General features: G+C 63.2%; 102 protein-coding genes, 11 pseudogenes and 2 riboswitches (2 of these 115 only partly in view). Of the genes and pseudogenes, 70 read left to right on the top strand and 43 right to left on the bottom strand.

Annotation, left to right across the window (positions count from 1 at the left end; translation table 11 throughout):
• The 3 genes in view from X742_RS151740 to X742_RS151750 are tightly spaced (at most 29 nt apart) and all read left to right on the top strand, a layout consistent with a single transcriptional unit that may run on beyond the window.
• On the top strand, window positions 1-841 hold the 3' portion of the coding sequence (locus X742_RS151740; RefSeq protein ID WP_023773021.1) for a CpaF family protein. 665 nt of this gene lie to the left of the window's left edge; only the last 841 of its 1,506 coding nucleotides appear in the window; the start codon falls outside the window, past its left edge; the stop codon is at window positions 839-841.
• A 29-nt stretch (window positions 842-870) separates the two neighbouring features.
• Window positions 871-1,884 carry a type II secretion system F family protein gene (locus tag X742_RS151745; RefSeq protein ID WP_023773020.1) on the top strand — a complete coding sequence of 338 codons (1,014 nt, stop codon included), beginning with the start codon at window positions 871-873 and terminating at the stop codon, window positions 1,882-1,884.
• A 9-nt stretch (window positions 1,885-1,893) separates the two neighbouring features.
• Entirely contained in the window at window positions 1,894-2,910 is a 1,017-nt protein-coding gene (locus tag X742_RS151750; RefSeq protein ID WP_023773019.1) for a type II secretion system F family protein, read from the top strand.
• Window positions 2,911-2,998: 88 nt separating this feature from the next.
• On the opposite strand, the gene X742_RS151755 is transcribed toward X742_RS151750, so the two are convergent.
• Window positions 2,999-3,829 carry a tetratricopeptide repeat protein gene (locus X742_RS151755; protein ID WP_023773018.1) on the bottom strand — a complete coding sequence of 277 codons (831 nt, stop codon included), beginning with the start codon at window positions 3,827-3,829 and terminating at the stop codon, window positions 2,999-3,001.
• Window positions 3,830-3,955: 126 nt separating this feature from the next.
• Here X742_RS151755 and X742_RS151760 point away from each other — a divergent pair, with 126 nt between their 5' ends.
• From X742_RS151760 to pdeM, 5 genes and pseudogenes are all read left to right on the top strand, one after another.
• Entirely contained in the window at window positions 3,956-5,320 is a 1,365-nt protein-coding gene (locus X742_RS151760) for a leucyl aminopeptidase family protein (protein ID WP_023773017.1), read from the top strand.
• Window positions 5,321-5,392: 72 nt separating this feature from the next.
• Window positions 5,393-5,743 (top strand): MarR family winged helix-turn-helix transcriptional regulator, encoded by a 351-nt coding sequence (locus tag X742_RS151765; RefSeq protein WP_023773016.1) that lies wholly within the window; start codon window positions 5,393-5,395, stop codon window positions 5,741-5,743.
• 29 nt (window positions 5,744-5,772) lie between these two features.
• Window positions 5,773-6,633 carry an NlpC/P60 family protein gene (locus X742_RS151770; protein ID WP_023773015.1) on the top strand — a complete coding sequence of 287 codons (861 nt, stop codon included), beginning with the start codon at window positions 5,773-5,775 and terminating at the stop codon, window positions 6,631-6,633.
• Window positions 6,634-6,700: 67 nt separating this feature from the next.
• Window positions 6,701-9,311: pseudogene (locus X742_RS11955) on the top strand (ligase-associated DNA damage response DEXH box helicase).
• Window positions 9,308-10,024, top strand: coding sequence for a ligase-associated DNA damage response endonuclease PdeM (gene pdeM / locus X742_RS151775; RefSeq protein ID WP_023773012.1), 717 nt, complete (start codon window positions 9,308-9,310; stop codon window positions 10,022-10,024). Before X742_RS11955 ends, pdeM begins: the two are co-directional and overlap by 4 nt.
• A gap of 3 nt (window positions 10,025-10,027) precedes the next feature.
• On the opposite strand, the gene X742_RS151780 is transcribed toward pdeM, so the two are convergent.
• Genes X742_RS151780 through X742_RS151790 form a run of 3 tightly spaced genes read right to left on the bottom strand, consistent with a single transcriptional unit; the run spans window position 10,028 to window position 14,628 of the window.
• A complete protein-coding gene (locus X742_RS151780; protein ID WP_023773011.1) occupies window positions 10,028-10,963 on the bottom strand; it encodes a DmsC/YnfH family molybdoenzyme membrane anchor subunit in 936 nt (311 codons plus the stop codon).
• Window positions 10,964-10,966: 3 nt separating this feature from the next.
• The gene (locus X742_RS151785; protein WP_023773010.1) at window positions 10,967-11,701 is read right to left on the bottom strand and encodes a 4Fe-4S dicluster domain-containing protein; all 735 of its coding nucleotides are present in this window, start codon (window positions 11,699-11,701) and stop codon (window positions 10,967-10,969) included.
• The gene (locus X742_RS151790) at window positions 11,698-14,628 is read right to left on the bottom strand and encodes a molybdopterin oxidoreductase family protein (RefSeq protein WP_031248072.1); all 2,931 of its coding nucleotides are present in this window, start codon (window positions 14,626-14,628) and stop codon (window positions 11,698-11,700) included. The genes X742_RS151785 and X742_RS151790 overlap by 4 nt, the downstream gene beginning before the upstream one ends.
• Before the next feature lie 278 nt (window positions 14,629-14,906).
• Between X742_RS151790 and X742_RS151795 the strand changes: the two genes are divergently transcribed.
• Complete coding sequence (locus X742_RS151795; RefSeq protein ID WP_023773008.1) at window positions 14,907-15,809, top strand: LysR family transcriptional regulator; 903 nt, start codon at window positions 14,907-14,909, stop codon at window positions 15,807-15,809.
• A gap of 2 nt (window positions 15,810-15,811) precedes the next feature.
• On the opposite strand, the gene X742_RS151800 is transcribed toward X742_RS151795, so the two are convergent.
• The 4 genes from X742_RS151800 to X742_RS151815 all read right to left on the bottom strand — a co-directional run bounded on the left by X742_RS151800 (window position 15,812) and on the right by X742_RS151815 (window position 23,204).
• Window positions 15,812-17,068, bottom strand: coding sequence for an Hsp70 family protein (locus X742_RS151800; protein ID WP_023773007.1), 1,257 nt, complete (start codon window positions 17,066-17,068; stop codon window positions 15,812-15,814).
• A gap of 170 nt (window positions 17,069-17,238) precedes the next feature.
• Window positions 17,239-18,027 (bottom strand): TIGR02186 family protein, encoded by a 789-nt coding sequence (locus X742_RS151805; RefSeq protein WP_023773006.1) that lies wholly within the window; start codon window positions 18,025-18,027, stop codon window positions 17,239-17,241.
• A complete protein-coding gene (locus X742_RS151810; protein ID WP_023773005.1) occupies window positions 18,027-18,950 on the bottom strand; it encodes a sulfite exporter TauE/SafE family protein in 924 nt (307 codons plus the stop codon). The genes X742_RS151805 and X742_RS151810 overlap by 1 nt, the downstream gene beginning before the upstream one ends.
• A 192-nt stretch (window positions 18,951-19,142) precedes the next feature.
• Complete coding sequence (locus tag X742_RS151815) at window positions 19,143-23,204, bottom strand: peptidoglycan-binding protein (protein ID WP_023773004.1); 4,062 nt, start codon at window positions 23,202-23,204, stop codon at window positions 19,143-19,145.
• 451 nt (window positions 23,205-23,655) lie between these two features.
• Here X742_RS151815 and X742_RS151820 point away from each other — a divergent pair, with 451 nt between their 5' ends.
• From X742_RS151820 to X742_RS151860, 9 genes are all read left to right on the top strand, one after another.
• Complete coding sequence (locus tag X742_RS151820) at window positions 23,656-24,117, top strand: MerR family DNA-binding transcriptional regulator (protein WP_015319311.1); 462 nt, start codon at window positions 23,656-23,658, stop codon at window positions 24,115-24,117.
• Between the two features lie 264 nt (window positions 24,118-24,381).
• A complete protein-coding gene (locus X742_RS151825; RefSeq protein WP_023773003.1) occupies window positions 24,382-26,172 on the top strand; it encodes an acyl-CoA dehydrogenase in 1,791 nt (596 codons plus the stop codon).
• A 46-nt stretch (window positions 26,173-26,218) separates the two neighbouring features.
• Window positions 26,219-27,391, top strand: coding sequence for an acyl-CoA dehydrogenase family protein (locus tag X742_RS151830; RefSeq protein WP_031248071.1), 1,173 nt, complete (start codon window positions 26,219-26,221; stop codon window positions 27,389-27,391).
• Window positions 27,392-27,423: 32 nt separating this feature from the next.
• Window positions 27,424-28,632 (top strand): acetyl-CoA C-acetyltransferase, encoded by a 1,209-nt coding sequence (locus X742_RS151835; protein ID WP_023773001.1) that lies wholly within the window; start codon window positions 27,424-27,426, stop codon window positions 28,630-28,632.
• A 13-nt stretch (window positions 28,633-28,645) separates the two neighbouring features.
• A complete protein-coding gene (locus X742_RS151840; protein ID WP_023773000.1) occupies window positions 28,646-30,865 on the top strand; it encodes a 3-hydroxyacyl-CoA dehydrogenase NAD-binding domain-containing protein in 2,220 nt (739 codons plus the stop codon).
• 9 nt (window positions 30,866-30,874) lie between these two features.
• The gene (locus X742_RS151845) at window positions 30,875-31,420 is read left to right on the top strand and encodes a thioesterase family protein (RefSeq protein WP_023772999.1); all 546 of its coding nucleotides are present in this window, start codon (window positions 30,875-30,877) and stop codon (window positions 31,418-31,420) included.
• 83 nt (window positions 31,421-31,503) lie between these two features.
• On the top strand, window positions 31,504-31,809 hold the full coding sequence (locus X742_RS151850) for a hypothetical protein (RefSeq protein WP_023772998.1): 306 nt from the start codon (window positions 31,504-31,506) through the stop codon (window positions 31,807-31,809).
• A gap of 138 nt (window positions 31,810-31,947) precedes the next feature.
• Entirely contained in the window at window positions 31,948-32,583 is a 636-nt protein-coding gene (locus tag X742_RS151855) for a helix-turn-helix transcriptional regulator (RefSeq protein WP_023772997.1), read from the top strand.
• Window positions 32,584-32,592: 9 nt separating this feature from the next.
• Window positions 32,593-33,447: a thermonuclease family protein gene (locus X742_RS151860; RefSeq protein ID WP_348524176.1), complete on the top strand. Its 855-nt coding sequence runs from the start codon at window positions 32,593-32,595 to the stop codon at window positions 33,445-33,447.
• On the opposite strand, the gene X742_RS151865 is transcribed toward X742_RS151860, so the two are convergent.
• Window positions 33,413-35,059, bottom strand: a complete 1,647-nt coding sequence (locus X742_RS151865) for a lysine--tRNA ligase (protein WP_023772995.1) — start codon at window positions 35,057-35,059, stop codon at window positions 33,413-33,415. The genes X742_RS151860 and X742_RS151865 overlap by 35 nt on opposite strands.
• A gap of 159 nt (window positions 35,060-35,218) precedes the next feature.
• Between X742_RS151865 and X742_RS151870 the strand changes: the two genes are divergently transcribed.
• Window positions 35,219-35,632 carry a tellurite resistance TerB family protein gene (locus tag X742_RS151870; RefSeq protein WP_023772994.1) on the top strand — a complete coding sequence of 138 codons (414 nt, stop codon included), beginning with the start codon at window positions 35,219-35,221 and terminating at the stop codon, window positions 35,630-35,632.
• An 88-nt stretch (window positions 35,633-35,720) separates the two neighbouring features.
• Here the strand turns inward: X742_RS151870 and X742_RS151875 are convergent, their stop codons facing one another.
• Window positions 35,721-36,572 (bottom strand): transporter substrate-binding domain-containing protein, encoded by an 852-nt coding sequence (locus X742_RS151875; protein WP_023772993.1) that lies wholly within the window; start codon window positions 36,570-36,572, stop codon window positions 35,721-35,723.
• A 259-nt stretch (window positions 36,573-36,831) separates the two neighbouring features.
• On the opposite strand from X742_RS151875, the gene X742_RS151880 reads away from it, so the two are divergent.
• From X742_RS151880 to X742_RS151890, 3 genes are all read left to right on the top strand, one after another.
• Entirely contained in the window at window positions 36,832-37,563 is a 732-nt protein-coding gene (locus tag X742_RS151880; RefSeq protein WP_023772992.1) for a LuxR family transcriptional regulator, read from the top strand.
• 98 nt (window positions 37,564-37,661) lie between these two features.
• Window positions 37,662-38,300 carry an acyl-homoserine-lactone synthase gene (locus tag X742_RS151885; protein WP_023772991.1) on the top strand — a complete coding sequence of 213 codons (639 nt, stop codon included), beginning with the start codon at window positions 37,662-37,664 and terminating at the stop codon, window positions 38,298-38,300.
• A complete protein-coding gene (locus tag X742_RS151890; RefSeq protein ID WP_023772990.1) occupies window positions 38,297-39,046 on the top strand; it encodes an enoyl-CoA hydratase-related protein in 750 nt (249 codons plus the stop codon). Before X742_RS151885 ends, X742_RS151890 begins: the two co-directional genes overlap by 4 nt.
• Window positions 39,047-39,098: 52 nt before the next feature.
• Here the strand turns inward: X742_RS151890 and ppk2 are convergent, their stop codons facing one another.
• Window positions 39,099-40,007 carry a polyphosphate kinase 2 gene (ppk2, locus tag X742_RS151895; protein WP_023772989.1) on the bottom strand — a complete coding sequence of 303 codons (909 nt, stop codon included), beginning with the start codon at window positions 40,005-40,007 and terminating at the stop codon, window positions 39,099-39,101.
• A 155-nt stretch (window positions 40,008-40,162) separates the two neighbouring features.
• On the opposite strand from ppk2, the gene X742_RS151900 reads away from it, so the two are divergent.
• The 3 genes from X742_RS151900 to X742_RS151910 all read left to right on the top strand — a co-directional run bounded on the left by X742_RS151900 (window position 40,163) and on the right by X742_RS151910 (window position 43,373).
• Complete coding sequence (locus tag X742_RS151900; protein ID WP_023772988.1) at window positions 40,163-41,428, top strand: ATP-binding protein; 1,266 nt, start codon at window positions 40,163-40,165, stop codon at window positions 41,426-41,428.
• Window positions 41,429-41,542: 114 nt separating this feature from the next.
• Window positions 41,543-42,268 carry a phosphate signaling complex protein PhoU gene (phoU, locus tag X742_RS151905; RefSeq protein WP_015319295.1) on the top strand — a complete coding sequence of 242 codons (726 nt, stop codon included), beginning with the start codon at window positions 41,543-41,545 and terminating at the stop codon, window positions 42,266-42,268.
• Window positions 42,269-42,365: 97 nt separating this feature from the next.
• A complete protein-coding gene (locus tag X742_RS151910) occupies window positions 42,366-43,373 on the top strand; it encodes a magnesium and cobalt transport protein CorA (protein ID WP_023772987.1) in 1,008 nt (335 codons plus the stop codon).
• Window positions 43,374-43,439: 66 nt separating this feature from the next.
• Here X742_RS151910 and X742_RS151915 read toward each other — a convergent pair whose 3' ends face one another.
• Entirely contained in the window at window positions 43,440-43,958 is a 519-nt protein-coding gene (locus tag X742_RS151915) for a GcrA family cell cycle regulator (protein ID WP_023772986.1), read from the bottom strand.
• A 356-nt stretch (window positions 43,959-44,314) separates the two neighbouring features.
• Here X742_RS151915 and X742_RS151920 point away from each other — a divergent pair, with 356 nt between their 5' ends.
• The 3 genes from X742_RS151920 to X742_RS151930 all read left to right on the top strand — a co-directional run bounded on the left by X742_RS151920 (window position 44,315) and on the right by X742_RS151930 (window position 47,621).
• Entirely contained in the window at window positions 44,315-45,514 is a 1,200-nt protein-coding gene (locus X742_RS151920) for an aspartate aminotransferase family protein (RefSeq protein WP_023772985.1), read from the top strand.
• 16 nt (window positions 45,515-45,530) lie between these two features.
• The gene (gene argF / locus X742_RS151925; RefSeq protein WP_023772984.1) at window positions 45,531-46,442 is read left to right on the top strand and encodes an ornithine carbamoyltransferase; all 912 of its coding nucleotides are present in this window, start codon (window positions 45,531-45,533) and stop codon (window positions 46,440-46,442) included.
• Window positions 46,443-46,589: 147 nt separating this feature from the next.
• Complete coding sequence (locus X742_RS151930; protein WP_031248070.1) at window positions 46,590-47,621, top strand: Hsp33 family molecular chaperone; 1,032 nt, start codon at window positions 46,590-46,592, stop codon at window positions 47,619-47,621.
• A gap of 73 nt (window positions 47,622-47,694) precedes the next feature.
• On the opposite strand, the gene apaG is transcribed toward X742_RS151930, so the two are convergent.
• The gene (apaG, locus tag X742_RS151935; protein ID WP_023772981.1) at window positions 47,695-48,087 is read right to left on the bottom strand and encodes a Co2+/Mg2+ efflux protein ApaG; all 393 of its coding nucleotides are present in this window, start codon (window positions 48,085-48,087) and stop codon (window positions 47,695-47,697) included.
• A 219-nt stretch (window positions 48,088-48,306) separates the two neighbouring features.
• Here apaG and X742_RS151940 point away from each other — a divergent pair, with 219 nt between their 5' ends.
• Complete coding sequence (locus X742_RS151940; protein WP_023772980.1) at window positions 48,307-49,458, top strand: ceramide glucosyltransferase; 1,152 nt, start codon at window positions 48,307-48,309, stop codon at window positions 49,456-49,458.
• A 30-nt stretch (window positions 49,459-49,488) separates the two neighbouring features.
• Here X742_RS151940 and X742_RS151945 read toward each other — a convergent pair whose 3' ends face one another.
• On the bottom strand, window positions 49,489-50,679 hold the full coding sequence (locus tag X742_RS151945; protein WP_023772979.1) for an O-succinylhomoserine sulfhydrylase: 1,191 nt from the start codon (window positions 50,677-50,679) through the stop codon (window positions 49,489-49,491).
• 56 nt (window positions 50,680-50,735) lie between these two features.
• Window positions 50,736-50,813, bottom strand: a riboswitch (SAM riboswitch).
• Window positions 50,814-50,971: 158 nt separating this feature from the next.
• Between X742_RS151945 and X742_RS151950 the strand changes: the two genes are divergently transcribed.
• Window positions 50,972-52,066, top strand: coding sequence for a 2'-deoxycytidine 5'-triphosphate deaminase (locus X742_RS151950; RefSeq protein WP_023772978.1), 1,095 nt, complete (start codon window positions 50,972-50,974; stop codon window positions 52,064-52,066).
• Window positions 52,067-52,244: 178 nt separating this feature from the next.
• Here the strand turns inward: X742_RS151950 and araD1 are convergent, their stop codons facing one another.
• The 4 genes from araD1 to chvE all read right to left on the bottom strand — a co-directional run bounded on the left by araD1 (window position 52,245) and on the right by chvE (window position 57,493).
• Complete coding sequence (gene araD1, locus X742_RS151955; RefSeq protein WP_023772976.1) at window positions 52,245-53,237, bottom strand: AraD1 family protein; 993 nt, start codon at window positions 53,235-53,237, stop codon at window positions 52,245-52,247.
• 200 nt (window positions 53,238-53,437) lie between these two features.
• On the bottom strand, window positions 53,438-54,730 hold the full coding sequence (mmsB, locus tag X742_RS151960; protein ID WP_023772975.1) for a multiple monosaccharide ABC transporter permease: 1,293 nt from the start codon (window positions 54,728-54,730) through the stop codon (window positions 53,438-53,440).
• The gene (gene mmsA / locus X742_RS151965; protein WP_023772974.1) at window positions 54,727-56,259 is read right to left on the bottom strand and encodes a multiple monosaccharide ABC transporter ATP-binding protein; all 1,533 of its coding nucleotides are present in this window, start codon (window positions 56,257-56,259) and stop codon (window positions 54,727-54,729) included. Before mmsA ends, mmsB begins: the two co-directional genes overlap by 4 nt.
• A 163-nt stretch (window positions 56,260-56,422) precedes the next feature.
• A complete protein-coding gene (gene chvE / locus X742_RS151970; RefSeq protein WP_015319282.1) occupies window positions 56,423-57,493 on the bottom strand; it encodes a multiple monosaccharide ABC transporter substrate-binding protein in 1,071 nt (356 codons plus the stop codon).
• Window positions 57,494-57,784: 291 nt separating this feature from the next.
• Here chvE and X742_RS151975 point away from each other — a divergent pair, with 291 nt between their 5' ends.
• Window positions 57,785-58,774: a LysR family transcriptional regulator gene (locus X742_RS151975; RefSeq protein WP_023772973.1), complete on the top strand. Its 990-nt coding sequence runs from the start codon at window positions 57,785-57,787 to the stop codon at window positions 58,772-58,774.
• 85 nt (window positions 58,775-58,859) lie between these two features.
• On the opposite strand, the gene X742_RS1000000174030 is transcribed toward X742_RS151975, so the two are convergent.
• Window positions 58,860-59,126, bottom strand: a complete 267-nt coding sequence (locus X742_RS1000000174030; protein WP_023795379.1) for a hypothetical protein — start codon at window positions 59,124-59,126, stop codon at window positions 58,860-58,862.
• A 336-nt stretch (window positions 59,127-59,462) separates the two neighbouring features.
• Between X742_RS1000000174030 and X742_RS151985 the strand changes: the two genes are divergently transcribed.
• Window positions 59,463-60,224 (top strand): Stf0 family sulfotransferase, encoded by a 762-nt coding sequence (locus X742_RS151985; RefSeq protein ID WP_023772971.1) that lies wholly within the window; start codon window positions 59,463-59,465, stop codon window positions 60,222-60,224.
• 97 nt (window positions 60,225-60,321) lie between these two features.
• Here X742_RS151985 and X742_RS01000000170240 read toward each other — a convergent pair.
• Window positions 60,322-60,542, bottom strand: a pseudogene (locus tag X742_RS01000000170240) (hypothetical protein).
• Between the two features lie 712 nt (window positions 60,543-61,254).
• On the opposite strand from X742_RS01000000170240, the gene X742_RS151995 reads away from it, so the two are divergent.
• Window positions 61,255-61,461 carry a hypothetical protein gene (locus X742_RS151995; RefSeq protein ID WP_032924360.1) on the top strand — a complete coding sequence of 69 codons (207 nt, stop codon included), beginning with the start codon at window positions 61,255-61,257 and terminating at the stop codon, window positions 61,459-61,461.
• A gap of 556 nt (window positions 61,462-62,017) precedes the next feature.
• On the opposite strand, the gene moaB is transcribed toward X742_RS151995, so the two are convergent.
• From moaB to X742_RS152025, 6 genes are all read right to left on the bottom strand, one after another.
• Complete coding sequence (gene moaB / locus X742_RS152000; protein WP_023772967.1) at window positions 62,018-62,572, bottom strand: molybdenum cofactor biosynthesis protein B; 555 nt, start codon at window positions 62,570-62,572, stop codon at window positions 62,018-62,020.
• Window positions 62,559-63,482: a 4-(cytidine 5'-diphospho)-2-C-methyl-D-erythritol kinase gene (locus X742_RS152005; RefSeq protein ID WP_198019216.1), complete on the bottom strand. Its 924-nt coding sequence runs from the start codon at window positions 63,480-63,482 to the stop codon at window positions 62,559-62,561. The genes moaB and X742_RS152005 overlap by 14 nt, the downstream gene beginning before the upstream one ends.
• A gap of 5 nt (window positions 63,483-63,487) precedes the next feature.
• Window positions 63,488-63,673: a membrane protein gene (locus tag X742_RS152010; RefSeq protein ID WP_023772965.1), complete on the bottom strand. Its 186-nt coding sequence runs from the start codon at window positions 63,671-63,673 to the stop codon at window positions 63,488-63,490.
• Window positions 63,674-63,755: 82 nt separating this feature from the next.
• On the bottom strand, window positions 63,756-64,619 hold the full coding sequence (locus X742_RS152015) for a S49 family peptidase (RefSeq protein WP_023772964.1): 864 nt from the start codon (window positions 64,617-64,619) through the stop codon (window positions 63,756-63,758).
• Window positions 64,620-64,697: 78 nt separating this feature from the next.
• Complete coding sequence (locus X742_RS152020) at window positions 64,698-65,498, bottom strand: tRNA1(Val) (adenine(37)-N6)-methyltransferase (RefSeq protein WP_023772963.1); 801 nt, start codon at window positions 65,496-65,498, stop codon at window positions 64,698-64,700.
• The gene (locus X742_RS152025; RefSeq protein ID WP_015318845.1) at window positions 65,498-65,722 is read right to left on the bottom strand and encodes a DUF2007 domain-containing protein; all 225 of its coding nucleotides are present in this window, start codon (window positions 65,720-65,722) and stop codon (window positions 65,498-65,500) included. Before X742_RS152025 ends, X742_RS152020 begins: the two co-directional genes overlap by 1 nt.
• Window positions 65,723-65,907: 185 nt before the next feature.
• Between X742_RS152025 and X742_RS152030 the strand changes: the two genes are divergently transcribed.
• The 5 genes and pseudogenes from X742_RS152030 to X742_RS152045 all read left to right on the top strand — a co-directional run bounded on the left by X742_RS152030 (window position 65,908) and on the right by X742_RS152045 (window position 70,561).
• Window positions 65,908-66,924, top strand: coding sequence for a polyprenyl synthetase family protein (locus X742_RS152030; RefSeq protein WP_023772962.1), 1,017 nt, complete (start codon window positions 65,908-65,910; stop codon window positions 66,922-66,924).
• Window positions 66,925-67,021: 97 nt separating this feature from the next.
• Window positions 67,022-67,690, top strand: coding sequence for a GntR family transcriptional regulator (locus X742_RS152035; protein WP_023772961.1), 669 nt, complete (start codon window positions 67,022-67,024; stop codon window positions 67,688-67,690).
• 106 nt (window positions 67,691-67,796) lie between these two features.
• Window positions 67,797-68,174, top strand: a pseudogene (locus X742_RS0137250) (biotin transporter BioY); the annotation flags it as partial.
• A gap of 19 nt (window positions 68,175-68,193) precedes the next feature.
• Window positions 68,194-68,643, top strand: coding sequence for a DUF1284 domain-containing protein (locus X742_RS152040; protein ID WP_023773053.1), 450 nt, complete (start codon window positions 68,194-68,196; stop codon window positions 68,641-68,643).
• A 142-nt stretch (window positions 68,644-68,785) separates the two neighbouring features.
• Window positions 68,786-70,561 carry a tetratricopeptide repeat protein gene (locus X742_RS152045; protein ID WP_023772960.1) on the top strand — a complete coding sequence of 592 codons (1,776 nt, stop codon included), beginning with the start codon at window positions 68,786-68,788 and terminating at the stop codon, window positions 70,559-70,561.
• Between the two features lie 84 nt (window positions 70,562-70,645).
• Here X742_RS152045 and X742_RS152050 read toward each other — a convergent pair whose 3' ends face one another.
• Window positions 70,646-71,107, bottom strand: a complete 462-nt coding sequence (locus X742_RS152050) for a GNAT family N-acetyltransferase (RefSeq protein ID WP_023772959.1) — start codon at window positions 71,105-71,107, stop codon at window positions 70,646-70,648.
• A 202-nt stretch (window positions 71,108-71,309) separates the two neighbouring features.
• Between X742_RS152050 and X742_RS152055 the strand changes: the two genes are divergently transcribed.
• Window positions 71,310-72,254, top strand: a complete 945-nt coding sequence (locus tag X742_RS152055; protein ID WP_023772958.1) for a glycine--tRNA ligase subunit alpha — start codon at window positions 71,310-71,312, stop codon at window positions 72,252-72,254.
• Window positions 72,255-72,257: 3 nt separating this feature from the next.
• Here the strand turns inward: X742_RS152055 and X742_RS1000000174820 are convergent, their stop codons facing one another.
• Complete coding sequence (locus X742_RS1000000174820; RefSeq protein WP_023772957.1) at window positions 72,258-72,434, bottom strand: hypothetical protein; 177 nt, start codon at window positions 72,432-72,434, stop codon at window positions 72,258-72,260.
• 195 nt (window positions 72,435-72,629) lie between these two features.
• On the opposite strand from X742_RS1000000174820, the gene glyS reads away from it, so the two are divergent.
• Both glyS and X742_RS152065 read left to right on the top strand, forming a co-directional pair.
• Window positions 72,630-74,861: a glycine--tRNA ligase subunit beta gene (gene glyS / locus X742_RS152060; RefSeq protein WP_023772956.1), complete on the top strand. Its 2,232-nt coding sequence runs from the start codon at window positions 72,630-72,632 to the stop codon at window positions 74,859-74,861.
• Between the two features lie 175 nt (window positions 74,862-75,036).
• Window positions 75,037-75,333 carry a hypothetical protein gene (locus tag X742_RS152065; protein WP_023772955.1) on the top strand — a complete coding sequence of 99 codons (297 nt, stop codon included), beginning with the start codon at window positions 75,037-75,039 and terminating at the stop codon, window positions 75,331-75,333.
• Window positions 75,334-75,406: 73 nt separating this feature from the next.
• Here the strand turns inward: X742_RS152065 and X742_RS152070 are convergent, their stop codons facing one another.
• Both X742_RS152070 and X742_RS152075 read right to left on the bottom strand, forming a co-directional pair.
• A complete protein-coding gene (locus X742_RS152070) occupies window positions 75,407-75,793 on the bottom strand; it encodes a hypothetical protein (protein ID WP_023772954.1) in 387 nt (128 codons plus the stop codon).
• 175 nt (window positions 75,794-75,968) lie between these two features.
• Entirely contained in the window at window positions 75,969-76,445 is a 477-nt protein-coding gene (locus X742_RS152075) for a hypothetical protein (RefSeq protein ID WP_245273834.1), read from the bottom strand.
• Between the two features lie 154 nt (window positions 76,446-76,599).
• On the opposite strand from X742_RS152075, the gene X742_RS152080 reads away from it, so the two are divergent.
• From X742_RS152080 to X742_RS152090, 3 genes are all read left to right on the top strand, one after another.
• Entirely contained in the window at window positions 76,600-77,574 is a 975-nt protein-coding gene (locus tag X742_RS152080) for an L-threonylcarbamoyladenylate synthase (protein ID WP_023772952.1), read from the top strand.
• Between the two features lie 9 nt (window positions 77,575-77,583).
• Window positions 77,584-79,014, top strand: coding sequence for an FAD-binding oxidoreductase (locus X742_RS152085; protein ID WP_023772951.1), 1,431 nt, complete (start codon window positions 77,584-77,586; stop codon window positions 79,012-79,014).
• Between the two features lie 190 nt (window positions 79,015-79,204).
• Entirely contained in the window at window positions 79,205-79,771 is a 567-nt protein-coding gene (locus tag X742_RS152090; RefSeq protein WP_023772950.1) for a DUF6101 family protein, read from the top strand.
• Between the two features lie 37 nt (window positions 79,772-79,808).
• Here X742_RS152090 and ubiA read toward each other — a convergent pair whose 3' ends face one another.
• Together ubiA and X742_RS152100 are read right to left on the bottom strand one after the other, a co-directional pair.
• Window positions 79,809-80,792 (bottom strand): 4-hydroxybenzoate octaprenyltransferase, encoded by a 984-nt coding sequence (ubiA, locus tag X742_RS152095; RefSeq protein ID WP_023772949.1) that lies wholly within the window; start codon window positions 80,790-80,792, stop codon window positions 79,809-79,811.
• An 82-nt stretch (window positions 80,793-80,874) separates the two neighbouring features.
• Window positions 80,875-81,786: a LysR family transcriptional regulator gene (locus X742_RS152100; RefSeq protein ID WP_023772948.1), complete on the bottom strand. Its 912-nt coding sequence runs from the start codon at window positions 81,784-81,786 to the stop codon at window positions 80,875-80,877.
• A gap of 90 nt (window positions 81,787-81,876) precedes the next feature.
• Between X742_RS152100 and X742_RS152105 the strand changes: the two genes are divergently transcribed.
• Both X742_RS152105 and purD read left to right on the top strand, forming a co-directional pair.
• Complete coding sequence (locus X742_RS152105; RefSeq protein ID WP_023772947.1) at window positions 81,877-82,698, top strand: phytanoyl-CoA dioxygenase family protein; 822 nt, start codon at window positions 81,877-81,879, stop codon at window positions 82,696-82,698.
• A 153-nt stretch (window positions 82,699-82,851) separates the two neighbouring features.
• Window positions 82,852-84,129: a phosphoribosylamine--glycine ligase gene (purD, locus tag X742_RS152110; RefSeq protein ID WP_023772946.1), complete on the top strand. Its 1,278-nt coding sequence runs from the start codon at window positions 82,852-82,854 to the stop codon at window positions 84,127-84,129.
• Between the two features lie 19 nt (window positions 84,130-84,148).
• Here the strand turns inward: purD and X742_RS152115 are convergent, their stop codons facing one another.
• Together X742_RS152115 and X742_RS1000000175795 are read right to left on the bottom strand one after the other, a co-directional pair.
• Window positions 84,149-85,261 (bottom strand): glycoside hydrolase family 25 protein, encoded by a 1,113-nt coding sequence (locus X742_RS152115; RefSeq protein ID WP_031248062.1) that lies wholly within the window; start codon window positions 85,259-85,261, stop codon window positions 84,149-84,151.
• A gap of 133 nt (window positions 85,262-85,394) precedes the next feature.
• A complete protein-coding gene (locus tag X742_RS1000000175795) occupies window positions 85,395-85,631 on the bottom strand; it encodes a hypothetical protein (RefSeq protein WP_023772944.1) in 237 nt (78 codons plus the stop codon).
• Between the two features lie 209 nt (window positions 85,632-85,840).
• Between X742_RS1000000175795 and X742_RS1000000176735 the strand changes: the two are divergent.
• The 3 genes and pseudogenes from X742_RS1000000176735 to X742_RS152125 all read left to right on the top strand — a co-directional run.
• Window positions 85,841-86,789: pseudogene (locus X742_RS1000000176735) on the top strand (acyl-CoA dehydrogenase family protein); the annotation flags it as partial.
• Between the two features lies 1 nt (window position 86,790).
• A pseudogene (locus X742_RS1000000176730) lies at window positions 86,791-87,781 on the top strand (acyl-CoA dehydrogenase); the annotation flags it as partial.
• A 19-nt stretch (window positions 87,782-87,800) separates the two neighbouring features.
• A complete protein-coding gene (locus tag X742_RS152125) occupies window positions 87,801-88,553 on the top strand; it encodes a crotonase/enoyl-CoA hydratase family protein (RefSeq protein ID WP_023772943.1) in 753 nt (250 codons plus the stop codon).
• A 9-nt stretch (window positions 88,554-88,562) separates the two neighbouring features.
• Here X742_RS152125 and pdxH read toward each other — a convergent pair whose 3' ends face one another.
• Window positions 88,563-89,180: a pyridoxamine 5'-phosphate oxidase gene (pdxH, locus tag X742_RS152130; RefSeq protein ID WP_023772942.1), complete on the bottom strand. Its 618-nt coding sequence runs from the start codon at window positions 89,178-89,180 to the stop codon at window positions 88,563-88,565.
• Window positions 89,181-89,220: 40 nt separating this feature from the next.
• Here pdxH and X742_RS152135 point away from each other — a divergent pair, with 40 nt between their 5' ends.
• The 4 genes from X742_RS152135 to X742_RS152150 all read left to right on the top strand — a co-directional run bounded on the left by X742_RS152135 (window position 89,221) and on the right by X742_RS152150 (window position 92,279).
• Window positions 89,221-89,682: an RT0821/Lpp0805 family surface protein gene (locus X742_RS152135; RefSeq protein WP_023772941.1), complete on the top strand. Its 462-nt coding sequence runs from the start codon at window positions 89,221-89,223 to the stop codon at window positions 89,680-89,682.
• 100 nt (window positions 89,683-89,782) lie between these two features.
• On the top strand, window positions 89,783-90,715 hold the full coding sequence (locus tag X742_RS152140) for a J domain-containing protein (protein WP_023772940.1): 933 nt from the start codon (window positions 89,783-89,785) through the stop codon (window positions 90,713-90,715).
• Between the two features lie 105 nt (window positions 90,716-90,820).
• Complete coding sequence (gene fabI / locus X742_RS152145; protein WP_023772939.1) at window positions 90,821-91,639, top strand: enoyl-ACP reductase FabI; 819 nt, start codon at window positions 90,821-90,823, stop codon at window positions 91,637-91,639.
• A gap of 52 nt (window positions 91,640-91,691) precedes the next feature.
• Window positions 91,692-92,279 (top strand): histidine phosphatase family protein, encoded by a 588-nt coding sequence (locus tag X742_RS152150; RefSeq protein WP_023772938.1) that lies wholly within the window; start codon window positions 91,692-91,694, stop codon window positions 92,277-92,279.
• 123 nt (window positions 92,280-92,402) lie between these two features.
• Here X742_RS152150 and X742_RS152155 read toward each other — a convergent pair.
• A pseudogene (locus X742_RS152155) lies at window positions 92,403-92,639 on the bottom strand (DUF1344 domain-containing protein); the annotation flags it as partial.
• A gap of 183 nt (window positions 92,640-92,822) precedes the next feature.
• Between X742_RS152155 and aroC the strand changes: the two are divergent.
• Entirely contained in the window at window positions 92,823-93,920 is a 1,098-nt protein-coding gene (aroC, locus tag X742_RS152160; RefSeq protein WP_023772936.1) for a chorismate synthase, read from the top strand.
• Window positions 93,921-94,029: 109 nt separating this feature from the next.
• Window positions 94,030-95,131, top strand: a pseudogene (ribB, locus tag X742_RS01000000170225) (3,4-dihydroxy-2-butanone-4-phosphate synthase).
• A gap of 20 nt (window positions 95,132-95,151) precedes the next feature.
• Here ribB and X742_RS01000000170220 read toward each other — a convergent pair.
• A pseudogene (locus X742_RS01000000170220) lies at window positions 95,152-96,443 on the bottom strand (MFS transporter).
• A gap of 120 nt (window positions 96,444-96,563) precedes the next feature.
• On the opposite strand from X742_RS01000000170220, the gene X742_RS152165 reads away from it, so the two are divergent.
• Both X742_RS152165 and X742_RS152170 read left to right on the top strand, forming a co-directional pair.
• Complete coding sequence (locus X742_RS152165) at window positions 96,564-97,172, top strand: TetR/AcrR family transcriptional regulator (protein ID WP_023772935.1); 609 nt, start codon at window positions 96,564-96,566, stop codon at window positions 97,170-97,172.
• Window positions 97,173-97,261: 89 nt separating this feature from the next.
• Window positions 97,262-98,245: a hypothetical protein gene (locus X742_RS152170; RefSeq protein ID WP_023772934.1), complete on the top strand. Its 984-nt coding sequence runs from the start codon at window positions 97,262-97,264 to the stop codon at window positions 98,243-98,245.
• 116 nt (window positions 98,246-98,361) lie between these two features.
• On the opposite strand, the pseudogene bluB reads toward X742_RS152170, so the two are convergent.
• Window positions 98,362-98,967 (bottom strand): annotated as a pseudogene (bluB, locus tag X742_RS1000000175785) (5,6-dimethylbenzimidazole synthase); the annotation flags it as partial.
• A 71-nt stretch (window positions 98,968-99,038) separates the two neighbouring features.
• A riboswitch (cobalamin riboswitch) is annotated at window positions 99,039-99,221 on the bottom strand.
• Window positions 99,222-99,398: 177 nt separating this feature from the next.
• On the opposite strand from bluB, the gene X742_RS152180 reads away from it, so the two are divergent.
• The 6 genes from X742_RS152180 (at window position 99,399) to X742_RS152205 (ending at window position 104,338) form a co-directional block, all read left to right on the top strand.
• A complete protein-coding gene (locus X742_RS152180; protein ID WP_023772932.1) occupies window positions 99,399-100,325 on the top strand; it encodes a histone deacetylase family protein in 927 nt (308 codons plus the stop codon).
• 3 nt (window positions 100,326-100,328) lie between these two features.
• Window positions 100,329-100,580 carry an exodeoxyribonuclease VII small subunit gene (locus X742_RS152185; protein ID WP_015318808.1) on the top strand — a complete coding sequence of 84 codons (252 nt, stop codon included), beginning with the start codon at window positions 100,329-100,331 and terminating at the stop codon, window positions 100,578-100,580.
• Window positions 100,581-100,671: 91 nt separating this feature from the next.
• Entirely contained in the window at window positions 100,672-100,938 is a 267-nt protein-coding gene (locus X742_RS152190) for a DUF2277 domain-containing protein (RefSeq protein WP_023772931.1), read from the top strand.
• Window positions 100,939-100,977: 39 nt separating this feature from the next.
• Window positions 100,978-101,898 (top strand): pirin family protein, encoded by a 921-nt coding sequence (locus X742_RS152195; protein ID WP_023772930.1) that lies wholly within the window; start codon window positions 100,978-100,980, stop codon window positions 101,896-101,898.
• 72 nt (window positions 101,899-101,970) lie between these two features.
• Window positions 101,971-103,908, top strand: a complete 1,938-nt coding sequence (dxs, locus tag X742_RS152200) for a 1-deoxy-D-xylulose-5-phosphate synthase (RefSeq protein ID WP_198019215.1) — start codon at window positions 101,971-101,973, stop codon at window positions 103,906-103,908.
• A 148-nt stretch (window positions 103,909-104,056) separates the two neighbouring features.
• Window positions 104,057-104,338 carry a hypothetical protein gene (locus X742_RS152205; RefSeq protein ID WP_023772928.1) on the top strand — a complete coding sequence of 94 codons (282 nt, stop codon included), beginning with the start codon at window positions 104,057-104,059 and terminating at the stop codon, window positions 104,336-104,338.
• On the opposite strand, the gene X742_RS152210 is transcribed toward X742_RS152205, so the two are convergent.
• Window positions 104,335-104,736, bottom strand: a complete 402-nt coding sequence (locus tag X742_RS152210) for a GFA family protein (RefSeq protein ID WP_023772927.1) — start codon at window positions 104,734-104,736, stop codon at window positions 104,335-104,337. The genes X742_RS152205 and X742_RS152210 overlap by 4 nt on opposite strands.
• Before the next feature lie 174 nt (window positions 104,737-104,910).
• On the opposite strand from X742_RS152210, the gene X742_RS152215 reads away from it, so the two are divergent.
• Both X742_RS152215 and X742_RS152220 read left to right on the top strand, forming a co-directional pair.
• On the top strand, window positions 104,911-105,675 hold the full coding sequence (locus X742_RS152215; RefSeq protein WP_023772926.1) for a TlyA family RNA methyltransferase: 765 nt from the start codon (window positions 104,911-104,913) through the stop codon (window positions 105,673-105,675).
• Window positions 105,672-106,913, top strand: a complete 1,242-nt coding sequence (locus tag X742_RS152220; RefSeq protein WP_023772925.1) for a class I SAM-dependent RNA methyltransferase — start codon at window positions 105,672-105,674, stop codon at window positions 106,911-106,913. The genes X742_RS152215 and X742_RS152220 overlap by 4 nt, the downstream gene beginning before the upstream one ends.
• A gap of 93 nt (window positions 106,914-107,006) precedes the next feature.
• Here X742_RS152220 and X742_RS152225 read toward each other — a convergent pair whose 3' ends face one another.
• Window positions 107,007-107,396: a type II toxin-antitoxin system VapC family toxin gene (locus X742_RS152225; protein WP_023772924.1), complete on the bottom strand. Its 390-nt coding sequence runs from the start codon at window positions 107,394-107,396 to the stop codon at window positions 107,007-107,009.
• Entirely contained in the window at window positions 107,383-107,658 is a 276-nt protein-coding gene (locus tag X742_RS152230) for an AbrB/MazE/SpoVT family DNA-binding domain-containing protein (protein WP_023772923.1), read from the bottom strand. The genes X742_RS152225 and X742_RS152230 overlap by 14 nt, the downstream gene beginning before the upstream one ends.
• 181 nt (window positions 107,659-107,839) lie before the next feature.
• Here X742_RS152230 and X742_RS152235 point away from each other — a divergent pair, with 181 nt between their 5' ends.
• Window positions 107,840-108,124 carry a hypothetical protein gene (locus X742_RS152235; protein ID WP_031248058.1) on the top strand — a complete coding sequence of 95 codons (285 nt, stop codon included), beginning with the start codon at window positions 107,840-107,842 and terminating at the stop codon, window positions 108,122-108,124.
• Between the two features lie 25 nt (window positions 108,125-108,149).
• Here the strand turns inward: X742_RS152235 and tldD are convergent, their stop codons facing one another.
• On the bottom strand, window positions 108,150-109,562 hold the full coding sequence (tldD, locus tag X742_RS152240; RefSeq protein ID WP_023772921.1) for a metalloprotease TldD: 1,413 nt from the start codon (window positions 109,560-109,562) through the stop codon (window positions 108,150-108,152).
• Window positions 109,563-109,730: 168 nt separating this feature from the next.
• Window positions 109,731-110,291, bottom strand: coding sequence for an invasion associated locus B family protein (locus X742_RS152245; RefSeq protein ID WP_023772920.1), 561 nt, complete (start codon window positions 110,289-110,291; stop codon window positions 109,731-109,733).
• Window positions 110,292-110,669: 378 nt separating this feature from the next.
• Between X742_RS152245 and coxB the strand changes: the two genes are divergently transcribed.
• The 4 genes and pseudogenes from coxB to X742_RS152255 all read left to right on the top strand — a co-directional run.
• Window positions 110,670-111,536, top strand: a complete 867-nt coding sequence (coxB, locus tag X742_RS152250; RefSeq protein ID WP_023772919.1) for a cytochrome c oxidase subunit II — start codon at window positions 110,670-110,672, stop codon at window positions 111,534-111,536.
• 38 nt (window positions 111,537-111,574) lie between these two features.
• Window positions 111,575-112,555, top strand: a pseudogene (locus X742_RS0137225) (cbb3-type cytochrome c oxidase subunit I); the annotation flags it as partial.
• 2 nt (window positions 112,556-112,557) lie between these two features.
• Window positions 112,558-113,376, top strand: a pseudogene (locus X742_RS0137220) (cbb3-type cytochrome c oxidase subunit I); the annotation flags it as partial.
• A 77-nt stretch (window positions 113,377-113,453) separates the two neighbouring features.
• Window positions 113,454-113,551: the start of a heme o synthase gene (locus tag X742_RS152255; RefSeq protein ID WP_023772918.1), read on the top strand. The gene runs 847 nt beyond the window's last position; the window shows 98 of its 945 coding nt (coding positions 1-98); it begins with the start codon at window positions 113,454-113,456; its stop codon lies off the right edge, out of view.

Genomic DNA, 113,551 nt, shown 5'->3' with positions numbered 1-113,551 from the left:
CATCGCGCCGCCGCTGGCCATCGATGGCACCGCGCTCACCATCCGCAAATTCAAGAAGGACAAGCTAACGCTCGATCAGCTGGTCAAGTTCGGCGCCATCTCTCCGCAAGGGGCAGAAGTTCTCAAGATCATCGGCCGTGTCCGCTGCAACATCGTCATCTCGGGCGGCACCGGCTCCGGCAAGACGACATTGCTCAACTGCCTGACCAACTACATCGACCGCGACGAGCGCGTCATCACCTGTGAGGACTCGGCCGAACTACAGCTGCAGCAGCCGCATGTCGTGCGCCTGGAAACGCGTCCGCCCAATCTCGAGGGCGAGGGCGAGGTGACGATGCGCGACCTGGTCAAGAATTGCCTGCGCATGCGGCCTGAACGCATCATCGTCGGCGAAGTGCGCGGACCCGAGGTCTTCGACCTGCTTCAGGCGATGAACACGGGCCATGACGGCTCGATGGGCACGATCCACTCCAACAGCCCGCGCGAATGCCTGAACCGTATCGAATCCATGATCGCCATGGGCGGCTATTCGCTGCCGCAGAAAACCGTGCGTGAAATCGTCGTCGGCTCCATCGACGTGATCATCCAGGCGGCACGCCTGCGCGACGGGTCGCGCCGCATTACCCATATTACCGAAGTGATCGGAATGGAAGGCGACGTGGTCATCACCCAGGATATCGTCCTCTACAACATCAAGGGCGAGGACGCCAACGGCAGACTGCTGGGAGAACACGTGTCGACCGGCATCGGCCGCCCGCATTTCTGGGAACGCGCGCGCTACTACGGCGAAGAGCAGCGCCTCGCAATAGCGCTCGAGGCCATGGAGAAACGTGCTGACTGACGCACTCACAGGCGTGAAGGTTCTGGTCGATGTTTGGAATTGACGGCACCGTACTGGCGTTTGTCGTACTCGCCGGCTTCAGCGCCGGCGCGGTCGCCTATGTATTTCTGTTCAACCAGATCAGCAATGAGAAACAGGCCGGCAGGCGGCTGGAAACGATCAAGGCCGCCGAGACGGACCGTTCCGTCGTCAAGGCCACCCGCGACCGGGCGGCCGACGCTGCCAAGCGCCGCAAATCGGTGCAGGATTCACTGAAGGATCTCGACGAAAAGCAGAAATCCAAGGACATCGCCGTCAAGAAGCCGCCGCTGAAAGCGCAGCTTCGCCAGGCTGGGATGAAGGTGTCGATCGAACGTTTCTATATCTATTCGGCCATCTGCGGCCTCGCGCTGACGGTGGTCGCGTTCGTGGCCGGTGCGCCGATGATTGTCTTGCCAGGTGTGCTGCTCGCCGGAGCGCTTGGCCTGCCGCGTTGGTTCGTTTCTTTTCGTCGTAGCCGGCGCGTCAAGTCATTCCTCAACGAATTTCCAAACGCGCTCGACGTCATCGTGCGGGCGGTCAAGTCCGGCCTGCCGCTGAACGATGCCATCCGCCTGATCGCCAACGAATCCCCTGAACCGGTCAAGACCGAGTTTCGCCGCATCGTCGATTCGCAGCAGATGGGCCTGTCGATCCCCGACGCCACCTTGCGCATGCCCGAAACCATGCCATGCACCGAGGCGAGCTTCTTCGGCATCGTCATCCAGATCCAGTCGCAAGCCGGTGGCAATCTCTCCGAAGCGTTAGGCAATCTTTCGCGCGTTTTGCGCGACCGCAAGAAGATGAAGGCCAAGGTCGCGGCCCTGTCGATGGAGGCGAAAGCGTCCGCCGCCATCATCGGCGCCTTGCCTTTCATCGTTGCCTTTCTCGTCTATCTCTCCAGTCCCAACTACCTGATGCCGCTGTTCACGACCAGCGTCGGCCATCTGATCCTCGGTGTTTCCGCCGTCTGGATGTCGATCGGCATCTTCGTGATGCGCAAGATGATGAATTTTGAAGTCTAGGGCCGTCCCATGACAGAACAAGTCATCAAATCACTGACGGATCCCAGCCTCCTGATTGCAATGCTGGTCGCTGTCGCCGTGTTCGCAACCGTTTTTACGCTGCTGCCGGCGCTTGGCGGAAACCAGCTGAAGGCCCGCATGAAGTCGGTCGCGCTGGAGCGTGACGAGCTTCGCGCCAAGCAGCGCGCGCGGCTTGCGAACGAGGCCGATCGCCGCCGCAAGGGCCTGCGCGAGCAGCAGTCGGTCGGTATGCGCAACATTGTCGACCGGCTCGATCTGCGCCGTGCATTGGCCGACGAGTCCACTTTGCAAAAGCTCAAGGTCGCCGGCTTTCGCGGGCAAAATCCGCTAACGCGATTTTTGTTCTTCCGTCTGGTGCTTCCTTTTGTCGGTTTCGCGCTGGGTCTGTTATATATTTTCGTGCTCGGAGGGTTGCCCGACAAGCCATTGGTGATCCGGCTTTTCGTCTGCATTCTCGTCGCCTATGGCGGCTTCTATGCGCCGGTCCTCTACGTCAACAACCGCGCGACCAAGCGCAAGCAGTCGATCCAGCTGGCGTGGCCGGATGCGCTCGACCTGATGCTGATCTGCGTGGAATCCGGCATGTCGGTGGAAGCCGCGCTGCGCAAGGTTGCCGACGAGATCGGCGCGCAATCGGTGGCCCTGGCGGAAGAATTTATCCTGACCAACGCCGAACTCTCCTATCTGCAGGAGCGCAAGCAGGCTTACGAGAACCTGGCAAGTCGCACGGGGCTGGAATCGGTCAGGTCCGTGTCGCAGGCGCTCGTCCAGGCCGAGCGCTACGGCACACCGGTGGCGCACGCGCTGCGCGTGCTTGCCGCGGAAAGCCGAGACATGCGCATGAACGCGGCCGAGAAGAAGGCCGCCGCGCTGCCGCCCAAGCTCACCGTGCCGATGATCCTGTTCTTCCTGCCGGTGCTGTTCGCCATCATCCTGGGCCCTGCCGGCATCCAGGTCAGCCAGCGCGGCATCTTCGGCCAGTCGCAAAGCAACGGCACCCAATAGGCGAATCCGCACAATCCAAGCGAAAGAGCCGCGCGGAAAGTGCCGCGCGGCTCTTTCGTTTGGCGCGATCGGGCGCCGCGCGCGGCGATCAGTTGGTGGCGGCTTTCGCCGGTTTCGCCTTGTCCTGATCCTTAAGCTGGCTCCAGGCGTTCTGCTGAGCCAGCATCTGCCTGAGATAGGCGACGTTGGCCTGTGCCTGTTCGGGGGAAAGTTCTTGCGAGGCGATCTTCTCGGCTTCGTCGAAGCGACCCTGCAGCCCGACAACGAGCGCCAGGTTCTGACGCACCCGGCTGTCGGCATTCGGCTGCTGGGCGGCAGAGCGCATATAGGTCTCGGCCGTGCGCAGATCCCCTTCCAGCACATAGGACATGCCGAGATTGGAAAGGATCGATGGCTCCTTCGGCTTGAGTTCGAGGGCCTTGCGGTAGAGTTGGCGCGCTTCGTCCTTCTGGCCGACCTGATCGAGGATGGCCGCCTCCGCCGACACCAGCCTCCAGTCGGGGTATTCCGGCGTTTGTGCGCGGCGCACGGCGTCGAGCGCTGCCTCGAACTGGCCATTGGCCGCCAATGCCTTGCCATAGGCTGCGAGAACTTCGCGGTCCTTGGGGTAGGCGATCGCCAGCTTGCGCATCACGGCGAGCGACTGGTCGGCATCGCCGTCCATCTGCAGCGCCGCCGCGAAGTTGGTCGCTATCCGCTTGTCGTTGGGGTTCCTCGCGTAAGATTGGCCAAGTGCGGCCGTGGCATTGTGCAATTCTCCCGCCGACATCGTTTCCAGCGGCTTGCCGCTGGTGCGTCCGATCGAGCCTGTGGTCAGTTTGTCGGTCGCGCAACCGGCAACGCCCGCCGCGAGCGCCAGCATGAATGCCGTGGTAATGAGCCGTTTTCCCCGGAGGTCTATCGTGCGGTTGGTCGGCATCGGCACCTGGGCCTCCATTCATGCGTGGCCATTGCGTGGCCATCTTCCCTCCAGCAGAAATATTCTGTTAACCCTAACGGAGGGTTAAGACGCGCCGACTCGCAAACTCGGCAGGAGAAACATCTGATGTCCGTTGAACTGGTCGAGAGCAAGCTGAAGAACCCGCTGCCGATCCATCTGATCGCCAGGGACGGGCTGGAGACGGCCGGTCTGTCGCCGTCTATTGTCGCTTGGGCCAAGGCAAACGGCTTTTCCGGCGAGGCCGGCAGGACGCTGATCCTGCCGGGCGAGAACGGAGCGCTCGGCGGCGCCATGTTCGGTCTCGGTGACGGCGACGGCGCGCTTGCCGTCGGTGCGCTGGCGAAAACCTTGCCGGAGGGCGATTGGCATTTTGCCTCCAAGCCTGCGGAGCCGGAATTGGCGGCTCTTGCAATCGTGCTCGGCGGTTATGTCTTTGCCCGCTACGGCAAGAAACCGGGCAAGGCGCTGCGCTTCGAATTGCCCGCCGGCGTCGATGCGCGGCGCGTTCGCCGTATCGCCGACGGTGTTTTCCTGACGCGCGACCTGGTCAACACACCGACCAACGACATGGGGCCGGACGATCTGGAGAAGGCGGTGCGGACCGTGGCTGGGGTTCACAAGGCCGAAGTCTCCGTCATCAAGGGCGATGATCTGCTCGCACAGAACTTCCCGATGATCCATGCCGTCGGCCGCGCTTCGTCCGATGCGCCGCGTCTGATCGACATGACGTGGGGGCAGCAGGGTGCGCCGAAGGTGACGCTGGTCGGCAAGGGCGTCTGCTTCGACACGGGCGGCCTCGACATCAAGCCATCGTCAGGCATGCTGTTGATGAAGAAGGACATGGGTGGCGCCGCCAACGTGCTGGGCCTGGCCTCGATGATCATGGCCGCCGGGCTCAACGTGCGGCTGCGCGTGCTGATCCCCGCGGTCGAGAATTCGATCGCCGGCAACGCTTTCCGCCCGGGCGACGTGCTGGCGAGCCGCAAGGGCATCACTGTCGAGATCGGCAACACGGACGCCGAGGGTAGGCTGGTGCTGGGAGACGCACTGGCGCTGGCCGATGACGAGGAGCCGCAACTTCTCATCGACGTGGCGACGCTGACCGGCGCCGCCCGCGTCGCGCTTGGCCCCGACCTGGCGCCCTTCTACACCGATGACGAGGCGCTTGCCTCCGAGCTGGCGGCGGCGTCGCTGGCGGTCGAGGACCCGCTGTGGCGCATGCCGTTATGGCGGCCTTACGACTCGAAACTGTCGTCGAAGATAGCCGATATCAACAATGTCACATCAGATGGTTTCGCCGGCTCGATCACCGCGGCGCTGTTCCTAAAGCGCTTCGTCGAGAAGACGGCAAGCTGGGCGCATTTCGACATCTTCGCCTGGAACCCCGCCGATCGCCCGCATGGCCCGGCCGGTGGCGAGGCGCAGGGGATCCGGACGCTGGAGCGGATCATCTCGACGCGCTATGGCTGATTGCCGCAAGCAGAAGTCGGCAATTTCGAGGACTGAAACGGAACCGAAACAATTTGCCGTCATGCTGGCGCGATGTCGATTGCGATGCGCCCGAGCCAGGCCCTGCGACTGTGGCAGCAAGTGATGCTGTCGCAGGTGCGCGAGGACGCGCCTGATCTCACCATGCGTCAGACGGCGATCCTGTTCACCATCTACCTCGATCCGCCGCCGCACACCGTGCGCGGGCTTGCCGCCCGCCTCAATGTCACCAAGCCGGTGATCACCCGCGCGCTCGACACGATGGGCGCGCTGAAGCTGGTGTCGCGCCATCGCGACGAACTCGACAAGCGCAACGTCCTGATCAAGCGCACCGTCGAAGGCGCGCTCTTTGTCGAGCGCTTCGGAGATGGTATCATCGCCAAGGCCCACGAACTGCCGATGTAACCGATTTCCATTTGACCGGATTTGACGATTTGACTGCCAGGGACGCCCGCCTCCACGCCTTCCGCTCCGACCTTGCCGATGCGCGGCTGAAAGGCGAGGTGACAGCCGACCGTTTCGTCGCCGGCCGACCGGCGCGCATTGCCGCCTCGGTGGCCGATCTGCGCAAGGGGCCGCGGCCCGACGCTGGCATCAACACGCAGTTCCTTTTCGGCGACGATGTTCTCGTTTTCGAGCAAACCGAAGGCTGGGCTTGGGTCCAGGGCGAACGCGATGGCTATGTCGGCTATGTCGCCGATGCCATGCTGGGCAGGCGTGACCATGCGTCTACTCATATCGTTTCGGTGCCACGCACGTTCCTCTATCCCGGTCCGGACCTGCGCTTTCCGATTGCCGGACAATTGTCCATGGGATCGACCGTAACCGTGACGGGTGCCGCTGAAACACGGGGCACGCATTATGCACTGCTGCCCTCCGGTGATGCCGTGATCGCTGGCCATCTGCAGCCGATCGGCGAAGGGGCCGGCGACTATGTGTCCGTGGCCGAGATGTTTCTGGGCACGCCCTATCTATGGGGCGGTGTTTCCGGCTTCGGCATCGATTGCTCAGGCCTGGTGCAACTGGCCATGCGCATGGCGGGCAGGGATGTGCTGCGCGATTCCGACATGCAGGCGGTAAGCATCGGCGAGCCGCTCGAACCGGGCCCTGATTTTTCGGGGCTGCGACGTGGTGACCTGGTGTTCTGGAAAGGGCATGTCGCCATCATGACCGACGCCGAAACCATGATCCACGCCAATGGCCACACCATGCTTGTGTCGCGTGAAGGACTGAAGGAAGCAATCGCCCGCATCGGTTATCTCTATGGTGGGCCGACAGGGTTCCGGCGCCCGTAAGGGTTTTCGATCCCCTTTTGTTCCGATTCTGCTTGGCGATTGCCTGTCGCCGCGCTACCTCTGGCACGTGACAGTTGAGCCGCGCCTCGCCGACCAGAATGCCGCAGTCGTCCTGCCCGAGCCATTTCTAAAATGGTTCGGCGAGAAAGGCTGGTCGCCGCGCGCCCATCAGATCGAACTCCTGGCGAAGGCCCAAGCGGGGCAATCGGTACTGCTTATCGCGCCGACCGGCGCCGGCAAGACGCTGGCCGGCTTTCTGCCGTCGCTGACCGAACTGGCCGTCAGGCCAAGGCGAAAACCAGGCCAGGCGCGGCGCGGCATCCACACGCTGTACATCTCGCCGTTGAAGGCACTGGCCGTCGACATCGAGCGCAATCTCGGCAAGCCGGTCGAGGAGATCGGCCTGCCAGTCACCATCGAAACGCGCACCGGCGACACCCCCGCCCACAAGCGCCAGCGCCAGAAGCTTGCGCCGCCCGACATTCTGCTCACCACGCCGGAGCAACTGGCGCTGCTGATCGCGGCAGGCGACGCGAGACGCTTCTTCGAGGATCTGCGCTATGTCGTGCTCGACGAGTTGCATTCGCTGGTGACGTCGAAACGCGGCCATCTTTTGGCGCTCGGCCTGGCGCGGTTGCGCAGCTTCGTCCCAAGCCTGCAGACGATCGGCCTGTCGGCGACGGTGGCCGAGCCGGACGAATTGCGGCGCTGGCTGGTCAGCCAGAACCCACCGGGTGAGATGGCGGAATTGATCACTGTGACCGGTGGTGCCAAGCCCGAAATCTCGATCCTCGATTCCGAGGAACGCGTGCCCTGGGCGGGGCACTCGGCTCGCTACGCCACGCCGGAAATCTACCGCGAGATCAAGCGCCACAAGACGACCTTGCTGTTCGTCAACACACGCAGCCAGGCGGAGCTGCTGTTCCAGGAGTTGTGGCGCGTCAACGAGGACACATTGCCGATCGCCCTGCATCATGGCTCGCTCGACGTCGCCCAGCGCCGGCGCGTCGAGAAGGCAATGGGCGAGAACGCTCTGCGCGCCATCGTCGCCACATCGACGCTCGATCTCGGCATCGACTGGGGCGATGTCGACCTGGTCGTGCATGTCGGTGCTCCGAAGGGCGCCAGCCGGTTGGCACAGCGCATCGGTCGTGCCAACCACCGCATGGATGAGCCGTCCAAGGCGATCCTGATCCCCGCAAATCGTTTCGAGGTTCTGGAGTGCCGGGCCGCACTCGACGCCAATTATCTCGGCGCGCAGGATACGCCGCCACTGGTCAATGGCGGGCTCGACGTGCTGGCCCAGCATGTGCTCGGCTGCGCCTGCGGCGCACCGTTCCGCGCCGGTGACCTGTACGAGGAGGTACGGACGGCGGCACCCTATGCCGGCCTCGATCGGCCGACCTTCGACCGTGTCATCGATTTCGTCGCCACCGGTGGCTACGCACTGAAGAACTATGAGCGCTATGCCCGCATCCGCCTCAACAAGGACGGGCTGTGGCGGGTCTCCAATCCGCGCGTCGCCCAGCAATACAGGCTCAATGTCGGCACCATCATCGAGGTGCCCGCGCTCAACGTTCGTTACGTCAAGGCCGGCAGCAAAGGCGCGGCGTCGCACGGCGGCCGCGTGCTCGGCAAGATCGAGGAGGCGTTTCTCGAGACCTTGACGCATGGCGATACTTTCATGTTCGCCGGCAAGGTGCTGCGTTTCGAGGGCATCCGCGAGAATGAGTGCTTCGTGTCGAACGCGCCCGGCAGCGACGCCAAGGTACCCTATTATGGCGGCGGCAAATTCCCGCTCTCGACCTACCTCGCAGAGCAGGTCCGCATCATGCTGGACGATCCGCGGCGCTGGACGAAGCTGCCGGAGCAGGTGGCCGACTGGCTGCGGTTCCAGTCGGACAAGTCCATGCTGCCCAAGCGCGACGATTTGCTGATCGAGACCTTTCCGCGCGGCAACCGCCATTACCTGGTCGCCTATCCCTTTGAGGGCAGGCTGGCGCACCAGACGCTTGGCATGCTGCTCACCCGGCGCCTCGACAGGGCGGGCGTCAGGCCGCTCGGCTTTGTCGCCACTGATTATGCCTTGGCCATATGGTCGCTGGGCGACATGGGCGCGATGTTCAAAGCCAGGAAACCTTCACTGGGCGCGCTGTTCGACCAGGACATGCTGGGCGACGATCTCGAAGCCTGGCTGGCCGATAGCTGGCTTCTCAAGCGCACTTTCCGCAACTGCGCGCTGATCTCGGGGCTGATCGAAAAACGCCACCCCGGCCAGGAGAAGAGCGGTCGCCAGGTCACCGTGTCGACCGACCTGATCTACGATGTGCTGCGCAGCCATGAGCCGGACCACATCCTGCTTCAGGCGACGCGTGCCGACGCGGCGACCGGCCTGCTCGATGTCAGCAGACTTGCGGACATGCTCTCGCGCATCCAGGGTCGAATCATGCATAAGGCGCTCGAGCAGATATCGCCGCTTGCCGTGCCGATCATGCTCGAAATCGGCANTCCAGGGTCGAATCATGCATAAGGCGCTCGAGCAGATATCGCCGCTTGCCGTGCCGATCATGCTCGAAATCGGCAAGATGCCGGTGAACGGCGAGGCCGATGAAACGCTGCTGATGGACGCGGCGACACTGGTTGAAGAGGCCATGGGGCCTGGGATGGTTGATGAATGAATTTCTCGCTGGCGCGCACATCGCTGATCGCCGAGGCCGATCTCGTCGGCATCGCGGGCGAGCGCGCGGTCTGCGATCCGCGCGGCGTGCTGTATTTCCCCGAGCTCAAGCTGCTGACAGTATCGGACCTGCATCTGGAGAAGGGGTCGTCCCTGGCAAGGCGCGGCGCGCTCATCCCGCCCTACGACACTGGCGCGACCCTGCTCAGGCTGCAGGCGGTCACATCAGACTACCAGCCGTCGATCGTCATCAGCCTGGGTGACTCCTTCCATGACGGCGGCGGCGCCGCACGCATGCATTCGAGCTTCCGCGAACGGCTGGAAGCGCTGATGGCGGGCCGCGACTGGTTCTGGGTCACCGGCAATCACGACCCCGAAGCGCCGGCGGATCTGCCTGGCGAGACCGTGCGGGAACTAGCCATAGGCTCGCTGCTGTTCCGGCATGAGCCATCGAAGGTGAGGATCGAGGGCGAAATATCGGGTCATCTGCACCCCTGCGCCCGCATCGTGCAACAAGGCCGTTCGGTGCGCAGGCGCTGCTTTGCCGGTGATGGCGGCCGCATGATCATGCCGGCCTTCGGCGCCTATACCGGTTCGCTCAACGTGCTCGACCGCGCCTATGCCGGGCTGTTCCGGCTGGAGTCGCTGATGGCTTATATGCTCGGCACCGAGCGCATCTTCGCCATCTCGCACTCGATGCTGCGGCCAGGCTGAGATCTATCGCCCGTAGTAGAGCATGACCGTGTGCTTCGCTTCGGCGAAGAACAGCCAGCGTTCGACCAGCATGCCGGCGAACTGGGCGATCGTGGCCAGCGCCGAGAGCGCCGCCGCGATCGGCCACGGCAAGGCGAAGGCGGCAAGCAGCAACAGGATGGGCAAACCGAAGGCCAGCGCCTGCGTGATCCGGCGCAGCTTTGCGCTGTGCTTGCGCGCGATGCGAAAACCCATTTCCTTGAGCAGGTAGTTCTCCTCGGTATGCGGCCATTCCAGGGATTGCACCATGCCGCCGGAGAGCCCGGTCGCCGTGTTGGCGGTCGTCGGGATTTCCAGCCGGTCATTGTAGCGCCACGTCGCCAGCTTCCAGCCCCAGCCGAGCAAAATGAGCAGCGCGGAAGCCGCCAGAAGCATTTTCGAGCCGAGAGCAAATCCTTGCATCACAACGTTCAGAAGCACGCTGCCGCTCATCGCCGAGAAGATGAGATAGCCGGGCAAGGTGTAGGGGCTGTGCCACTGGGCGATGGGTTTCAGCGAGGCATAGATCATGCCGGTCATGCAGACCGTGGCTATGGCGCCGAAGGCGGCCAGGACCCCCGCGACCGCCACCCAGCCGTCGAGGCGGCCAAGGAAGATCCAGCCCACGCCGAAAAGGCCTGCGGGAATGAAGGTGGCGACCGAGGCGACGCCTTCGCGTGACAGCCATGAGCTGCGCCACTGCGAGAACGCCCGCCAGGCACGTTCGGGCCTGCCGAGATGACCGGTCGATGACAACAGGCCGGCGGCGATCAGGCCAAGCGCCAAGCCGAGGCCAATGAGCCCCAGCCAGAAATCGGCCGGGATCACACCAGATGGGGCAAGCACGCCGAGCAATGCCAGCAGGCCGTAGCCGGCACCGGTGGCGGCGGTGAAGAAGACGACGGAGAAGGCGGGATGCATGGGCTAGTTCGAAAGCATGCGGTCGACCCAGCCAAGGAAACCGCCCTCGGCCCGCAGCGGCTCCAGCGCGGGAGCGGGCACCGATGCGGCACGCTGCGTGTGAGCGCGCGGCGGCAGGTATTTGTTGGTCGGGTGATAGCCGAGTTCCGGCATCAGGTCGACACCGCCGCGCTCCGCCACCAGTTGCGAAACGGGGGATTGGGGATCGCCGAGGTCGCCGAAATGCCGGGCGCTGGTCGGGCAGGCGGCGACGCAGGCCGGTACGCGATCCCCCTCGGCCAGATTGTCGTTATAGATGCGGTCGACGCAGAGCGTGCATTTCTTCATCACGCCGACATCGCCATCGAATTCGCGCGCGCCGTAAGGGCAGGCCCAGCTGCACAATTTGCAGCCGATGCACTTGTCCTCGTCGATCAGCACGATGCCGTCGGAGGCGCGCTTGTAGGACGCGCCGGTCGGGCAGACGGTGACGCAGGCCGGCGTCTCGCAATGCAGGCAGGAGCGCGGGAAGTTGACCGTGCGCCCACCCATCTCGGTGATGTGCTCGTAACTGTGCACGCGGTTGAACCAGACCCCATCGACATGGCCCCCATAGGGATCGATGTCGGTCAGCGGCGCCATGTGGCCGCCTGTGTTCCACTCCTTGCAGGCGGTGACGCAGGCCTGGCAGCCGACACAGGTGTCGAGGTCGATGACGAGGCCAAGCTTCTTGCCGCCCGGACTTGGAAGACAGGTCATTCGGCCGCCTCTCTTGCCTGCCGAAACTCGGCGCCGAAAGTGAGCTTGTCTGGCGAGGGTTCGAAATGCGGCGGCTGTTGAAAACGCTCGAATTGCGGTTCGGTGAAGCCGGCCTCCTCCGCCGCGCATTTGACGATGCGCACGCGCAGATCGAACCACGCCGCCTGTCCCGTGACCGGATCGGAATTCGAATAACGCTTGCCCTGCGCGTCGGCCAAGGTCTGGTCTCCGATGATGTGATTGAGCAGGAAGCCGCGATTGCTTTCGGCGGCATCGTCTTTCAGCCCCCAGCTGCCGCGTCGCTTGCCGATCGCGTTCCAGGTCCACACTGTGCTTTCGTTCACGCCGTCGACCAGCTTGATCTGCCCTTTCACTTTGCCGTTGATGCTTTCGATCCAGACCCAGTCGTCGTCGGCAAGGGCAAGGCCAGCCGCGGTCCGGTGATGCACGAACAGCCGGTTCTGGCTGGTGATCTGCCGCAACCACGCGTTTTGCGAACCCCAGGAATGGTACATGTGCATGGGCCGCTGCGTCAGCGCGTGCAGCGGGTATTTTTCCTGGTCGACGGACGCTTCCTCGAACGGCATGTACCAGAACGGCAGCGGGTCCATGTAGGTCTCGACGCGCTTGCGTTCGCTTGCGGGCGGCACCACCCGGCCATGACCACGCGCGGCCAGCCGAAAACGCTGCATCGGTTCGGAATAGAGCTGGAAGACGATCGGCTCGGCGTTGGGGATGAAGCCCAGTTGCACCGCGAAGTCGAGATAGGAGCGGTTGGCCATCTTGTAGTAGCGCTGGTCCTCAGTGAAATCGTGGTGCCAGAACCCGCCATTGTCGATGTAGCGTTGCAACTGGTTGGGGTTGACGTCGCCCTTGCCGATCGAGCTTTCGTCCTTGCCGCGCCAACCTGCGAGCGGGCCGATGCCGGGCGTGCGTTCATGATTGACGATGTAGTCGGCATAGTCGCGGTACTTCGGCGAGCCGTCGTCATCGACGAAGCCGGGCAGGCCAAGCCGCGCGCCGAGTTCGATCAGCACCGACTGGAAGGGCCTGACGTCGCGGTCGGGCTCGACGACCGGATGGCGAATGGCGTCGCCCGGCCCGTCGGCATGGCTGATCGGCCGGTCAAGCAGGCTGATGCAGTCATGACGCTCGAGATAGGTGGTGTCGGGCAGGACCAGGTCCGCGAACGGCACGGTCTCGGAGTAGTAGGCATCGGAATAGATGATGAAGGGGATCTTGTAGTTGCCCGCTTCATCATGGTCGGTGAGCATGGCCATGCTCTCGACGGTGTTCATCGAGGAATTCCAGGCCATGTTCGACATGTACATCATCAGCGTGTCGATCGGGTAGGGATCACCGGCCCAGGCGTTACGGATGACTGTGTGCATCAGCCCATGCGCCGCAAGCGGCGAATCCCACGAATAGGCCTTGTCGATGCGCAGCGGCGTACCCGCTTCGTCGACCAGCAGATCGTCGGGTCCACAGACGAAACCGAGCGGCATGCCGTCGAGCGGCGTCATCGGCCTGACATCCTTGCCGCAGGGCTTTGGGCCGGGCGGCGCCGACCTGGGGTAGGGCGGCTTGAAGCGGAAGCCGCCCGGCACGTCTACCGTGCCCAGCAGAACCTGCAGCAGGTGGATGGCGCGACAGGTGTGAAAGCCATTGGAATGGGCCGAGATGCCGCGCATGGCATGCATCGAAACGGGCCGTCCCTTGATCGTATCATGCCGGCGCCCGGCCCAGTCGGTCCATGCCACCGGCAGTTCGATCGCCTGCTCGAAGGCGACGTGGGCCAGTTCGGCGGCGATCCGGCGGATCGTTCCGGCGGCGATGCCGCAACGCTCCGCGACCGCATCGGGCGAATAGCTGACGTCCATGTAGCGGTCTGCGATCAGCTGGAACACGGGACGGCACCTGCGCCCGTCGACCGTGAAGCTGCCGGTCAGTGCCGGCTTTGCATTTGAATCGGCTGCGTTGACGGAGGTCTTCGCCACTCTGTCCCATGCCAGCGGATTGCCGTCGCTGTCGCGCATGAACAGCCCGTCATCGGCCGCGCCCGGCTCCTGGACAACCAGGACATGCGCGTTGGTGTAGCGGAGCAGATAATCGAGATCGACGCGGCCGGCTTTCAAGAGTTCGTGGATCAGCGCGAACACGAACAGGCCGTCGGTGCCGGGCCGGATGCCGATCCAGTCGTCGGCGATCGCATTGTAGCCGGTCCGGCATGGATTGATCGACACCACCTTGGCGCCGCGCGCCTTGAGCTTGCCCAGTCCGATCTTGATCGGATTGGAATCATGGTCCTCGGCAACGCCGAACAGCATGAAGTATTTCGTGCTGTCCCAATCGGGCTCGCCGAACTCCCAGAACGAGCCGCCGATCGTGTAAAGGCCTCCCGCCGCCATGTTCACCGAACAGAAGCCGCCATGGGCGGCGAAGTTCGCCGTGCCGAACTGGCTCGCCCACCAGCCTGTAAGAGATTGTGATTGGTCACGGCCTGTGAAGAAAGCGAGTTCTTTAGGATCGGTCCGGCGGATGTTCGACAGCCGCTCGGTGGCGATCGAGAAGGCCTCCTCCCACTCGATCTCGCGGAACTCACCCGAGCCGCGCGGCCCGGTGCGCAGCAATGGCTTCTTCAGCCTGGCCGGGCTGTAGTGCTGCATGATGCCGGAACTGCCCTTGCCGCAGATTACGCCGCGATTGACCGGATGGTCCTTGTTGCCGTTGATGTAACGGACCGTGCCGTCCTTGATGTGCACATCGATGCCGCAGCGGCAGGCGCACATGTAGCAGGTCGTCTTGGCGATCCTGTCGGAAACATCAGGCGAGGTGTCGACACCGTCGCCTTCATCAGGCGCCCGCGTGTCGGCAAGCGGGCGTTGCGAGGGGGCTGAATTGGCGCCGCGCGGCGGTCCGTGCATCATAATCCCGTGGTGCTCGCGCGGCCAGCGGATTTGGCTCGCGTCTTCGGCCCGGGGCCGCGCATATAATGTTCTTCGGGATGGTAGCGGTCGCCGGCCAGCCGTCGCCTTATATTGCGGCTCCAATGCGCAAGCAGGGATCTGAACCGCCCGATCATGTTGCTCTTTGCGACCTGCAGGCTAATTTTTTCTAACTTCCACCGGAAAAGTAGAATAAAGCTATCGATCCGTCTAATCAGTTGTTCTTGTAAATTCGATCGATATTGGTTCTTAATGCAGGCATGACCCTGGAGCAGTTGCGCATTTTCGTCGCCGTCGCGGAGCGCGGCCATATGACCAAGGCGGCGGAGCTCCTGGGCATTTCCCAGTCGGCCGCGTCGGCGGCCATTCGCGCTTTGGAAGAGCAGCATGGCGTCCATTTGTTTAACCGCGTCGGCCGCAACATCGAGCTGGCTCAGACCGGTCATCGGTTCCTGCCGGAGGCCAAGGCCGTGCTGGAGCGGGCCGCCGCCGCGCGCGATGTCCTGGAACATGTTTCGCAAACGGTCGCCGGCAGCCTCTCCATCGCCGCCAGCCTGACCATCGCCAGCTACTGGCTGCCGCGCCGGCTGGCCTCTTTCCACGAGGCCTATCCGGCTGTCAGGCTTAGCGTCACCATCGGCAACACAAGGCAGGTCGAGGCCAGCGTGCTGGATGGAACCGCCGATCTCGGCCTGGTCGAAGGGCGCACCGAGTCCGACTTATTGCGCCGCGTCAAGGTCGATACCGACCGGCTGATGCTGGTCGTTGCCAGCTCCCATCCAGAGATCGCCGAAATGGCGCCGGGCCGCCCCGACATCACCGGCCTCCGCTGGATCATCCGTGAGGGCGGCTCCGGCACGCGTGAGGTGCTGGAGGATCTGGCGCGCCGCGAGGGGATTTCGCTTGCCGACCTCCGGATATTCCTGGTGCTGCCCAGCAACGAGGCGGTCCGCCAGGCTGTCGAGGCGGGTGCCGGCGCGACCATCATTTCGGAGCTGGTCGTCGGGCGCGCGGTCGCCGAGGGGAGCCTGAGAGCCGTGCCGATCGAATTGCCGAAGCGCGACTTCGCCATGATCACCCATCGCGACCGTCAGGCAAGCCTGGCCCAGATGGCGCTGAAGGCGCATCTGGCCGCGGAGGCGAACGGGTCCACGTTGGGCTAGGTTCAGCCGAACTTCCGCTGCGCATCGAGCGCCAGGCCGAGCCCGACCGATCCGAACATATCGCCTTCTATGACGGAAGCCCGCGGCACCAGCGACAGGATTTCCCGCCTTGCCAGCGGGATCGCCGTCGATCCGCCGGTCAGGAACACCGCGGTGATGTCGGAGGGCTTGACCCCGGCGTCGCGGATGGTCCGCGCCACCGTTTCGGTAACCCGCTCGATGTCCCGAGCGATCGTGGCCTCCAGTCCGTCGCGCGTGATCCCGGCGGCGAACGCCGCGCCCGGCAGCTTCACCGCCACTTCCGCCGATGACATGTCGGTCAGCTCTATCTTGGCTTTCTCGACCAGCGCCGCCAGCGCGTGCCCGTAGCGGTGCTCGACGATATGGATGAAGCGGTCGACCAGGTCGGCGCGCACGGCCTCGTAGCGGATCTGGCGCAGATGCGTCATCGCCTTGGCGGTATAGACCAAATTGATGCGCTGCCATGTGGCGAGATCGATGAAGTAGCTGGCCGGCAGATTGCGCTTGCCGTCCTTGGTCGGCGACAGGTACCCGAGCTGTGGCATGACATGGGCGATGCTCAGCAGCCGGTCGAAATCGGTGCCGCCGATATGGATGCCGCGGCTGGCCAGGATGTCGTCCTTGCGATCGGTCGATCGCGCGCGCCCCGGCGAGACCCGCACGATCGAGAAGTCGGACGTGCCGCCGCCCATGTCGATGATCAGCGCCAGTTCCTCGCGTGTCACTTTCTGCTCGTAATCGAGCGCCGCCGCGATCGGCTCGAACTGGAAAGCGATATGCTTGAAGCCTTGGGCACGGGCAGCCTTCTCGAGTTCGCCTTGCGCCTCAGCGTCGGCTTGCGCGTCGTCATCGACGAACTGCACCGGGCGGCCGAGCACCACGCTCTCCACGACGCCGTGGGCGTCCTCTTCCAGCCGCGTTCTCAGATGACCGATGAACAGGCCGATGATGTCGATGAAGCCGATCTGGCGTGCCTTGATCCGCGTCTTCTCGTGGGCGAGCGAACTGCCGAGCACGCTCTTCAATGAGCGCATCAGGCGGCCTTCGATGCTGTCGGTATAGTCGCCGATCGCGCGGCGGCCGAAATAAGTATGGCCGTCCTCGAAATTGAAGAACACGGCACTTGGCAAAGTGGGCTGCTCGCCCTCCAGCAGGACCAGCCGCGCCTTGCCGTTCCGGATGACGCCCACCGTGGAATTGGACGTGCCGAAGTCAATGCCGCCGAATGCCTGATGCATCGCAGCCTCCTGTCATTGTTTCGCGGCGGCAAATCAGCGGCGACGCGTCGCGCTGTCATCCGGATGGCCGGACCGCTCCTGGCGAATGGTATGTGCGTGTTTGCCCTTGGCTGGGAGGCGGCGGTTTATCGCATGGCGTTGAAAAGGGGAACCCCTCTTTTCCCGCGGCATCAATCCTTGCGGAACACCAGCCGGCCGAGCCAGCCCGTCACCATGGCCAGCGATACGGCGAACACGCCGTAGAGGAACGAGTAGTCGTGGGCGACGCGGAAGATCGATTGTTCGAAGCCCGATTTGCGGATTTCGACCTGTGCCGAACTCTCCTTGACGAACAGGCCGCTCTTGAACAGGAATGCGCGCGCTTTGTGCGTGCCGACCGAGACATCAGGCGCCAGCCTGACGGTAGCGCGAAACAGGTTCTGCGATAGGAATTGCACGCCGCCGACATTCTCGCTGTAGAGGCCGGCGGCGGCCTTGCGCTCGCGCAACGCGGCCGTGAATTCCTCGATCGTCGCCGGGCTGTCACCGGCTTCGGCGGGCTGCATATAGAGGTTGGAGGCGCCGAGCGACAGCTGCTTGTAGCTGTTGGGTTCGGTGATGTCCTGCAGCGGCCGCGTCGTCGCGACCGAATAGGACACCGGCACGTTCTCGAAGGTCTCGGAATCCAAATTGACCCAAACCCCCAGCACCCGGTCCTTGCGGCGTACGACCACCGGTCTTGGTGGCCCTTCGAGCACGACGATAACATCGTAACGGCCCTGGCGTGCGACCAGCGGGTCGGGATTTTCCAGCGAACCGAAGATGGTCAGGTCGGCGCCGGAAAAACCGGCGGTGATCGACACCGCGTCGGTGGAAAGGCCGATCTGGATGCCTTCGGTCGGCGGCGTCTGCGCCTTCGCCGGCGCGGCGGCGGTCAGGGACAGGAGAGCGACGGCTACGAGCGCCTTCAGGCCATTCATCAGTTGAGGCCCACGCCGGACAGCGAATAAAGGTTGGGCGGCGTGGCGAACAGATCGGTGGCAAGCCGGATCGCCACCGCCAGCACCAGCAGCGCCAGGAGCGCTCTCAATTGCTCGCCGCGCAGCCGCTGGCCGGCCTTGGCGCCATATTGCGCCCCGGCCACGCCGCCGGCCATCAACAGGAAGGCCAGCATCACATCGACGGTCTGGTTTGTGGTGGCGTGAACCAGCGTCGTATAGGCGGAGGTGAAAATGATCTGGAACAGCGAGGTGCCGATGACGACATTGGTCGGCACTTTCAAGAGATAGATCAGCGCCGGCACCATGATGAAGCCGCCGCCGACACCCATGATCGACGACAGGAAGCCGATGCCCGCGCCAAGCCCGAGCACCGGGATGACGCTGACGAACAGTTTCGACGCGCGGAAGCGCATCTTCAGCGGCAAGCGATGGATCCAGTTGTGCTGGCCGGATTTCTTCAGCACCGGCGCCGCGCCGCTGCGCGTGGCGCGAAGGGCGTTGATGCTCTCGACCAGCATCAGCCCGCCGACGGTGCCGAGCAGCACCACGTAGAGCAGCGAGATGAACAGGTCGAGCTGGCCGAGCCTGCGCAGGAAGCCGAACACATAGATGCCGCCGGTTGAGCCGACGACGCCGCCGGCCAGAAGCACGCTGCCGAGCTTGAAGTCGAGCGTCCCTCGCTTCATGTGCGACAACACGCCGGAGACGGAAGAAGCGATGACCTGGTTGGCGCCGGTGGCGACCGCGATCGCCGGCGGGATGTTGTAGAAGATCAAGAGCGGCGTGATCAGGAAGCCGCCGCCCACCCCGAACATGCCCGACAGGAAGCCCACCGCGGCGCCCATGGCCAGCAGCACGAAGACGTTGACGGAAATTTCCGCGATCGGGAGATAGATGCCCACCCGTCTGTCTCGATCAGTTTGCCTGTCGGCGAATAAAGCCGCTGCGGGCACTATCGCATCGAAAAGCCAATTTTCTCTTGCGCCGACGCGGCAGCGGGATCAAACCCCGCCACCGCGCCGAAACAAAAAACAACTCAATCAGTTAACAGGCAAATGTAAGGCAAGGGCGTCGTGGAAACGACGCTTCTGCCGTTATTTGCGCGCCAGCAATGCCTTGACCAGCTTCTCGTCGACCGTGCCCGTCGCCGGCAGCTTGTTGTCGGTCTGGAAAGCGATGATCGCGTTCTTGGTCTTCCCGCCCATCACCCCGTCGGCGCCGCCGGCGTCATATCCGTTCTTGTTGAGGATGAGCTGGATGTTCTTGACCGCCTTCTCCATGTCGATGCCGGCGGTCGTCTGCGGCGTGCCTTCCTGCCAGGATTCAGGAATGTCCACCGAATTGGCCGCCGCGTTGAGCGGCTTGGCCTTCCACAGTTCGGTCGCGGCGCGCGCCCGCTCGAGCTGCTCGGGCCGCAGCGCGTTGGCGATCTCGTCGCGCTTGGCCGCGGCATCCTTGTCGCCGGTCTTGGCGACGAGCGCGAACCATTTGTAGGATTCCTCCAGGTTCTGCTTCATGCCGACGCCCTTGGCGGCGAGGATGCCAAGATTGAACTGGCTGTCCTTGACGCCGAGGTCGGCGGCCGCCTGGAACCAGTGCGCGGCCGATTCATTGTCGGTTGCACCGTCGGCGGCCATGGCGAACAGCACCGCCAGATTGTGCATGGCGCTGGCGTTGCCCTGCGCGGCGGCGAGCTGGTACCAGGTCTTCGACTTCTTGATGTCGCGCGCGACGCCGATGCCCTTTTCGTAAAAATTGCCGATGCGGTATTCGGCCGGCGCGAAGCCGAGTTCCGCCGATTTCTCATACCATTTGGCGGCAGCCGGCATGTCTTCCTTGACGCCGCGCGACTCGGCGTAGCGTGAGCCGACCTCGAACAGCGCCTTGGCGTCGCCACCGGCAGCGGCGTCACGCAAGGCGGCCGGGCCGGCATCGGACGGAATGTCGAACTTGGTCGCGGCTGTCGCCGCCGGCTTGTCCATGGGCGCAACGGCGCCGGTCATGTCGTTGGTCGTCGCCGCGGTCGCCCCTGGCGCGGCAGGGGCCGCTTGGAGATCGGCATCCGTCGCCTGCGTAGTGCCGGCGGCCGGTGCCGGATCCGTCATGCCGGGGGCAGCGGTCATCGGAGCAATCGCCGCCTGTGCGGCCGAAGCCATCGCGTCGGGAGCGGCTGCGCTCGGGCCGGAAGCCATGCTCGATCCGACCGGCGAAGCGGGCTCGGCCGTGGGCGCTGTATCCGGCGTCGCGTTCGTATCAGACGGCATGGCCATGACGGTCCGCGCCGCCATATCGTCCTCGCTTGCCGGCGCGGATTGTTCGGCCTGCCTGGCCGGACGGGCCGGCGCGCTGTCCATCGCCGTCGGCTGAACTTCGACCTTCGGCTGGCTGGCGGTATCGAGAGATGCCGTCTGAACCGGCTGCGGGCCGACGATCGGGGATGCGTCGTTGCTTGCCACCTGGGCGGGATCCGAAAGGAACGCCTTGCCGAGCTGCAGGCCGGCAAGCGCCAGCATGATCGCTGCCGCTGCCATCAGGATCGGCTTGCGCCGCGCCTTGAGCAGGTCGCCTATCCTGAGCGCCTTGACCGGGCCTTTCATAGTCGACTGGCGCTTCAGGGCGTCGGCCTCGGCCGCGGCCGCCTGCGCAGCGCGCCGGGCGGCGGCGATGAAATCCGATTTCGCCGCGTCGCTGTCGCCGAGCTTTGCCGGTTGTCCGCGCTCGTCACGCACGCGCTTCATGATGGCATTGAGGTCAGGCGCGCCGGAGCCGGGCTCCAGCGGACGGTTGGCGACTTTCGGGTCGAGCGGCTCGTCGAGATCGACACTCGGGATGTCGGCGCTCGGCGCCGAGCCGGCCAGCGGCGGAACATCCGCCGCCTTCTTGCCCTTGAACGCCCGCGCCAGTCCGCCGAACATCGACTTGCGGCCTGCGGGCTGGTCATTTCCGGCGGTGGTGTCGGAGCCAAGTGCGGCCATCGCGGCGGCGGCGGCGGCTTCCGCCGGCGAACGCGTGCCCGTTCCAACGTGCAGTGCGGGCTCGCCGGGCTCGGTGCGGAATATGGCCGCGGCACGCGCGTCCAGATCGGCCATGTCGCCGGTCAGCGGCAGCGGCTCGTCCATGGTCATGGATGGTGCGTTCACGGCCATCTTGGGCCGCTGCACGCCACGCCAGCCGCTCGGTTCGATCGAGGCCGCGTCCAAGAGTTCGCTTACCGCTTCGGACGGGTCGCTGGTTTCCAGCGAGCCCAGCCTGTCGACGATCTTGAGCAATGTGTCGTGAATTGCCTCGAAGGTCCGCGAATTGCGCTCGTCGGAACGCCGCGTCAGCGTCTCCAGGGTCTTCAGATCCTGGGCGAGGCCGGATACCGCGGCCGTATTGGTGCTCGTTCCGGCCAGCGAGCGCACCGCGTTCTCGGCCGCCTCACGTGCCGCGCCCAGGATGGAATCGCGGGTCCCGGCCAGCGCTTTTTCGATTTCGTCGAGGCGCGGGCTGATGTCCTCGAAGTCCGGCAGCGGCGTGCTGGGCTTGGAAAGATGCGCCGACAGGCCGGCGACCTGCGCCTCCAGGCTGCGGATCAGCGCCGGATCGATGCCGGCTACCTGGGCCGCCGAAGCGTCCAGCCGGCTTGAAATATCCTCGAGCCGGCTTTCCAGGCCCCGGATCGCCGCCTCGCCGGCGGGATCGGGAGCGCGTGTCTCCATGCGCTTGGCCAGTGCGGTGAAGCGAGCGTCGATGGCGTCCATGATGCCGGCGCTGTCGACCTGCGGCATGCTGCGCTGGTCCAGCCGGTCGGCAACCTCGTCCAGCCGGCGCTCGAGATCGCGAAACAGCATGTTGCCCTGTTCGATGGCGTCGCCCTGGCGCCGCTCCATCATGCCCGATAGCACGTCGAAGCGCTGCTCCAGCCCATGGAAGATGTAGTCGGCGTCGGGCATGGCCGGCGCTTGATCAATCTTGTCGGCGATCAGCGCGATCTGCTTGGCGAGCCGTTCCATCGCCTGCTCGGGCAGGTTGGCGCGGCCGGCGAGGTCGTCGACCCGGCTCGACAGCGTGTTCAGCCGGTCGATCACGACATTTGCGGGACGGTCCTGCGCTACTTCCTCGATCTGCTGGGCGAGCGAGTCGATCCGCTTCTCGATGCGTTCGATGGCTTCGTGGTCGACTGAATTCGCCTGTGCGGCGACTGTGGAGGCGACGATGGCGCGGGAAATCTCGTCCAGCCGCTCGTCGATCATGGCCAGCGTGCCGCCGCCGCGATTTTCCTGCTGGCTGGCGAAATGGTCGACCGCCCCGGCCAGCGTGCGGACCTTCTCCTCCAGCGATCGCAGGGACAGCGATTCCGGCAGGTTGTTGACGGCGTTGCTGATCTGCTCCAGCCGGTCGGTCAAGGCGGCAAGGGCGGGGTCGTCGGAGCGTTTGCGCTGGTCGGCGTCGACGCGGTCCTCGAAGGCCGTCCAGCGGCGGTCGAACTCGTCCCAGCGGCGGTCGACCTTCTGCACGCTCTCCTCGCGCGCCAGCGTGTCGAGCGCGGCCTTGACCTGTTCGAGTTCCAGTCGCAGCAGGTTGACGCTCCTGTCGTCGCTCTTCTCCGACAGCGATTTGATGGCGCCGGAGAGCCGCTCGAATTCCACGCCGAGTTCGGCGCTGCCCTTGCCCGATGTCCCGGACTTGGCGTTCGACTGGAAGGCGCGGTCGATGTCCTTGCGCAGCGCGTCGAATTCGCGCTGCAACCCTGAAGTCACCTGGTGACGCAGTTCCTCGCGCATGCCGCGCAGTTCGCCGGCGATCTTGCCGACCATGGCGACGCTGTCTTCCTGGCCGCGCACGCGGTCGATGTCACGCGCGATCGCCTGATAATTCTGGTCGAAGGGTGCAGGCGAGGGCGTCGGGTTGTGTGCACGCGGTGCCGGCTGCGGATCCTCGTACCAGCGCTGCTGGGCCGTCGGCTGCGTGGCGGGATAGCGCGGGTCGGAGGCGGGGTAACGCGGTTCGGCGCCATATTGGCGAGGAGCGGGTCGTGCCGTCGCGTCCTCGCGCGTCTGCCCCAGGCGCTGTTCCAGCGTCTCCAGCGAGCGGTTCAGCTGCTCGAGCGTGGTCTGCGGCTTGCGCTGCCTGCCGGCATTGAGTGTATCGAGGTAGGACCGCTTGCTGTTCATCGGTGCGTCCGTCTTTCAGATTGGCCGGCTTGCGGCCAGCTCCCCAAGTCCCTGCCGGAACGAGGCGACCGCGCTTTCATGCCACGGTGGAAGACAAGCTTCCCGGGTTTCCCCGCGCTCCGAAAACCGTGAAAATTCGATACAGGATAACCACGGGTAGCCGACACGCGCACATTTCGCCCAACGTGGTAAACAACGCGTTAACCAAGCTTAAGAAGTTGCAAGGAAGTTGGCTGACGCGACTTCCGGTGCGGCATAAAGCACCGTTCTCAGAACGCCCTTGCGTCATGAGGCGGCTACCGGTATAGAATTGACGTAAACGTAAATGGCGCATCAACTGCGCTGTTTACGATTTGTTTGTAGAAACCACGGCCGGAAGCACGCCCCCGCTTCCAGTCAGGCGACGCATGGTCCGGGACCGCGACGCCACCAGACGGGGAAGCCAGTGACCATGAAGCTTATCTCGGCCGGCGAGACCGCGGCCAATACCAATAATGCAACCGTTGAAGCCGGCGAGGATCTCTCCCGCATCGGCGAGATGGCCAAGAAGTACGGCGTGACGCTGCGCACGTTGCGTTTCTATGAAGACAAGGGCCTGCTCAATCCCCAGCGCGACGGTTCGACCCGTCTCTATACGCGCCGCGACAAGGCCAGGCTGAAGCTGATCCTGCTCGGCCGCAAGGTTGGGTTCTCGTTGCGCGACGTCAAGCAGATGATGGACCTCTATGATCCGACCGGTTCCAACACCAAGCAGTTGCGGCTGGCGCTGGACAAGTCGGAAAAGCAGCTCGCTCGCCTGCAGAAGCAGCGGGCGCTGATCGACGACGCCATCAATGAGCTCGGCGGCTCGATGTCGGCGGTGCGTCAGATGCTGGCCGAGCGTTCGGCGCCGCAAGCGAGCGTCGCGAGCTAAGCCGCCCTCCGATACTGTCGGACCCTTCACCATAAAGCCGCGTGGCCATGCCGCGCGGCTTTCGCTGTCTGGCCTGCCTGCTTCGCGCTGGCTTGCGCATTGCAGTTGCGCCAAGCTCACTACGCTCGTGGCGACAGAAATCTCGCCGCGCCGGAAACATTGACGTTTACGCAAACGTCAATATTTGCTATTGCGGCTTCGACATTGGCCCGCTTGCCGCGCCCGGCTTGATTTCGGGGTCAATCCGCATGGTGGAGGAAAAGCATGCCGATCTACAGGGCCCCGGTCCAGGACACGCTGTTCGTGCTCAACGAGGTGCTCGGTTATCAGCGCTATTCGAACCTTCCCGGATTCGCCGACGCGACGCCTGACGTGCTCGAGGCAATTCTCGCCGAAGGGGCCAAGCTCGCCGAGAATGTCATGCATCCGCTGAACCGTGTCGGCGACATGGAGGGCTGCGTGCGCCACGACGACGGCTCGGTGACCACGCCCAGGGGCTTCAAGGAAGCCTTCGACCAGTATCGCGAAGGCGGCTGGATGGGCCTGGCGGCCCCCGTCGAGTTCGGCGGCCAGGGCCTGCCCTATGCCGTGCACACGGCGGTGGCTGAATACATGGTGTCGGCCAACATGTCGCTGATGATGTATCCGGGCCTGACGCAGGGCGCGATCGCCGCCATCATCACCCACGGCACCGACGAGCAGAAGGCGACCTGGCTGCCCAGGATGGTCGAGGGCAGCTGGACCGGCACCATGAACCTGACCGAGCCGCATTGCGGCACCGATCTTGGCCTGCTGCGCACCAAGGCGGTGCCGAACGGCGACGGCACCTACAGGATTTCAGGCCAGAAAATCTTCATCTCGGCCGGTGAGCACGACATGTCGGACAACATTGTCCATCTGGTGCTGGCCCGCATCGAAGGCGCGCCGGAGGGCGTCAAGGGCATTTCGCTGTTCATCGTGCCCAAGCTGAAGCTCGACGCTTCGGGCAATCCGGGGACGAGAAACACCGTCTCCTGCGGCTCGATCGAGGAGAAGATGGGCATCCACGGCAACTCGACCTGTGTCATGAATTATGATGAGGCCGAAGGCACGCTGCTGGGGGAGGCCAATGGCGGCCTCAAGGCGATGTTCACGATGATGAACGAGGCCCGCCTCGGCGTCGGCCTTCAGGGCCTCTCGCTGTCGGAGATCGCCTACCAGAATGCCGCCGCCTATGCCAAGGACCGGTTGCAGGGTCGCTCGCTGTCAGGCCCGAAGGCGCCGGACAAGAAGGCCGACCCGATCATCGTTCATCCCGACATTCGCCGCTCGCTGATGACCATGAAGGCGTTCAACGAGGCCGGCCGCGCGCTGGCGCTGTGGACGGCGATCAAGTCCGATATCGCGCACCGCTCCGCCGACGACAAGGACCGCCAGGCGGCCGACGACTACACCGGCCTGATGACGCCGGTGGTCAAGGGCGTGCTGACCGACAAGGGCTTCGACCACGCCGTCATGGCGCAGCAGGTGTTCGGCGGTCACGGCTATATCGAAGAGCACGGCATGAGCCAGTTCGTGCGCGATGCCCGCATCGCCATGATCTATGAAGGCGCCAACGGCATTCAGGCGCTCGACCTCGTCGGCCGCAAGCTCGGTCTGAACGGCGGCCGCGCCATCCAGGCCTTCTTCAAGGAGGTCGGCGAATTCTGCGAGGAAAACCGCGCGGACGAAAAGATGGCGCCCTTCACCAAGGGTCTGAAGAAGGGCCTCAACGATTTACAGGCGGCGACCATGTGGCTGCTGCAGAATGGCATGGCCAGGCCCGATAATGCCGGTGCGGCCTCGACCGACTACATGCATCTCTTCGGCCTCGTCGCGCTGGGCTACATGTGGGCGCGGATGGCCAAGGCGGCACAGGGCAGGACGGATGCCAACGGCTCCCAATCTTTCTACGATAACAAGGTGGTGACGGCGCGCTTCTTCATGGAGCGGATCATGCCGGAGACCTCGGCGCACCTCGCCCGTATTTCGAGTGGTGCCGATGCGCTGATGGCCCTGCCGGCGGAAGCGTTCTAAACTCCGTCTCGCTAGCCTTTCTGTCTGTCGATACGCGGAGGAAATCGTGGCGACAAATCCCGCCGAAGTGCTCTCTTTGCCGAAACCAGCCTGGGCGGCCGACGAGGTCGGCATGCTCTACGACATGGCGACCCGCTTCATGTCGGAGGAGATAGCGCCGCGCTACGACGAGTTCGAGAAGAACGAGATGGTCGACCGCGAAAGCTGGCTCAAGGCTGGTTCCGCCGGCCTGCTCTGCGCGTCCATGCCGGAGGAATATGGCGGCTCCGGCGGCACCTTCGCGCATGAGAGCGCCATCATCGAGGCGATCGGTCATGTCGGCGTCGACGGTTTCGGCATCGGCCTGCACAATTCGATCGTCGCCCCCTACATCCTCCATTACGGTTCGGAAGAGCAGAAGAAGAAATGGTTGCCCAGGCTCGCCACCGGCGAACTGATAGGCGCCATTGCCATGACCGAGCCCGGCGCCGGTTCCGACCTGCAGGGTGTCAAGACCCGTGCCGAGAAGGATGGCAACCAGTACAAGATCAACGGCTCCAAGACCTTCATCACCAACGGCCAGCTGGCGAACTTCATCATCGTCGTCACCAAGACCGATCCGGAGAAGGGCGCCAAGGGCACCTCGCTGATGGTCATCGAGACCGAGGAGGTCGAGGGGTTCGAACGCGGCCGAAACCTCGACAAGATCGGGCTGAAGGCCAACGACACGTCGGAGTTGTTCTTCAACGACGTCCGTGTGCCGACCTCCAACCTGCTCGGCCATGAAGAGGGACAGGGGTTCGTCCAGTTGATGCAGCAATTGCCGCAGGAGCGTCTGCAGATCGGCACCGGGGCGATCGCCATGATCGAACGGGCGCTGGCGCTGACCATCGACTACGTCAAGGAGCGCAAGGCCTTCGGCAAGGCGATCATCGATTTCCAGAACACACAGTTCAAACTGGCCGAGTTGAAGACCGAGGCCACCGTCGGCCGCGTCTTCTACAATGACTGCGTCACTCGCCACATCAATGGCGGCCTCGATCCGGTGACCGCCTCGATGGCCAAGTACTGGCTCTCCGACCTCCAGGGCAAAGTCGTCGACGAATGCCTTCAATTGCACGGCGGCTATGGCTACATGAATGAATATCCGATCGCCCGCATGTTCCGCGACGCCCGCGTCCAGCGCATCTATGGCGGCACCAACGAGATCATGAAATTGCTGATCGGACGCTCGCTCTGAGCAGCTTTTCAGCGAACCCAGGGAGCATGAAAATGACCGAAGCTTATGTCTATGACGCCGTGCGTACGCCGCGCGGCAAGGGCAAGAAGGACGGATCGCTGCACGAAGTGCCGGCGGTGCGGCTCGCCGCCAGGACGCTCGAGGCCCTGCGCGACCGCAACGGGCTGGACACTGCAAACGTCGACGACATCATCTTCGGCTGCGTCGACCCGGTCGGCGAGGCGGGTTCCGTCATACCGCGCGCCGCAGCCTTCGAGGCCGGCTACGACACCAAGGCACCTGGCATGCAGATCTCGCGCTTCTGCGCCTCCGGCTTGGACGCCATCAATTTCGGCGCCGCCAAGATCGCGCAAGGCGCCGATGAAATCGTCATTGCCGGCGGCGTCGAATCCATGTCGCGCGTCGGCATGGGCATGTCCGGCGGCGCCTGGTTCATGGATCCTTCGGTAGGCCTGCCCGGCTGGTTCGTGCCGCAAGGCATTTCGGCCGACCTGATCGCCACCAAATACGGCTTCTCGCGCGACGACGTCGACGCTTACGCGGTCGAGAGCCAGAAGCGCGCCGCGAAATCCTGGGCCGATGGCCGCTTCAAGAACTCGGTCATCCCGATCAAGGACCAGAATGGTCTCACCATTCTCGACCATGACGAGCATATGCGGCCATCGACCGACATGCAGTCGCTTGCCTCGCTCAACCCGTCCTTCGTCATGCCCGGTGAAATGGGCGGCTTCGACGCGGTGGCGGTGCAGAAGCATCCGGAGGTCGAGGAGGTCAACCACGTCCACCACGCCGGCAACTCGTCCGGCATCGTCGATGGCGCGGCGGCCGTGCTGCTCGGCTCGAAGAAGGCCGGCAAGGCGATGGGTCTCAAGCCGCGCGCGCGCATCCGCACCTTCGCCAACATCGGCTCCGAGCCGGTGCTGATGCTGACCGGCCCGGTCGACGTCACCGAGAAACTGTTGAAGCGCGCAAAGATGAAGCTGTCGGACATCGACCTGTTCGAGCTCAACGAGGCCTTCGCCTCGGTGGTGCTGCGCTACATGCAGGCCTTCGAGATCCCGCACGACAAAATCAATGTCAATGGCGGTGCCATCGCCATGGGCCATCCACTCGGCGCCACCGGCGCGATGATCCTTGGCACGGTGCTGGACGAACTCGAGCGTCGTGACTTGACCACCGCGCTGGTCACCCTGTGCATCGGCGCCGGCATGGGTACCGCAACCATCATCGAACGCGTCTGACGGGGAGAGAACGATGAGCTACACCAATTTCACCCTCGACATCGACGCCGATGGCATCGCGTTGGTCACCTGGAACAGCCCGGACCGCTCGATGAACGTCTTCACCGAAGAGGTGATGCGCGAGTTGAATGCCATCGTCGACAACGTGGCCGGCGACGCCGCCATCAAGGGCGCGGTGATCACCTCCGGCAAGGACACCTTCTCCGGCGGCGCCGACATCACCCTCTTGCAGAAGATGCTGACCACCTTCGCCACGGACAAGGCCAAGGATGTCGAAAAAGCGACCAAGGCGCTGTTCGACAACGCCGGCATCATGACCGGCCTGTTCCGCAAGCTGGAGACCTGCGGCAAGCCATGGGTCTCGGCGATCAACGGCACCTGCATGGGCGGCGCCTTCGAAATGTCGCTCGCCTGCCATGGCCGCGTCGCGGCCGACTCCGACAAGGTCAGGATGGCACTGCCCGAGGTGAAGATCGGCATCTTCCCCGGTGCCGGTGGCACCCAGCGTGTGCCGAGGCTGACCGACCAGCAGCAGGCATTGCAAATGCTGACCTCCGGCCAGACCCTGTCGCCGCAGAAGGCGAAGGCGATGGGCCTGATCCATGAGATCGCCGAACCCGCCAAGCTGGTCGAGACCGGCAAGGCAATGATCAGGAACGGCCTCAAGCCGGTGGCGCCGTGGGACGAGAAAGGTTTCAAGCTGCCCGGCGGCCCAATCTATTCGGCGGCGGGCGCCAATCTGTGGCCGCCGGCCATCGCCATCCTGCGCCGCGAGACCCATGGCAATTACCCCGCCGCCGCGGCGATCCTGAAATGCGTCTATGAGGGCCTTCTGGTGCCCTTCGACACGGCGCTCAGGATCGAGCAGCGCTATTTCACCGAGATCATGCAGACCAAGGAAGCGGCGGCGATGATCCGCTCGCTGTTCGTGTCGCTGCAGGAACTGAACAAGGGCGCACGCCGCCCGGCCGGCGTGCCGGACACCAAGTTCAAGAAGATCGGCATCCTTGGCGCTGGCTTCATGGGCGCGGGCATCGCCTATGTCACCGCCAAGGCCGGCATTCCGGTGGTGCTGCTCGACCGGGACATGGAGGCGGCCGCAAAGGGCAAGGCGCATTCCGATGGCCTGATCTCGGATCAGGTCAAGAAGGGTCGTGCCAAGCCCGAGGACAAGGACAAGCTCTTGTCTCTGATCACGCCGACGGCAGACTATGCCGACCTCGCCGGCTGTGATCTCGTTGTGGAAGCCGTGTTCGAGGATTCCGCCGTCAAGAAGGCCGCTACCGAACAGGCGGAAGCCGTGTTGAAATCGTCGGCGATCTTCGCCTCGAACACCTCGACCATTCCGATCACCGGCCTCGCCAGGAATTCGGCGCGGCCGAAGAATTTCATCGGTATCCACTTCTTCTCGCCGGTCGACAAGATGATGCTGGTCGAGATCATCCTTGGCAAGAAAACCGGCGACAAGGCCCTTGCCACCGCGATCGACTTCGTGCGGGCCATCAAGAAGACCCCGATCGTCGTCAACGACACGCGCGGCTTCTACGTCAATCGCTGCGTGCTGCGCTACATGTCGGAAGCCTACAAGATGCTGATCGAAGGCGTGCCCGCGCCGATGATCGAGAATGCGGCCAAGGCCGCCGGCATGCCGGTCGGTCCCTTGGCGCTGACCGATGAGACGGCCATCGACCTTGCCCAGAAGATCATGAAGCAGACCATCAGGGATCTCGGCGAAAAGGCCGTCGACCCCAGGCAGATGGCGCTGATCAACACCATGGTCGACGATCATGGCCGTTTCGGCCGCAAGAATGGCAAGGGTTTTTACGACTACCCGGCCAAGCCGGCCAAGAAGAAGCTGTGGCCCGGCCTCAAGGACCTTTATCCGCAGCTCGCGGCCGAGAAGGTCGACTATGAGGAGCTGCAGCAGCGCCTGCTGGTCACCATCGCGCTCGAAGCGGCGCGCGTGATGGAAGAGGGCATCGTCACCGATCCACGCGAGGCCGATGTCGGCTCGATCCTGGCCTTCGGCTTCGCGCCCTACACCGGCGGCGCGCTGTCCTATATCGACGGCATCGGCGCCAAACAATTCGTCAAGATCGCCAGGGCGCTGCAGAAGAAGTATGGCGCCGAGTTCAAGGCGCCCAAGCTGCTCCTCGACATGGCCGAGAAAGGTGAGACCTTCTACGAACGCTTCGATCCCTATGCCAAGGGCGATGTGAAGCAGGCAGCCTGACAGAGCGTCATGTATGTCTGGGCGCGCATGACGCGCATGCTGGCCACGGCGCGAGGCCGTGGCCCTTACATGATGGGCGGTGAAGGTCGGCTGGCCTTTCGCTGCCTGCCGACCGACATCGACTTCAACGCCCATCTCAACAATGCGCGCTACATGATGCTGGCCGACCTTGGCCGCGTCGACCTGTTTGTCCGCGCCGGCCTCATCACGCTGGCGAGGAATAATGGCTGGGCGCCGATGATGGGCGGGCTGCAGGCCGTCTACGCCCGCGAGATCCGGCTGTGGCGCCGCTTCGAAGTGGTGTCCTCGATCGAGACATGGGAAGGCACCCAGGTCATCGGCAAGCACCGCTTCGTCCTCGACAATGGCGAGACCGCCGCCCTGGTCATGACCACGGCCGGTGTCTACGACCGCAAGGCGCGCCGCTTCCTCGACATTGACGCGGTTGTCGCCGCACTTGGCCGTGCGGTGAACCCGCGGCCACCGACCGAGGCGGAACGCATTTTCATGACGTCGCACCAGGGACTGCGCGGCCTGGCCAAATCGTCCGGCTGATCAACCCGATCGACTTTCCCAAACCAAGCGCGGGCTGGTACATTAGGTATCGCTAACATGATGTTGGCGGAGGAGTAATCATCATGCGTATGATGCTGAGAGTTTCCATCCCGGCCGAGGAAGGCAACAAGGCGATCAAGGACGGCAGCATGGGCAAGGTCATCGAGCAAACCTTGTCCGATCTCAAGCCGGAGGCCACCTATTTTACAGCTGAGGGTGGTTGGCGGACGGCCTACCTTTTCCTGGAGGTAAAGGACAGTTCGGACATGCCCTATGTCGCCGAGCGGTTCTTCTTCGCTTTCAATGCCACCGTCGAGCTGATCCCTGTGATGAACGTCGACGAGCTCAAGAAAGGCCTCCCGAGGGCGATGGCGGCATTAGCCGGATAGCGGCTTCGGCCATGACACTGTGCCGTCGTTGCGGCACACCGTTTTGTTCGTGATCCATCGGCCGCGCTGGTGGACAACGCAGCGGTTGCGCGTTAGACAGGAAGAGGCATTTTTTCCTGTTTCGAAGGAGAGCACGTCATGCTCTCGCACGACCGAGTCTGGGCTGCCATCGATGCTCTTGCCGAGCGCTATTCGCTTTCGGCTTCGGGTCTGGCAAGGCGCGCGGGACTTGATTCAACCGCCTTCAACAAATCGAAACGCCTCTCGTCCGACGGCCGGCCGCGCTGGCCTTCGACCGAATCGCTGGCCAAGATCATCGAGGCGACGGGCGCTTCGCTGGACGAATTCACCGGGCTGATCGAAGGCCGTGGCGCATCGCCCGCCAGCCGGCGCGCGGTGCCGCTGCTAGGCTTTGCCCAGGCCGGCGCTGGCGGCTTCTTCGACGATGCCGGCTTTCCGGCGGGGCAGGGCTGGGATCTCGTCGAATTGCCCGCGCAATCGACCGAAAGTTCCTATGCGCTGCAGGTCCAGGGCGATTCCATGCTGCCGCTCTACCGCAACGGCGACGTCCTCATCGTCGAGCCGGGTGCGGCCACCCGCAAGGGTGATCGCGTCGTCGTCAAGACCACATCGGGCGAGGTGATGGCCAAGGTGCTCGAGCGCCAGACAGTCAAGTCGATCGCGCTGGTCTCGCTCAATCCGGAGCATCCGGACCGCGACATCCCCATGCGCGAGGTCGAGTGGGTGGCGCGGATCGTCTGGGCAAGCCAATAGGTGCGACGGGTGCGACTTCCTCATCTTGTCCTGGCGGTTTTGATGGTCCCGGCGATGGCGGCGCTGGTCGTTGCCGGCGGGCGCACGTTGAAAGGCAGCGAAAGCACTGTTGCGGTGGATCAGATCGATCCCAGCGCCGACACTACCGCTGAGGCAGATAGGAATGCGACGCCCGAGGAACCGTCCACCTCAGCAATTCGAGCACCCGCGCAACCGCCAAAGCCGGCGGTGCATTCGCGGGCGATCGACCCGGACGTGGTCGCGCCGCCGGAACTGCCCACCGGCGACCTCGAGCGGGTCGAGCCCCGTGCGCCGTTGAGCAAGCTGGCGCTCGCCGTGCCGCCCGCGCCGAAAATGCCCGACGACTGGAACGGCACAAAGCTGTTCCAGCCGGTCGCTCCGGCCGCCGGCCTGATCGAGGCGAAGGGCTATTCGGTCGCGATCTCCGGCATCGACGTCGTCAGGCAGGACGAGACCTGCACCACCGACGGCAAATCCTGGCCGTGCGGTATCCGCGCGCGTACGGCATTCCGTGCCTTCCTGCGCGGCCGTGCGGTGGTTTGCACGGTGCCGCCTGAAGGCGGACGCGATCGGGTCGCGGCGGAGTGCCGGATCGGCAAGCATGATGTCGGGCAATGGCTGGTCGAGAACGGCTGGGCGCGTGCCGCCAAGGACGGGCCCTATGTCGAGGCCGGTGACAAGGCACAAAGCGCCAAGAAAGGCATTTTCGCGTCGGGGCCGAATCTTGCCGGCATCTCGGCGGTGCCGGCCGCACCCGCCCCGGCGCCCCAGGCGCCGGGTTCGATCCTGGAGGAGGACGGCGGCGTCCTCAAGCCAGCTGACCAGCCAGCGCCTTCTGAATGAGCGAGCGGGTCTCCGCGACGCCATAGAGCGCGGCAAACGAACCGAAGCGAGGGCCACGCTCCTGGCCGATCAGCACCTGGTAGATCATCTGGAAGAAGGCGCCTGAAACACCCGGGCCACCTTCCGGACTTTGCTTGGAATGATCCTGGTAGCGTTCGATCTTGCGCGCCACGTTGAGCGAAGCGTTCTGGATCGCTTCGCTGCTGGCGCCCGCCGGCAAGTCGCCAAGTGCCTTTTCCAGGCCCACCAGCGCTTCGCGCTCGACCTCGTCGGCCGGGCGAAAGGTTTTCGACGGCCTCACGAAATCGTCGAAATAGCGGATCGCATAGCCCGTCAGCCGGTCGAGCTCGGGATGGGTCGCCGGAGTCACGCCCGCGACATGGCGCGAGATGAAACCCCACAGCACATCCTTGTTCTGCGCATTGGAGGCGCTGACAAGGTTGAGCAGCAACGAGAACGGCACCGGCATGTCGACGGCGGGCGGGTTGCCGTCATGCATATGCCAGACCGGATTACCCAGCCGCTCCTTCCACTCCTGGCGGGGATAGGCGGCGAGGAAGGTGTAATATTCGTCCACGGCCCGCGGGATGACGTCGAAATAGAGTTTCTTGGCCTGCCGCGGGCGCTGGTACATGTAGAGCCCCAGGCTCTCGGTCGGTGCATAGGTCAGCCATTCGTCAATGGTCAGGCCGTTGCCTTTCGACTTGGAGATCTTCTGGCCATTCTCATCGAGGAACAGTTCGTAGACGAAATGCTCCGGCGCCCGCCCGCCCAGTATGTTGCAGATGCGGTCATAGACCACTGCATTGGTCTGATGGTCCTTGCCGAACATCTCGAAATCGACGCCGAGTGCCGCCCAGCGCATGCCGAAATCCGGCTTCCACTGCAGCTTCACGCGGCCGCCGGTGACCGGCAGCGTGGTTTCGGTGCCATCATCGTCGAAGGTGATGGTGCCGGCCTTGGCGTCGACTTGCTTCATGGGAACGTAAAGCACGCGCCCACTCTTTGGCGAGATCGGCAGGAAGGGGCTGTAGGTCGCCTGCCGCTCAGGTCCGAGCGTCGGCAGCATGACCGCCATGATCTGGTCGTAGCGTTCGGCGGCGCGCAACAGCATCGCGTCGAAACGGCCTGACTTGTAGTACTGCGTCGCGCTGGCGAATTCGTAATCGAAGCCGAACGTGTCGAGGAAGCGGCAGAGCATCGCATTGTTATGGTCGGCGAAGCTCGCATAGTCGCCGCCGAAGGGGTTAGGCACCGATGACAGTGGCTTGTGCAGATATGGCTCGATCGCTGCGCGATCCGGCACGCTGTCGGGTATCTTGCGCATGCCGTCCATGTCGTCGGAAAAGCACAGCAGCTTGGTTGCGACCTTGTCCTGCGTCAGCACGCGGAACGCATGGCGCACCATCGAGGTGCGGGCCACTTCGCCGAACGTGCCGATATGCGGCAGGCCCGACGGTCCATAGCCGGTCTCGAACAGGATCGTTTCGGGGAAGTCGGCGCCCTTGTAGCGCTCGATGATCTTTTTGGCTTCCTCGAACGGCCATGCCTTGCTCTCGGCCGCGGCCGTCAGCAGTTCGGGATTGAGATCGATGATGTTTGATCCCGCCATGTCACAGTTTTCCAGATTGTATCCCGGCAATAGCCGCAAAAGTGCATTTTCAACCGGTCTCTAGGCGTGCGTGGCCGGAGCGTCAACGCGTCGGGCGCTTTTTCCTTGCCGCCTCAGGCTCCCCTTCCTACGTTCGGGGCCCCGTTCAAGGAGTAAAGAATGCTTTCGCCCACCCCGCACGAAGCCCTGATCTATCTGATGGTCATCACTTCGGCCTCCGACCGGGACATGACCGATGTCGAACTGGCCAGGATCGGCGAGGTTGTCCGCTCGTGGCCGGTGTTTGAGGATTTCAAGCAAGACCGGCTGGTTGCCGTGGCGCAGGCCTGCCAGACGATGCTGCATGAGAAGGGTGGGCTCGAAGGTGTCCTGACCCAGGTCTCGGAGGCGCTGCCGGACCGGTTGCGCGACACTGCCTATGCCGCGGCTTTCGAAGTGGCCGCCGTCGATCTGGAGATGCGGCTGGAGGAAGTGCGGGTGCTGCAGTTGATCCGTCGTAAGCTCGATCTCGACACGCTGACCGTGGCGGCCATCGGCCGTGCGGCCAAGGCAAGGCTGCGAACTCTGACCTGACGAGGTTACGGCCGGATCAGAAAAGCTGACCGGAACCGGATCAGAAGAAACTGACCGGACCGGATCAGAAGAAACTGACCGGGCCGGATCAGAAGAAACTGACCGGGAAATAACGCAGGTAGAATTCGGCAAAGGTGCCTTTCATCGAAATCTCTTGCAGAGCGTAGTCGAGGGCCGCGGCCAGCGCCGGATTGTCCGCTCGCGTGGCGATGGCCATGCCGGTGCCCAGATATTCGGGCGCCAGGTAGGGGCCGCCGGCAAAGCGGCAGCAGCCGGCGGCATCGGAGCCGCCGAGCCAGAAGGCGAAGCGCATGCCATCGCCGAAGGCCGCGTCGATCTTGCCGGCCTTGAGGTTGCCAAATAGGTCTTCCGGCTTGTCGAAGGGGACGACCTGGACCGTGCCGAAATAGTCGCGCAGCATGCGTTCATGGGCCGAGCCCGATATCACGCCGACGCGCTTGCCGTGCAATTTGTCGAAGAGCGGTTCCGCCAGCGCCTTGTTCTTCGGAGTGATGAAGCGCGCCGGGAACTGCAGGTAAGCGCGCGAGAAGGCGTATGTCTGGCGCGACTGTGGCGTTGGGGCAATGCCGGCGATAACAGCTTCTCCTTCGCCCCTCTCAAGGGCGCCTTGAAGCTCCACCCAGGGCAAGGCCTGGATCTGACATTTGTCGACGATGCCGAGTTCCACGCAGATAGCGCGGGCCAGGTCGATATGGAAACCGGACAGCTTCCCCGCGCCGTCGAGAAAATTGAAGGGCGGAAAATCCGTGGTCGTCAGGAACCGCAGCCGCGGCAGCGCCGCAAGGTCCGGCTTGGGAAGCCGCTCCTTGGCATCCCACAACACCGGCACCTGCGGCTCCGCCGCGCCCGCGCCGGAAACCCATGACAATGCGGCGATGAGCGCCGCTGCCAGGACATGGGACCTCCATTGGAACGCCACGATAGAACTCCGCCGCACCCGTGCTCGTGCCGGTTTTGGTACGAAAACGGTACGGGCACAATGCTTTTTGATTTCAACGCTTCGATTTCAGGATATGGTTCGGCCGGTTTGCAAACAGCGGTGGCTGCCCTGGTGGGAATACCAGGGTCGAGAACCACAACCGGAAGCGGGCGCTTTGCAATCCGTGGTCGGTGGCGAAGTGCCGGGAAGGCGCGGACCATGGACTTAATGCATGAGGCAACATGGGGTTGATGTTGCGATGGGTCAGTTCGATCGAACGCTGGAATACATAGACCAACTGCAGCACGCCGGAACGGCGGCCGCGGTCTGCGAGAAACTGTTGGGCGTAACATCGGAGTTCGGCCTGACCGCGCTGATGGCCGGAACCGTTCCGCAGCCGGGCACACCGACGGGCCAGCAGAAGCAGCATGTGCTGCTCTGCGACTGGCCGGTCGAATGGCTCGAGCGCTACGTGACGCGCAACTATGTCGATCACGATCCCGTCGTCAGTCACATGAAACAGCTGCAAGCGCCGTTCCAGTGGCGGGAAGCCGCCCAGGGCATCCGCATCGACAAGAGCAGCGGCGAAGTAATGGGCGATGCCGGCGCCTTCAAGTTGCGCGACGGGCTGGCCTTTCCCTTGATCACGCTCGACGGCGAAATCGTCATGGTGTCGCTGGGGGGCGAGGCCGTGGAACTGTCGGCGGCCGAGTTCGGCCTGGTCTCCCTGGTCTCGACCTATGCCGTCGGCCGCGCCATGCAACTCCACACCATGGCGACCACGACGATCGACCACATCGAGCTGACGCCGCGCGAACGCGAATGCCTGCAATGGGCTGCCGTCGGCAAGTCCGAATGGGAGATTTCCCAAATCCTCGGCATCTCCGAGCACACGTCGGAGAAACATCTTCTTAACGCCAAAAGCAAACTCGGTGCCGTCAACCGGGTCCAGGCAGTCGCCGAGGCGATAAGGCGCGGCTACATTAGCTAGGTCGGCCGTGCAGGCCTAGAACTTCTCGCCTACGTGATCACGCAATTTTCGCATCAAAGCACGGCCGTATCTTCCCCTGAATCACAGGAGACTACGGAATGCTTTTTTGTCTTACGACCCAAGAATTGATGGAACGTCCCGACCTTTGGGAGGCCGTCCATCGGCTGCGCTACCGGATATTCGTCGAGGAGATGGGGTGGGAGGACCTTCGGCGCCCCGACGGATTTGAGGTCGACCAGTTCGATCATGAGGAGGCGGTGCATCAGATCGTCATCAGGGGCAATGAAGTCGCGGGCTATCAGAGGATGTTGCCGACCACACGGCCGCATTTGTTGACCGAGGTGTTGACCGATCTCTCCGAAGGAACGCCGCCGGCGGGTCCCAACATCTGGGAGTTGACCCGCTATGCGGTGGCTCCGGGTTATCGCGACGGCCGGCGCGGCGTCTCGACCGTCGGCACGGAATTGATAGCCGGTTTCGTCGAGTGGGGTCTGAAGCGCGGCGTCGACAAGGTGATCATCGAGTTCGAGCCGATGTGGGTGCTGCGCGCATTGCAACTGCACTTCCTGGCGACGCCGCTCGGCTATCAGCGCACCTATGGCAGCCAACAGGTCGTGGCGACGCTGCTCACCTTCAACGAGCACACGCTGGACGTGGTGCGTTCGCGCCGCAATCATCATGCACCCGTCCTGGCCAGGGGATATCCCGACATGTTCGGTCAAAGGAGGGCGTCATGAACGCGCATCCGCAACCAGAACTGCGCGGCCACACGCTGATCGTCACCGTGTCGTCGAATGACGGCCGGCCGGTGCTCGACCGGAGGGCCTATGAGAGCCTTGCCAGGACGTTCCATGAAGCCGCCGAGAATGACCAGGTGCGGGTCGTCGTGCTGCGCGGCCTAGCGGGCTGCTTCTGCCTTGGCGGTGACTTTTCCGAATTCCTGGATGCCGCCAAGCACCAGAAGCTGATCGCCGCCGTCACCGACATGTTCCGCATGCTAGCGACGTTTCCAAAGCCGATCCTGGCCTGTGTCGACGGCGATGCCGTCGGCGTCGGCTGCACCATCCTGTTCCATTGCGACATGGTGATCGCGTCTGAAAAAAGCACGTTCCGGGTGCCGTTCGTCGATTTCGGCCTGGTGCCGGACGCGGCAACCAGCATCCTGGCGCCGCAGAAGCTCGGTTATGCCGGTGCTTTCCGCTTCTTCTGTCTCGGCGACACGCTTTGTGCCGAAGACGCCAGGGCGCTCGGCCTCGTCGCCGAGATCGTCGCGGAAGGCAGCGTCGAGGAAGCGGCGCTTGGCCGAGCCAGGCAGTTGGCAAAGAAGCCGGTTGCCGCTTTGCTGCAGACACGCGGCCTACTCAAGGGGAACACCGCCGCCCTATGTGAGCGCATTGATGAGGAGATATCGCTGTTCCAGCAGGCGCTGCAGGACGACGCCACGTTGCGACGGTTGCAGCGGATCGCCAGGCTGGCTGCCTGAGCCATCGCCCGGAATGCTGTGCCGCGCGGACGATCACGCGGCACAGCAGGTATCAACTTTCCTTGCCCAGGAATGACGGCCCTTCGCCGATGATCTTCTTATCTTCCTTGCCGATAACGTCGAGATCGCGCCCCTCATAGGGCAGCGACAGGAGGATGCGGCGCATCACCGCCAGCCGCGCGCGGCGCTTGTCGTTGGCCCGCACGATGATCCATGGCGCGAACTCCTTGTGGGTGCGCTCGAACATGGTGTCGCGCGCCTTGGTGTAATCGTCCCACTTGGTGATGCCGGCAATGTCGATCGGCGAGAACTTCCAGCTCTTCAGGGGGCTGTAGCGGCGATCGTGAAAGCGTTCGAGCTGCGTCTCCCGGCCGATGTTTAGCCAGAATTTGAAGAAATAGATGCCGTCATTGACGATCATGCGTTCGAAATGCGGCGTCTCGTCGAGAAACTTCTCGTGCTGTTCGGGGGTGCAAAAACCCATCACCGGCTCGACGCCGGCACGGTTGTACCAGGAGCGGTCGAAGGTGACGAATTCGCCCGCTGTCGGGAAATGGTCGGCATAGCGCTGGTAGTACCATTGCCCCAGTTCCGTCGGGGTTGGCTTGGTCAGCGCAACGTTGCGCGCCGTGCGTGGGTTGAGATACTGGCGCAGCACGAATATCGTGCCGCCCTTGCCGGCAGCGTCACGACCCTCGAACAGCGCCATCATCCGCTTGCCGGTCGCCTGCAGCCATGCCTGCGCCTTGACGAGCTCGATCTGCAATTTCTCGAGCGTCTCGTCATACTCCTCGCTCTTCATCTTCTTGTCGTAAGGATATCCGCCCGCGGTCAGCTTGTTCTCCTCGACCCAGTCCGGAAGCTCGGGATTCTCGATATCGAACTCCCGTTCCTTGCCGCCGATCCTGATTTTCAGCGGGCCTGCGCTTGGCGTTACCGAATTGTCCTTGGCTTTTTTCATGCAGACGAACCCTTCTAAGTGTCTGGACTCATGCTATTGGGAGCCACTGCAGCGCCGCGCCTCGTTTGGACGCGCAAAGGAGGCTGTAGTACTTTTGATTTGCGGTCCAGCGGAAGTTTTCGCCGCCGTGTGACCGGTGGAGGCTGGGCGCGCGAATGACCGAGCTGGGCGCAGAGCAGAAAGGCACGGGGCAAGCTGTGGCCGCTCGGCTGTGGCACAGCCGCTGGCTGCTTGCGGCCGGTGTCGTGGCGGTTCTGATCGCCTTTGGCTTCGCCGGCATTTCCGCCTACGTGCTGGTACCGGCGCTACTCCTGCTGCCGGCCGCGGCAATATTGCCGGTCACCAGTGCCCGCCATTCCGCGGGGCATGCCGCGGTGATCGAGGCGGTTGGCTTGCAGCGCCTGTCCGGCGAATATCTGGCGGCTGCGGTCGCCGATCCGCTCATCATCTTCGACCACGCCGCCACCATCGTCCACGCCAACGCCGCCGCCTTTGCAGCCTTTGGCGGCATCGCGCCCGGCATATCGCTGCCGCTGAAATTCCGGGCGCCTGAAATGCAGGCACTGCTGGACAGTGTGCTGTCGGGCACCGTCGCCTCGGATGTCGTCGACTACACCGAGAAACTGCCTGTCGAACGGGCCTACCGGGTCAGCGCATCCTCGGTCGGGCATGGCACCGATCTTTATGTGCTGGTTTTCAAGGACCAGAGCGAGGCGCGGCGTATCGACCGCATGCGCGCCGACTTCATCGCCAATGCCAGTCACGAATTGCGCACCCCGCTAGCCTCGATCGCGGGCTTCATCGAAACGCTGCGCGGACCGGCCCGCAACGATCCGGCGGCGCGCGAGCAGTTCCTCCAGATCATGCAGAACCAGACCGGCCGCATGGCGCGCCTGATCGACGATCTCCTGTCGCTGTCACGGCTGGAGATGAAACCCTATCTGCAGCCGGGAACCGAAGTCGATCTGCGCCAGACCGTCGACAGCGTCATCGATTCGCTCGGCCCGCTCGCCCGCGAAAACAATATCGTCATCGAGCGCGATTTCGCCAAGGGGCCGCTCGATGTGCCAGGCGATCGCGACGAGCTGTTCCAAGTGTTCGAGAACCTTTTGGAAAATGCCTGCAAATACGGCCAGTCGGGCGGCCGTGTCCTGGTGTCGATCGCGCGCGGCGATGATGGTCCCGAACCTGGCATCGACGTCACGATCAGGGACTTTGGTCCCGGCATCCCCGAGGAACACATCCCGCGCATCACCGAGCGCTTCTATCGTATCGATGTCGAGACCAGCCGGACCCAGAAGGGCACGGGGCTTGGCCTGTCGATCGTCAAGCACATCCTGACGCGTCACAACGCCAGGCTGACGATCAGGTCCGAGGTCGGCAAGGGCGCCGCCTTCTCGGTCCATTTGCCGGCACACTGATACTGCCCTAGTTTTCCACGGGGCCGTTTCTTTTTTCTGTCATCCCGCTAGCGTATCAGCGGGGATTCGAGGAAACGACTCAAAGACAAGATCCCGTGGGAAGGCATTTCATCCATGCAGTCCGTTCACATTGTCAGCGCCTATGACGAGGAACTGAAATATCTTTCGAAGCGCATCGCCGCGATGGGTGGCCATGCCGAGCGCATGGTCGAGCAGGCGGTCGCCGCCCTGGTCAATGCCGATCCGGGGCTGGCCCAGAAGGTCATCCGAGACGACGCCGTCCTGGACGAGGGACAGCGTGAGATCGACGACAAGGCGATCATCATCATCGCCAGGCGTCAGCCGATGGCGACGGACCTGCGCGAGATCGTCGGCGCCATCCGCATTTCGGCCGACCTCGAGCGCGTCGGCGACCTCGGCAAGAACGTCGCCAAGCGGGTGGTTGCCGTTACCGACGGCCGGCAGCCGACCAGCCTGTTTCGCGGCCTGGAGGCTCTGGCCAATTTGGCACTGACCCAGCTGAAGGAAGTGCTCGACGTCTATGCGTCGCGCTCGGTCGACAAGATCGGCTTCGTGCGCGACCGTGACGACCAGATCGATGCCATGTACACCTCGCTGTTTCGCGAATTGCTGACCTACATGATGGAAGATCCGCGCAACATCACGCCCTGTACGCATCTGCTGTTCTGCGCCAAGAATATCGAGCGGATCGGCGATCACGCCACCAACATCGCCGAGACCATCTACTATATCGTCACCGGCGACCAGATGCCCGCCGACCGGCCCAAAGGCGACAAGACCGACAAGATCGGCCTCCCCGAGGCGCTGCCGGTGAAGTGAACGCACATCCCCTCGAACGCTTGATCATATTGCGCTAGACTATCCCGAGATAAGCTTGCCGGTTCCCCAGGGAAGGCAACGCTTTCGGGAGGCTGCGATGGAATATGTCCGAGAGTTCAAATCCTCGCCGCCGACATCAGGCATCATCGCCTGCGGCGTCTATACCGCCGGGCGCCGCATCGCCGATATTCCGATCGAGGAAGCCGGCGAATGGGCCAAGAAATCGGGACATGTCGTCTGGATCGGGCTGCTTGAACCCGACCGCGAACTTCTGCTGCGCGTCAAGGCGCAGTTTCATCTGCATGAGTTGGCGATCGAGGATGCCGAGCATCCGCACCAGCGGCCAAAGATCGAGCAATATGGCGATGCGCTTTTCATCGTCGCCCGCACGGCGCAGCTGATCGACGGGCGCGTCACCTTCGGCGAGACACATCTGTTTGTCGGCTCAGGCTACATCGTCAGCGTCAGGCACGGTCCTTCGACATCCTATGCCGTCGTGCGGCAGCACTGGGAAAGCTGCCCGCACTCGCTGGCCAAGGGGGAGGATTTCGTCCTCTATGCCATTCTCGACTTCATCGTCGACAATTACATGCCCGTGCTCGAGCAGATCGAGGACGAAGTCGAGGCAATCGAGGACAAGGTCCTGCTGAAGCCGATGACCGGCCCCGACATCGAACGCCTTTACATGCTGCGCCGCGACCTCCTGCGCCTGCGGAACGCGGCATTGCCCCTGGTGGAAGTCTGTCGCCGGCTGACCAGCGCCGACCTGCCGCAGATCCATTCGGCCATGCACCCGCTGTTCCGCGACGTGACGGACCACATCCGTACTGTCCAGGAGAAGATCGACAGTCTGCGCGAGGTGCTGGCCTTTGCCTTCGAGGCCAGTCTTCTGGTCGGTCAAAGCCAGGAAACGGCGATCTCCAAGAAACTCGCCTCATGGGCGGCCATCCTAGCCGTGCCTACCGCATTCGCCGGCATCTACGGCATGAACTTTACCGACATGCCGGAGCTGAAGATGGAATATGGCTACCCGATGGTGCTGGCCACCATCGCGCTGATCTGCTGCTTCCTGTATTGGCGCTTCAGGAAGAACGGCTGGCTGTGAGGAAGTCAGTAGTCAGTAGTCAGTAGTGGGAGCGGTTATTTCCGCACCACTCACTCCTCACTCCGCTTATCGGTTCCGCCGCCGCTCCGCCGCCGGCTGGAACGCCACGCGGGCATGGTATTTACAGTAGGGACCGGTTTCAGCGGCTTCGTTGCCGCAGAAGTTGAAGTCCTCCGAAAGGGGATCGCCATTCGGCCATTTGCAGGTGCGCTCGGTCAGTTCGACGAGCTGCAAATGCCGTGAGATCGGCACCACGACGTTCTCGACCGGACGGATGTAGTGCCGCGCCACCGGTTCGGCGTCGAATTGCGTCTGAAGGGCCGTCGCGCCGATCGAAGTCGTGACGTGGCGTGCCGTGCTTGCGGCGCGCGCCACCGATTTCTGGACGGTCGATCCCTGCGTCACCTTCTTCTGGCGCGCCGGCGTCGCCGTTGCGCGACCGCGACCCGACAGCTTCAGCCGGTGCACCTTGCCGATGACGGCATTGCGGCTGACTCCTCCAAGCTGCGCAGCAATCTGGCTTGCGCTCAGACCCTCCGACCACAGTTTTCTCAAGAGTTCTACCCGCTCGTCAGTCCAGTTCATGACCGCGCTCCTCGTAAGCGTGCGGCAATCAGAATCCATTCCCGACCCAGCACCACTGCTGGGACAGACACCACATATATCTGGTGATTAGGTCCGCCGCACGAAATCTAGTTATTTCTCGACTACAACTACTCTATGCGCTGACTCGGTGACAAGAGTCCCAAGTGCAACACGAATCGGTTTTTTCGGTTTTCCCCAACTTGCCCGGTCGTTCATGAGCCGGCGTTGCGTCGGAGGGCTTGCCGCGCGCCACTAGGCGACGTTTTCGTTGACTTCATGGCCGAAAAACACGATAAGCCGCAGAAGGCCGCCGCTTTGGCGGCTTTTTTGATTTTCCGGTACCGGAGACGCATATAATGAGCGGTTCGGCGCTTTACGAGACCTTTGCTCGCGCACCCCTGGCCTTCGACCATGGGGAAGGCACTTGGCTGGTTACGGACAAGGGCGAGCGATATCTCGATTTCGCCGGCGGCATCGCGGTCAATTCACTTGGCCATGGCCATCCGCACCTTGTCGCGGCCCTCACCGAGCAGGCGGCGAAACTCTGGCACGTCTCCAATCTCTATGAGATCCCGGGGCAGAGCAGGCTTGGCGAGCGGCTGGCTGATGCCACCTTCGCCGACAAGGTGTTCTTCACCAATTCCGGCGCCGAGGCGCTGGAATGCGCGATCAAGACGGCGCGGCGATACCACTTCGTCAAGGGAAATCCCGAGCGCTTCCGCATCATCACCTTCGAAGGCGCCTTCCATGGCCGCACGCTGGCGACCATCGCGGCAGGCGGCCAGTACAAATATCTCGAAGGCTTCGGACCCAAGGTCGAAGGCTTCGACCAGGTTGGCTTCGACGACATCGATGCCGCCGAGAAGGCGATCACGCCCGAGACCGCCGCGATCCTGATCGAGCCGGTGCAAGGCGAGGGCGGTATCCGCCCAGTACCGACACAGTCGCTCAAGCGGCTGCGGCAGCTCTGCGAACGGCACGGCCTGTTATTGATATACGATGAGGTCCAATGCGGCATTGGCCGTACCGGCAAGCTGTTCGCGCATGAGTGGTCTGCGGTGACGCCCGACATCATGGCGATCGCCAAGGGCATCGGTGGCGGCTTCCCGATGGGCGCCTGCCTTGCCACCGACGAGGCCGCCGTCGGCATGACCGCCGGCGTGCACGGCACCACATTCGGCGGCAATCCGCTGGCAATGGCGGTCGGCAACGCCGTGCTCGACGTCGTTCTGGAAGACGGCTTTCTGGAGGATGTCCAGCGCAAGGCGCTGCTGATGAAGCAGGGGCTAGCCTCGATAGCCGACGAATTCCCAGAAATTGTCGAGGATATCCGGGGCACCGGGCTGATGCTCGGCCTTAAATGCGCGATGCCCAACGGCAAGGTAAACATGGCGCTGCGCGACCAGCATTTGCTGGCCGTTCCGGCCGGCGACAACGTCATTCGCCTGCTGCCACCGCTCACCGTCACCGACGCCGAGATTCACGAAGCGCTCAACCGCATCCGCGCCGGCGCCAAGGGCCTGTCGGAGGCGATCGCCTCCGCCGCCGCGAAGTAATCCGGAACCATTCCTGATGTCAGTTCGCCATTTCACCGATCTTTCCACCGTTTCCGAAGGCGATTTGCGCTTCATGCTGGATGATGCGGTAACGCGAAAGGCGCGTCTCAAGGCCGGCGAGCGGACCAAGCCGCTCGAAGGCAAGGTGCTGGCCATGATCTTCGACAAGCCGTCGACGCGCACGCGCGTTTCTTTCGACGTCGGCATGCGCCAGCTCGGCGGCGAGACCATCATGCTGACCGGCACCGAGATGCAGCTCGGCCGCTCCGAAACCATCGCCGACACCGCCAAGGTGCTGTCGCGCTACGTCGATGCGATCATGATCCGCACCACCTCGCATGAGCGGCTGCTGGAACTGACCGAGAATGCCACCGTTCCGGTGATCAACGGCCTGACCGACGACACCCACCCGTGCCAGCTGATGGCCGACATCATGACCTTCGAGGAGCATCGCGGTCCGGTTGCCGGCAAGACGATTGCCTGGACCGGCGACGGCAACAATGTGCTGCACTCACTGCTTGAGGCCTCGGCACGGTTCCGCTTCAATCTCAACGTCGCCGTGCCCGAAGGCAGCGAACCGGCGCAGAAGCATATCGACTGGTCAAAGGCGCATGGCGGCCAGCTCTATTTCACCCGCTCGCCCGAGGAAGCCGTCGACCAGGCCGACTGCATCGTCACCGACTGCTGGGTGTCGATGGGACAGGAACACCGTGCTCGCGGCCACAATGTCTTCTCGCCCTATCAGGTCAACGCGGCGCTGATGGCCAAGGCCAAGCCGGATGCATTGTTCATGCACTGCCTGCCGGCCCATCGCGGCGAGGAAGTAACCGACGAGGTCATCGACGGGCCGCATTCGGTGGTCTTCGACGAGGCCGAGAACCGGCTCCATGCCCAGAAGGCGGTGCTTGCCTGGTGCCTCGGTGCTTAGAGTGTTTGGGTGCTTAGAGCGTCTTGGTGCTTGAAGTGTCTTGGGCGCCCGAAATGCCCAGGCGCTTGATCTGCGGCGGCGCGATGCCTATCTGCGCCGCATCACGCAAATCAAGCGCGTTTGGACGCATGTGCCCACCAGGGCCGCATGGCCGCGCCCTGGAGCTTTGTCATGTTGGAAAGCCATCAAGTGACTGAACATCATCCCAAACTCGGCGAGTTCGGGTATGCCGGCGACGATCACGTCGTTCCCTTCGAGGTCGGTCCGCTCGACGTGCGCGGCCGCACGGTCCAGCTTGGGCCGATGCTCGACGCCATCCTTGGCCGCCACGATTATCCCGAGCCGGTCGCCCGCCTGCTGGCGGAAGCCTGTGTGCTGACCGTTCTGCTCGGCACCTCGCTTAAATTCGAAGGCAAGTTCATCCTGCAGACCCGTACCGACGGGCCTGTCGACATGCTGGTCGCGGACTTTTCCACGCCCTCGGCACTGCGCGCCTACGCACGCTTCGATGCGGATCGGCTCGAAGCACTGGTCGCCGCAGGTGAGACGTCCCAGCAGACGCTGCTTGGCAGCGGCGTGCTGGCGCTGACCATCGACCAGGGCGCTCATACGCAGCGTTATCAAGGCATCGTCCAGCTCGATGGCGAAACGCTGGAAGATGCGGCACGCACCTATTTCCGTCAGTCGGAACAGATCCCGACCGATATCAGGCTCTCGGTCGCCAAGCTGCTGACGCCCGGTGTCGGCGGCGCGCGCGAGCAATGGCGCGCCGGCGGCATCCTGGCGCAGTTCCTGCCGCAATCGCCCGAGCGCATGCGCATTCCGGACCTGCCGGGTGGGGACGGCGATCCGCGCGAGCAAGTCCACGATCCGGCCGATAATTCCTGGCAGGAACTCCTGGCGTTGCTAGGCACCATCGAGCCGACCGAATTGATCGACCCGACCATCGGCGCCGAGCGGCTGCTTTATCGCCTCTTCCATGAGCATGGCGTGCGCGTCTTCGGCGGCGTTCCCGTCGCCGACCAGTGCTCATGCTCCCGCGACAAGATCCGTGGCATCCTCGAGGGCTTCTCCGCGCAGGAGATCAAGGACAGCACCGAGGATGGCGGCATCCATGTCGCGTGCGAATTCTGCTCGACGCAGTACGACTTCGACCCAGCCGAGTTTGCGGCTCAGTAAAGCCTTTCCTTCTCCCCGTTCCGCGGGGAGAAGGTGCCCGAAGGGCGGCTGAGGGCAGCGTGACCGTCGGCCCTCAGTTCACCGTGCGCCTTGTCCCCGGCAGATCGAGCGAGAAGGCTGGGATGGCGATGTCGAACGTCTCGCCGCGCTTGTTGCGCATCGTGTAGCGTCCGACCATGATCCCGGAGGGTGTCGAGAGCGGGCAGCCGGACGTGTACTGATAGCTGTCGCCGGGATTGAGTTCCGGCTGGTCGCCGACAACGCCCGGCCCGCGCACCTCCTCGACCCGGCCGGCACCATCGGTGATATGCCAATAGCGCGACAGAAGCTGCACGAACTCGTCAGACTGGTTGTCGATCGTTATCTGATAGCCCCAGACGTAGCGGTTCTCCTGGGGATCCGAACGATCCTCCAGATAGAACGGCCTGACCTGCACTTCGATGTTGCGCGTCACGGCGCGGTACATGAGCGGCTCCAAAACAATCCGACGACTTTCGACGCTCGCGGTGAGCAGGTCAACGTGCGCGTCTTGTCGCGCCTGGGATTGAAACGCAGGTGCCGGCAAAGAATGTCATTTAAGTGACACACGACAATGGTGGTGTGCGCGAACCGGGCGACTCGGCCCTCTGTCGAACTGTTGAAAACGGCCGCGACGCGGGCCGACTTCCGGAGTGACCAGATCTCGATGGAACTCACTCTCATATCCGCCTCGCTTTCGACCGCACTCATCCTCTCAAACGCTGCCAGCATCCTGCTTGCCGCTTCACAGCTGAAACGGCGCGCCACGATCGCCCCGCCGGCGGGCAGATCGCCGGCGGTGTCGATTCTCGTCCCGTCGCGCGGCGTCGAGCCCTTCACACGTGAGACGCTGGAACGCGCCTTCGCGCTCGACTGGCCACGCTACGAACTGATCTTCTGCGTCGCCCATGCCGACGACCCGGTGGTCAAACTGATAAACAGGGCGATTGCCCGGTTTCCGCAGGTGCCGGCCCGGCTGTTGATCGGCGACGACCGTGTCAGCGCCAATCCCAAGCTCAACAATTGCGTGAAAGGCTGGGAAGCGGCGCGCCACGACTGGGTCATTCTTGCCGATTCCAACGTTCTGATGCCTAGGGACTACGTCGAGCACATGATGGCGGCGTGGCGGCACGGTACCGGCCTTGTCTGCTCGACGCCGATCGGCTCCAGGCCAGATGGTTTCTGGGCCGACGTCGAATGCGCCTTCCTGAACACATTGCAGGCCCGCTGGCAGTATGCCGGCGAGGCGCTCGGCCTCGGCTTCGCGCAGGGCAAGAGCATGCTGTGGAACAAGCCGATGCTGGACGCCAATGGCGGCATCCGCGCGCTGGCCGCCGAGATCGCCGAGGACGCCGCCGCGACCAAGCTGGTGAACGGCCTCGGCCTGCGTGTCAACCTCGTTGCGGCGCCCTTCGAGCAGCCGCTCGGCCAGCGCACGTTTCGCGAGATCTGGTCGCGCCAGGCCCGCTGGGCGCGCCTGCGCCGCGTCACCTTCCCGCTGTTCTTCGCGCCCGAGATCCTGACTGGTGCGGCGGTCCCGCTGGTTCTTGCGCTGGTTGCGGCGGGGAGCGCCGGCGTCAGCCTCTGGGCGACCGCGATTGCCGTGCTGGCGGCGTTCTATCTTCCGGAATGCGCTCTGGCCCTGGCCAAGGGTTGGCACGTCTCGACGCGCATGATCGCGGCGACGGTCGCGCGGGACGTCATGCTCCCGGCCATCTGGGCGCGCGGCTGGCTCGGCGGCGCCGTCGACTGGCGCGGCAACGCCATGACCATCCGGACCAAGACGGCGGAGCTGGAGGAGACGCCGTCGAGCGCCTGATTGCTGCTGACGACGCTGCCTGGACGAAACCTATTTGGCGGCCTTCAATGCTTGCGCGATATCTTCCAGCAGATCGTCCGTATCCTCCAGGCCGACCGACAGCCTGAGCGTACCGGGCCCGATGCCGAGTTCGGCGCGGGCCTCGTCGTTCAAATTCTTATGGGTGGTCGTCGCCGGGTGGGTGATCAGGCTCTTGGCATCGCCCAGATTGTTCGAGATCAGCACGATGTCGAGGGCGTTCTGCAGGGCGAAGGCCGCCGGCTTGCCGCCCTTGACGTCGAGGCAGATCAGCGTCGAGCCACCCGACATCTGCTTCTTGACGATATCGGCCTGCGGGTGGTCGGCGCGGCCGGGATAGATGACGCGGGCGATCTGCGGCTGCTCGGCCAGGAAGTCGGCGATCTTGCCGGCGCTCTCGGTCTGCTGGCGCACGCGCAGCGGCAAGGTCTCGAGGCCCTTCAGCAAGGTCCAGGCGTTGAACGGCGACAGGCTGGGGCCGGTGTGGCGGAAATAGTCGTGCAGGTTCTCGTCGATCCACTTCTTGTCCGACAGGATGACGCCGCCCAGGCAGCGGCCCTGGCCGTCAATATGCTTGGTGGCCGAGTAGACGACGATGTGCGCACCAAGCTGCAATGGCTTCTGCTGTAGGGGCGTGGCGAAGACATTGTCGACGACCAGCCGCGCGCCGATCGAATTGGCAAGCGAGGCGACGGCGGCGATGTCGACGACCTCGAGCGTCGGGTTGGTCGGGCTCTCCAGGAAGAACAGCTTGGTGTTCGGCCTGACCGCCTTTTCCCAATTGGCGATCTCGGTGCCGTCGACCAAGGTCGCCTCGATGCCATAGCGCGGCGCCAGTGTCTCGACCACCCAGCGACAGGAGCCGAACAGCGCGCGCGCCGCCACGATGTGGTCGCCGGCCTTGACGCTGCACAGAAGGGCAGCCGTCACCGCCGCCATGCCCGACGCCGTGGCGCGCGCGTCTTCGGCGCCTTCAAGCGCGCACATGCGCTTTTCGAACATGTCGACGGTCGGGTTGGCGTAGCGCGAATAGATGAAACCAGGCTCTTCGCCCTTGAAGCGGGCTTCGGCGGCCTGCGCCGTCTGATAGACATAACCCTGGGTCAGGTACATCGCCTCGGAGGTTTCGCCGAAGCCGGAACGCAGGGTTCCGCCATGCACGAGTGCCGTCTGAGGTTTCCAGTTGCGCTTCTTGGTGCTCATCGCTTTGTTCCAGACACAAAAAAACCGGCCGCGAAAGTCGCAACCGGTCCATACGGCCTTGCGGCCCGACGGTCCTTTAGCGACTTGTTTAACGTGGCTGCAAGCCGACCGGCCAAATCACCACGGGATAACGACCCTTTAGACCCGCGCCACGCTTGCGTCAATTGCCGGCTTCATTAAGACGTTTGTACCAAGGCAGGTTCCGCAAAAGTGCCCGGCGGTTTTGCGGCAAGAACCTGCAACAAACAAGAACCTGCAACCAAAGAGACCAGTCTTGGGGCGGAGCCAGACTTTGCGGCAGACAGGCATTCTTCCCGATCAGGACATTTCGGCGCTGTTCCGGTCCGGCGCGCTGAAGTCGCAGCGTGCACTCGATGCCGACCAGATCCAGCCGGCGAGCCTTGATCTCAGATTGGGCGAAAAGGCCTGGCGGGTTCGCGCCTCGTTCCTGCCCGGTCCCAACCACAAGGTGTCGGAAAAGCTCGATCGGCTGCAACTGCACGAGATCAGCCTGACCGAAGGCGCGGTCCTCGAAACCGGCTGCGTCTATATTGTGCCGCTGCTCGAAAGTCTGGTCCTGCCGGCTGACATTTCGGCCTCGGCCAATCCGAAGAGCTCGACCGGGCGGCTCGACATCTTCACCCGCGTCATGACCGATCGGGGCCACGAGTTCGATAAGATCGCCGCCGGCTACAACGGTCCGCTCTATCTCGAGGTCAGCCCGCGCACCTTTCCGATCATCGCGCGCACGGGTTCGCGCCTGTCCCAGATACGCTTTCGCACCGGCAACGCGCTGCTCTCGGAAGCCGAGTTGCATGACCTGCATCGTGCCGAGATGCTGGTCGCCACGGAGCCGCCAAACATTTCCGGCGGCGGCATCGCGCTGTCGATCGACCTCAATGGCGACAAGGATGGGTTGGTCGGCTATCGCGGCAAGCACCACACCGGCCTCGTCGATGTCGACAAGCGCGCCGCGCAGGACGTCCTCGACTTCTGGGAACCGATCCACAAGAGCCGCGCCGGCGAACTGGTGCTCGATCCGGACGAGTTCTACATCCTCGTCAGCCAGGAAGCGGTGCATGTGCCGCCGCTCTACGCCGCCGAGATGACGCCGTTCGATCCGCTGGTCGGCGAGTTTCGTGTCCATTATGCCGGCTTTTTCGATCCGGGTTTCGGCCATTCGGCGGCCGGCGGCACCGGCAGCCGGGCGGTGCTCGAAGTGCGCAGCCACGAAGTGCCGTTCATCCTCGACCACGGCCAGATCGTCGGCCGGCTGGTCTACGAGCACATGCTGAAGCGACCACAGGCGCTCTACGGCACCGATCTCGGCTCGAACTACCAGGCGCAGGGCCTGAAGCTGTCGAAGCATTTCCGCTCCGTGCGATGAGGTCGAAGCTGCCGATCTCCCTCTTGTGGGTCCTTGTTGTGGGAGAGATGCCCGGCAGGGCAGAGGGGGCGCGAAGGATTGCGACGGCGTGACTGGAACCTATTGCTAGATCAGCGGGAGAGCGCCCCGCTCTGGCTTGCCGGCCATCCCCACGATGGGAAATCACCCGCTCATGGCTTCAAAGCGCCTTTACCGACACCTTCACCGGCTTCTCGATCTCGAGCGGGTTGCGCAGCGGCAGTCCGAAATCCCCAGCCTCGATCTCGAACACGTCGCCGGCCTCCGTCTTGATACCGTCGGCGAAGGATAGCGTCGCGGTGCCGAACATATGCACATGCACGTCGCCAGGCTGGCGGAAGGCCGAATATTTGAAGTGGTGGTGTTCGAGATTGGCGATGGTGTGGGACATGTTCGTTTCACCCGACAGGAAGGGCTTTTCCCACAAAGCCTTGCCGTCGCGCAGGATGCGCGACGTGCCGCGGATGTCCGAAGGCAGGTCTCCGATCAGGATCTCCGGGCCGAAGGAGGCATTGCGCAGCTTGGAGTGGGCGAGGAAGAGATAGTTCACGCGCTCGGTCACATGGTCCGAGAATTCGTTCGACAAGGTGAAGCCAACGCGGAAGGGCGCCCCGTCATCGCCGATGACATAGATCCCAGCGACCTCGGGTTCCTCGCCGGCATCCCTGGCAAAGGCCGGCGACATGAGCGCCGCGCCAGGCGCGACCGCCATGGTGCCGTTGCCCTTGTAGAACCATTCCGGCTGCACGCCGACCTGGCCTTTCGCGGGCTTGCCGCCTTCCAGTCCCATGCGGAACATCTTCATGGAATCGGTAAGTTGCTCCTCGCCGTCGGTGCTGAGCTTCTTGTGCATGGAATCGCGCGTCGCGGCCGACCCCAGATGCGTCAGCCCGGTGCCGGTCAGGTGCAGGTGCGCCGGGTCGGGGTGATTGATCGGCGATAGCAGGCGCCCCCTCTTGTAGGCGGCGTCGAGATCGATCGTCTCGCCAAGCCCCTTGCGTTCGATCAGAGCGGCCAGGCCGACGCCGGTGCGGGCGGCCTCCATCGCCAGCGAATAGACGCTGCGCGCCCCGTTAATGATCCGGGTCTTCCCTCCGCTACGGGCAACGACACGGATCGTCTCGGCGTCGTCGAGAATCTGCGAGATCAGCATGATCAGTCCTCTCATTTATCTGTATCCGGCTGCCAATGGGCAAATCCTGACCGGCGCGGCGCGGAAACGCGCCACGGTTTGAAACGCTTCGTCCGGATTGCATTCGCGAGCCTGGTCCTTCCCCGGACTTCTTGGTGCCGACGGGCTGCCGGCAGCTTCGCGATCTAGAACCCGTATGCCTCCTAGTCCTCGCCCCGCCCTCAAGCCTTGTTCTTGTTGTAGACGTCGAAGATGACGGCCCCGAGCAGCACCAGGCCCTTGACCACCTGCTGCCAGTCGACATTGACGCCCATGATGGACATGCCGTTGTTCATCACGCCCATGATGAAGCCGCCGACCACCGCGCCGATGACCTGGCCGACGCCGCCCATCGCCGAGGCGCCGCCGATGAAGACGGCCGCGATCACGTCGAGTTCGCTGCCGAGGCCCGCGGCCGGCACGGCCTGGCCGAGACGTGCGGCGATGATCAGCCCGCCGAGCGCCGACAGAACGCCCATATTGACGAACACCCAGAGCGTCAGCCGCTCGGTGTTGATGCCCGACAGTTGCGCCGCCTTGGCGTTGCCTCCCATGGCGTAGATGCGGCGGCCGATGGTCATGCGCTTGGTGACGAAGACGAACAGCGAGATCAGTACGCCCATCACCAGGAGCACGATCGGCAGGCCCCGATAGGTCGCGAACTGGAAGATCAGGAAGAGCGCCAGCGCGCTGCCGACCAGCGTCTTGATGACGAACAGGGTGAAAGGCTCGGCCTCGTAACCGTGGAGTTCGCGCTTGCGTCGCGTCCTGAAGCCGAAATAGGCGTAGGCGAGCACCGCGATCAGGCCCAGCACGATTGTCGTCATGTGAAGCGTCAGGCCACTGCCCAAAACGGTTTTGCCGGCCGCGTTCACCGTCGGCGGGATCAGGGTCAGCGGACCGATGACGTCGGGAATGAAACCGGAACTCAGCGCCTTGAAACTGTCGGGAAGCGGGCCGACCGAGGAGCCGCCGCCAAGCAGCGCCTGGCAGATGCCGCGGAAGATCAGCATGCCGGCGAGCGTCACGATGAAGCTTGGTATGCGGTGATAGGCGATCCAGTACCCTTGCGCGCCACCGATCAACCCGCCGACGATGAGGCAGACGATCGAGACAACGAGCGGATTGCTGAACATGCCGAGCGGCCAGATGACCATCATCATGGCGGCAAGGGCGCCGATGAAGCCGGCGACCGATCCCACGCTGAGATCGATATAGCCGGCGACGATGACCAGCAGCATGCCGAGCGCCATCACGATGATGAACGAGTTCTGCTGCACCAGGTTGCTGAGGTTGACCGGTTTGAACAGCGTTCCCGACGTCGTGTACTGGAAGAACAGCATGATGACGATCAGCGCGATGATCAGGCCGTATTCGCGCAGGTTCGTCGTCAGCGCCGAGACGGCGACGCGAGGACCCTGCTTGACGTCCTCGGCGGTGCCGCTTTGCGGTGCGGGAGCGCTGTCTGTGCTCATGATGCTTTTCCTTCTCCGCGAACAATGGCGCGCATGATTTTTTCCTGGCTGGCGTCATTTGCCGCCATCTCGCCGACGATGCGCCCTTCGTTCATGACATAGATTCTGTCGGTGATGCCGAGGAGTTCCGGCATTTCAGACGAGATGACGATGATCGCTTTGCCCTCGGCGGCGAGGCGGGCGATGATTGTATAGATTTCGTACTTGGCGCCGACGTCGATACCGCGCGTCGGCTCGTCGAGGATCAGAACTTCCGGGTCGGCGAACAGCCATTTCGACAGCACCACCTTCTGCTGGTTGCCGCCCGAGAGATTGCCGGTCAGCTGATAGACGCTGGAGGCGCGGATATTGGTCTTCTTGCGATAGTCGTTGGCGACGCTCATTTCGCGCATATCGTCGATGACGCCGCCACTGGAAACGCCGGCGAGGTTGGCCAGCGTCACATTGTGCTTGATATGGTCGATGAGGTTCAGCCCATAGGTCTTGCGGTCCTCGGTGACATAGGCGATGCCGTTCTGCACGGCCTTGCCCACTGTGGAAAGGTCCACGGGCTTGCCGTTGAGCAGCACCTCACCGCTGATGCGCCGGCCATAGGAGCGGCCGAACAGGCTCATGGCGAATTCGGTGCGACCGGCGCCCATCAGTCCCGCAATGCCGACAACTTCGCCCTTGCGCACCTTCAGGTCGATGCTCTTGATCACTTGCCGTTCGGCATGGATCGGGTGGTAGACCGACCAGTCCTTGACCTCGAAAATGACGTCGCCGATGCTAGGTTCGCGCGGCGGGTAGCGATCATCGAGGGATCGGCCGACCATCGAGGTGATGATGCGGTCCTCGCTGATATCCTTCCTCGGCAATGTCTCGATCGTGCGCCCGTCGCGGATCACCGTCACCTTGTCGGCGACGCGGTTCACCTCGTTGAGCTTGTGGGAGATCAGGATCGAGGTCATGCCCTGCCGCTTGAACTCGAGCAAAAGATCGAGCAGCGCCTGGCTGTCCTTTTCGCTGAGCGATGCTGTCGGCTCGTCGAGGATCAGCAGCTTCACTTCCTTGCTGAGCGCCTTGGCGATCTCGACCAGCTGCTGCTTGCCGACGCCGATATGGGTGATCAGCGTCTTGGGGTCTTCCTTGAGCCCGACTTTTTTCAAAAGCTCGGACGTGCGCGCCTCGTTGGCGTCCCAGTCGATGACGCCGTATCTGGCGTGCTCGTTGCCGAGGAAAATGTTTTCGGCGATCGACAGCATCGGCACCAGCGCAAGCTCCTGGTGGATGATGACGATGCCCTTGTGTTCGCTGTCATGGATGCCTTTGAACTGGCATTCCTGGCCCTGAAAGATGATCTGGCCATCATAGGTGCCGGAGGGATAGACGCCCGAAAGCACCTTCATCAGTGTCGATTTTCCAGCGCCGTTCTCGCCTACCACGGCATGGATTTCGCCTTCCTCGACGCGGAGGTTGACGTTCGACAGCGCCTTCACGCCGGGGAACCTCTTGGTGATGTCGCGCATCTCCAAAATCGTCGAGGTCATGAGGGCAAGCTCCTCCTACACTTTCTATTTTTAGGCAATTCCTGACGGAAAACCGTGCGAACTTTTCCGGGAATGGCTCTAGGCCGGTAGAAACAATACCGGGGCCGCTTGTGAACGAAAAGGGGCCCTGCGTCGCGCAGGACCCCTGTCTTTGTAACCGGGATTACTTCAGGTCTTCGGCCTTGATGTAGCCGGAGTCGACGACCAGGGCCTGGTAGTTCGACTTGTCGACCTCATGCGGGGTCAGCAGGATCGAGGGAACCACCTTGACGTCGTTGTTGTAGGTCTTTTCGTCGAGGCCTTCCGGCTTGCCGCCGGAGAGCACCTTGTCGACCAGCTGCACCGTGGCCTTGGCCAGTTCGCGGGTATCCTTGAACACGGTCGAGTACTGCTCGCCCGAGATGATCAGCTTGACCGAGGCGGTCTCGGCGTCCTGACCGGTCACGATTGGCCAGGGCTGTGCGTCGGTGCCGTAACCGACAGCGCGCAGCGAGGCGGTGATGCCGCGCGACAGGCCGTCATAGGGCGACAGAACGCCATCGACGCGGCTGCCGTCCGAGTAGTTGGCCGAGAGAAGGTTGTCCATGCGCGCCTGGGCGGTGGCGGCGAGCCAGCGCAGCGTGCCGACCTTGTCCATGCCGGTCTGGCCGGACTTGATCTTGATCGAGCCGTCGTCGATCAGCGGCTGCAAGACGGAGATCGCGCCATTGTAGAAGAAGAAGGCGTTGTTGTCGTCGGGCGAGCCGCCGAACAGTTCGACGTTCCACGGCTTGGTGTTCGGGAAACGCTCCTTGAGACCCTTGACCAGGGAATTCGCCTGGATCACGCCGACGCCGAAATTGTCGAAGGTGGTGTAATAGTCGACATTCTTGGTCTTCTTGATCAGGCGGTCATAAGCGACGACGACGACGCCCGCGTCGTTCGCCTTCTGCAGCGCATCCGAAAGGGTGGTGCCATCGATGGAGGCGATGATCAGCGCCTTCGGACCCTTGGTGATTTCGTTTTCCAGCTGGCTGAGCTGGTTGGGGATGTCGTCCTGCGCGTATTGCAGGTCGACAGTGTAGCCGAGCGCCTCGAGCTGGGATTTGACGGCGTCGCCGTCATTGATCCAGCGTTGCGAGGTCTTGGTCGGCATCAGCACGCCGACAAGACCCTTGTCGGCCGCGTGCGCCTGATAGGTCATGGCAGCGATGCCAAGGGCCGCCACGGCGGCCAGCGTCTTGATAATCTTCACATTACTCTCCCTGGTTGATGGACGCGACACCTCGGGGCTTCGCGGGCCGCGCAGCCAGACAGGAGCGCAAACGCGCCGCTGTCGGCATTATCGATCTCCGGTATCCTCCCAATCGGCTCCGCGACGCGGTTCAATCGATACGATTTTGATCGCCACCGACCCGTGCGCCTCGGAACGCGCGAAGGGTGGGTCCCTTTGCCATAACTGTCAAATGCGATCTTTGGTGGTTGCTATACCGAAATCGGTATGATCTAGCATCCGGAAAGCAATCGGCGAGAAAGCTGGGAGATCATGGCGGCATTGCGCGATCCCGATGCGATTCCAGTAAGTTACGAGAAGCTCCCGGGAGACGGGGAGACACTCCTGCGCAGTGGCTTGAGCTTGCGCCACATGCGCATGATCGCCGCCCTCGACGATCACGGACGGGTGAGCGCCGCGGCCCAGGTCATGAACATCTCCCAGCCGGCCGCTTCGCGCATGATCGCCGAGATGGAGGCGGTGCTCGACGTGAAGCTGTGCGAACGGCTGCCGCGCGGGGTGACCCTCACTCCCTATGGCCAGGCGCTTGCCAGGCGCGCCCGCTCGATCCTGCTCGAGATGCTCGAAGCCGACCGCGAGATTGCCGAGCTCAAGGCCGGCAAGGGCGGTTCGGTGTTCCTCGGCGCCGTGACCGCGCCGGCGATCGAATTGGCGGTGCCGGCGATCCGTGAAATCCGCCGCATCTACCCGCGCATCGAGATCACCATGCAGGTCGAGACGTCGAACGTGCTCGCCCGCGAGCTGATCGCCTCGCGCCACGACTTCATCATCGCCCGCATTCCCGACGACCTCAATCCACGACTGTTCGAATCCCGTGTGATCGGCGTCGAGAAGGCCTGCCTGATCGTGCGCCGCGGCCACCCGCTCGCCGGAGGCAATGTGGTGCGGCTGGAAGACACCGCTGCCTATGACTGGGTCTTCCAGTCGGGCGGTTCGCCCTTGCGTCAGGCGATGGAGAGCAACTTCCTGAACCGCAACATCGCGCTGCCGGACCGGATCTTGAACACCAGTTCACTGCTGCTCACACTTGTCATGGTCGCGCAATCCGATGCCATCGCGCCGGTCTCGGTGCAAGTGGCGAAGTTCATCCAGAACCCGGACGGGCTTGCCGGCGCCATCGATGTCGTCCAAACCGAATTCGACATCGAGGTCAGACCCTACAGCCTGATCACCGTCAGGAATCGCGTCCTGTCGCCGGCCGCCAAGATGCTGCATGATTTCATCCTGCGCGAAGTGGGGTGATGGAACGAGAACCGCTGCCGCACGTTCAAGCCGTTCGGCATGCGCGCTGGAGCCCGTTGCGGGCGAGGGAACGAGGTGTCGAAGATCAACAACTCGGGAGGTTTTTATGGAACGTCGGTTGTTTCTTACTGGAATGCTTGGCGTCGCGGGGGCAGTGGCGTTTGCGAGCGTGGCCGGACCCGGCCCCGCGGTAGCCGGTGTTCCCCAGGGAAACGGAATTCTCGATGAACTGGACAAGCCGGATCCGGCTGTCTTCGAAGGGGATGACGCGGTCGAGGTGGAGCAGGTCTCGCATCGCGACTGGCATTTTCGCCGCCATCATGGCCACGATGGCTACTGGCGTCGTCGCCACGGGCGTCGCCGCGGCTGGAGACGAGTTTGCCGCAGCTACTGGCGCCATGGCCGCCGTCGCACCCGCTGCTGGCGCGAGCGCGTCTGGCTCCGCATTGGGCTATAATCGCTTCGTGCTGACGCATAGGCCGGCCACCACAGGTGGCCGGCACCTGTGTTCGGGCTCTTCAAGTGCAGGAAACTCGCACTTTTGCCTTGCTGCCGCCGAATCGGCGGAACCATATAAGCCTTTGTCCGTTTAAACCTGTTTAAGCGGAGCTTTGACCATGCCGAGGGACCATCAAGAAGAACGGCATTCTGCAATCAAGATCATGCGAGCCGTGGAGAAGCGGCACGCATGAAGGGCGTCGCGATACTGACCGAAGCCCGCAGCGGCTCCGAATGGCTTGGCAGTCTAACGAACAGCACGGGACTGTTGGGCAAGTCGGCCGAGTGGCTCGACACGGCCAATCTGGGGTGCAAGCCGAAATCCTTCGATGACCTGATGTCCGCCGTGATCGATCGCGGCGCAACCGCAAACGGCACGTTCGCCGTGAAACTGTTTCCACGACATCTTCACTGGTCGCAGGCCAGATATGGAGCTGACTTCCTCGCTGAATGCAGCCGGCGCCATTCCATGGGCTTGGTCCTGCTGGAGCGGCGGGACCGCCTTCGCCAAGCGATTTCCTATTGCCGGGCAAAGGCGTCGGGGTGTTGGAAAAGCACGATGGACGGCGCCGATCTGGTTCCGCGATACGACTTCGCTGGCATCTGCCAGGCCTATTTCCTGATCGAGCAGAGCTATGCCTTCTGGGAAGCTTACCTGCGGCTGGCCGATCTGGCATACGATCACTTTTTTTATGAGGATCTGTTGGACGATCCTCGGCCGTACGTTGCGTCGGTGGCCCGGCAGTTGTCGGTTGAAATGCCGGACGGAGAGTTCGAAACGAATTTACGGCTGCAGCGGGACGATCTCACCGAAGATTGGGCGGAGCGGTTCCGCAACGACGTCAAATCGGAAGACCTCCTGGCGCATCTGCCCAGGAAGGTGGCGCCGCGGAACATCAACAACCTCGCCCGGTTCCTCCTCAAGAAGCAGATGCTAACCGGACAGGCCTAGGGGAGACAGGTCACGTGGCATGAAGTGCCTGATCACGAGCCGCTGAAGCCGGAAGCCGTCAAAGAGTCCTGAAGCACAAGAAGCGTCAACGACTCTCCTATCCCGTCAAACCGGGTTGGAAATGCACTATGGCATCAAGGATGGTGCGATAGAGGCTGTCGACTTCGTCGTCGATCTCCCCCGCTTGATGCCGACTGCCTTTGCATCGGCGATGAGCTTGTGCGTGAGTTCGTCAACGGAGATTACATCCGCGGGTGCGGTCTCAGGGACGTTGTTCGCGATCCATTGGTCAAGGAAGTTGATGCCACGCGTGCTCATGTGGCCCTCATCCGGACAACGTAAGCGAAGGTCCGCTTCTCGCCCTTCAACTCCGTGACACGTAGCCAGTTTTCTTCCTGGCGCCTGAATGTGACAGGCTTGCCAGCATGTGCTTCCGCCGCTTTGAAAGGCAACGGTGCTGTGACTATGCTCGATGACATAGCCGATCCGGCGGCCATGACCTCGACCCGATACTGCGGCATCCGAGCTCCCCGCGATTTGTTCTCTCATCGCGGTTCAATTAGTTAAAGCTAAAATAGTTCCGGAACATCGTGGCCGAGCGGCGTCGTTCAAACGCACGAGCAAAGAAGACAACGCGACGTTAGGTTCCGGTGCCGCACGGCCCGGCAGCCAACCTGAAAATCTCAAGCTTCTCGCTGTAAGACAGCCGTACCCTTTGACCGCATCGCTTACAGGTGAAAGTCGTTACGGACTTGACCCAGGAGCCTTTCCTGACCAGTGGGGTTTTGCAGCTTGGACACTGAAAGGTTAGGTTTTGGTCGAGCAACTGCTTGGATAGAGCCATTTCATCTTCTCCCAGATGAAATGAGCATGCAAGACTGCTGCCAGAGCGCGTGTGCTGGAACGACACAGTGGGGGCTAAGGCCGCTGGCGCGTGTCTCCGGCGCCTTCTTTGAACTCGCGAGCTGGCAAGGAACCAAAGCGGAAAATAAGTATTTCCTAATGGAAGGGCTACGACGGACCCGACACAATGGATGTGCATTTCGAACTGGAACTAGCTAAGGCCAGGCTAGGTGTGAGCCAAGCTGAATCCGAACTGAAACGTCTCGAGCGGATAATGGATAAGCGCTATGGCGTGGGCATCGATCTTGCCCTCTGCGACACGATGAGAGTCGCCCAGCGCCGTGTCAGCGAAGCAAGAGAGCACCTGACGAGGATCAAGGCGGGCAACGCCTGATGTCCCCTTAAAAAAGCAGACGCCCGCGCGTGAGCCAGCGGGCCTCTAAGCTTTCGATGGGGATAGTGAGGAGGTCGGCCCGGCCGTCGAGGCGGAAAGACGTTCGCGCTTATTCCAAACAGGCTTCTGGTAAATCTTCTTCATAGTCGCTCCCTCGCTTTACCCTGGGCGCTCAATTGCCCAGTGCCCGCAAGCCAGCCACACCGACCGGGTCGGTGTGGCTCTTGGTCAATCGCCGGCGCCCGCGATCACCAGTTCGGCCGCCGGACAAAAGCCGCTACCCATGAACAGCAGCACGACCATTGCGAATAGAATAGTCCGCATGCCGGGCCGTCGGAAAAAACGGTAGTGTGCTGAGAGTTCTGCAAATTCGCTGAGAGAGGGCGGTCATGGCAGGCTGGTGATGTTCAACGTCACCTGATTCCCGCGAAGGAACGCACCATCACCAAGACCGAAGGTAAATCCGCCATCGCTGCCGTCAAAGACATTCTGCTTTCGAACCCGGATGGGCTGCACGAAGTGATCCGCGCGGTGATGCAGGAGGTGCTGGAGGCTTTTACGGGGCCGATTTGCCGCGCCGCAGATGTTCGTCCAGGCGCGGCATGATCTCGACGAAGTTACAGGGCATGTGCCGGTAGTCGAGCTGTGGCTCGAGGATGCCGTCCCAGGCGTCCTTGCAGGCGCCGGGCGAGCCCGGCAGCACAAAGACGAAGGTGGCGTTGACGACACCGCCGGTCGCCCGGCTCTGGATCGTCGAGGTGCCGATCTTGTCATAGGAAATGCGGTGGAACACTTCCGAAAAGCCGTCCATGCGCTTTTCGAAGATCGGCTCCAGCGCCTCGGGCGTCACATCGCGTCCGGTAAAACCGGTTCCGCCAGTGGTGATCACGACGTCGATGGCCTTGTCCCGCGACCATGCCAGAACGGTGTCGCGGATTCTTTCGCGGTCGTCGGTGACGATATCGCGGGTGGCCAGGATGTGGCCGGCCTTGGTGATGCGATCGACCAGTGTCTGGCCGGATTTGTCGTCGGCAAGGCTGCGTGTGTCGGAAACAGTCAGCACCGCGATGCGCACCGGAATGAAGGCACGGCTCTCGTCAATTCTGGCCATCTCGCCCAGCCTCCGACGCCATGCTGCGCGTTGCCGCGACGAACCAGTCGGGCTGGCGGCTGCGGATCTCGGCCGCCGCGCGCTTGGCGACATTGCCGGTCTCGAACAGGCCGAAGCACGTCCCACCCGATCCGGACATTCGTGAAAAGCCCGATCCGGCCTTATCAAGCCATGAAAGCGCCCTGCCTATGGCGGGCTGCATCGCAAGGGCTGGCTGCTCGAGATCGTTGCGGGTGATTTCCAGCCAGTTGCGCAGGCTGTGAAAATCGATACTGCGCGGCAGCGGCGGCAGCGGCTCACTATCGCGATGGGAAAGCGCGGCGAAGATTTCCGACGTCGAGACCGGAACGCCCGGATTGACCAGCACGAGACCCAGTGCCGAAAAATCCGGCACTATCGACAGTTCCTCGCCGATGCCGCGCGCGATCAGCGGCTTTGCCGCCAGGCACATCGGCACATCGGCGCCGAGCGAAAGGCCGATCCGCGCCAGCTCAACGCTATCGAGCTCTAGCCCCCAGCTCTCGGTCAGCCCGCGCAGCACGGCTGCCGCATCGCTCGAACCTCCGCCCACGCCGGATGCGACCGGAAGGTTCTTTTCGAGCCTGATGCATACGGGCGGCGTGCTCCGAACGCCGGCGGCCTGCCGCAAGGCGTCGCGAGCCTTCAGCACCAGATTGCCGCCATCGAGCGGCACGTCCGCCGCAAAGCGTGCGGACACGCTGAACTCATCGGCGTCGGCCGGCGCGATCTCGATCCTGTCGCCAAAGCGCGTGAACACAGCCAGGCTGTCGATGAGATGATAGCCATCGGCGCGCCTGCCAGTGACGTGCAAAGCTAGGTTTATCTTGGCGGGTGCGGCCCATGTCCGGACACGCTGACCGGATTCCGCAGTCTCGATTGCGAGTAAAATGAGGGTCAGTCCTTGGCCAGCCGGTATTCGCCGGTCCGCGGATCCTTGACCAGCGTTCCCATCGCGCCGTTGGCCGCCTGTTTTTCGGTACGCCGCACCTTGGCCGTCACGCGTTCAGCCTCGCGCACGAAGGTGCGGTAGCCGAAATAGGCGGCGACGCCGACGACGGCGAAGAAAATGATCTGCGGCATCTCAAGCTCCTACCACAATGGGCCGGTAAGACCGGCCGGTCGGGTCTTTCGGGCAACCATGCTAGACGCTTTCATGGCTTTTTCAAAGCCCGAAGCGCGCCCACGATGCGCGCTCTTCCGCCGCATCGATGACGCCGCTGGCGGCAGCCGCGGCGATATCGGGCGCCGAAAAGCCCTTGCTCGAGCCGAACAGGCCGAAGCGGCCGAACAAACCGCGCGGCGCCGCCACCAGCCTGAGCTGGGTCTTCGGCCCGAAGCGGGTCTTCAGCACCGTGCGCATGTCGCCCAGCGCATCGACGAGGCCGAGCTCCAGGCCTCGCTTGCCGGTCCAGAACAGCCCGGTGAACAGATCCGGATCGTCCGCCAGCTTCGTACCGCGGCGCTCCTTGACCAGATCGATGAAGGTCTCGTGCACTTCGAGCTGCAGCACCTTGAGCCGCTCGACGTCTTCCTTCTTCTCGGGCTTGAATGGATCGAGCACCGCCTTGTTCTGGCCGGCGGTGTGGACACGGCGCTCAACGCCGATCTTCTTCATCAGTTCCGGGAAGCCGAAGGAAGCCGATACCACGCCGATTGAGCCGACGATGGAGGAGGGATCGGCGAAGATCTCATCGCCTGCGACCGCGATCATGTAGCCGCCGGACGCCGCGACATCCTCGACGAAGACCAGGACCTTTTTATTCTTCTCGACCGCAAGGTCGCGGATGCGCTTGAAAATCAGCCGCGACTGCACCGGCGAGCCGCCCGGCGAATTGATCGAGATCGCGACCGCCGGCGCCTCGAAGGAAAACGCCTTTTCGATCAGTCCGGCGGTGGAAGCAAGCGACAGGCTCGGCCGGAACTGCCCCCCGCCGGCCATGATGGTGCCGTGCAGTCGGATGACCGGAACCGTAACGACGGTGGAGCGCCAGGACTTCGGCAGCAGGCGGTTGAAAAGACGTTTCACGATGGCGTGGTCTCCGGCGATGGTTGCAGGCATGTAGGGAGTTCCCGGCCAACGGCAATGTGCGGGCCAGGCAACAGTTCAGTCTCCGAACAGCGAGGCGAGCCCGTTGGTGATCATTTCGCTGCGCTCGTCGGGGCCGTTGCCCGATCGCGCGTGAAGCATCAGGGGCGGACGGATGGCGAGCTTTCCTCGTGCCCCAAGGGCCGCCCGCACGATAATGCGGATTGCGGCCGCGTCCGGGCGAGGGTGCACGGCGAGCATCTCGGCTTCGCCGAAGCGGCCTGAAATCGCGTCGAGAATGGCGCCGAGCTGTTCGGGCCGGGCGATGACGGCAAGCCCGCCGCGCGGCCTGACAACCGCCGCCGCACTGCGGATCCAGCTTTCGAACAGCCCATCCTCCATGACGTGCGCTTCCTTTCTTAGCGGCTCGGGAGTGGCGCGGTCCCGTGCGGCGTTGAAAGGCGGGTTCATGATGACGAAGTCGAAATCATTGTCGGCAAGGCCGGTGGCGGCCCGTGCGCGGCCCGACACGGTGACATCGGCGACGAGCACGGCAGCGCGATCGCTGAGGTGCGCATTGCCCGGATGGGCAAGCGTGGCTGCCGCGAAAGACGCCATCTCAGGCGCGCGTTCGACCAGCACAGCCTGGGCACCCGGACAGCGCGACAGCACCGCAAGACCGGCAGCACCGGCGCCGGCCCCGAAATCGGCGAGCCGTCCGCCAAACGAGGATGGTACGGATGCGGCCAGCATCATTGCATCCATCCCGGCGCGATGGCCGCCATGCTTGGGCTGCACGAGCCAGAACCGGCCGCGGTGGAACGCATCGACCGTATGAGCCGGCGTATCCGGGACAAGGGCGGCTGGCGCGGCCGACATTATTTCCCCCGGATCTCGTTGGCGATGCCGGCATCGGTCAGGATGCGGCGCGCGGCGTCGGCCTGGTCGGCATCGACCATGACGCGTCGCGGCAGGATACCAAGCGAGCCGTCGAGCACGCTCATGTTCTGGTCGGCCACGAAGCAGCCGATCCCGGCATCGCGCATCAGCGATTCGACAAAGGAGATGATGACGGCGTCGTTGGTGCGGATGAGCTCTATCATCGCAAGAAACTCGCAGGTTGCGGCGTGCATGTAAACGTGCGGCCGCATTCCCGCATTTCCCGGCGTTGACACGCTGTCGCCGCCGCGCCAATTCGCCACTTGCCGTGGCCGTGCCAGCGGCCCTAGAGTCTTGTCGGGACTAAGGGTGCCGTCGCACGCGTTATACCAAGACGGGAGTGATTGTCGTGGGTGTCGTTCTCAACATCGAAAACGGGAAGCGGGAGCCCGCCTCCATCAAGGATCTCATCGATCTGACTGCTGCCGATATGGGACGTGTCAACGAGCTGATCCTGTCCAAGGCCGGCTCCGACGTCGAGATGATCCCCGAGGTCGCCAACCACCTGATCTCGTCCGGCGGCAAGCGGCTCAGGCCAATGCTGACGCTAGCTGCGGCGCAGATGTTCGGCTATGCCGGCGAGGGCCACGTCAAGCTCGCCACTTCGGTCGAATTCATGCATACGGCCACGCTTCTGCATGACGACGTGGTCGATGAAAGCGGCATGCGGCGCGGCAAGAAGACCGCCCGCATGATCTGGGGCAACCAGGCCAGCGTGCTGGTCGGCGACTTCCTGCTTGGCCAGGCCTTCCGCATGATGGTCGATGTCGGCTCGCTCGAAGCGCTCGACATCCTGTCTAGTGCAGCCTCGATCATCGCCGAGGGCGAAGTCATGCAGCTGGCCGCCGCCAAGAACCTCGAAACCACCGAGGACGAGCATTTTGCCGTCATCAAGGCCAAGACCGCCGCGTTGTTTTCGGCCGCCGCCGAGGTTGGCCCGGTCATCGCCCAGGCGACCCGCAACGACCGTGCGGCGCTGCGTTCCTACGGCATGAATCTCGGCCTTGCCTTCCAGCTGATCGATGATGCGCTGGACTATGGCGGCACCAGCAAGGATCTCGGCAAGAATGTCGGCGACGATTTCCGCGAGGGCAAGGTGACCTTGCCGGTCATCCTCGCCTACCGGCGCGGCAGCAAGGCCGAACGCACCTTCTGGAAGCGCGCCATCGAGGACAACGTCACCGACGACGCCGGGCTGGAAAAGGCGATCGGCCTCATGACCCGCCACGGCGCCATTGCCGATACGATAGGGCGCGCCCGCCATTTCGGCGAAATCGCCCGCGACGCCTTGGCGCCGCTTGAAGAGACGTCGCAGAAATCGGCGCTGATCGACGTCATCGATTTCTGCATCAGCCGGGTGAACTGAGCGCCTGAAGGTTCCTAAGGGGCCGTCAGTAAAAAGACGCCTGTGAATCCGCCCTGCCGTCTCGACAAGCCGCACCACCGCAAATTATCTATAAACCATGGCAAAAGGCACGGACGACACCATAGCGGTGCGCATCGGCAAGGCGTTGGCGGACCGCATCATCTCCGGCGCGATCGAGCCGGGGGCGAGGTTGCGGCAGGATCATGTCGCCGAGGAATTCAACACCAGCCACGTTCCCGTGCGCGAGGCCTTTCGCCGCCTCGAGGCGCAGGGCCTTGCCGTCAGCGAGCCGCGCCGTGGCGTGCGTGTCGCGGCCTTCGATCTGGGCGAGGTCAAGGAGGTCGCCGAAATGCGGGCCGCACTCGAAGTGCTGGCACTGCGCCACGCCGCGCCGCATCTGACCTCGGCCATTCTGGACCAGGCCGAGGAGGCGACAAAGGCCGGCGACAAATCCCGTGACGTCAGGTCGTGGGAGGAGGCCAATCGCGCCTTTCACCGGCTGATCCTGGCGCCCTGCGGCATGCCGCGTCTGCTTGCCACCATAGACGACCTGCACGCGGCAAGCGCGCGCTTCCTGTTCGCGGCCTGGCGCTCGGAGTGGGAGACGCGCACCGACCAGGACCACCGGGCGATCCTCACCGCCTTGCGGCGGGGAAATACCGAATCGGCCGCGGCAACATTGGGACGGCATGTCCAATGGATTGGCCGCAAGCCGGTCAGGACAGCCTCCGGCGCCACGCGCGAAGCTTTCGCCATCGTGGGTTAAGGTGCCTTTTTCCAAGCCCAGGCTTGCTATCACCCAAGAAATGTGGATTCGATAATAGATCGAAAGCAAAAATTATCTATAACTTGGATCGACCGAAGGGAAGCTTATGACCAACCTCGCATTCTCGTCCGCCAGACCGTCCTTCAGCCCGCTGCGCCTGCAGCAGCGATCGCTCGGCTGGCAGGCCGGCGCCGTCGTGCTCGGCACGCTGTTCCTGGCGCTGTCCTCCTACATCGAGGTGCCGATGGTACCGGTTCCGGTGACCATGCAGACCTTCGCCGTGACGATGATCGGTGCGCTCTATGGCTGGCGGCTTGGCGCGGTGACGATTGCCGCATGGCTGGTCGAAGGTGCTGTCGGCTTTCCGGTCCTGGCCGGCGGTGCTGCCGGCATTCAGCATTTCGTCGGCCCGACGGGTGGCTATCTCTTTGCCTTTCCTGTCACCGGCGCGCTGGTCGGCTGGATGGCCGAGCGCGGCTGGAACGNATGAACTTGCCCAAGCCGTGACGATCAGGTTGCGCGCCCACCATCTCCTTTGCCTGCTCACCTATGTGGGCAAGGGCTACAGCCCCGTTTTCACCGCCAATTATGACGGGATCGCGGAGCGTCTGAGCCGGGGCGAGGACATCGTCCTCGTCTCCGGCCCGGACGACATCTGCGCACCGTTGCTTTATGAGCCGGAACCGCACTGCCTGCGAGAGGGCGCGGCCGAGCGGGACCGGCAGGCCGCGGAAGACGTGGAAGCGCTGCTGTCTCGGCCGATCCGGGACGGCGCACGCCTCGATCTCGATGCGCCCATCCTGATACGGCTGCGGCAGGCGTTTTCGGCCGGCCACGTGCGCAACGCCTGCGGCGGCTGCGACTGGAGCGTGCTGTGCGGCGCGGTGGCAAGCGGCGGCTATCGCGATACGCGGCTGCAGCGGCCTGTTGACGCGCAAAACCGTCCCATTTAGCCATGGTTTGTTAATCGGGTGACCCGATTGTGAATTTCAGGCGGATTGAAGCGCGACCCCAAAAAGGCCATGCTTTGCCCGGAAAGATCGAGTCTGGGTCGATCCGCTGACGCGGAGATGGCGCCTGGCTGAAAGGGATATGATGCAGCAAGGACGTGCGCGCTGGCTGACAAGGCTGGCAATTGTGACGGGCGTGGCGATTTCCGCATTGCCGGCCTATGCCAAGCAATCCACCGAACCGGTCAAGATCTCGTCATTTTCGGGCGCCTATCTGGCTGCCAGGATCGCCGAGGGCGACAACGACCTCGACAGCGCCATCGCCTATTACAAGCAGGCCCTGGCCTTCAATCCTGGTGACACAGCCCTGCAGCAGAGCTTGATGCTGTCGCTGATCGCTCAAGGCCGCTTCGATGAATCGCTGGTCTATGCCGACAAGCTCAAGGAAGTGCCGGATGTCGAGCGCTTCTCGCGCTTGGCGCTTGCGGTCGATACCTTCCACAAGAAGGATTTCACCAAGGCGCAGTACTGGCTCAAGCTGTCGCTGGAATCCGATCTCGACCGGCTGATCTCCGGCGTCATGTCCGGCTGGGCCGAACAAGGTGCCGGCCAGGCCAGCGAAGCGATGGCTTCGATCGACAAGCTGCAGGGGCCGGACTGGTTCGGCCTGTTCAAATCCTTCCACCGCGCCTTGATCGCCGATGCGTCTGGTATGCCTGAAAAGGCCGAGGCTATTTATGCCGCGACGATGCAGGACACCACCGCCGGCGGTGCGGCGCCTGAAACCTGGATGCGCAATGCGCAGGCCTATGCCTCGTTTCTGGCCCGCAAGGGCGACAAGGCCAAAGCGATGTCGGTTCTCGACCAGGCCGAGGCGTTCTCGCCGGGCAAGCTGGAAATCGTCGCCTTGCGCGACAGGATCAGCAAGGGCGACAAGATCGCGCCCTTCGTGTCCGGTCCGTCCGACGGTGCTTCCGAGATCCTGCTCGATCTTGCCACCGCGCTCAACCGTGGCGGCGGCGAGCCATTCGTGCGCCTCTATTTGCAATATGCCTTGGCCCTGAAGCCCGACAGCGACGCTGCCCTCGTGCAACTCGCCGCCGTAGCCGAACAGCTGAAGAACGGGGAAGGCGCCATCGCGCTCTATCGGCGCATCCCCGACTCTTCGCCGCTGAAGGAGATTTCGGACCTGCAGCTTGGCCTCAACCTTGCCGATCTCGACCGCCATGACGAGGCGATCACGCATCTGAAGGCCTTTGTCGAAGCTCATCCCAACGACATGCGCGCCTATCTGGCGCTCGGCGGTGTCTACTCCTCGAAGGACGATTTCCGCTCCGCCGCCAATCTCTACGACAAGGCCGTCGAGGTGCTGAAGACACCGACCGCCGCCAACTGGAACATCTTCTATCAGCGCGGCATCGCCTATGAACGGCTGAAGGAATGGCCGAAGGCCGAGCCGAATTTCCGCAAGGCGCTGGAATTGCAGCCAGACCAGCCGCAGGTGCTGAACTATCTCGGCTATTCCTGGGTCGACATGAACACCAACCTGAAGGAAGGCCTGGAGATGATCCAGAAGGCCGTCGATCTCAGGCCGAGCGACGGCTATATCGTCGATTCCCTGGGTTGGGCTTATTTCCGCCTCGGCCGGTTCGATGACGCGGTGCGCGAGATGGAACGCGCTGTCTCGCTGAAGCCGGAAGATCCGGTTCTGAACGACCATCTCGGCGACGCCTACTGGCGCGTCGGTCGCAAGCTGGAAGCCACCTTCCAGTGGAACCAGGCCCGCGACTTGAAGCCTGATCCGGACGTGCTGGCCACCCTGCAGCAGAAGCTGATGAAGGGCCTGCCGCCGATCGAGTCCAACACGGCGCAGGAAACCCCAAAGGTCAAGCCGGAGCCGGTTCCCGCCCCGAAGGGGTGAAACCGCCTTTTTGGAATGCGAACGGGGCTCTCGGAGCCCCGTTTTCGTTTGATATCCGTCCGCTTAAAACGCCTGCCGACGCGCTCAGAACATCTTTCGATAGACGACGAAGCCAGAGCGTTCGCCGACCTTGTCATAAAGCTTCATCGCCGTGTGATTGGTTTCATGCGTTAGCCAGTATACTCGGCCGGAACCGGCCGCCTGGGCGCGCTCGTAGACGCCTTCGATCAGCGCACGACCGACGCCTTTGCCGCGCGACGATTCGTTGGTGAAAAGATCCTGCAGATAGCAGTTCGGGGCGATCGCCGTCGTGCTGCGGTGGAACAGGTAGTGGACGAGGCCAAGCAACTCGCCTTCGTTTTCCGCGACCAGCGCATGGACAGGCTCGTAGGCGTCGAAGAAGCGCGACCACGTCATTGCGGTGATCTCGCTTGCCAGCGCCGTCTCGCCCGAACGACCGTAGAACGCGTTGTAGCCGTCCCACAGCGGCAGCCATCGGTCGAAATCCAGGGGCGTGAGGGGGCGGATGCTGATCGGGCTGGACATGGCTGAACCTGCTGTGCTTGGAGCGGACGCTTCGTCGAATTGGATCGCGGACCGTGGCGGCGGGCAATGGGCCAGTCGCTCGCAAAATCCTCAACATCGCCCGGCATGCTCACGGCGGGCCACATCGGACGCGCTTGCTTGACGCTTCGCCGCCGTGTCTCTAGGACGTGGCCGCAAGCTAGCCTGTGTCGCCGAGGCCACCGTGACGATTGAAATCCCAGCCCATATGCATCCCAGCCGCTCGTTCCAGGGGCTGATCCTCACTTTGCACAATTACTGGGCGGCATATGGCTGCGTCATTCTCCAGCCTTATGACATGGAGGTCGGCGCCGGCACTTTTCACCCGGCGACGACGTTGCGCGCGCTAGGGCCCAAGGTCTGGAACGCCGCCTACGTCCAGCCTTCGCGCCGTCCCAAGGACGGCCGCTATGGCGAGAATCCCAACCGGCTGCAGCACTACTACCAGTACCAGGTGATCCTGAAGCCCAATCCACCGAACCTGCAGGAGCTTTATCTCGGCTCGCTTGCGACGATCGGCGTCGATCCTCTGTTGCACGACATACGCTTCGTCGAGGACGACTGGGAAAGCCCGACGTTGGGCGCCTGGGGCCTTGGCTGGGAATGCTGGTGCGACGGCATGGAAGTCTCGCAGTTTACCTATTTCCAACAGGTCTGCGGCATCGAATGCGCGCCGGTGGCGGGTGAACTCACCTACGGCCTGGAGCGCTTGGCCATGTATGTGCAGGGCGTCGACAATGTCTACGAACTCAACTTCAACGGCCGCGAGGGCGCCGACAAGGTAACCTATGGCGATGTTTTCCTGCAGGCCGAGCAGGAATATTCGCGCCACAATTTCGAATACGCCAACACGGCGATGCTGCTCAGGCATTTCGAGGACGCCGAGGCCGAGTGCAAGGCGCTGCTCGAGGCCGGCGCGCCGGCGTCGAACGACAATCTGCCGATGCACAAGATGGTCTTCCCGGCCTATGACCAGTGCATCAAGGCCAGCCATGTCTTCAATTTGCTGGACGCGCGTGGCGTGATCTCCGTCACCGAGCGCCAGAGCTACATCCTGCGGGTGCGCAATTTGGCGAAGGCCTGCGGCGAGGCGTTCTTGAAGACGCAGGCGGGTGGGTTGGCGGCCTGAGCCTCAAGCGTCCTCGATCATTTCGAGGGAAGCACTGATCGGCGGCAGGATCTGGCCGCTCGGACCAGCCATTGTCCTTAGCGCCTGCCGCACGCCCGGCATCGAGAAGGCGCCGTGGGCCTGCGCGGTGAAGCAGGCGCTGAGCGCAAGGATCTGAAGAAGTCTGGATGCCGTTTTCATCGTCGTTCAGCCAATAGTCCCCTGCCTGAGCGTGGGTCGCTTCAGCGCAGCCTTCGGTTCATGAAAATCTTTGATCCAAGGACGGGCGGGTTCGGCTCGTCCCGACAGGCCTATTGAAATTTATGGAAAGGGTGACAGCGGCCAGCCGAGTTGCTATGCCCCGCGCGGACCACTCTCCCGCATGAGCTGACCCCGATGCCTGACCTGCTTCTTGAACTTCGTTCCGAGGAAATTCCTGCCCGCATGCAGCGCAAGGCGGCGGGTGATTTGAAGAAGATGCTGACCGACGGTCTGGTCGAGGCGGGTCTCACCTATGAGGCCGCGCGTGAGTATTGGACGCCGCGGCGCCTGACGCTGGATATACGCGGACTCAACGCACGCTCGAAAGACATTCACGAGGATATCAAGGGGCCGTCGACATCGGCGCCAGAACAGGCCGTCCAAGGCTTCCTGCGCAAGGCCGGCCTGTCTTCGATCGCCGAGGCGCACGTCCATTCCGACCCGAAGAAAGGCGACTTCTACGTCGCCCATATTTCCAAGCCGGGCAGGGCGGCCGAAGAGATCATCGCCGGACTGGTGCCTGACATCATTCGGAATTTTCCGTGGCCGAAATCGATGCGCTGGGGACCAGCCTCGGCCAAGCCGGGCTCGCTGCGCTGGGTGCGGCCGCTGCAATCGATTCTATGCACCTTCGGCCCCGAGACCGAGGAGCCGGTGGTGGTCGATTTCGAGATCGACGGCATCCGTTCGGGCAACATCACCTACGGCCACCGTTTCCTCGCGCCCGGCGAAATCACCGTGCGCCGCTTCGACGATTACGTGGGCAAGCTCGAGGCGGGCAAGGTCGTGCTCGACGCCGACCGTCGCAAGGAGATCATCCTCGCCGACGCCCGCAACCTCGCCTTCGCCAACGGGCTCGACCTGGTCGAGGACGAGGGCTTGCTTGAGGAAGTGTCGGGGCTGGTCGAATGGCCCGTCGTGCTGATGGGCGAGTTCGAAGAGGCTTTCCTTGCCATTCCAGCCGAGGTGATCCGCCTGACGATCCGCGCCAACCAGAAATGCTTTGTCACGCGGCCGCAGGGGGAAAGCGAGGCGCTCTCCAACCGCTTCATCCTCACCGCCAACATCGAGGCGAAGGACGGCGGCAAGGAGATCGCCCACGGCAACGGCAAGGTGGTGCGCGCCCGCCTGTCCGACGCGCTTTATTTCTGGACGACCGACCAGGGCGACCTGCCCGATCTCGACCAGCTCCGGGCATCCGCCGAAAAATTCGGCCTCGATCTGAAGAAGCCGCTAGACCAGCGCATGGCCCGCCTCGACCATCTCAATGTGACCTTCCACGCCAAGCTTGGCACGCAGGGCGAGCGGGTGGAGCGCATCAAGCGATTGGCGGAGGAATTGGCGGCGGTCGTTGGCGCGGACCCCACGCTCGCGGGCCGTGCGGCGGTTCTCGCCAAGGCCGATCTCACCACTGAAGTCGTCGGCGAGTTTCCCGAATTGCAGGGCGCGATGGGCCGCAAATATGCGCTGCTGCAGGGCGAGCATCCATCCGTGGCCGCGGCCGTCGAGGAGCACTACAAGCCGCAAGGGCCGTCCGATTATGTGCCGAGCGATCCAGTGTCGGTCGCCGTGGCGCTCGCCGACAAGCTTGATACGCTGGTTGGTTTCTGGATCATCGATGAAAAGCCGACTGGGTCGAAGGACCCCTACGCATTGCGCAGAGCCGCGCTTGGGATGGTGAGGCTGGCTCTGGAGAATGGAACGCGGCTATCGCTTCTTTCCACCATGGCCAACCATCGAAAGACCACTGTTGACCAGATTGATAAAAGGCAAGCCAGGGAGCAAGCCGAGTCAGGCGGCGACCATGCGCACGGGGGCGGGCAAGTCGGCGACGGGAAGTCCGTGGATCGAGACCTCCTCGCCTTCTTCCACGACCGCCTGAAAGTCTACCTCCGCGACCAGGGCGCGCGCCATGACCTCATCGACGCGGTGATCACGTCTCAGTCCGACGACCTCCTGCAGATCGTGCGCCGCGTCGAGGCGCTTGGCTCTTTCCTTGACACCGAGGACGGCAAAAACCTGCTCGCCGGCACCAAGCGTGCTGCCAACATTCTGGCGGCCGAGGAGAAGAAGAAAACGGCGGTCGCCGAAGCCGTTGAGCCGGCGTTGTTCCGGCAAGATGCGGAGAAGTCGCTGTTTGCCGCGGTGAATCAGGCCGAGAAGCAAGCCGGCGAAGCGATTCAAAACCAAGACTTTTCGGCTGCCATGCTGGCGCTTAGCGTGCTGCGTGAACCCGTTGATTCATTCTTTGAGCATGTTCTCGTGAATGATGAGGACCTGTCCGTGCGTGCCAACCGACTGGCGCTGCTCGCGCGCATTCGCACGGCTACCGGTCAGGTCGCGGATTTCTCGAAAATCGCTGGTTAAGAAGCACTTTGCCGAAAAGTCGGCACCGATTTTCGGACAAGATCATGCCGGGATAAAGGGGCCGCGGGCCGCTGGAAAATATGTTCCGGCCGGCCCCTCGAGCCGGCTTACAGTCATATGACGATGATCTCTCCGTGGCAAAAGGGGCGTGTTCCCTACCCCAACGGAGGCTTCCATGAATTCCGATCACGAAATCGAAGTGACAGAAGAAACCTCGGCTCCTGCCGAGCCGCTTGAATTCGCTTCCGAAACCGCCCTCGATCATGCCGCTGCTGCCACCACGGTCGAGGCCGCTGATCTGTCTGACGAAGATGGAGATGGCGATGACGAGGAAGGCGACGACGAAGACGGCGAAGAGTCTGACGAAGACGACGCCGATGATACCGTGAAGGCCGAAGGCGATGACGCTGAAGAAGAATCCGACGACGGCGAGTCCGAAGACGACGACGACGACAAGGAAGAAGCAGCCTGATTTTTCAGGTAACAGGTTCTCGAGGGCGGCGCTTTCGCGCCGCCCTTCCGCCGTCTTCCCCAAATTGATTTAATCAGTTTTCCAGAATGCTGACGCGCACGCTGTTTTCATAGACGTCGACCTGGATCAGCGGCTCGCCATTGACGATGGCGCGCTTGGTCGAGGAACTCATCGCGCCGGGGCGCTCCAACATGCGCTGCAGGTCGGCGCGCTGGTCGTTGGTCCTGAACCAGGCGTCGCTCTCGTCGTCGCCGTCGCGGCGATGGAATTTGTGCCAGTTGGCGCGGTCCTGCCGCACCATCTGCGCGGCCCCATTTAGCGCATAGCCGTCGCTCGCCTGGTGATCGCGATCGGAAATGCGCGCGACATAGGATCCCAGCATGTCCTCCGCTTGGGCCACGCCCCCAAGCAATGACGCCAGCAGAAACCCAGCCACCGTAACGGTCTTCGAATTTTTCATGAGCAACCCCCTTTGCCTTGAACAATGCAATTGCGTCCGCCGGAGCCGCTTGGTGAAATTGAGGCGCAGAGCCGCCAGCGAGATACTCTAGACGAAATTCGCCGGACAATCGTGCGCAGGGCGCCAGACCGCCGTCAAGCCGCCGAGCATTTTGCCCGCCCGGTTGGCGAGATCGCTATTTGACCTTGCCGGCTCCCGAAGCAGGCTGGTGGGCTGGCGGTGGCTGCACGGCTGCCGCCGGTGCCGCTGCTTTCCCGTGCGCTGCCGGCGCGGGGGCTGCCGAGGCTGTCGCCGTCGCAGGGGCGGTTGGGGTGGCTGGGGCCGTTGCCGCGGCCGGCGCTTTGGCCTGCACGGGTGTCGAGAAAGCGCCGCCGACGACGCCACCCCTGATGATCATCGGGCTCTGCGCGAAGGAGTGCGTCGCCTCGGTCTTGTCCGGGATTGCCGCGACTTTCTCGTAGGTGACGTCAGGCTCGCCAAGCGCAATGACGGACACAACGTCGCTCGCCTTGCCGTCGGCCGCCTTCAGCGCAAGGATGGAGGGTGTCGAGGCCGGCGCACCGGGAAAGACCAGCGACGAGGCCTGAGCCCCGCCACCCATTGAGGCCAGAGTGATGGCAAGCGCTCCCCAAATACGAACAGACACCGACATAGCTCCCCGTTGCCCAGAAGCCGCATGATAGTACTTGGCGATTGATGCCGGCTTTCGTGGAAAGATAGCATTTTAGGGATTGGTGAATTGCCGATGCCCGCTTGCCCCGGCGGCCCCGTCGTATTACGCAGCCGGCATCCGCGAGGTGACGAGAGTGGCTGAGATACTTGCCGTCGGCGAAGCGATGGAACCGGCGTTGGCGCTGCTCCTGGGCGGCGATGTCGTCGCCATCCCGACGGAAACCGTCTACGGGCTGGCCGGCGATGCCACCAACGGCATTGGCGTGGCGCGCATTTTCGAAGCCAAGGGGCGGCCGCGTTTCAATCCGCTGATCGCCCATGTCGCCGACATGGCGATGGCCGAGCGCATCGCCTCGTTCGATCCGCTGTCTAGGAAGCTCGCGCTTGCCTTCTGGCCGGGTCCGCTGACGCTGGTGCTGCCGCAGCGCCCCGGCAATGGCATTCATCCGCTGGTCACGGCCGGGCTCGACACGATCGCCGTGCGCATGCCGAGGGGTTTTGGCGGCGACCTGATCGCCAGGCTTGGCCGACCGCTTGCCGCGCCCAGCGCCAACTCATCCGGCAAGATCAGCGCGACGACAGCGCAAGCGGTGGCTGCGGATTTAGGCGCGCGCATCAAACTGGTGGTCGATGGCGGCGCCACGCCGGTCGGCCTGGAATCGACCATCGTCAAGGCCGAAGGCGAAAGATTGCGCCTGCTTCGGCCCGGCGGCATTGCCGCCGACGAGATCGAGGCGGCCATCCGCATGGAGCTGCAGCGCGGCGGCATTGCCGGCATCGAGGCGCCGGGCATGCTTGCCTCGCACTACGCACCGGGCGCGGCTGTTCGGCTCAATGCCGGCACGGTTGGTGAAGGAGAAGCGTTGCTTGCCTTCGGCGACCAGCGCGCGGAAGGCTGGCGCGGCGCAACCGCTTTCCTCAACCTCTCCCTGTCAGCTGACCTGCGTGAAGCGGCAAGCAATCTCTTTGCCTACATGCAGGATCTCGATCGCAGCGGCGCGCGGATTATCGCCGTCGAGCCAATTCCCTTTGACGGGCTCGGCGAGGCCATCAACGACCGGCTCTCCCGTGCCGCCGCTCCTCGTGACAACGCGCGGCCCACAACGTAGTTTTCCCAGATGACCGAAACCGCAAAGACACTCGATCCCGCTCTCGTCGATCGTTTCGCGGCGATCGTCGGCGACAAATATGCGCTGCGCGACCAGCAGGATATCGCGCCTTATCTGATCGAGCGGCGCGGCCTCTGGCATGGCGCGACGTCCCTGGTGCTGCGGCCGGGCAGCGTCGACGAGGTCAGCCGGATCATGCGGCTGGCGACAGAGACCGGAACGCCGATCGTGCCGCAAAGCGGCAACACCGGGCTGGTCGGCGCGCAGGTGCCGGACAGATCCGGCCGCGAGATCGTCCTGTCGCTGTCGCGACTGAACCGCATCCGCGAGATCGATGTACTGTCCAATACGGTCACGGTCGAGGCCGGTGTCATCCTGCAGACCTTGCAGGAAGCGGCCGATGCCGCCGACCGGCTGTTTCCGCTGTCGCTCGCCGCGCAAGGCTCCTGCCAGATCGGCGGCAACCTGTCGTCCAATGCCGGCGGCACCGGCGTGCTGGCCTATGGCAATGCGCGCGAACTGTGCCTCGGCGTCGAGGTGGTGCTGCCGACCGGCGAGGTGTTCGATGATTTGCGCAAACTGAAGAAGGACAACACCGGCTACGACCTGAAGAACCTGTTCGTCGGCGCCGAAGGCACGCTCGGTGTCATCACCGCCGCCGTGCTCAAACTGTTCCCGAAGCCGAAGGGAAGGGATGTCGCCTTCGTCGGCCTATCGTCGCCCGACGCCGCCCTTTCCCTGTTCAGCCTGGCCATGGACCGCGCCGGAGCCGCACTCACGGCCTTCGAACTGATCGGCAAGCGCCCGTATGACTTTACCCTTGCGCACGCCCAGGGCGTCGTGCGGCCGCTGGCCGGAGACTGGCCCTGGTACGTGCTGATGCAGATGTCGTCCGGCCGCTCAGCGGAGGATTCTCGGGCGCTGATCGAGGATGTGCTTTCGGCGGGTCTCGAGCAGGAATTCGTGGGCGATGCGGTCATCGCCGCCAGCCTCGGGCAGGGCGATGCCTTCTGGGATTTTCGCGAGCTGTTGCCCGAGGCACAGAAGCCGGAAGGCGCTTCGATCAAGCACGACATTTCAGTGCCGATCGCATCGATACCGCGCTTCATCGTGGAGGCCGCCGGCGCGGTGGCGTCAGTGAGCGCCGGTGCCCGCGTGGTCTGCTTCGGCCATATGGGAGACGGCAATCTCCATTATAACATTTCACGGCCCGTCGACGGCGACGACGAAGCGTTCCTGGCGCTCTACCATGCCATGAACAAGGCCGTGCATGACGTGGTGCGCAGCCTGCACGGTTCGATCTCGGCCGAGCACGGCATCGGTCAGTTGAAGCGCGACGAACTGATCGCCACCGCGCCGCCCATGGCCATTGATCTGATGCGCCGGGTCAAGGCTGCCTTCGATCCGGCCGGCATCATGAATCCTGGTAAGGTTATCTGATCCTTTCAGCATCTTGTTGCTGGTGGCATTCCGATAACCATCCCTGAGATCAGCAAAATTTAACCGACTTTCTTAAGCGCGGCGGTAAGGAGCCGGCGCTACTGTTTCCCCATAACGAGGCCGGGAAAACTGGCCCGGAGAGAACCGGACACCGGCTCTCAGGAGACAGACAGGAAGGCGCTCTATGAACGTGAACACTGGACTGAAGCCAGTCTGGGCGGGACGCAACATGCGTCTCGACCCATTCCGCCTGCCGCAGGTGGTGAGCTATGCCACACGCGACGATTATGGCGACGTAACCTTCACGATCGACCAGCGCGGCGCCGTGATCCGCCGCCTGCTCGAGATGAGCGGGCTGCCGGCGATCATCGTGCTGCCCGCCAATGCATTTCGCGGCGTCGCCGCCCGTGCGATGGAGGATCCGGAAGGCAATGTCACGGTGACCCTGGAACTCCTGCACAACGATCCGATGCTGTCGGTGCCGCTGCTGGTGGCCGACGATCTCGAAGACGTCGCCGCCGACTGGCGCGCCTGGGCCGACGCCTACCGTCTGCCGATGCTGCTCATCGAATCCGATGGCGTCGCCCGCACCCTGGAAGAATCGCTGGGCGCCGCGATCAAGACGCTGCCGCCGCAGGGGCGCCGCAAGGGCCGCGTTTCCAATATGCGCCGCCCCCGTTTCCTTGCCCGCCGCAGAGCCGGTGACCTCGGTCTCAGGCTGGTGATCGGCGGCGAGGAGATCATTTCCAGAGACTAGCCTTCTTCTCCCCGTATAGAGACGGGGAGAAGGAAGACTACACCAGCGGCTTCAGCGCCACCCACAATGCGCCGCCGATCAGGCCGAGGAAGATTAGCCAGCCGACCTGGTTATTCGACCGAAACAGCCGCAGGCACTGGTCTGGATCGTCGATATCCAGAACCGCGATCTGCCGGGCCATGTGGGCGCCGGCGGCGATCAATCCCGCCAGTGCCACCACCGGCGCCTGCGCCGAGGCGAAGGCGATGGCGAAGCAGATCAGCGTACCGCCATAAAGGCCTGCGAGCCATGTCTTGGTGTTGTCGCCGAACAGCCGCGCGGTCGAACGCACGCCGACAATGGCGTCGTCTTCCTTGTCCTGGTGGGCATAGATCGTGTCGTAGCCGATCACCCACAGGATCGAACCGATATAGAGCATGATGGCGGGTCCATCGAGATCACCGAACTCGACCGCCCACCCCATCAGCGCGCCCCAGGAAAAGGCGAGGCCTAGAAACAGTTGCGGCCAGTTGCTTATCCGCTTCATGAATGGATAGACGGCGACGATCCCCAGCGAACAGACGCCGAGCAGAATGGCAAAGCTGTTGAACTGTAAGAGAACCGCCAGGCCGACCAGGGCCTGCAGGACAAGAAACAGCCAAGCCCGCCGGCGCGTGGTCTGGCCGGACGGCAGCGGGCGTGAGCGGGTGCGTTCGACCTGGCTATCGATGTCCTGGTCGACAATGTCGTTATAGCTGCACCCGGCGCCACGCATGGCGATGGCTCCAATCAGGAAGAGCACAAGGTACAAGGGCGCCGGCAGTAGCGAGAGCAGCGGGTCGCCTGGGCGCGGATAGGCGCTCGCCGCCAGTGCGGCCGACCACCAGCATGGCCACAAAAGCAACTGCCAGCCGATCGGCCTGTCCCACCGCGCCAGCTGCGCATAGGGCCAGATGGCGCGCGGCAGCACGCGATAGACCCAATGGCGGTTCGGCGCATCGGCGACGCGACCCTGGGCCGCTTTCGACTGGACAGGTTCCATTGGCATGGAGTGGCAGCAGCGGCGGAAACCGTCAAGCGGCAAGCGGAGGAGCGGCAAGCGGAGGAGCGGCGGCGGCCAACGGTCACGACACGAAGATGTCGCGTGTGGAAAACCAGACTTTCGCCACCGCGATGAAAGCCAGCGCCGCATTCGACACGCGCTGATGCGTGTCGTGGGTGAGAATGATGCGCTGCATGGGCAGCGGATCCGACAGCGGTTTGCAGACGAGGCGCAAGCCGTCATAGCTGTAGTCGCCATGCGGGCGAGTATAGCTGACCGCGACGCCGAAGCCGTTGGCCACCATGCTGCGCTGGAGTTCGAACGAACTTGTGCGCATGTCGGCCACCGGCGACAGGCCACGGCCGCGGAACAGGTCGAGCATATGCTGCCAGCTATGCGGCTGGTCGGTCGTGATCAGCGGATAGCCGGCCAGATCCGCCAGGCTGACCTCCGGGCGGCCCGCCAGTGCATGGCCCGCCGGCAGCAGCGCATGCGGCCGAAGCTCGTGCAACAGGATGCGGGCGAAATGCGACGGCAGGCCGAGATCGTAGCTGAGGCCGAGATCGACGGCGGCGTCCGCCAGGCGTCGCCCGAGCGTCTCGAACGTCTCGTCACGGACGACGACCGCGACCGCTGGATGGCGTTCGGAGAAGGCGCGGATGAGGCCCGGCGCGAAATAGGGCGCCAGATCCTCGAAGCAGCCGAGCACCAGCTCGCCACCGATGGCTGAATTGCCCGAACCCAGGCTCATCAGTTCGTCGGTCTCGGCAAGAACCTGCTTTGCCTTCGCTACCGCGACACGGCCAAAGGAGGTCAGCGAGACGCCGCTTCCCCGCTGGCGTACGAACAGCTTCTGGCCGAAATCCCTTTCGATGGCGTCGATGGCCACTGAAATCGACGGCTGTGAAATGTTGATCGCCCGCGCCGCGCCGGTGACGCTGCCATGGCGTGCGACGGCGATGAGATAGCGGAGTTGCGTGAGGGTAAGGCTCATAGCCAGAACCTATGTGTCAGATGAGAAGTTATTATTTTACTGAATGAGAGGAGATTGCGATAGTGCCCTCGATCCTGAGAGGAGGACACCATGGCTCCCCAAACCGCCGCACAGCCAATCGACTCCGAAATCATCGATGCGCGGACAATTGCCGACTATCAGCGTGACGGTGCGGTCTGTATCCGCGGAGCCTTCAAGGGCTGGGTCGACGCGATTGCCGCCGGCATCGAGCGCAACATGCGGAGCCGCAGCGCCACCGCGTCCGACATCGCTGGCGGCAAGGGCAGCTTCTTCGACGACTACTGCAACTGGGAACGCATCCCTGAATTCGTCGATGTCGTGCGCAATTCTCCGGCGGCGCGACTGGCGGCTGCGGTGATGCAGTCGCGCACCGCGCAGTTCTTCCACGACCATGTCCTGGTAAAGGAGCCCGGTACGCAGAAGCCGACGCCGTGGCACCAGGACATCCCCTATTATTTCGTCGACGGCCAGCAGACGGTGAGCTTCTGGATCCCCATCGATCCGGTGAAGGAAGCGACGCTGCGCCTGATCGCCGGCTCGCACAAATGGGACAAGATGATCCTGCCGGTACGCTGGCTGGACGATGGCAATTTTTACGCCGCCGAGGGCGATTACCGCCCGGTGCCCGATCCCGACATCGATCCGTCGATGAAAGTTATCGAATGGGAGATGGAGCCGGGTGACGCCATCCTGTTCGACTTCAGGACGGCACACGGCGCGCGCGGCAATATGACCGCGGCCCGGCGCCGGGCGTTGTCGCTGCGCTGGGTCGGCGATGATGCCCATTATGTCGAGCGACCGGGCCGCACCTCGCCGCCCTATCCCGGCCATGGCATGCAGCCGGGACAGAAGTTGCGCGAGGATTGGTTTCCGGTGGTCTTTCAGGGCTGAACCAGCGCCGGAATAGGGGCGGCGGTGGCCGGCGCCCCCTATTCGACAGGGATAACGTTCCCGTGCGCAATCCTCCCTGATGCCTTGACCCGTCGCCCAGAGAGCAATAGCGGGTTGTTCTCTCTATAGGATAGGCGGCATCAAGAGGTGGCCATGAACGTTCTTCTTCTCGGCTCCGGCGGCCGCGAACATGCGCTGGCCTGGAAGATCGCCGCTTCGCCGCTGCTGACGAAGCTCTACGCGACCCCCGGCAATCCGGGCATCGGCAGCGAGGCCGAACTGATTAAGCTTGATATCACCGATCACGCCGCGGTCGTTGCCTTCTGCCGGGAGACAAAAATCGATCTCGTCGTGGTCGGCCCGGAAGGCCCGCTCGTCGCCGGCATCACCGATGATCTGCGCGCCGAAAACATCCGCGTCTTCGGGCCTTCGAAGGCCGCCGCGCGGCTCGAAGGCTCGAAGGGCTTCACCAAGGACCTCTGCGCCCGGTACAACATTCCGACCGCCGCCTATGGCCGGTTCGGCGACCTGGCCTCGGCCAAGGCCTATGTCGAGAAGACAGGCGCGCCGATCGTCATCAAGGCCGACGGGCTCGCAGCCGGCAAGGGTGTCACCGTCGCCATGACGATGGAGGAGGCACAGGCGGCCCTCGCGTCCTGCTTCGACGGGTCCTTCGGCGCCGCCGGCGCGGAGGTGGTGATCGAGGAATTCATGACCGGCGAGGAGGCGAGTTTCTTCTGTCTCTGCGACGGCACCACGGCGCTTCCCTTCGGCACCGCGCAGGACCACAAGCGCGTCGGTGACGGCGACGTCGGTCCCAACACCGGCGGCATGGGCGCCTATTCGCCGGCCCCGGTAATGACGCCTGACATGATCGAGCGCACCATGCGCGAGATCATCGAGCCGACGATGCGCGGCATGGCCGAGCTTGGCGCGCCTTTCGCCGGCATTCTGTTCGCCGGACTGATGATTACGGAAAGCGGGCCGAAGCTGATCGAATACAACACCCGCTTCGGCGATCCCGAATGCCAGGTGCTGGTGATGCGGCTCAGGGATGATCTGCTGGTGCTGCTCAATGCCGCGACCGATGGCCAGCTCGCGCATATGTCGGTACGCTGGCGCGACGAGGCGGCGCTGACCGTTGTGATGGCGGCCAGGGGCTATCCCGGCACACCGGAGAAAGGCTCCGTCATCCGCGGCGTCGACGCCGCCGCCGGTGAAGGCGTCCAGATTTTCCATGCCGGCACCGCAATCAATGGCGGCGCGCTGGTCGCCAATGGCGGCCGTGTGCTCAACGTCACGGCGACCGGCGCCACGGTCGGAGAGGCGCAGGCGCGGGCCTATGCCGCGCTCGACCGCATCGACTGGCCGGACGGGTTCTGCCGCCGCGACATAGGCTGGCAGGCCCTGGCGCACGAACAGGCCGGCTGAAGCTCTGACCGGATGGCGGCTACCGCTGACCTCGGTCGAGGGTTGTCGAAGCGGTGCTGAGCGGGTCGGCCGCGGCAAAGGCGGCGTCGAGTTGTTCTGGGGAGCGCTGTTCGGTTCGCTTCCAGGCGACATATTGCACAATGCCGAACTCCGGCCGTCGCGGTACCGTCTTCACGACTGGCATGCGGAACCCGTCACGAAATTTTGACCAACGCGAACCGAGCACCGCGACCATTTCCTCGAATGTCGGCGGTGTTGCCACATCCGCATAGATGAGGGTGGCCTTGCCGGCGAGCGCGGCTTCGCGCGAGAGCGGCACCGGTACGCTGGCAAGATAGTCGGATGGCACGTCGATCAGCCCGCCAAAGGGCCATTGCTGGCGCAGCGTGGTGGCATCCGTCGGCGCGACGTTGACGTCGATATTGTCAGGCGTGCCGGCCACCCTGTAGGGGCAACGGAAGCGGCCGCAATTGGCTTGTGCCGAGAATTGCCAGAGCGCATAGCCCTGCCAGTTACCCATCGGAAAATGCACGTCGATATCAGGCTTGTAGCGTGCGTACCAAAGCGGCAGCCGCGACAGCAGCCGATACTTGTAGCGGTTGTCGGCGATGTATTGCGCCGTCTTGCCGTTGGTGTAGAGCACCGGGAAACGACCGATGCGCCGATGCACCTGGCGCACGAACTCCTCGGCATCGTCGAGCGACATCCATTGCGACGCATCGATGCCCTCGATATCGAGAGCCATCAGATCGTCCGGCGCGGGATCGGCGAAATCGAGGAAATTATTAGCCTGCTCGACCGGATTGCCGGGGCGGGCGAGATGATAGGCACCCCATTTCATGCCGAGTGCTTTGGCCACGACCCGGCGCGTCTGAAACAGTTCGCGCGTCACCGCATGGCGCTTCCACAATGCCTTGCAGAGCTTCACCTCGGTGTCGCCGCCGAAGCAGAAATAAGGCGGCGGCATGCCGTCGGACGCCTTGTTGATGAAGGCGGTGATGCGCTTGTCGGTGGCAAGCCGCGCCCAGTCGATGGAATTGTATTCGTAGGCGTCGACCACCAGCGCGCGGTCGGCGTTCTTCCACGGCTCGGAAAAATCCGAGGCCTTTGCCGCTGATATCAGCACCATCATCGCCGCAAGAGCGATCGCTGAGCGGCGAAGAGGATGCGCCGGCGTTTTCAAACAGGGAATCCCCGCTGACCAAACACCGATGGTGAGCCGGTATGGTTAAGAAATGCTTCCCGATGCTGAGGCCGCGGTGAAGTCAGCGCTGGCTGAATGGTTGAAATTCGAACGGATCCGGCGCGGGCTCTTGCCGCAGCGTGCCTTCGGCGGCGCGCTTGCGGTGGTGGGCGAGCGAACATTGCGGCGAACACAATATGCCACGATCCGACCAATAGGCAGCACCGTTTCCCAGGTCGTCGTGATAATAGGAAAACCCCGTTGCCCGATAGGGCAAGCCGCATTCGATGCAGCGATAGGCGTCAGGTCTGGCAAGGATGGGATTGTTCCGGTCGCTGGTTTTCGGTCGCCGGTCGATTTGTCCGGCGTCTGTCGAATTTAATACAGCCTCGCTGATTGCAAAATCAGCGTGACAAAGTTTGACGTTTACGTAAAAAGACGATGGGAGACCGCCAAAGGCGGGTGGTTTTGCGGCGGCGCTGGCTCTAGGGTCGGCGAGGCCGATGCATTAAGGGAGGATCGAGCGGCATGTATCGGGCACCGGTCGAGGATATCGCGTTTACGCTGAAGCATGTGGCCGGCATGAAATCCGCCATCGATAAGGGGGCGTTCGGAGACCTCAGCGAGGATCTGGTCGACGCCGTCCTTGGCGAGGCGGGCCGTTTCGCTTCCGAGGAGGTGGCCCCCCTTTATAAAATCGGCGACGAGCATGGCGCCGTGCTCAGGGATGCCGCGGTCACCACCCCGCCGGGTTGGAAGGAGCTCTATCGCCGCTGGATCGACGGTGGCTGGAATGCGCTTTCCGGGCCGGAAGAGTATGGCGGCCAGGCGCTGCCGACCATGCTTGGTGTCGCCGCACTCGAAATGTGGAACTCCGCCGCCATGGCGTTCGGCATCGGCCCGACGCTGACCATGGGCGCGGTCGAAGCGCTCGACAAGCACGCCTCCGAGGAGCTCAAGGCGACATATCTTGCAAAGCTCGTCTCCGGCGAATGGATGGGCACGATGAACCTGACCGAGCCGCAGGCCGGATCGGACCTTGCCGCCCTGCGCGCCCGCGCCGAGCCCGCCGGCGACGGCACCTACCGCCTCTTCGGCCAGAAGATATTCATCACCTATGGCGAGCACGATTTCACNCGAGCCCGCCGGCGACGGCACCTACCGCCTCTTCGGCCAGAAGATATTCATCACCTATGGCGAGCACGATTTCACCGACAACATCATTCATCTGGTGCTGGCGCGGCTTCCCGATGCGCCGGCCGGGACGCGTGGCATCTCGCTGTTCCTGGTGCCGAAATTCCTGGTCGGGGACGATGGCTCGCTCGGCGCGCGCAACGACGTCTTCTGTTCCGGCCTCGAGCACAAGCTCGGCATCCATGCCTCGCCGACCTGCACCATGATCTATGGTGATGGCTTCCAGGGCGCCAAGCCGGGCGCCATCGGCTGGCTGATCGGCGAGGAGAACAAGGGCCTCGCCNATCCATGCCTCGCCGACCTGCACCATGATCTATGGCGACGGTTTTCAAGGCACCAGGCCTGGCGCCATCGGCTGGTTGATCGGCGAGGAGAACAAAGGCCTCGCCTGCATGTTCACCATGATGAACAATGCCCGCCTCGCCGTTGGGATGCAGGGCGTGGCGGTCGCGGAAGCCGCGACCCAGAAGTCGATTGCCTATGCCAATGAGCGCCGCCAGGGCAAGGCGAGCGATTATTTTGGCGCCGGCATGGCGCCGATCGTCCATCACCCGGACGTGCAGCGCAATCTCCTGACCATGAAAGCGCTGACCCAGATCGCGCGGGCGATCAGCTATTCCTGTGCCCACGCTATCGACATGGCGCGTGCGTCGTCTGGCGACCAGGCGGCGCATTGGCGCGACCGTGCTAATTTGCTGACTCCGCTCGCCAAGGCGTTTTCGACCGATGTCGGCGTGGAAGTCGCCTCGCTTGGCGTCCAGGTGCATGGCGGCATGGGCTTCATCGAGGAAACGGGTGCGGCCGCGTACTATCGCGACGCGCGCATCGCGCCGATCTATGAGGGCACCAACGGCATCCAGGCGATCGATCTGGTGACCCGAAAACTGCCGCTCGGCGGCGGTGAGCATGTGCATGGCTACATCGACGAACTGGCTGGTATCGCCAATGCTGTGCGAACGTCGACCCTCGACGGTTTTGGCCGCGCCGCCGACGCTCTCGATCAGGCGCTCTCCGANGACGCGTTTCCTGCTGAAATTGTCGGCCGAGGGCCGGACGGAGGAGGCGCTGGCCGGTGCGACGCCGTATCTCCGGCTGATCTCGCTTGCCGCCGGCGGCGCCTATCTGGCGCGGGCCGCTCTTGCCGACCAGGGCCGCATCGCCCTTTGCCGCTTCTTCGCCGAGAACCTGCTTGGCGAAGCCAGTGCTTTGAAGGGGCGCGTCATCGATGGCGCCGGCAGCCTGGCTGCTGCCGCCGAGGCACTGATTTCCGCCTGACCTTCACAAGGAAAACACCGTGACAGACCACATCCTCGTCGAGCGCCAGGGCGCCATCCAGATCATCCGCATGAACCGGCCGGACAAGAAGAACGCGCTGACGCGTGCCATGTATGCGAAAATGTCGGCGGCCCTTGCCGAAGGCGACACCGATCCGGCGGTCCGCGTTCATGTCTTTCTCGGCGTGCCGGGCGCCTTTTCCTCCGGCAACGACCTTGCCGATTTCATGGTCGTGGCCACCGGTGGCGATGGCGGCACCGAAGTCTGGGATTTCCTGATCGCCCTGGCCGGGGTCGAAAAGCCCATCGTCTCCGGCGTCGACGGCATCGCGGTCGGCATCGGCACCACGATCAACCTCCACTGCGACCTGACTTTCGCCACGCCGCGCACCGTGTTTCGGACCCCCTTCGTCGATCTCGGCCTCGTGCCCGAGGCAGGATCGAGCCTTTTGGCACCCCGCATCCTGGGCCAGCAAGGTGCTTTCGCCCTGCTCGGTCTCGGTGAGGGCTTTTCGGCCGAGCGCGCGAAGGCCGCCGGGCTGATCTACGAGGTGGTCGAGGAAGGTGGGCTGGAGGCTTCGGTGCTTGCAGCGGCCGGCCAGATCGCGGCCAAGCCACCGGAAGCGCTCAAGATCGCGCGCGACCTGATGCGTGGCTCACGCGACGATCTGGTTGCCCGCATCGAGATAGAGAGCGAGCATTTTCGCGAGCGGCTGAAATCCGACGAGGCGCGCGCGGCCCTGACGGCATTCATGACCAGGAAAAAGGGCTGAAGGTTTTTTTCAGGGATAGAGCCTGGCCTTGTCCCAACCGCCTGCCGCGTTTCGTGAAAAGACGACGCGGTCATGCAGCCGGAACGGCCGGTCGTGCCAGAATTCGATCGTCTTCGGCACGATCCGGAAGCCCGACCAATGTTTCGGTCGCGGGATGTCGCCGATGGCATAACGCGCCGTGTATTCGGCGACCGCCTTTTCCAGCGCGAAGCGGCTTTCCAACGGCCGCGATTGCTTCGATGCCCAGGCGCCGATGCGGCTGCCGCGTGGCCGCGTCGCGTAATAGCTGTCGGCTTCGGCATCGCTAACGAGCTCCACCGGACCGCGAATGCGCACCTGGCGGCGCAGCGATTTCCAATGGAAACACATCGCCGCCTTCATGCTGCCAAGAATCTCCTGGCCCTTGGCGCTCTCGAAATTCGTGTAGAACACAAAGCCGCTTTCATCGAACCCCTTGAGCAGCACCATCCTTACGTCCGGCATGCCCTCGGCATCGACGGTCGCCAATGCCACGCCATTGGCATCGTTGATTTCGCTTTTGACAGCGTCGTCCAACCATGCGGCAAAGAGGCGAAACGGCTCGGCCGCCTCGGTAAAGTCACTGCTTGTTAACTCTGTGTCACTCATAGTTTTTCTCAAATTGTCACGAGACCAGGGAGGTTGCCGATTGTCGCGTATCGCGCAAGCTTTTGACAGCAGGCAATGGGGCGTTATCGCTTCAGCCAGCACGAAAGTGGCGATCGTGGCAGTCGCCCTGCCGCTCGCGGCCTGCGGGGCAGGTGGCTTCAGCCTGCAGAAGGCCGAAGTCGACCGCTCGATGCTGACCAGCAGCACATCGGCTTCGCTCAAGCCGGCTGACTCGGATCGCGACTCCGACCAGACGACGATCGGCAATGCGGTATCGTCCGCCGATATCGAGCAACTCGGCGGCCAGGCGGTGCCGTGGGCGAACACCGGCACCGGCTCGCGCGGCTCCATCACAGAACTGGCGGAATTGAAGGACGGGGGCCAGACCTGCCGCCGCTTCAAGGCTTCGCGCGAAAGCTTTGACGGCGTTGCCATGTTCCAGGGTGAACTCTGTCTTGCCAGTGCCGGCGGCTGGCGCATGCAGGGCTTCAAGGCACTCTGATTTTCCGCCGTCGATATGAAGGTCCGCTACTGGAATTTCTTCCTATGCGAGCGCATATAGGGGGCAAGTATGGACTCAACTCATTTCCAGGGCAGGAAGCATGCGCGACCCCTATGAGGTGCTGGGCGTTGCAAAGAACGCATCGGCCAAGGACATAAAATCGGCGTACCGGAAACTCGCCAAGAAGCATCATCCGGACCAGAATCCGAATGATCCCAAGGCGAAGGACCGTTTTGCGGCGGCCAATCAGGCCTATGAGGTCATCGGCGACGAGAAGAACCGTGCGGCTTTCGATCGCGGCGAGATCGACGCCGACGGCAAGCCGCGTTTCCAGGGTTTTGAAGGTGCCGCGGGCGGTGGCGACCCCTTTGCCGGGTTCCGCCGCCAGCAACAGGGCGCAGGAGGCTCGCGATTCGAGTTCCGCTCGGGCCGTCCGGGCGGCGATCCGTTCGACGGCAACAGCGATATCTTCAGCCAGATCTTCGGCGATGCCTTTTCAGGCGCGCGCGGGCCAGGCGCGGGCGACCGCCGCCAGGCGGCGACAGCAGCCGACCTGAACGTCACGCTCGACGTCACCATCGAGGAAGCGGCCAATGCCGAGAAGGTGACGGCGATGTTCCCGGATGGCCGCAAGGTTGCGGTCAAGCTGCCGGCCTATGTCGAGGATGGCCAGACCATCCGGCTGAAAGGCCAGGGCGAGCAGGGACCGGGCCAACCCGGCGACGCACTGGTCAAGATCCATATCCGCCGCCATCCTCGTTACCGTATCGAAGGCCGTGACCTGCACGCCGACCTGCCGGTTTCGCTGGTCGATGCGGTGCTGGGCGCCAAGGTGCCGGTCGAGACGCCGACCGGCAGGCTCGCGGTCAACGTTCCCGCCTGGTCGAGCTCGGACAAGGTCCTGCGGCTCAAGGGCAGGGGCTTGCCGGAGAAAGCCGGCGGCCATGGCGATCTCTATGCCCATGTGCGCATCATGCTGCCGGAAGGCGGCGATAGCGCGCTGGAATCGCTGTTGCGCGGCCAAAAAGGCTGATCGAGAGCTTTTGTCCCCCGAACTGTCCGGTTTGAACGCTTGAAGGGCCTGTGTGCCTGTGCGATAGGCACTCCACAAAGCAGATATCTTGCGGAGAACACGCATATGGCGGGTGGACAGGGCCTGATGGCCGGCAAGCGCGGCCTGATTCTTGGCGTCGCCAACAACAGGTCGATCGCTTATGGCATTGCCAAAGCCTGCGTCGATCACGGCGCCGAGATAGCACTGACCTATCAGGGCGAAGCCTTCAAGAAGCGCGTCGAGCCGCTGGCGGCGGAACTGGGCGCCTTTGTCGCCGGCCATTGCGACGTAACCGATCCGGCGAGCCTGGACCAGGTCTTCGCCAATGTCGCCAGTCATTGGGGCAAGCTCGACTTCCTCGTGCACGCCATCGCCTTTTCCGATAAGGACGAGCTGACCGGCCGCTATGTCGAGACGACGCGCGACAATTTCCTGCGCACCATGGACATTTCGGTCTATTCCTTCACCACCATCGCCAAGCGCGCCGAAGCGCTGATGACCGAGGGCGGTTCGCTGCTGACGCTGACCTATTACGGCGCCGAGAAGGTCATGCCGCACTATAACGTCATGGGCGTCGCCAAGGCGGCACTGGAGGCCAGCGTGCGTTATCTCGCCGTCGACCTTGGCGCCAAGAAGATCCGTGTCAACGCCATTTCGGCCGGCCCGATCAAGACGCTTGCCGCCTCCGGCATCGGCGACTTCCGCTACATCCTGAAGTGGAACGAATACAATTCGCCACTGAAGCAGACGGTCACGCAGGAAGAGGTCGGCGATTCCGGCGTCTATTTCCTGTCCGACCTGTCGCGTGGCGTCACCGGCGAAGTGCACCATGTCGATTCCGGCTACCACGTCGTCGGCATGAAAGCGGTCGACGCGCCGGATATTTCGACAGTCAAGGATTAGGTCTCCCCGCCTTTCCTCCGTCCAGGCACTGGCCCGATCTCCGGAAGAGCTGATGTACCCGCTGGTTTATATCGTGCGCCACGGCCAGACCGCGTGGAACGCCGAGTTCCGGCTTCAAGGCCAGGCCGATACCGATCTCAATGCTCTTGGCCGCGAGCAGGCGAGCGCAAATGGGCGTCGGCTGGCCGCACTCGTCGGTGCTCCCCAGGAATTCGACTTCGTCGCCAGTCCGATGAGACGCACGCGCGAAACAATGGAACGCATCCGCGCCGCCATGAGGCTCGATCCGCTCGCCTATCGAACCGATATCAGACTGATTGAAGTCAATTTCGGCGATTGGCAGAGTTTTACCTTCGCCGAGCTTGAGAGGCAGTCGCCCGGAGCGAGCCGATCCCGCGCACTGGACAAGTGGAATTTTCAGCCGCCAGGTGAAGGCGCGGAGAGTTACCAGATGCTGCTCGAACGGGTGAAGCCATGGTTCGATGAGCTTCGGGGGCAGACGATTTGCGTGACGCACGGGGGTGTCATGCGCACGCTGTTTCGCTTCGTGCTTGATATGGCCGAGGACGAGGCCGCGAACCTGGAGATACCGCAGGATCGCGTGCTAAAGCTTGAGGGCAGGAGCCTGGAGTGGCTTTAGGACGCCCGGTGACGCCAACTCCTAGTTCGTGTCGCTGTCACCCGGCAACTGCATGTCGGTGACGACGTTTTCGCCATCGGTCACATCATAAGCAATGACGATGTCCATCCCCGGCTTCAGCGNCTGCATGTCGGTGACGACGTTTTCGCCATCGGTCACATCATAAGCAATGACGATGTCCATCCCCGGCTTCAGCGCATCGAGATCGGTTTCGGCGTTCAGCTTGTAGGATTTGCCGTCGTCCAGCGTCAGCGTCAGCGCGTCCTTGTCGACCTTCTTGATCAGGCCTTCGGTCTGCCCGGCAAAGGCGGCGGTGGAGAGCAGCAGCGTGGCGGCAACAGCGCCAATCAGGGTACGCATCATCGTCCTCTTTGGTCATTGCGCCGGCCTGGGTGGCGGCGGATCCTCAACGGCGAATGGAGGAGAGCAGAAACCAACCGAATGTGTCAAAACTAAATCCGTCGGATCACAGTTTGACCACCGTGGAAAACGCCAATAGAAGGCTGGCTTCAGCCGGTTTCGATGCCGGGCAGGGCACTTTCCATGTCTCACAACACGTTCGGCCATCTTTTTCGCGTCACCACCTGGGGCGAGAGCCATGGCGCGGCACTCGGCTGCGTGGTCGATGGTTGTCCGCCGGGCGTCCGTTTCACGCGCGATGAAATCCAGGCCGAACTCGACAAGCGCCGCCCGGGCCAGTCGCGCTTCGTCACGCAGCGTCGCGAGCCGGACGAAGTGAAGATCCTTTCAGGCTTCGTCCTCGACGAGGACGGCGCGACGATGATCACCACCGGCACGCCCGTGTCGATGCTGATCGAGAATGTCGATCAACGCTCGAAGGACTATGGAGAGATCGCCCGCCAGTTCCGGCCGGGCCATGCCGACTACACCTACGACGTCAAATACGGCATACGCGACTATCGCGGCGGCGGCCGCTCCTCGGCGCGCGAGACCGCTGCCAGGGTCGCTGCCGGCGCGCTCGCCCGCAAAGTGGTGCCGGGCATGGTGGTGCGCGGCGCGCTCGTGTCGATGGGCGAAAAGTCCATCGACCGCGCGAACTGGAACTGGAATTTCATCGGCGATGCCGAGAACCCGTTCTTCACGCCTGACCCGGCTTCGGTTCCTGTTTTTACGCAGTATCTCGACGGCATCCGCAAGGCCGGTTCCTCGGTCGGCGCGGTGATCGAGATCGTCGCCGACGGTGTGCCTGCCGGCCTCGGCGCGCCGATCTACGCCAAGCTCGACCAGGACATCGCCTCCGGCCTGATGTCGATCAACGCCGTCAAGGGTGTCGAGATCGGCAATGGTTTCGAGGCCGCCCGCATCACCGGCGAACGGAATGCAGACGAGATGCGCATGGGCAATGATGGCAAGCCGGTGTTCCTGTCCAACAACGCCGGCGGCATCCTGGGCGGCATCTCGACCGGCCAGGCGATCGTCGCCCGTTTTGCCGTGAAGCCGACTTCGTCGATCCTGACGCCGCGCAAATCGATCGACAAGGACGGCAGGGATGTCGAAGTGATGACGAAGGGTCGCCATGACCCCTGCGTCGGCATCCGAGCCGTGCCGATCGGCGAGGCCATGGTCGCCTGTGCCATTGCCGACCACTATCTGCGGCATCGAGGACAGACAGGTAGGTGAGTAGGGAGTAAGCTGCCCGGTCCGCCGACGCGTCGTTCTTTTTCTTTTCGCTATTCCCCTACTGCCTTACTCCCTTACTCCCTGTTCCATCGAGTGAAACGAGCGCTTTATGCCTTACGACCAGAAGAAGATCGTGGAAGCCATTCGGGCCTTCGAACGTGGCGAGATCGTCGTCGTCATGGACGATGACGGGCGCGAGAACGAGGGCGACCTGATCGTCGCGGCCGTCCATTGCACGCCGGAGAAGATGGCCTTCATCGTCCGCAACACGTCGGGCATCGTCTGCACGCCGATGCCGCGCGAGGAGGCCAAGCGGCTGAACCTCGCGCCGATGGTGGCCGACAATGATTCGGCCCATACCACCGCCTTTACAGTCAGCGTCGACTTCAAGCATGGCACGACGACAGGCATTTCGGCCGACGACCGCACGCTGACCGTGCGCAACCTCGCCAACGGCAATGTCGGCGCCTCCGATTTTGTCCGCCCTGGCCACATCTTCCCGCTCATCGCGCGCGAGGGCGGCGTCTTGATGCGCTCGGGTCATACCGAGGCGGCGGTCGATTTGTGCAAGCTCGCCGGCCTGCCGCCGATCGGCGTGATCTCGGAACTGGTCAACGATGATGGCACCGTCAAGCGCGGCCCGCAGGTCGCGGCCTTCGCCGAGGAGCATGGCCTCAAGCAGGTATCGGTCGCCGACCTCATCGCTTACCGGCAACGCAAGGAAACGCTGGTCGAGCGCGTCGCCTGCTCCGACATCGAGACGCTGGGTGGCAAGGCGCAGGTCTTCACCTACNACGCTGCCCTGGGACACGATGCATCACGTCGCCATCGTCTTCGGCGACATCCGCGACGGCGAGGAGGTGCCGGTGCGGCTGCATTCGGAGGATGTGGTGACCGACGTGTTCGGCACCAGCCACCGGCTCGACGGCATCATGAAGGCGATGGGTGAACGCAAGCGCGGCGTCATCGTTTATCTCAGGGAAGGCTCGGTCGGCGTCGCCCATCAGGAGCGCAACCGGCCGGCGCCAGGCGACCGCGAGGACCATGAAGAGGCGCGCCGGCGCGAGAGCGAATGGCGCGAGATCGGTCTCGGGGCCCAGATCCTGAAGGACCTTGGCATTTCCTCGATCAATCTGATTGCCTCACGCGAACGCCACTATGTCGGCCTCGAGGGTTTTGGCATTCACATCGCCAAGACCGAGATCATCTGAGCTCGACAAACCCTGCCCTGTCATTCGGCCGGGATTGCCGCCTCGCATCCTTCCAACTCGCATTCGTGGGTGGCGAGGCTGCGCTGGCCGAGCAGCACAGTGATCAGTGCGATAGCACCTGACGTCACCGAAACCCAGAACCCGTTCTGGGCGCCGAATGCATCCACCACCGCGCCGGCGGCGAACGAACCCAGCGCCATGCCGATGCCGATGCCTGTCGTCACCCAGGTGATGCCTTCGGTCAGCATCGTTTCAGGAACATGCCGTTCGATCAGGCTGAAGGCGGTGATGAAGGTCGGCGAGATCGCCACGCCGCTGATGAAGACAGTCAGCGCGAGCGCTGGCACGGTGCTGGCGGTAAGCGGCAGCAGTGTGCCGAGCCCTACCAAGGCAACCGCGATGGCGAGCTGGCGCTGCAGCGGTGCTTTCAGGTGGAGCGCACCGATGATGATGCCGAGCACGAAGGAGCCCAGCGCATAGACGCCGATGACGAGACTGGCAGTGCCCGGCTGGCCGAGTTCCTTGGTGATCGCCACCGTGCTCACCTCCGTCGTCGCGAAGGTCGCGCCGATGAAGATCATGGCGAAGGTGATGATTTGAACCGGCCCCAGGCGGATTGCCGAGCCGCTGGAGCCATGGTCCACCGGCCGCACTTGCGGCTCGGTCGAACGCTGCAGGATGAAAGCTGTCGAGCCCAAGGCGAGGAACAGCGTGCTGACGAGCACGCCCGCTTCCGGGAACAGCGCGGCGCTGAGGCCCACCGACAGCGATGCGCCGGCGATATAGACCAGTTCGTCCGCCGCCGACTCGAAGGCGAAGGCGGTGTTCATCTCGGNAGCGATGCGCCGGCGATATAGACCAGTTCGTCCGCCGCCGACTCGAAGGCGAAGGCGGTGTTCATCTCGGGCCGGCCCCGGAAAATCTCGGTCCAGCGCGCCCGCACCATGGCCGGCATGCTTGGCATTGCCGCGGCCAGCAGCGCCGACGCGAACAGCGTCCATACCGGCCAGTCCTGATTGGCCGATGCGATCAGGGCCGCGAAAGCGAGCACGGAGATAATGGTGGTGGGTACGACAACCCGTGTCTGGCCGAGGCGGTCGACCAACCTCGATATTTGCGGCGCCAGGAAGGCATTGGCCAAGGCGAAAGTCGCCGAAACCGCGCCCGCCAGCCAGTATTCGCCACGCGTCTGCGACAGCATCGCCACGATGCCGATTGGCGCCATGGCGATCGGCAGGCGCGCCATGAAGCCGGCGGCGGCAAAGCCCCTGGCTCCGGGAGCGCGAAAGATTTCCGAATAGGGGTTTTGCATGGTTCTGTTCCTCGACAAGGGGCGATTCCAGAATTACATACGAGACGTATAAGTGTTAAATAAAGCATACGCCGCGTATGTCAATTGGCATACGACGCGTATGTAGATAAGGCCAGAAGCATGCATCGACCGCGCAAGGAGATGATCGCCGAGACACGCGCCAAGCTGATTGCCGCGGCGCGCCAGGCTTTCGGCACCATCGGCTATGCCGAAGCGTCGATGGATGATTTCACCGCGTCGGCCGGGCTGACGCGCGGCGCCCTTTATCATCACTTCGGCGACAAGAAGGGGCTGCTTGAGGCGGTTATCGCCGAAATCGACGCGGAAATGGCGGCCCGGGTGAATGAGGTCGCGTCGCGGGCGCCGACCCGCTGGCAGCATTTCGTCGACGAATGCACCACCTATATCGAAATGGCGCTGGAGCCGGAAATCCAGCGCATCATGTTCCGGGATGGTCCGGCTGTGCTGGGCGATCCGGCACAGTGGTCGAATGCCAACGCCTGCGTCGGTTCAATGACCGATCATCTGACCGCGCTGCAAGGGGAGGGGGTGGTCGTCCCCGGCGTCGATCCGGAGTCGGCAGCGCGGCTGATCAATGGGGCGAGCAGCCAGGCTGCGCAGCGGATCGCCAATTCGCCAGATCCCGAAGGGACCTCGAAAATGGTGGTGGCCGCGTTCAAGCAACTGCTCGAAGGCCTGCTGAAAAAGCCGGAAGCGCTTTCAAGATGAACCTCCATGGCAGTCCCGCCACCACCTGCAATTGACAATAGCCGGTTTGAGCGCATCCTCTGCAGCCATCTCTGAGGGGAGATTCGGGCATGTGGGATTTCGATATCGGCAGGTCGGTGTCCATCATGATGCGGACCTGGCCTTTCATTGTCTTTCGCATGATCGTCTATTTCGGCATCACGCTGGCCTACATCATGGCAACCGGCACCGGCGCATCCGTCGGCTATGGCGTCGGCCATATTTCCACCGATCCCGACGGACCATTGTCTTTTGCGATGTGGGGCGGCGTGGTCGGTTTCGGCATCGTCTCGATCGCCGTCTACTGGATCCGCGAATACATCCTCTACGTCGTCAAAGCGGGCCATATAGCCGTCATGGTGCATCTGATCGACGGCCATGATGTTCCCGACGGCCAGAACCAGATCGCCTACGCAAAAGAGATCGTGACCGAGCGTTTTGCCGAGGCCAACATCCTTTTTGTTGTCGACCAATTGGTCAAGGGCGCCATCCGCGGCATCACCGGCCTGCTCGGCGGCATCGCGGCCTTCCTGCCTATTCCTGGCCTGAGCGGACTGGTTTCGTTCCTCAACACTGTGATTCGCCTGTCGCTGACCTATGTCGACGAGATCATTCTTGGCTACAACATCCGCATCAATTCGTCCTCGCCGTTCGAAACCGCGCGCCAAGGCGTCGTGCTCTACGCCCAGAACGGTAAGACCATGGTCAAGAACGCCGTCTGGCTGGCGGTCATCATGTGGGCCGTGTCGTTCGTGATTTTCCTGCTGATGCTCGCTCCGGCAGCCGCTATTCTTTACATCATGCCCGGGCAGCTCGCCGGCTGGGCTTTCGTGCTGGCAATCGTCTTTGCCTGGGCTTTCAAGGCGGCCTTCATCGAGCCCTTCGCCATTGCCTGCCTGATGCAGGTCTATTTCAAGACCATCGAGGGTCAGGTCCCCGATGCCGCCTGGGACGCCAGGCTGGCCGAAGCTTCGTCGAAGTTCAGGGAACTCAAGGACAAGGCGCTCTCCACTTTCGGCGGTTCGCGCTGGGGCACGGCCGGCGCGACGAGCTGATCGGCCGGGCTCGCGGGCGCACCGGCGACGGTGCCGAGGCGCGCCACTGCTGATTTGAGCGGCGCTTCGCCTTGCCCGCGAAAAGTCTCGCTCATGATCAGCTCGGGCAGCGGCAGCCGCCGGCCCCAGCCATGCGTTTCGAGGTCCGGCTTCGGTGCGAACTCGGAAACGCGGCCGACGCAGAGATAGGCGATCGGCGTCACGTGATCGGGAATCGCCAGCAGGCTTTTCAGCGCTTGCGCCTCGATGATGCTGACCCAGCCGACCCCAACGCCCTCGGCACGCGCGGCCAGCCAGAAATTCTGCACCGCGCAGACCGTGCTGTAGAGATCCATCTCCGGATTGTGCCACCGCCCCAACGGCGAGCCTTTCGAGCGCTCGCGGTCGCAGGTGATGCAGATGTTTAGCGCGCTTTCGCAAATGCCTTCGAGCTTGAGCTTGCGGTAGAGCGCCTGCCGTTCTGCCTCTATTTCAGGCAGTTCCCGTTCTCGCGCGGCCAGGAACAGGTCGCGCACCTCCGCCCGCCGCGCGGCATCGCGGATGACGATGAAGTTCCAGGGTTGCATGAAGCCGACCGATGGCGCGTGGTGGGCGGCAAGCAGCAGCCGCGCCAGCACCTCGTCGTCGATCGCCTCCGATGTAAAATGGCTGCGGACGTCGCGCCGCGTAAACATGGCACGGTAAACCGCGTCGCGCGCACTCTGGTCAAATCCATCGCCCATTTGAGCGGTCATGGCTTCCCGCATCGCGTGTCCCCTTGCGATTGCAATCGATGCCATCCGCCTGACCATGCGGATGACGATGCCTGCCAGGCCGGTCTTCTGGCTCGGGATCAACCCGCGTCCGGTGCCTTCCCGTCATCGACAGTGGCATCTACCGGCGCGGTCCCCCTCACAGCGTTGGGCACGCCACGGAGTTCAACCGTGTTCCCGATTCTCCCGCCAGGGCATTTGTAGCCAAGTGCAAACACTTGGCGTCGCGGAATGCGGCTAAAACAAACAGACCGGCAGGCACCAGGCAGTAGCGGCAGTCTTACTCCGAAGGGCCGACGACGCCAATGCCCGCAGCGACATGAATGGACGCAGGTTCGATTTTCCCCAGCGATCAAGCCGCAACGCATGGCCATCACGGCGCCGGGGCACTAGATAGGGGCATGGCCACCCGTCTTTACACGCACCCGATCTTTCTCGAACACATCACCCCGCCCGGTCACCCCGAGCGGCCCGACCGCCTGCGCGCCATCGAGCGCGTGCTCGACGACGAAGCTTTTGCCGCGCTTGACCGCGTCGAGGCACCGCAAGGCGACGAAGCGACCATCCTCTACGCGCATCCCGCCGATTTCGTCGCGCGTGTCCGCGCCGCCATCCCCGACGAAGGCATTGCCCGCATCGACGCAGACACCACCGCCAGCCCGAAAAGCTGGCAGGCGGTGATTACGGCGATCGGTGCCGCCAATGCCGCCGTCGACGACGTCTTTGCGGGCCGCGCCGACAACGTCTTCGTCGCCGCCCGTCCGCCCGGCCACCATGCCGAAAAGACCACTGCCATGGGCTTCTGCTTCTTCAACACGGCGGCAATCGCGGCCCGCTACGCGCAGAAGAAGCACGGCGCCGAGCGCGTCGCCGTCGTCGACTGGGACGTGCATCACGGCAATGGCACGCAGGATATTTTTTGGGACGATCCCTCGGTGCTTTATTGCTCGACGCACCAGATGCCCCTTTATCCCGGCACGGGCGCGAAGAGTGAAACCGGCGCCGGCAACATCGTCAATGCGCCGCTGGCGCCTCGGACCGGCAGCGAGGTGTTTCGTGATGCGTTCCTGTCGCGCGTGCTGCCGGCACTCGACAATTTCGCGCCGGATCTGATTGTCATTTCGGCCGGCTTCGATGCGCACCATCGCGACCCGCTGGCGGAAATCAATCTGACCGAGGACGATTTCGACTGGGCGACCGGCCAGCTGATGCAGCGCGCCGCAATCCACGGCGGCAACCGGCTCGTCAGCCTGCTCGAGGGCGGCTACGATCTGCAGGGATTGGCATTTTCGGTCGCCGCCCATGTCGGGCGACTGATGAAAGGATGAATGATGACCGGTGAGATCAACGAAGACGTCAAGGCGATGAGCTTTGAACAGGCGCTCGACGCACTGGAGAAGATCGTCGATGATCTGGAGCGGGGCGACGTGCCGCTCGACCAGTCTATCCGGATTTACGAGCGGGGCGAGGCGCTGAAGGTCCATTGCGACCGGCTGCTGAAGGCCGCCGAGGACAAGGTCGAGAAGATCAGGCTGTCGCGCGACGGCAAGCCGGTTGGAACCGAGCCGCTCGACGCGGACTGAGTCCGGAGCAGCCTTACCGATTTTTGGACACGATCATCATTGAGGATACAGTTCGTCCCGATTGAAACGGACAAGAGGAGATACGGAAGCGATGTGCAGAAACATCAAGACCCTGTTCAATTTTGATCCGCCGGCAACTAACGACGAAGTCCGTGACGCGGCACTGCAGTTTGTCGGGAAGCTGAGCGGCACGACGCGGCCTTCTGCCAAGAACCAGCATGCGTTCGATCATGCGGTCGAAGCCATCGCCGCATCCGCACGCGAATTGCTCGATTCCCTCGAAACCCACCAGCATCCGCGCAATCGCGAAGAGGTGGCGGCCAAATTAAAAGCAAAAGCGGCGATCCGGTTCGCCTGATATGCCCACGCGCCCGCTGACCGCTGACGAGGAGAGTTCATGAGCTTCTTCCCCGGCAAAGACCCTGAGGCCGGCGATGCCTTCGCCAGCGACCAGATCGAGCTGATGGTCATCCCCAACGCCAAGGACATTGGCGCTTTCGAGGTGCGTCGCGCCTTGCCGACCGCCAAACGGCGCCTGGTCGGGCCGTTCATCTTCTTCGATCGAATGGGTCCCGCGATCATGCGCGCCGGCCAGGCGCTCGATGTCCGTCCGCACCCGCATATCGGCCTGTCGACCGTGACCTATCTGTTCGACGGCAAGATCAGGCATCGCGATTCGCTGGGCACCGAGATGGTCATCGAGCCCGGCGACGTGAACCTGATGACGGCTGGTCGCGGCATCGTCCACTCCGAGCGCACGCCGCAGGAATTGCGCGGCGCGCCGATGTCGATCTCCGGCCTGCAGACCTGGTTGGCTCTGCCGGACGGCAAGGAAGAGGTGGCACCGGTGTTCGAGAACACCGCGGCGCTGCGGCTTCCCGAAATCGACGCCGAAGGCGTCAGCGGCCGCGTCGTCATCGGTGAGTTCCAGGGCTTGCGGTCTCCGGTGCGGGCCGATACCGAAACACTCTATGCAGATTTGCTGGTGGCGCCCGGCGCCAGCGTCAAAATCTCGGCCGATGCCGAGGAGCGCGCCATCTACACGCTGGAGGGCGAGGTCTCGATTTCGGGTGATGTCTTTCCGGCGGAACGGCTGCTGGTGTTCCGGCCCGGCGACGAGATCGTCATATCGTCATCGACCGGGGCGCATTTCATGCTGTTCGGCGGCGCCTCGCTTGGCTCAAAGCGCTACATCTGGTGGAATTTCGTTTCCTCGTCCAAGGAGCGCATCGAGCAGGCCAAGCAGGAATGGAAGACCGGCCGCTTCGATATCGTTCCTGGTGATGAGAAAGAATTCATCCCGCTGCCGGAAGGTTGAGCGGATCGAAGGGTTGAGCGTCCGCGTCAGCGACACGCATTTACTTTCGCCTGCCGGCGGCCTATCCCGCAGATGAACAGAAAGTCTGGGCCCAACGTGAACGCAACGCCGCATACGCCGCTTCTCGATAGGGTTCGCGTCCCGGCCGATCTGCGCAGGCTGGCCGAGAGCGACTTGCCACAACTGGCATTTGAGCTTCGCGCCGAACTGGTCGATGCCGTTTCCCGCACCGGCGGCCATCTCGGTGCCGGCCTTGGCGTGGTCGAACTGACGGTGGCACTGCATTATGTCTTCAACACACCCGATGACCGGCTGATCTGGGATGTCGGCCACCAGGCCTATCCGCACAAGATCCTGACCGGCCGTCGCGACCGCATCCGCACCTTGCGCCAGGAAGGCGGTTTGTCGGGCTTCACCCGCCGAGCCGAGAGCGAATATGACCCGTTCGGCGCCGCCCATTCCTCGACATCGATATCGGCCGGCCTCGGCATGGCCGCCGCCCGCGACCTCTCAGGCGGCCGCAACAATGTCATTTCCGTCATCGGCGACGGCGCCATGTCGGCTGGCATGGCTTATGAGGCGATGAACAATGCCGGCGCGCTCGATGCGCGCCTCATCGTCATCCTCAACGACAATGATATGTCGATCGCCCCGCCAACCGGCGCCATGAGCGCCTATCTGGCGCGCCTGGCTTCCGGCAAGGCCTATGTCGGCCTGCGCGACTTCGGCAAGAAGCTGACCTCCTATCTCGGCAAGCGGGCCGATCGAGCCATCACCCGCGCGGTCGAGCATGCGCGCGGTTACGTCACCGGCGGCACCTTGTTCGAGGAACTCGGCTTCTATCACATCGGCCCGATTGACGGTCACAATCTGGAGCATCTCATCCCGGTTCTGAAAAATGTCCGTGACAACGGCAAGGGTCCGGTGCTGATCCATGTCGTCACCCAGAAGGGCAAGGGCTACGCGCCGGCGGAAGCGGCCGCCGACAAGTATCATGGCGTCAACAAATTCGACGTCATCACCGGCGCACAGGCCAAGGCGCCGGCCAATGCACCGGCCTACACCAAGGTGTTTGCAGAAAGCCTGATCCAGGAGGGCCGCGAGGACGACCGCATCGTCGCCGTCACCGCCGCCATGCCGAGCGGCACCGGCCTCGACCTGTTCGGCGAGGTGTTTCCGTCAAGGACTTTCGACGTCGGCATTGCCGAACAGCATGCGGTGACCTTCGCCGCCGGCCTGGCAACGGAAGGCTACAAGCCCTTCGCGGCGATCTATTCGACCTTCCTGCAGCGTGCCTATGATCAGGTCGTCCATGACGTCGCGATCCAGAAACTGCCGGTGCGTTTCCCCATCGATCGCGCTGGCTTTGTCGGCGCCGACGGTGCCACCCATTGCGGCGCGTTCGATACCACCTTCCTGGCAAGCCTGCCGGGCTTTGTCGTAATGGCCGCGGCCGACGAGGCGGAATTGCGTCACATGGTTCGCACCGCCGCCAGCTACGACGACGGGCCGATCGCCTTCCGCTATCCGCGCGGCAACGGCGTCGGCGTCGAAATGCCCGAGCGCGGCTCGGTTCTGGAGATCGGCAAAGGCCGCATCGTCCGGGAAGGCAGCAAGGTTGCCCTCCTGTCCTTCGGCACAAGGCTGCAGGATTGCGTTGCCGCAGCCGAGGAACTCGGCGCGGCCGGGCTTTCCACCACGGTCGCCGATGCCCGTTTCGCCAAGCCGCTCGACCAGGATCTGATCCGGCGGCTGGCCCGCTCCCATGAGGTTCTGGTAACGGTGGAGGAGGGCGCCATTGGCGGCTTCGCCAGCCATGTGCTGCAATTCCTCGCCCATGAAGGACTGCTCGAAAGCGGCCTGAAGGTACGCCCGCTGGTGCTGCCCGATGCCTTCACCGACCACGCCAAGCCAGAAAAGATGTATGCCGATGCTGGTCTCGACGTCGCCGGAATCGTGCGCACCGTGTTCACCGCGCTCGGTCATACGGTCCGTGCCCAGCGCGCTTGAATCAAAACCTCAACAGCTTGAATCAGTTTGCCGGTTCGATTTCGTAATGCGTTGTTAACGCTGCCGTTTGGCGTTTTGCTTACCCTGTCCCTTGGCCGTTTTTCAACGCCGCCCTGCTAGATCACAGGCAGGCAGGGAGACAGCGAGAATGAAGATGCTTCTGTGCGGCGCGGCCTTGGCGGTGATGGTCGTACCGGCTGCTGCCGAAACGCCCTACGACCGCAATCTCGAAAAGGCGGCGGTAGGCATTGTCGCCAGCAAGATGGGCGATATCCGCGGTGGCTTTTCCTACAAGCAAATTCCGCAGCTTGTGGTGTCGCCGGATCCTTCGCCTGTTGCGACAGAGCATGCGCGTGAGCAGGCTTCAGGGGGTCGAGACGACGGATTGTCTCCAGCCATCGAGCGCCAGGCACCCCGAACCATCTTCTAAAACCACATGTCGCGTACGCAGCGGCCGTCGCGCGGCAGGTCATCGTACGTGTCGAGGCCATCGAAATGGTCGATCGGCAGATCGGCGACGGCCTCGGGGGGCGCCAGCCGGACATTGACGGCCATGCGTCTTCGACCCGAGGCGCTGGCGCGCAGTCCGCGCCAGCCGAGCACGCATGCGCAACGCGGGCAGAACAGGATCTCGAGCGAGGGGTCTTCCTTTCCGGCGCGCGTATAGCTAGCCGTCGGCCCCGAAACGCGAATGCGTTCGTCGACATAATCATAGGCCCAGAGCGTGCCATAGCGGCGGCAAAGCGTGCAGTTGCAGGCCGTCACCGGGCCGGGGTCGCCCTCCAGCGTCCAGTGGGCGGCGCCACAGTGGCAGGTTCCCGTCAGCATTCGTTCTCCTTCGAGTTGCGACAAACAGTGGACTCTTTGTGACCAATATTCTGCCGGACCCGGCATGATGGGCGCAAGCCGCGGCCTGGTTCGATGCACCAGCCGCTCCCGTAGGAGCACTTCGGTCCATCTAATGTCCTTGCCTTCACCGCGGGCTTTCGTCAGAGAAGGCCGATGAACTCGCCTCTGCCAGCCAGCACACGCCAGCGGCTCGACGACCTGCTCGTCCAGCGCGGGCTGTTTGCCAGCCGCTCGCGCGCTCGCGACGCGGTGGAGCGCGGCACGGTGCTGGTCGACGGCGCCATGGCCCGCAAGGCCGGCCAGAACGTTTCGCCGCAATGCGTTGTTGCCATCGACGATCCGGCGCAAGCCTATGTCTCGCGCGGCGCGCTCAAGCTGATCGCCGGACTCGACCATTTCAGCCTCGACCCGGCCGGTCGCGAGGCCCTCGACATCGGCGCCTCGACCGGCGGTTTCACCCAGGTGCTGCTCGAACGCGGCGCGTCCCATGTCACGGCAATCGATGTCGGGCATGGCCAGATGCATCCTGATGTCGGTGGTGATCCGCGCGTGACAGTGATCGAGGGCCTGAACGCGCGCGATCTCACCGCTGCCGATCTTGCCGGCCGCAATCCGGATTTCATCGTTTCCGACGTCAGTTTCATCTCATTGAAACTGGCGCTTCCGCCGGCACTCGCGATTGCCAAGCCCGGCGCCGGTGCGATCTTTCTGGTCAAGCCGCAATTCGAGGCCGGTCGCGAGGCGATCGGCAAGGGCGGTTTGTTGAAGGATCCCTTCGATGCCGCCCGTGTCGCGGGCTTGCTGCAGGATTGGCTGGATGCCGTTCCCGGCTGGCGCTCGCTTGGCCTGCATCTGTCGCCGATCGAAGGTGGCGACGGCAATCGCGAATTCCTGCTCGGTGGGATCAAGGATCGATGAGCGTACGCTTCACAATACGAAAGCTCGGATCGCAGGGCGACGGCATCGCCGAAACCGAGAGCGGCGATCTGTTCATTCCCTTCACGCTGCCGGGCGAGATCGTCACCGCCGCGCGCGAGCGGGATCGCGCCACGCTGATGGCAGTGCTGGAAGCCTCTCCGCTGCGCGTCGAACCCGCCTGCCGCCATTTCACCGAATGCGGCGGCTGTGCCCTCCAGCATTTCGAGATCGGAGCCTATCGCCGATGGAAACGCGAAAAGGTGGTGCATGCATTGAAGGGCAAGGGCATCGAGTGCGAGACCGGCGAACTGGTCACCTGCGCGCCGCAGTCGCGCCGCCGCGTCGTGCTTGCCGCCCGGCGCACGGACACAGGCATGCTGCTCGGCTTCAATCGTCATCTGTCGCCCGAGATCATCTCCATATCCGAATGCCCGATCTCACTGCCCGAGATCGTCGCGGCACTCGGCCAGCTGAGGGCGCTGGCCGAATTGATATGCGCCACCACCAAATCGTTCCGGATGGCGGTCACCGTTACGGGTTCCGGCCTAGACATCGCGGTGCACGAGTCAGGCAAGCTCGGCGAACACCAACGCCATATCGCCTCCAACTTCGTCATTGCGCAAGGCTTTGCCAGGCTGTCCATCGATGACGAGATCGTCATCGAGCCAAGGAAGCCCGTGGTCATGTTCGGCAGTGTTGCGGTCGCCGTGCCGCCCGGCGCCTTTCTGCAGGCGACGGAGGCCGCGGAACGGACCATGGCCGAGATTGTCGGCGGACATCTAAAGCGTGCAAAAAAGGTCGCCGATCTCTTTGCCGGTTGCGGCAGCTTTGCCTTGCGGTTAGCGGCGAGATCGGAAGTCCATGCGGTCGAAGGCGATGCGGCCGCGCTTTCGGCGCTCGACCGGGGATCACGTTTCGCGACCGGCCTCAAGCGGGTGACGGGCGAACGACGCGACCTGTTTCGCAGGCCACTGACCTTTAAGGAGTTGAACGCCTTCGACGGCCTTGTCTTCGATCCGCCGCGCGCCGGCGCCGAAGACCAGTCGAAGCAGATCGCCCGCTCGGACGTTCCGTACATTGCCGCGGTGTCTTGCAACCCGGTGACGCTGGCCCGCGACCTGCGCATTCTCATCGACGGCGGCTATACCCTGAACAGCGTGACGCCAATCGATCAGTTCCTGTGGTCGCCACATGTCGAAGCGGTCGCCTTGCTGGAGAAGCCGAGGAGAAAGCGGTAGGGCGCCTGGCGTTCAGCGTATCTCCGACGGCAAGGATTCGTACGAACGGCATCTGCAAGAGGAATCGAGCCTATGGCGGGCAGCGTACCACCGTCAGGCCTCTAGGACGTTGTCATGTCCAGCGGTTTGCGCGACCTGGATGAGCTTTCGGTCGAAGGTCACGAAGCCGTCGCAGTGGGTGGACTTTCCCAGATGCAGCGCGTCGGCGAAATCCATTCCCCTTTCAGCCAGATCGAGTGCCGCCGCAACGATCACCGCATCCTCGATTTCTACCGTGGTAAGCCCGCCGAACGCCCTTAGTGTCCGGGCGATTTCGGGAGGCATATAGCCGTAGGCACTGCGCAGCACCCACTCGACCTCCAAAATCACGGTGGTGGCGACGAAAACCCTTCCCCCATCGATCAGCCGTCGGGCGCGCGAGGATTGCTCGGGATGGTCGCCCGTTAGATAACGAACGACAAGATTAGTATCAATCGCGAGCATGGCGTCGCCGTGCCTCGGCGAGCACGCCTGCATCCATTTCTTCCAGCGTCTTCGGCTTGCCGCTGTACGGCAAGGACGCAAACACGTCCTCAGGCCGCGTCTCGGTGAAAACCGGCGTCCGCTTTAGAAGGACACCCTCAGCGGTCTCCTCGACCACAAGGCGTGTGCCGGCTACCCATTCCCTGCGTTTCCGGATCGCGCTGGGCAGGATGACCTGTCCCTTGGTCGAGACGGTGGTTATGAGCTTTTCAGAAGCGGCCATAGGATACTCCCTTCGTAAGACAAAGGTAAGATATTGAAGCGGCCAGCAAAATTCAAGCCGCTAGGTGTCGGCCCGTGTCTGAAACCGTGCGTTCGAAGGCTGCAAACGATGTCCAATCGGCACCATTGAATTCGCTTGGCGAAACAGGCACATTCCGCAGCGGGAAAAGGGAGTGAAAAAGATGATTTCACCGGGGTTTGTGGCCGAGATATTGGGTGCGGCTTTGATTATGGCGCTCACCGGAGCGCTGGTCGCTTGGCTTTTGAGAAAGATCGCCCGCATAGGATTGGTGCCGTCCTATGCTCTTGGCATCGCGGTCATGACCTTTGTCGGCGCGGCGCTGTACGTCTCCAGCCAGAACGGCGCAGTCGATTATCTGAATGCCTGGATCAAATATGCGATTGGTGGTGTCGTCGGCTTCCTAATCCTCTATTCGACGTCGAGGCGGTCCACCAGCAAGACGTAACCGGCCGCCTCGATCAGGTTGTCATTCAAACCCGCGTGCCGCCGACCGTCATCTGGTTCATCCTGAGATGCGGCTGGCCGACGCCGACGGGTACGCCCTGGCCGGCCTTGCCGCACATGCCGATGCCATTGTCGAGCTTCATGTCGTTGCCGACCATCGATACGCGGTGCATGGCATCAGGCCCGTTGCCGATCAGCATTGCGCCTTTGATCGGCTGCGTCACCTTGCCGTTCTCGATCATGTAGGCCTCGGTGCAGCCGAACACGAATTTGCCCGACGTTATGTCGACCTGGCCACCGCCGAAGGAGACGGCGTAGATGCCGTTCTTGACTGAGGCGATGATTTCGTCCGGCTCCATGTCGCCTGAGGTCATGTAAGTGTTGGTCATGCGCGGCATCGGCTGGTGCGCATAGCCTTCTCGCCGGCCATTGCCGGTGGCTTTCATGCCCATCAGCCGGGCATTCTGCCGGTCCTGCATGTAGCCGACCAGTTTGCCGTCGTCGATCAAGACGTTGCGGGCCGAAGGCGTGCCTTCGTCGTCGACGGTGAGCGAGCCGCGCCGCTCTGGGATGGTGCCGTCGTCGACGACCGTCACCCCCTTGGCGGCCACCTGCTGCCCCATCAGGCCGGCGAACGCCGACGTTTTCTTGCGGTTGAAATCGCCTTCAAGACCATGGCCGACGGCTTCGTGCAGCATCACGCCCGGCCAGCCATTGGATAGCACGATGTCGAAAGTGCCTGCCGGGGCCGGGATTGCCTCCAGGTTGACCACCGCTTGCCGGAGCGCCTCCCTGGCGGCGTGCCTCCAACTATCCTCGATCAGGAATTCGCCGAATGCCTTGCGCCCGCCCATGCCGTAGGAGCCGCTTTCCTGGCGGTCGCCGTCGCCGACGACGACCGAGACGTTGACGCGGACCATCGGCCTGATATCGCGCACTATCTGGCCGTCGGCACGAACGATCTCGACATGCTGCCAGGACGCGGCGATCGAGGCCGTCACCTGGCGCACGCGTGGATCCTCGGCGCGCAGCCAGGCATCGATTTCTTGCAGCAGCTTCGCCTTGGCCTCGAAGGAAGGAGAGGGGATCGGGTTCTCGTCGCCGTAGAGATGGCGGTTGGTACGGGCGGGGGCTGCGGCAAGCGTGCCTGAATAGCCACCCTTGACGGTCGAGACAGCTTCGGCCGCGCGCAGCAGCGACGCCTCGGACAGGTCGCTGGAATGAGCGTAGCCGCTGGCCTCGCCGGCGACGGCCCGCAGGCCAAACCCCTGGTCGGTGTTGAAATTGGCGGTCTTCAGCTTGCCATTGTCGAACATCAGCGCTTCGCTCTCGCTGTATTCGAGGAAAAGCTCGCCGTCATCGGCGCCCTTGATGGTGTCAGCGACGATCTGCTTGATGCGGTCGTCTGAAATGTCGAATTGGCCGATCAGGCTGTTCATGGCGCGTCCGTCCGTGGGATGATTGCTTTCCCCCGATGTAGGCGTGAAGCCGCGCCCGCACAATCGGCAATGAGGAATCGGCGCCGACGAATGACTTCGTTCGCTGCAGGGCATGCGTCTGGGGTCGGCAAAAGCCGCGTCCATGCCTGGTTCAGCGCGAAGCCGCGATCAGGGCAGAGCGGCGAAGCCTTCGGCGAAACCCTTGAGCTCGACGGGAATGCCGATACCCTCTTCCGGGGTCTGGAAAACGATGAATGTCGCCGATGTGCCGGTCTTCAGTGTGTCGAGCAGCGGCTTTTCGAGAATGACCTCGGCATAACAGCCGTCCTGGAAGCAGCGCACGAAGTAGGCGCGGCCAATGTCCTTGCCGTCGACGTTGAGGCCGAGGCCGTTCGGCAACAGCACGCCGAGCGGCGCCAGCACGCGCAGGATCTCGGCCTTGTTGTCGGCGGTGCGCAGCACGACGACCGAAAGCCCCATTTCCGGACGATCCTCGGCGACGACGTTCTGCATCATCACGCATTGTTCCGAGGTGGCGCCGGCCGGCGTGTCGCAGATGATCGACCATGCGCCATGCGTCGAGCGCACCGTGCCGCTTGGCTGGGCAGCATTGGCCTTGCCGGCGACGAACAGACCGGCCGCGCAAAGGACCCCGAGAAACACGGCGTTTGCCAGGGTTCTCGAAAGGCCTAGTCGCGTATGCCTCAGTCTCGAAAGCCAAGAGTTCATGACTGCTCCATTGCGAATCACGGCACTTTAAGCCGCGCCAATGCCAAGTAAAGGACGAGACCGTGGCCGGACTGTCCCTAAAAAAGCAATGCGGCGCTTTTCCTTGCCAAATTCGCCTGAATTACGACGCTTTGCGGGTGCCGCCGGCACAAGGCGTGCACCCCGCCGAACATACGCGATTCACCACTACGGCCATTGCCCCGGAAGAGCCACGTCGGCTTGCGCGCAAAAATGCCGCACGGTTTCGACCGCTCCTTTCTTGCGGAGGGAAAAAGAGTATGGTTTGAACCAGCTTGAAACTGTCCGGGATTCCCGTCCCGGCATTGTTCGTTATTCTCGCGGGCACGGCCGGTGAGAGACTGGGAGACGAAGAGGGCGATGAGAAAATTCCTAGCGAGCACCGGTGCTGCTGCCACGTTCCTCGCCTGCGGATCCGCTTATGCGGACCAGCCCAGGCCGTGGGAGACCGGCTTCCAGGCGCCCGCGACCGACATGATGCGGCAGATCGAGTGGTTCGGAAACTACACGATGTGGTTTATCATCCCGGTCACGGTCCTGGTGCTGTTTCTGCTGATCTACTGCATCATCAAATTCCGCGCGAGCGCCAACCCGACCCCGTCCAAGACCAGCCACAACACGCTGATCGAGGTGATCTGGACTGTCGGTCCTGTCGTTATCCTGCTTTGCCTCGCCATCCCCTCGTTCACGCTCCTGACCGCCCAGTATACGCCACCGGAAGAGGCCAAGCTGACCGTCAAGGCGACCGGCAACCAGTGGAACTGGGATTACGAATACCAGACCGACAACACGCTCGCCTTCAATTCGGCCATCCTTCAGGATGGCGATCGCGCCAAGGCCGGCAAGGAGGATCGCGCCGTCTATCCGCGCCTGCTCGCCGTCGACAACGAACTGGTCGTGCCGGTCAACACGATGACCCGCGTGCTTGTCACCGCGACCGACGTGATCCATTCCTTTGCCATGCCGTCCTTCGGCATCAAGATCGACGCCATTCCCGGCCGCACCAACGAGACCTGGTTCAAGGCGGATAGAGAAGGCCTCTATTACGGCCAGTGCTCGCAGCTCTGCGGTAAGGACCACGCCTTCATGCCGATCGCCATTCGTGTTGTGTCGGACACGCAGTTCAAGACCTGGCTGGCCGCGGCCAAGACCGACCTGCCTGGTGCCAACAAGACGCTCATGGCCGAGGTCGATGGCCAGAACAAGGTAGCGGCCGCCGGCAACTGATGCCGCGGGTTAGCAAGATTTAGGGAACGGAGCGGAACATGGCAGACGCTGCAGCTCACGACGGGCACGATCACAAGCCGTATCATGGCTGGGTGCGCTGGGTTTATTCGACCAACCACAAGGATATCGGTACGCTCTATCTGATCTTCGCGATCATGGCCGGCATTATCGGCGGCGCGCTTTCGGTCGCTATCCGCATGGAACTGCAGGAGCCTGGCATCCAGATCTTCAGCGGCCTTGCGCAGATGGTCTATGGCATGAACGGCGATGCCGCGATCGACGGTGGCAAGAGCATGTACAATGCGTTTGCCACTGCGCACGCGCTGATCATGATCTTCTTCATGGTCATGCCGGCCCTGATCGGCGGTTTCGCCAACTGGATGGTGCCGATCATGATCGGTGCTCCCGACATGGCATTCCCGCGCATGAACAACATCTCGTTCTGGCTGCTGCCGCCGGCCTTCATCCTGTTGCTCACCTCGATGTTCGTGCCGAGTGCGCCCGGAGCCTTTGGCGTGGGCGGCGGCTGGACGCTCTATCCGCCGCTTTCGACTTCGGGCCAGCCCGGACCGGCCATGGATCTGGCGATCCTGTCGATCCACATCGCCGGCGCGTCCTCGATTCTCGGTGCCATCAATTTCATCACCACCATCTTCAACATGCGCGCGCCAGGCATGACCCTGCACAAGATGCCGCTGTTTGCATGGTCGGTGCTGGTCACCGCCTTCCTGCTCTTGCTGTCGCTGCCGGTTCTGGCCGGCGGCATCACCATGCTGCTCACCGACCGCAATTTCGGCACGACGTTCTTCGCGCCTGACGGTGGTGGTGACCCGATCCTCTTCCAGCACCTGTTCTGGTTCTTCGGTCACCCGGAAGTCTACATCCTGATCTTGCCGGGGTTCGGCATCATCAGCCATATTGTCTCGACCTTCTCGAGAAAGCCGGTATTCGGCTATCTCGGCATGGCCTACGCCATGGTTGCGATCGGCGCGGTCGGCTTCATCGTCTGGGCGCACCATNGGAAGTCTACATCCTGATCTTGCCGGGGTTCGGCATCATCAGCCATATTGTCTCGACCTTCTCGAGAAAGCCCGTATTCGGCTATCTCGGCATGGCCTACGCCATGGTTGCGATCGGCGCGGTCGGCTTCATCGTCTGGGCGCACCATATGTATACGACCGGCCTGTCGCTCGACACGCAGCGCTACTTCGTCTTCGCCACCATGGTCATCGCGGTGCCGACAGGCGTGAAGATCTTCTCCTGGATCGCAACCATGTGGGGCGGATCGATCTCGTTCAAACCGCCGATGCTGTGGGCGTTGGGCTTCATCTTCCTGTTCACCATCGGTGGAGTCACCGGTGTCCAGCTGGCCAATGCCGGCCTCGACCGGTCGCTGCATGACACCTATTTCGTCATTGCCCACTTCCACTACGTGCTGTCGTTGGGCGCGGTGTTCGCCATCTTCGCCGGCTGGTACTACTGGTTCCCGAAGATGACCGGCTACATGTACTCGCCCGTCATCGCCAACACCCATTTTTGGGTCATGTTCGTCGGGGTGAACCTGGTCTTTTTCCCGCAGCACTTCCTCGGCCTCGCCGGCATGCCGCGCCGCACCATCGACTATCCTGACGCGTTTGCGGGCTGGAACATGGTTTCGTCCTATGGCTCGTATATTTCGGCCGTCGGTGTGGTGATCTTCCTCTATGGCGTGTTCGAAGCCTTCCAGAAAAAGCGTATCGCCGGCGCCAACCCGTGGGGTGAGGGTGCTACCACACTCGAATGGCAGCTGCCTTCGCCGCCGCCGTTCCACCAGTGGGAGCAGCTGCCGAAGATCAAGTGAAGGCGGCTCCCCGCTCGAATACGAAACCGCCGGCCCGCCGGCGGTTTTGGCCAACGGAATGATGGACTTGAGTACGCATGGCCCTAGTCGACAAAACCAGCATTGACGAAGCGGGCTTCCGTATGTCGGAAGCCACGGCGGGCGATTTCTTCGCCCTGTTGAAGCCGCGCGTCAT

This window comes from Mesorhizobium sp. LNHC229A00 (genome assembly GCF_000502415.1).
Lineage (GTDB): Bacteria > Pseudomonadota > Alphaproteobacteria > Rhizobiales > Rhizobiaceae > Mesorhizobium.
This window is presented reverse-complemented; position numbering and strand designations above follow the sequence as displayed.

Excerpts from the sequence above, each read along its gene's own strand:
- ppk2 (WP_023772989.1), bottom strand. The coding sequence starts at position 40,007 with ATGAAAAAAGCCAAGGACAATTCGGTAACGCCAAGCGCAGGCCCGCTG.
- X742_RS152100 (WP_023772948.1), bottom strand. The coding sequence starts at position 81,786 with ATGAGCCTTACCCTCACGCAACTCCGCTATCTCATCGCCGTCGCACGC.
- X742_RS151910 (WP_023772987.1), top strand. The coding sequence starts at position 42,366 with ATGGAATATGTCCGAGAGTTCAAATCCTCGCCGCCGACATCAGGCATC.
- fabI (WP_023772939.1), top strand. The coding sequence starts at position 90,821 with ATGGCGGGTGGACAGGGCCTGATGGCCGGCAAGCGCGGCCTGATTCTT.
- mmsA (WP_023772974.1), bottom strand. The coding sequence starts at position 56,259 with ATGACCTCGACGATTTTGGAGATGCGCGACATCACCAAGAGGTTCCCC.
- X742_RS152215 (WP_023772926.1), top strand. The coding sequence starts at position 104,911 with ATGAACTCGCCTCTGCCAGCCAGCACACGCCAGCGGCTCGACGACCTG.
- X742_RS151865 (WP_023772995.1), bottom strand. The coding sequence starts at position 35,059 with ATGGCGGGATCAAACATCATCGATCTCAATCCCGAACTGCTGACGGCC.
- X742_RS151850 (WP_023772998.1), top strand. The coding sequence starts at position 31,504 with ATGCGTATGATGCTGAGAGTTTCCATCCCGGCCGAGGAAGGCAACAAG.
- argF (WP_023772984.1), top strand. The coding sequence starts at position 45,531 with ATGTCAGTTCGCCATTTCACCGATCTTTCCACCGTTTCCGAAGGCGAT.
- X742_RS151885 (WP_023772991.1), top strand. The coding sequence starts at position 37,662 with ATGCTTTTTTGTCTTACGACCCAAGAATTGATGGAACGTCCCGACCTT.
- X742_RS151795 (WP_023773008.1), top strand. The coding sequence starts at position 14,907 with ATGACCCTGGAGCAGTTGCGCATTTTCGTCGCCGTCGCGGAGCGCGGC.
- X742_RS152180 (WP_023772932.1), top strand. The coding sequence starts at position 99,399 with ATGGCCACCCGTCTTTACACGCACCCGATCTTTCTCGAACACATCACC.
- coxB (WP_023772919.1), top strand. The coding sequence starts at position 110,670 with ATGAGAAAATTCCTAGCGAGCACCGGTGCTGCTGCCACGTTCCTCGCC.
- aroC (WP_023772936.1), top strand. The coding sequence starts at position 92,823 with ATGTCTCACAACACGTTCGGCCATCTTTTTCGCGTCACCACCTGGGGC.
- X742_RS151825 (WP_023773003.1), top strand. The coding sequence starts at position 24,382 with ATGCCGATCTACAGGGCCCCGGTCCAGGACACGCTGTTCGTGCTCAAC.
- X742_RS151920 (WP_023772985.1), top strand. The coding sequence starts at position 44,315 with ATGAGCGGTTCGGCGCTTTACGAGACCTTTGCTCGCGCACCCCTGGCC.
- X742_RS151890 (WP_023772990.1), top strand. The coding sequence starts at position 38,297 with ATGAACGCGCATCCGCAACCAGAACTGCGCGGCCACACGCTGATCGTC.
- araD1 (WP_023772976.1), bottom strand. The coding sequence starts at position 53,237 with ATGCTGATCTCGCAGATTCTCGACGACGCCGAGACGATCCGTGTCGTT.
- X742_RS152185 (WP_015318808.1), top strand. The coding sequence starts at position 100,329 with ATGACCGGTGAGATCAACGAAGACGTCAAGGCGATGAGCTTTGAACAG.
- X742_RS151755 (WP_023773018.1), bottom strand. The coding sequence starts at position 3,829 with ATGCCGACCAACCGCACGATAGACCTCCGGGGAAAACGGCTCATTACC.
- X742_RS151785 (WP_023773010.1), bottom strand. The coding sequence starts at position 11,701 with ATGACCTGTCTTCCAAGTCCGGGCGGCAAGAAGCTTGGCCTCGTCATC.
- X742_RS152070 (WP_023772954.1), bottom strand. The coding sequence starts at position 75,793 with ATGAAAAATTCGAAGACCGTTACGGTGGCTGGGTTTCTGCTGGCGTCA.
- X742_RS152065 (WP_023772955.1), top strand. The coding sequence starts at position 75,037 with ATGAATTCCGATCACGAAATCGAAGTGACAGAAGAAACCTCGGCTCCT.
- X742_RS152105 (WP_023772947.1), top strand. The coding sequence starts at position 81,877 with ATGGCTCCCCAAACCGCCGCACAGCCAATCGACTCCGAAATCATCGAT.
- X742_RS151760 (WP_023773017.1), top strand. The coding sequence starts at position 3,956 with ATGTCCGTTGAACTGGTCGAGAGCAAGCTGAAGAACCCGCTGCCGATC.
- X742_RS152035 (WP_023772961.1), top strand. The coding sequence starts at position 67,022 with ATGGCAAAAGGCACGGACGACACCATAGCGGTGCGCATCGGCAAGGCG.
- X742_RS152205 (WP_023772928.1), top strand. The coding sequence starts at position 104,057 with ATGAAGATGCTTCTGTGCGGCGCGGCCTTGGCGGTGATGGTCGTACCG.
- X742_RS151745 (WP_023773020.1), top strand. The coding sequence starts at position 871 with ATGTTTGGAATTGACGGCACCGTACTGGCGTTTGTCGTACTCGCCGGC.
- X742_RS151900 (WP_023772988.1), top strand. The coding sequence starts at position 40,163 with ATGACCGAGCTGGGCGCAGAGCAGAAAGGCACGGGGCAAGCTGTGGCC.
- X742_RS151855 (WP_023772997.1), top strand. The coding sequence starts at position 31,948 with ATGCTCTCGCACGACCGAGTCTGGGCTGCCATCGATGCTCTTGCCGAG.
- X742_RS152165 (WP_023772935.1), top strand. The coding sequence starts at position 96,564 with ATGCATCGACCGCGCAAGGAGATGATCGCCGAGACACGCGCCAAGCTG.
- X742_RS152010 (WP_023772965.1), bottom strand. The coding sequence starts at position 63,673 with ATGCCGCAGATCATTTTCTTCGCCGTCGTCGGCGTCGCCGCCTATTTC.
- X742_RS151845 (WP_023772999.1), top strand. The coding sequence starts at position 30,875 with ATGTATGTCTGGGCGCGCATGACGCGCATGCTGGCCACGGCGCGAGGC.
- tldD (WP_023772921.1), bottom strand. The coding sequence starts at position 109,562 with ATGAACAGCCTGATCGGCCAATTCGACATTTCAGACGACCGCATCAAG.
- X742_RS1000000174820 (WP_023772957.1), bottom strand. The coding sequence starts at position 72,434 with ATGAAAACGGCATCCAGACTTCTTCAGATCCTTGCGCTCAGCGCCTGC.
- X742_RS151815 (WP_023773004.1), bottom strand. The coding sequence starts at position 23,204 with ATGAACAGCAAGCGGTCCTACCTCGATACACTCAATGCCGGCAGGCAG.
- pdxH (WP_023772942.1), bottom strand. The coding sequence starts at position 89,180 with ATGAGTGACACAGAGTTAACAAGCAGTGACTTTACCGAGGCGGCCGAG.
- X742_RS152075 (WP_245273834.1), bottom strand. The coding sequence starts at position 76,445 with ATGTCGGTGTCTGTTCGTATTTGGGGAGCGCTTGCCATCACTCTGGCC.
- X742_RS151940 (WP_023772980.1), top strand. The coding sequence starts at position 48,307 with ATGGAACTCACTCTCATATCCGCCTCGCTTTCGACCGCACTCATCCTC.
- X742_RS152235 (WP_031248058.1), top strand. The coding sequence starts at position 107,840 with ATGATTTCACCGGGGTTTGTGGCCGAGATATTGGGTGCGGCTTTGATT.
- X742_RS151765 (WP_023773016.1), top strand. The coding sequence starts at position 5,393 with ATGTCGATTGCGATGCGCCCGAGCCAGGCCCTGCGACTGTGGCAGCAA.
- X742_RS152225 (WP_023772924.1), bottom strand. The coding sequence starts at position 107,396 with ATGCTCGCGATTGATACTAATCTTGTCGTTCGTTATCTAACGGGCGAC.
- X742_RS152170 (WP_023772934.1), top strand. The coding sequence starts at position 97,262 with ATGTGGGATTTCGATATCGGCAGGTCGGTGTCCATCATGATGCGGACC.
- X742_RS152045 (WP_023772960.1), top strand. The coding sequence starts at position 68,786 with ATGCAGCAAGGACGTGCGCGCTGGCTGACAAGGCTGGCAATTGTGACG.
- X742_RS151995 (WP_032924360.1), top strand. The coding sequence starts at position 61,255 with ATGGATGTGCATTTCGAACTGGAACTAGCTAAGGCCAGGCTAGGTGTG.
- moaB (WP_023772967.1), bottom strand. The coding sequence starts at position 62,572 with ATGGCCAGAATTGACGAGAGCCGTGCCTTCATTCCGGTGCGCATCGCG.
- X742_RS151975 (WP_023772973.1), top strand. The coding sequence starts at position 57,785 with ATGGCGGCATTGCGCGATCCCGATGCGATTCCAGTAAGTTACGAGAAG.
- dxs (WP_198019215.1), top strand. The coding sequence starts at position 101,971 with ATGAACAGAAAGTCTGGGCCCAACGTGAACGCAACGCCGCATACGCCG.
- X742_RS152050 (WP_023772959.1), bottom strand. The coding sequence starts at position 71,107 with ATGTCCAGCCCGATCAGCATCCGCCCCCTCACGCCCCTGGATTTCGAC.
- X742_RS152195 (WP_023772930.1), top strand. The coding sequence starts at position 100,978 with ATGAGCTTCTTCCCCGGCAAAGACCCTGAGGCCGGCGATGCCTTCGCC.
- X742_RS152220 (WP_023772925.1), top strand. The coding sequence starts at position 105,672 with ATGAGCGTACGCTTCACAATACGAAAGCTCGGATCGCAGGGCGACGGC.
- phoU (WP_015319295.1), top strand. The coding sequence starts at position 41,543 with ATGCAGTCCGTTCACATTGTCAGCGCCTATGACGAGGAACTGAAATAT.
- purD (WP_023772946.1), top strand. The coding sequence starts at position 82,852 with ATGAACGTTCTTCTTCTCGGCTCCGGCGGCCGCGAACATGCGCTGGCC.
- X742_RS152025 (WP_015318845.1), bottom strand. The coding sequence starts at position 65,722 with ATGATAGAGCTCATCCGCACCAACGACGCCGTCATCATCTCCTTTGTC.
- X742_RS151870 (WP_023772994.1), top strand. The coding sequence starts at position 35,219 with ATGCTTTCGCCCACCCCGCACGAAGCCCTGATCTATCTGATGGTCATC.
- X742_RS151800 (WP_023773007.1), bottom strand. The coding sequence starts at position 17,068 with ATGCATCAGGCATTCGGCGGCATTGACTTCGGCACGTCCAATTCCACG.
- X742_RS152150 (WP_023772938.1), top strand. The coding sequence starts at position 91,692 with ATGTACCCGCTGGTTTATATCGTGCGCCACGGCCAGACCGCGTGGAAC.
- apaG (WP_023772981.1), bottom strand. The coding sequence starts at position 48,087 with ATGTACCGCGCCGTGACGCGCAACATCGAAGTGCAGGTCAGGCCGTTC.
- X742_RS152245 (WP_023772920.1), bottom strand. The coding sequence starts at position 110,291 with ATGAACTCTTGGCTTTCGAGACTGAGGCATACGCGACTAGGCCTTTCG.
- X742_RS151930 (WP_031248070.1), top strand. The coding sequence starts at position 46,590 with ATGGCCGCGCCCTGGAGCTTTGTCATGTTGGAAAGCCATCAAGTGACT.
- pdeM (WP_023773012.1), top strand. The coding sequence starts at position 9,308 with ATGAATTTCTCGCTGGCGCGCACATCGCTGATCGCCGAGGCCGATCTC.
- X742_RS151780 (WP_023773011.1), bottom strand. The coding sequence starts at position 10,963 with ATGCATCCCGCCTTCTCCGTCGTCTTCTTCACCGCCGCCACCGGTGCC.
- X742_RS152020 (WP_023772963.1), bottom strand. The coding sequence starts at position 65,498 with ATGTCGGCCGCGCCAGCCGCCCTTGTCCCGGATACGCCGGCTCATACG.
- X742_RS152085 (WP_023772951.1), top strand. The coding sequence starts at position 77,584 with ATGACCGAAACCGCAAAGACACTCGATCCCGCTCTCGTCGATCGTTTC.
- mmsB (WP_023772975.1), bottom strand. The coding sequence starts at position 54,730 with ATGAGCACAGACAGCGCTCCCGCACCGCAAAGCGGCACCGCCGAGGAC.
- X742_RS151915 (WP_023772986.1), bottom strand. The coding sequence starts at position 43,958 with ATGAACTGGACTGACGAGCGGGTAGAACTCTTGAGAAAACTGTGGTCG.
- X742_RS152140 (WP_023772940.1), top strand. The coding sequence starts at position 89,783 with ATGCGCGACCCCTATGAGGTGCTGGGCGTTGCAAAGAACGCATCGGCC.
- X742_RS151985 (WP_023772971.1), top strand. The coding sequence starts at position 59,463 with ATGAAGGGCGTCGCGATACTGACCGAAGCCCGCAGCGGCTCCGAATGG.
- X742_RS152230 (WP_023772923.1), bottom strand. The coding sequence starts at position 107,658 with ATGGCCGCTTCTGAAAAGCTCATAACCACCGTCTCGACCAAGGGACAG.
- X742_RS151835 (WP_023773001.1), top strand. The coding sequence starts at position 27,424 with ATGACCGAAGCTTATGTCTATGACGCCGTGCGTACGCCGCGCGGCAAG.
- glyS (WP_023772956.1), top strand. The coding sequence starts at position 72,630 with ATGCCTGACCTGCTTCTTGAACTTCGTTCCGAGGAAATTCCTGCCCGC.
- X742_RS151945 (WP_023772979.1), bottom strand. The coding sequence starts at position 50,679 with ATGAGCACCAAGAAGCGCAACTGGAAACCTCAGACGGCACTCGTGCAT.
- X742_RS151820 (WP_015319311.1), top strand. The coding sequence starts at position 23,656 with ATGAAGCTTATCTCGGCCGGCGAGACCGCGGCCAATACCAATAATGCA.
- X742_RS151805 (WP_023773006.1), bottom strand. The coding sequence starts at position 18,027 with ATGAATGGCCTGAAGGCGCTCGTAGCCGTCGCTCTCCTGTCCCTGACC.
- X742_RS152190 (WP_023772931.1), top strand. The coding sequence starts at position 100,672 with ATGTGCAGAAACATCAAGACCCTGTTCAATTTTGATCCGCCGGCAACT.
- X742_RS152115 (WP_031248062.1), bottom strand. The coding sequence starts at position 85,261 with ATGATGGTGCTGATATCAGCGGCAAAGGCCTCGGATTTTTCCGAGCCG.
- X742_RS151750 (WP_023773019.1), top strand. The coding sequence starts at position 1,894 with ATGACAGAACAAGTCATCAAATCACTGACGGATCCCAGCCTCCTGATT.
- X742_RS151840 (WP_023773000.1), top strand. The coding sequence starts at position 28,646 with ATGAGCTACACCAATTTCACCCTCGACATCGACGCCGATGGCATCGCG.
- ubiA (WP_023772949.1), bottom strand. The coding sequence starts at position 80,792 with ATGGAACCTGTCCAGTCGAAAGCGGCCCAGGGTCGCGTCGCCGATGCG.
- X742_RS151880 (WP_023772992.1), top strand. The coding sequence starts at position 36,832 with ATGGGTCAGTTCGATCGAACGCTGGAATACATAGACCAACTGCAGCAC.
- X742_RS152210 (WP_023772927.1), bottom strand. The coding sequence starts at position 104,736 with ATGCTGACGGGAACCTGCCACTGTGGCGCCGCCCACTGGACGCTGGAG.
- X742_RS151790 (WP_031248072.1), bottom strand. The coding sequence starts at position 14,628 with ATGATGCACGGACCGCCGCGCGGCGCCAATTCAGCCCCCTCGCAACGC.